This is a genomic window from Sorangium sp. So ce375, from assembly GCF_051473855.1.
Lineage (GTDB): Bacteria > Myxococcota_A > Polyangia > Polyangiales > Polyangiaceae > Sorangium.
The window spans coordinates 2,478,112-2,593,454 of sequence record NZ_CP150335.1 but is presented as its reverse complement, the minus strand read 5'-3'; the positions used below and the strand labels follow the sequence as shown (position 1 = coordinate 2,593,454).

The 115,343-nt window shown below is 70.8% G+C and carries 92 protein-coding genes (2 of these 92 only partly in view); 33 read left to right on the top strand and 59 right to left on the bottom strand.

The annotated features are described in order from the left end of the window. Positions 1-52: the beginning of an RNA polymerase sigma factor gene (locus WME90_RS09960; protein ID WP_437280847.1), read on the bottom strand. The gene continues 1,145 nt to the left of window position 1, outside the view; 52 of the gene's 1,197 nt are visible here — the first part of the coding sequence; its start codon is at positions 50-52; its stop codon lies beyond the left edge, outside the window. A gap of 911 nt (positions 53-963) precedes the next feature. Here WME90_RS09960 and WME90_RS09955 point away from each other — a divergent pair. Beyond that, a complete protein-coding gene (locus tag WME90_RS09955; RefSeq protein ID WP_437280846.1) occupies positions 964-1,857 on the top strand; it encodes a hypothetical protein in 894 nt (297 codons plus the stop codon). A 3-nt stretch (positions 1,858-1,860) separates the two neighbouring features. On the opposite strand, the gene WME90_RS09950 is transcribed toward WME90_RS09955, so the two are convergent. Beyond that, a complete protein-coding gene (locus WME90_RS09950) occupies positions 1,861-4,098 on the bottom strand; it encodes a hypothetical protein (protein ID WP_437280845.1) in 2,238 nt (745 codons plus the stop codon). Between the two features lie 848 nt (positions 4,099-4,946). On the opposite strand from WME90_RS09950, the gene WME90_RS09945 reads away from it, so the two are divergent. The 3 genes from WME90_RS09945 to WME90_RS09935 all read left to right on the top strand — a co-directional run bounded on the left by WME90_RS09945 (position 4,947) and on the right by WME90_RS09935 (position 7,502). Further along, entirely contained in the window at positions 4,947-5,591 is a 645-nt protein-coding gene (locus tag WME90_RS09945) for a hypothetical protein (RefSeq protein ID WP_437280844.1), read from the top strand. Positions 5,592-5,980: 389 nt separating this feature from the next. After that, positions 5,981-7,033 carry an NAD(P)H-dependent flavin oxidoreductase gene (locus tag WME90_RS09940; protein WP_437280843.1) on the top strand — a complete coding sequence of 351 codons (1,053 nt, stop codon included), beginning with the start codon at positions 5,981-5,983 and terminating at the stop codon, positions 7,031-7,033. A gap of 79 nt (positions 7,034-7,112) precedes the next feature. Beyond that, complete coding sequence (locus tag WME90_RS09935) at positions 7,113-7,502, top strand: VOC family protein (RefSeq protein ID WP_437280842.1); 390 nt, start codon at positions 7,113-7,115, stop codon at positions 7,500-7,502. Positions 7,503-7,637: 135 nt separating this feature from the next. Here WME90_RS09935 and WME90_RS09930 read toward each other — a convergent pair whose 3' ends face one another. Further along, positions 7,638-8,057 (bottom strand): type II toxin-antitoxin system death-on-curing family toxin, encoded by a 420-nt coding sequence (locus WME90_RS09930; protein WP_437280841.1) that lies wholly within the window; start codon positions 8,055-8,057, stop codon positions 7,638-7,640. Then, positions 8,054-9,091, bottom strand: coding sequence for a hypothetical protein (locus tag WME90_RS09925; protein WP_437280840.1), 1,038 nt, complete (start codon positions 9,089-9,091; stop codon positions 8,054-8,056). Before WME90_RS09925 ends, WME90_RS09930 begins: the two co-directional genes overlap by 4 nt. A gap of 512 nt (positions 9,092-9,603) precedes the next feature. Between WME90_RS09925 and WME90_RS09920 the strand changes: the two genes are divergently transcribed. The 8 genes from WME90_RS09920 (at position 9,604) to WME90_RS09885 (ending at position 20,607) form a co-directional block, all read left to right on the top strand. After that, positions 9,604-10,137 carry a 2'-5' RNA ligase family protein gene (locus WME90_RS09920; RefSeq protein WP_437280839.1) on the top strand — a complete coding sequence of 178 codons (534 nt, stop codon included), beginning with the start codon at positions 9,604-9,606 and terminating at the stop codon, positions 10,135-10,137. A 152-nt stretch (positions 10,138-10,289) separates the two neighbouring features. Further along, positions 10,290-11,930, top strand: a complete 1,641-nt coding sequence (locus WME90_RS09915; protein WP_437280838.1) for a serine/threonine-protein kinase — start codon at positions 10,290-10,292, stop codon at positions 11,928-11,930. A 73-nt stretch (positions 11,931-12,003) separates the two neighbouring features. Beyond that, the gene (locus WME90_RS09910; RefSeq protein WP_437280837.1) at positions 12,004-13,068 is read left to right on the top strand and encodes a tetratricopeptide repeat protein; all 1,065 of its coding nucleotides are present in this window, start codon (positions 12,004-12,006) and stop codon (positions 13,066-13,068) included. Next, the gene (locus tag WME90_RS09905; RefSeq protein ID WP_437280836.1) at positions 13,065-14,222 is read left to right on the top strand and encodes a hypothetical protein; all 1,158 of its coding nucleotides are present in this window, start codon (positions 13,065-13,067) and stop codon (positions 14,220-14,222) included. Before WME90_RS09910 ends, WME90_RS09905 begins: the two co-directional genes overlap by 4 nt. Positions 14,223-14,473: 251 nt before the next feature. Next, positions 14,474-17,476, top strand: a complete 3,003-nt coding sequence (locus WME90_RS09900; RefSeq protein WP_437280835.1) for a carboxypeptidase regulatory-like domain-containing protein — start codon at positions 14,474-14,476, stop codon at positions 17,474-17,476. Positions 17,477-17,504: 28 nt separating this feature from the next. After that, entirely contained in the window at positions 17,505-18,425 is a 921-nt protein-coding gene (locus tag WME90_RS09895) for a LysR family transcriptional regulator (protein WP_437280834.1), read from the top strand. Positions 18,426-18,577: 152 nt separating this feature from the next. Next, positions 18,578-19,672: a 2Fe-2S iron-sulfur cluster-binding protein gene (locus WME90_RS09890; RefSeq protein ID WP_437280833.1), complete on the top strand. Its 1,095-nt coding sequence runs from the start codon at positions 18,578-18,580 to the stop codon at positions 19,670-19,672. Between the two features lie 32 nt (positions 19,673-19,704). Then, the gene (locus WME90_RS09885; protein WP_437280832.1) at positions 19,705-20,607 is read left to right on the top strand and encodes a sterol desaturase family protein; all 903 of its coding nucleotides are present in this window, start codon (positions 19,705-19,707) and stop codon (positions 20,605-20,607) included. 55 nt (positions 20,608-20,662) lie between these two features. On the opposite strand, the gene WME90_RS09880 is transcribed toward WME90_RS09885, so the two are convergent. Both WME90_RS09880 and WME90_RS09875 read right to left on the bottom strand, forming a co-directional pair. Continuing rightward, positions 20,663-24,019 carry a HEAT repeat domain-containing protein gene (locus tag WME90_RS09880; RefSeq protein WP_437280831.1) on the bottom strand — a complete coding sequence of 1,119 codons (3,357 nt, stop codon included), beginning with the start codon at positions 24,017-24,019 and terminating at the stop codon, positions 20,663-20,665. Positions 24,020-24,506: 487 nt separating this feature from the next. Next, complete coding sequence (locus tag WME90_RS09875; protein ID WP_437280830.1) at positions 24,507-25,055, bottom strand: hypothetical protein; 549 nt, start codon at positions 25,053-25,055, stop codon at positions 24,507-24,509. Between the two features lie 254 nt (positions 25,056-25,309). Here WME90_RS09875 and WME90_RS09870 point away from each other — a divergent pair, with 254 nt between their 5' ends. Both WME90_RS09870 and WME90_RS09865 read left to right on the top strand, forming a co-directional pair. Continuing rightward, positions 25,310-27,838, top strand: coding sequence for a catalase (locus tag WME90_RS09870; protein ID WP_437280829.1), 2,529 nt, complete (start codon positions 25,310-25,312; stop codon positions 27,836-27,838). Positions 27,839-28,041: 203 nt separating this feature from the next. After that, entirely contained in the window at positions 28,042-29,565 is a 1,524-nt protein-coding gene (locus WME90_RS09865) for a pectate lyase family protein (protein WP_437283590.1), read from the top strand. Positions 29,566-29,647: 82 nt separating this feature from the next. On the opposite strand, the gene WME90_RS09860 is transcribed toward WME90_RS09865, so the two are convergent. The 3 genes from WME90_RS09860 to WME90_RS09850 are packed head-to-tail and all read right to left on the bottom strand — an operon-like array spanning position 29,648 to position 32,601. Beyond that, the gene (locus tag WME90_RS09860) at positions 29,648-30,667 is read right to left on the bottom strand and encodes a hypothetical protein (RefSeq protein ID WP_437280828.1); all 1,020 of its coding nucleotides are present in this window, start codon (positions 30,665-30,667) and stop codon (positions 29,648-29,650) included. 3 nt (positions 30,668-30,670) lie between these two features. Further along, positions 30,671-31,969, bottom strand: coding sequence for a FecR domain-containing protein (locus tag WME90_RS09855; RefSeq protein WP_437280827.1), 1,299 nt, complete (start codon positions 31,967-31,969; stop codon positions 30,671-30,673). Further along, positions 31,966-32,601: an RNA polymerase sigma factor gene (locus WME90_RS09850; RefSeq protein WP_437280826.1), complete on the bottom strand. Its 636-nt coding sequence runs from the start codon at positions 32,599-32,601 to the stop codon at positions 31,966-31,968. Before WME90_RS09850 ends, WME90_RS09855 begins: the two co-directional genes overlap by 4 nt. A 135-nt stretch (positions 32,602-32,736) precedes the next feature. Between WME90_RS09850 and WME90_RS09845 the strand changes: the two genes are divergently transcribed. Beyond that, a complete protein-coding gene (locus tag WME90_RS09845) occupies positions 32,737-34,470 on the top strand; it encodes a hypothetical protein (protein ID WP_437280825.1) in 1,734 nt (577 codons plus the stop codon). A 254-nt stretch (positions 34,471-34,724) separates the two neighbouring features. Here WME90_RS09845 and WME90_RS09840 read toward each other — a convergent pair whose 3' ends face one another. After that, positions 34,725-35,393, bottom strand: coding sequence for a hypothetical protein (locus WME90_RS09840; protein ID WP_437280824.1), 669 nt, complete (start codon positions 35,391-35,393; stop codon positions 34,725-34,727). Between the two features lie 117 nt (positions 35,394-35,510). Next, a complete protein-coding gene (locus WME90_RS09835; protein WP_437280823.1) occupies positions 35,511-35,915 on the bottom strand; it encodes a GFA family protein in 405 nt (134 codons plus the stop codon). Between the two features lie 324 nt (positions 35,916-36,239). Between WME90_RS09835 and WME90_RS09830 the strand changes: the two genes are divergently transcribed. Then, on the top strand, positions 36,240-36,809 hold the full coding sequence (locus tag WME90_RS09830; RefSeq protein ID WP_437280822.1) for a hypothetical protein: 570 nt from the start codon (positions 36,240-36,242) through the stop codon (positions 36,807-36,809). A gap of 28 nt (positions 36,810-36,837) precedes the next feature. On the opposite strand, the gene WME90_RS09825 is transcribed toward WME90_RS09830, so the two are convergent. The 10 genes from WME90_RS09825 to WME90_RS09780 form a co-directional block, all read right to left on the bottom strand. After that, entirely contained in the window at positions 36,838-37,341 is a 504-nt protein-coding gene (locus WME90_RS09825; protein WP_437280821.1) for a hypothetical protein, read from the bottom strand. Positions 37,342-37,437: 96 nt separating this feature from the next. Continuing rightward, the gene (locus WME90_RS09820) at positions 37,438-38,412 is read right to left on the bottom strand and encodes a hypothetical protein (protein WP_437280820.1); all 975 of its coding nucleotides are present in this window, start codon (positions 38,410-38,412) and stop codon (positions 37,438-37,440) included. Positions 38,413-38,449: 37 nt separating this feature from the next. Then, on the bottom strand, positions 38,450-39,514 hold the full coding sequence (locus tag WME90_RS09815) for a hypothetical protein (RefSeq protein ID WP_437280819.1): 1,065 nt from the start codon (positions 39,512-39,514) through the stop codon (positions 38,450-38,452). Next, a complete protein-coding gene (locus WME90_RS09810) occupies positions 39,511-40,224 on the bottom strand; it encodes a hypothetical protein (protein ID WP_437280818.1) in 714 nt (237 codons plus the stop codon). The genes WME90_RS09815 and WME90_RS09810 overlap by 4 nt, the downstream gene beginning before the upstream one ends. Positions 40,225-40,447: 223 nt before the next feature. Beyond that, the gene (locus WME90_RS09805) at positions 40,448-41,827 is read right to left on the bottom strand and encodes a DUF5050 domain-containing protein (protein ID WP_437280817.1); all 1,380 of its coding nucleotides are present in this window, start codon (positions 41,825-41,827) and stop codon (positions 40,448-40,450) included. Between the two features lie 343 nt (positions 41,828-42,170). Beyond that, a complete protein-coding gene (purK, locus tag WME90_RS09800) occupies positions 42,171-43,367 on the bottom strand; it encodes a 5-(carboxyamino)imidazole ribonucleotide synthase (RefSeq protein ID WP_437280816.1) in 1,197 nt (398 codons plus the stop codon). Between the two features lie 68 nt (positions 43,368-43,435). Further along, positions 43,436-43,939, bottom strand: coding sequence for a 5-(carboxyamino)imidazole ribonucleotide mutase (gene purE / locus WME90_RS09795; protein ID WP_437283589.1), 504 nt, complete (start codon positions 43,937-43,939; stop codon positions 43,436-43,438). A 140-nt stretch (positions 43,940-44,079) separates the two neighbouring features. After that, positions 44,080-44,406, bottom strand: a complete 327-nt coding sequence (locus tag WME90_RS09790; protein WP_437280815.1) for a TerB family tellurite resistance protein — start codon at positions 44,404-44,406, stop codon at positions 44,080-44,082. A 276-nt stretch (positions 44,407-44,682) separates the two neighbouring features. After that, entirely contained in the window at positions 44,683-46,440 is a 1,758-nt protein-coding gene (locus WME90_RS09785) for a hypothetical protein (protein ID WP_437280814.1), read from the bottom strand. A 30-nt stretch (positions 46,441-46,470) separates the two neighbouring features. Further along, a complete protein-coding gene (locus WME90_RS09780) occupies positions 46,471-49,275 on the bottom strand; it encodes a HEAT repeat domain-containing protein (protein ID WP_437280813.1) in 2,805 nt (934 codons plus the stop codon). Positions 49,276-49,344: 69 nt separating this feature from the next. Between WME90_RS09780 and WME90_RS09775 the strand changes: the two genes are divergently transcribed. From WME90_RS09775 to WME90_RS09765, 3 genes are all read left to right on the top strand, one after another. After that, positions 49,345-50,346 (top strand): LLM class flavin-dependent oxidoreductase, encoded by a 1,002-nt coding sequence (locus WME90_RS09775; RefSeq protein ID WP_437280812.1) that lies wholly within the window; start codon positions 49,345-49,347, stop codon positions 50,344-50,346. Between the two features lie 226 nt (positions 50,347-50,572). Then, on the top strand, positions 50,573-51,463 hold the full coding sequence (locus tag WME90_RS09770; RefSeq protein ID WP_437280811.1) for an AraC family transcriptional regulator: 891 nt from the start codon (positions 50,573-50,575) through the stop codon (positions 51,461-51,463). Positions 51,464-51,532: 69 nt separating this feature from the next. Then, positions 51,533-52,417: an alpha/beta hydrolase family protein gene (locus WME90_RS09765; protein ID WP_437280810.1), complete on the top strand. Its 885-nt coding sequence runs from the start codon at positions 51,533-51,535 to the stop codon at positions 52,415-52,417. Between the two features lie 39 nt (positions 52,418-52,456). Here WME90_RS09765 and WME90_RS09760 read toward each other — a convergent pair whose 3' ends face one another. Beyond that, positions 52,457-53,779: a PQQ-dependent sugar dehydrogenase gene (locus tag WME90_RS09760; protein WP_437280809.1), complete on the bottom strand. Its 1,323-nt coding sequence runs from the start codon at positions 53,777-53,779 to the stop codon at positions 52,457-52,459. A gap of 99 nt (positions 53,780-53,878) precedes the next feature. Here WME90_RS09760 and WME90_RS09755 point away from each other — a divergent pair, with 99 nt between their 5' ends. Both WME90_RS09755 and WME90_RS09750 read left to right on the top strand, forming a co-directional pair. Continuing rightward, positions 53,879-55,126 (top strand): hypothetical protein, encoded by a 1,248-nt coding sequence (locus tag WME90_RS09755; RefSeq protein WP_437280808.1) that lies wholly within the window; start codon positions 53,879-53,881, stop codon positions 55,124-55,126. Between the two features lie 297 nt (positions 55,127-55,423). Then, entirely contained in the window at positions 55,424-56,737 is a 1,314-nt protein-coding gene (locus WME90_RS09750; protein WP_437280807.1) for an inositol-3-phosphate synthase, read from the top strand. A 109-nt stretch (positions 56,738-56,846) separates the two neighbouring features. Here the strand turns inward: WME90_RS09750 and WME90_RS09745 are convergent, their stop codons facing one another. Further along, positions 56,847-57,623 carry a calcium-binding protein gene (locus tag WME90_RS09745; protein ID WP_437280806.1) on the bottom strand — a complete coding sequence of 259 codons (777 nt, stop codon included), beginning with the start codon at positions 57,621-57,623 and terminating at the stop codon, positions 56,847-56,849. A gap of 223 nt (positions 57,624-57,846) precedes the next feature. Then, entirely contained in the window at positions 57,847-58,848 is a 1,002-nt protein-coding gene (locus tag WME90_RS09740) for a diacylglycerol/lipid kinase family protein (RefSeq protein WP_437280805.1), read from the bottom strand. A 580-nt stretch (positions 58,849-59,428) separates the two neighbouring features. Between WME90_RS09740 and WME90_RS09735 the strand changes: the two genes are divergently transcribed. Then, positions 59,429-60,112, top strand: a complete 684-nt coding sequence (locus WME90_RS09735) for a hypothetical protein (RefSeq protein ID WP_437280804.1) — start codon at positions 59,429-59,431, stop codon at positions 60,110-60,112. 175 nt (positions 60,113-60,287) lie between these two features. Here WME90_RS09735 and WME90_RS09730 read toward each other — a convergent pair whose 3' ends face one another. Further along, a complete protein-coding gene (locus WME90_RS09730) occupies positions 60,288-61,802 on the bottom strand; it encodes an ATP-binding protein (RefSeq protein ID WP_437280803.1) in 1,515 nt (504 codons plus the stop codon). 99 nt (positions 61,803-61,901) lie between these two features. Here WME90_RS09730 and obgE point away from each other — a divergent pair, with 99 nt between their 5' ends. Then, a complete protein-coding gene (gene obgE / locus WME90_RS09725) occupies positions 61,902-62,933 on the top strand; it encodes a GTPase ObgE (RefSeq protein WP_437280802.1) in 1,032 nt (343 codons plus the stop codon). 375 nt (positions 62,934-63,308) lie between these two features. Continuing rightward, positions 63,309-65,006 (top strand): MYXO-CTERM sorting domain-containing protein, encoded by a 1,698-nt coding sequence (locus WME90_RS09720; protein WP_437280801.1) that lies wholly within the window; start codon positions 63,309-63,311, stop codon positions 65,004-65,006. A 57-nt stretch (positions 65,007-65,063) separates the two neighbouring features. Here the strand turns inward: WME90_RS09720 and WME90_RS09715 are convergent, their stop codons facing one another. Together WME90_RS09715 and WME90_RS09710 are read right to left on the bottom strand one after the other, a co-directional pair. Then, entirely contained in the window at positions 65,064-67,118 is a 2,055-nt protein-coding gene (locus WME90_RS09715) for a CotH kinase family protein (RefSeq protein WP_437280800.1), read from the bottom strand. 243 nt (positions 67,119-67,361) lie between these two features. Next, positions 67,362-68,243 (bottom strand): NAD-dependent epimerase/dehydratase family protein, encoded by an 882-nt coding sequence (locus WME90_RS09710; protein ID WP_437280799.1) that lies wholly within the window; start codon positions 68,241-68,243, stop codon positions 67,362-67,364. A 134-nt stretch (positions 68,244-68,377) separates the two neighbouring features. Here WME90_RS09710 and WME90_RS09705 point away from each other — a divergent pair, with 134 nt between their 5' ends. Further along, entirely contained in the window at positions 68,378-70,987 is a 2,610-nt protein-coding gene (locus WME90_RS09705; RefSeq protein ID WP_437280798.1) for an SUMF1/EgtB/PvdO family nonheme iron enzyme, read from the top strand. Positions 70,988-71,005: 18 nt separating this feature from the next. On the opposite strand, the gene WME90_RS09700 is transcribed toward WME90_RS09705, so the two are convergent. Both WME90_RS09700 and WME90_RS09695 read right to left on the bottom strand, forming a co-directional pair. After that, positions 71,006-72,514 carry a phenylacetate--CoA ligase family protein gene (locus WME90_RS09700; protein ID WP_437280797.1) on the bottom strand — a complete coding sequence of 503 codons (1,509 nt, stop codon included), beginning with the start codon at positions 72,512-72,514 and terminating at the stop codon, positions 71,006-71,008. Positions 72,515-72,625: 111 nt separating this feature from the next. Further along, positions 72,626-73,660, bottom strand: coding sequence for an NAD-dependent epimerase/dehydratase family protein (locus WME90_RS09695; protein ID WP_437280796.1), 1,035 nt, complete (start codon positions 73,658-73,660; stop codon positions 72,626-72,628). Between the two features lie 133 nt (positions 73,661-73,793). On the opposite strand from WME90_RS09695, the gene WME90_RS09690 reads away from it, so the two are divergent. Continuing rightward, positions 73,794-74,789 (top strand): ATP-binding protein, encoded by a 996-nt coding sequence (locus WME90_RS09690; protein WP_437280795.1) that lies wholly within the window; start codon positions 73,794-73,796, stop codon positions 74,787-74,789. Between the two features lie 55 nt (positions 74,790-74,844). On the opposite strand, the gene WME90_RS09685 is transcribed toward WME90_RS09690, so the two are convergent. Then, the gene (locus WME90_RS09685) at positions 74,845-75,450 is read right to left on the bottom strand and encodes a hypothetical protein (RefSeq protein ID WP_437280794.1); all 606 of its coding nucleotides are present in this window, start codon (positions 75,448-75,450) and stop codon (positions 74,845-74,847) included. Further along, complete coding sequence (locus WME90_RS09680) at positions 75,447-76,208, bottom strand: thiamine phosphate synthase (protein WP_437280793.1); 762 nt, start codon at positions 76,206-76,208, stop codon at positions 75,447-75,449. The genes WME90_RS09685 and WME90_RS09680 overlap by 4 nt, the downstream gene beginning before the upstream one ends. Positions 76,209-76,330: 122 nt before the next feature. On the opposite strand from WME90_RS09680, the gene WME90_RS09675 reads away from it, so the two are divergent. Next, positions 76,331-77,956, top strand: a complete 1,626-nt coding sequence (locus tag WME90_RS09675; protein ID WP_437280792.1) for a hypothetical protein — start codon at positions 76,331-76,333, stop codon at positions 77,954-77,956. A 283-nt stretch (positions 77,957-78,239) separates the two neighbouring features. On the opposite strand, the gene WME90_RS09670 is transcribed toward WME90_RS09675, so the two are convergent. From WME90_RS09670 to WME90_RS09600, 15 genes are all read right to left on the bottom strand, one after another. Then, a complete protein-coding gene (locus tag WME90_RS09670) occupies positions 78,240-79,802 on the bottom strand; it encodes an acyl-CoA carboxylase subunit beta (protein ID WP_437283588.1) in 1,563 nt (520 codons plus the stop codon). A gap of 37 nt (positions 79,803-79,839) precedes the next feature. After that, complete coding sequence (locus WME90_RS09665; protein WP_437280791.1) at positions 79,840-80,625, bottom strand: enoyl-CoA hydratase/isomerase family protein; 786 nt, start codon at positions 80,623-80,625, stop codon at positions 79,840-79,842. Then, entirely contained in the window at positions 80,622-81,560 is a 939-nt protein-coding gene (locus WME90_RS09660) for a 3-keto-5-aminohexanoate cleavage protein (RefSeq protein WP_437280790.1), read from the bottom strand. The genes WME90_RS09665 and WME90_RS09660 overlap by 4 nt, the downstream gene beginning before the upstream one ends. 24 nt (positions 81,561-81,584) lie before the next feature. After that, the gene (locus WME90_RS09655) at positions 81,585-82,073 is read right to left on the bottom strand and encodes a MarR family winged helix-turn-helix transcriptional regulator (protein ID WP_437280789.1); all 489 of its coding nucleotides are present in this window, start codon (positions 82,071-82,073) and stop codon (positions 81,585-81,587) included. Positions 82,074-82,376: 303 nt separating this feature from the next. Further along, on the bottom strand, positions 82,377-83,747 hold the full coding sequence (locus WME90_RS09650) for an STAS domain-containing protein (RefSeq protein ID WP_437280788.1): 1,371 nt from the start codon (positions 83,745-83,747) through the stop codon (positions 82,377-82,379). Between the two features lie 34 nt (positions 83,748-83,781). Next, positions 83,782-84,192, bottom strand: coding sequence for a hypothetical protein (locus WME90_RS09645; RefSeq protein WP_020734190.1), 411 nt, complete (start codon positions 84,190-84,192; stop codon positions 83,782-83,784). A 34-nt stretch (positions 84,193-84,226) separates the two neighbouring features. Then, positions 84,227-84,718, bottom strand: coding sequence for an ATP-binding protein (locus tag WME90_RS09640; protein ID WP_231864758.1), 492 nt, complete (start codon positions 84,716-84,718; stop codon positions 84,227-84,229). Next, positions 84,718-85,707 carry a PP2C family protein-serine/threonine phosphatase gene (locus WME90_RS09635; protein ID WP_437280787.1) on the bottom strand — a complete coding sequence of 330 codons (990 nt, stop codon included), beginning with the start codon at positions 85,705-85,707 and terminating at the stop codon, positions 84,718-84,720. The genes WME90_RS09640 and WME90_RS09635 overlap by 1 nt, the downstream gene beginning before the upstream one ends. A 48-nt stretch (positions 85,708-85,755) precedes the next feature. Beyond that, entirely contained in the window at positions 85,756-86,673 is a 918-nt protein-coding gene (locus WME90_RS09630) for a slr1658 superfamily regulator (RefSeq protein WP_012234413.1), read from the bottom strand. Between the two features lie 24 nt (positions 86,674-86,697). Further along, positions 86,698-89,016 (bottom strand): SpoIIE family protein phosphatase, encoded by a 2,319-nt coding sequence (locus tag WME90_RS09625; protein WP_437280786.1) that lies wholly within the window; start codon positions 89,014-89,016, stop codon positions 86,698-86,700. Positions 89,017-89,145: 129 nt separating this feature from the next. After that, the gene (locus WME90_RS09620; RefSeq protein WP_437280785.1) at positions 89,146-90,309 is read right to left on the bottom strand and encodes a methyltransferase domain-containing protein; all 1,164 of its coding nucleotides are present in this window, start codon (positions 90,307-90,309) and stop codon (positions 89,146-89,148) included. A gap of 55 nt (positions 90,310-90,364) precedes the next feature. Then, entirely contained in the window at positions 90,365-90,940 is a 576-nt protein-coding gene (locus WME90_RS09615; RefSeq protein WP_437280784.1) for a hypothetical protein, read from the bottom strand. An 839-nt stretch (positions 90,941-91,779) separates the two neighbouring features. Continuing rightward, the gene (locus WME90_RS09610) at positions 91,780-93,000 is read right to left on the bottom strand and encodes a tetratricopeptide repeat protein (RefSeq protein WP_437280783.1); all 1,221 of its coding nucleotides are present in this window, start codon (positions 92,998-93,000) and stop codon (positions 91,780-91,782) included. Further along, positions 92,997-94,559, bottom strand: a complete 1,563-nt coding sequence (locus WME90_RS09605; protein WP_437280782.1) for a SpoVR family protein — start codon at positions 94,557-94,559, stop codon at positions 92,997-92,999. The genes WME90_RS09610 and WME90_RS09605 overlap by 4 nt, the downstream gene beginning before the upstream one ends. Before the next feature lie 6 nt (positions 94,560-94,565). Further along, positions 94,566-95,675 carry a DUF444 family protein gene (locus tag WME90_RS09600; protein ID WP_437280781.1) on the bottom strand — a complete coding sequence of 370 codons (1,110 nt, stop codon included), beginning with the start codon at positions 95,673-95,675 and terminating at the stop codon, positions 94,566-94,568. 214 nt (positions 95,676-95,889) lie between these two features. On the opposite strand from WME90_RS09600, the gene WME90_RS09595 reads away from it, so the two are divergent. Beyond that, positions 95,890-96,573: a hypothetical protein gene (locus WME90_RS09595; protein WP_437280780.1), complete on the top strand. Its 684-nt coding sequence runs from the start codon at positions 95,890-95,892 to the stop codon at positions 96,571-96,573. Between the two features lie 349 nt (positions 96,574-96,922). On the opposite strand, the gene WME90_RS09590 is transcribed toward WME90_RS09595, so the two are convergent. Further along, positions 96,923-97,390 carry a hypothetical protein gene (locus WME90_RS09590; protein ID WP_437280779.1) on the bottom strand — a complete coding sequence of 156 codons (468 nt, stop codon included), beginning with the start codon at positions 97,388-97,390 and terminating at the stop codon, positions 96,923-96,925. 471 nt (positions 97,391-97,861) lie between these two features. Between WME90_RS09590 and WME90_RS09585 the strand changes: the two genes are divergently transcribed. After that, positions 97,862-98,029 (top strand): hypothetical protein, encoded by a 168-nt coding sequence (locus tag WME90_RS09585; RefSeq protein ID WP_437280778.1) that lies wholly within the window; start codon positions 97,862-97,864, stop codon positions 98,027-98,029. A gap of 564 nt (positions 98,030-98,593) precedes the next feature. Here the strand turns inward: WME90_RS09585 and WME90_RS09580 are convergent. The 3 genes from WME90_RS09580 to glnE form a co-directional block, all read right to left on the bottom strand. Further along, a complete protein-coding gene (locus tag WME90_RS09580; protein ID WP_437280777.1) occupies positions 98,594-99,784 on the bottom strand; it encodes a carboxypeptidase regulatory-like domain-containing protein in 1,191 nt (396 codons plus the stop codon). A gap of 637 nt (positions 99,785-100,421) precedes the next feature. After that, positions 100,422-100,964 carry a hypothetical protein gene (locus tag WME90_RS09575; RefSeq protein ID WP_437280776.1) on the bottom strand — a complete coding sequence of 181 codons (543 nt, stop codon included), beginning with the start codon at positions 100,962-100,964 and terminating at the stop codon, positions 100,422-100,424. A gap of 48 nt (positions 100,965-101,012) precedes the next feature. After that, positions 101,013-104,171 carry a bifunctional [glutamate--ammonia ligase]-adenylyl-L-tyrosine phosphorylase/[glutamate--ammonia-ligase] adenylyltransferase gene (gene glnE / locus WME90_RS09570; protein WP_437280775.1) on the bottom strand — a complete coding sequence of 1,053 codons (3,159 nt, stop codon included), beginning with the start codon at positions 104,169-104,171 and terminating at the stop codon, positions 101,013-101,015. A gap of 125 nt (positions 104,172-104,296) precedes the next feature. Between glnE and WME90_RS09565 the strand changes: the two genes are divergently transcribed. Both WME90_RS09565 and WME90_RS09560 read left to right on the top strand, forming a co-directional pair. Next, entirely contained in the window at positions 104,297-105,028 is a 732-nt protein-coding gene (locus tag WME90_RS09565) for a metallophosphoesterase family protein (RefSeq protein ID WP_437280774.1), read from the top strand. A gap of 212 nt (positions 105,029-105,240) precedes the next feature. After that, on the top strand, positions 105,241-106,173 hold the full coding sequence (locus WME90_RS09560) for a diguanylate cyclase (protein ID WP_437280773.1): 933 nt from the start codon (positions 105,241-105,243) through the stop codon (positions 106,171-106,173). 130 nt (positions 106,174-106,303) lie between these two features. Here the strand turns inward: WME90_RS09560 and WME90_RS09555 are convergent, their stop codons facing one another. The 3 genes from WME90_RS09555 to fni all read right to left on the bottom strand — a co-directional run bounded on the left by WME90_RS09555 (position 106,304) and on the right by fni (position 108,843). After that, complete coding sequence (locus WME90_RS09555) at positions 106,304-106,681, bottom strand: response regulator (RefSeq protein WP_012234398.1); 378 nt, start codon at positions 106,679-106,681, stop codon at positions 106,304-106,306. Positions 106,682-106,683: 2 nt separating this feature from the next. Continuing rightward, complete coding sequence (locus WME90_RS09550) at positions 106,684-107,529, bottom strand: GAF domain-containing protein (RefSeq protein ID WP_436604990.1); 846 nt, start codon at positions 107,527-107,529, stop codon at positions 106,684-106,686. A 234-nt stretch (positions 107,530-107,763) separates the two neighbouring features. Beyond that, positions 107,764-108,843 carry a type 2 isopentenyl-diphosphate Delta-isomerase gene (gene fni, locus WME90_RS09545; RefSeq protein ID WP_437280772.1) on the bottom strand — a complete coding sequence of 360 codons (1,080 nt, stop codon included), beginning with the start codon at positions 108,841-108,843 and terminating at the stop codon, positions 107,764-107,766. Between the two features lie 172 nt (positions 108,844-109,015). On the opposite strand from fni, the gene WME90_RS09540 reads away from it, so the two are divergent. Beyond that, complete coding sequence (locus WME90_RS09540; RefSeq protein ID WP_437280771.1) at positions 109,016-109,981, top strand: hypothetical protein; 966 nt, start codon at positions 109,016-109,018, stop codon at positions 109,979-109,981. Next, positions 109,982-111,274 carry an argininosuccinate lyase gene (gene argH, locus WME90_RS09535; protein ID WP_437280770.1) on the top strand — a complete coding sequence of 431 codons (1,293 nt, stop codon included), beginning with the start codon at positions 109,982-109,984 and terminating at the stop codon, positions 111,272-111,274. It abuts the gene before it with no gap. Positions 111,275-111,313: 39 nt separating this feature from the next. On the opposite strand, the gene rpiA is transcribed toward argH, so the two are convergent. The 6 genes from rpiA to WME90_RS09505 form a co-directional block, all read right to left on the bottom strand. Beyond that, on the bottom strand, positions 111,314-112,012 hold the full coding sequence (gene rpiA, locus WME90_RS09530) for a ribose-5-phosphate isomerase RpiA (RefSeq protein ID WP_437280769.1): 699 nt from the start codon (positions 112,010-112,012) through the stop codon (positions 111,314-111,316). Positions 112,013-112,026: 14 nt separating this feature from the next. After that, positions 112,027-112,686, bottom strand: a complete 660-nt coding sequence (locus WME90_RS09525) for a phospholipase D family protein (RefSeq protein ID WP_437280768.1) — start codon at positions 112,684-112,686, stop codon at positions 112,027-112,029. Next, entirely contained in the window at positions 112,683-113,126 is a 444-nt protein-coding gene (locus tag WME90_RS09520) for an acyl-CoA thioesterase (RefSeq protein WP_437280767.1), read from the bottom strand. The genes WME90_RS09525 and WME90_RS09520 overlap by 4 nt, the downstream gene beginning before the upstream one ends. Positions 113,127-113,131: 5 nt before the next feature. Continuing rightward, entirely contained in the window at positions 113,132-113,707 is a 576-nt protein-coding gene (locus WME90_RS09515) for a DUF3501 family protein (RefSeq protein ID WP_437280766.1), read from the bottom strand. A gap of 34 nt (positions 113,708-113,741) precedes the next feature. Further along, on the bottom strand, positions 113,742-114,974 hold the full coding sequence (locus WME90_RS09510) for a heterodisulfide reductase-related iron-sulfur binding cluster (RefSeq protein ID WP_437280765.1): 1,233 nt from the start codon (positions 114,972-114,974) through the stop codon (positions 113,742-113,744). A 295-nt stretch (positions 114,975-115,269) separates the two neighbouring features. After that, on the bottom strand, positions 115,270-115,343 hold the 3' end of the coding sequence (locus WME90_RS09505) for a rubrerythrin family protein (RefSeq protein ID WP_437280764.1). The gene runs 355 nt beyond the window's last position; only the last 74 of its 429 coding nucleotides appear in the window; its start codon lies off the right edge, out of view — the gene reads right to left on this strand; it ends in the stop codon at positions 115,270-115,272.

Sequence of the window (115,343 nt, the reverse complement as noted above, 5' to 3'; positions counted from 1 at the left end):
TGTCGGGCTCGGCGACCCCCAAGAGCCGAAGCGCGCGGGGGAGACTTTCCACCGCGGCAGCGTGAACGGAATTCCAGGTGCCGTCGCGGGAGGAGCCTTCAGCAGGGGAAAGGAGTGCGCTCATATTCTGAAATTGCGCGGAGCTTTCCCGGCCTGTTTGTAAAATGCGCCTCCCGGTGCGCGAGGTTGGAAGCGCGCCCGGCCTGCACGCCGCCCGCGGTGGCAGGCGACCCGCTCCGCGCCTCGGCGCACCGGCCGCGGTCGTCCCAGGCCAGCTCCGCTGCCTTCGGCGCACCGGCCGCGGTCGTCCCAGGCCAGCTCCGCTGCCTTCGGCGCACCGGACACGGTCATCCCTGGCCAGCCCCGCTGCCTTCGGCGCACCGGACACGGTCGTCCCAGGCCAGCTCCGCTGCCTTCGGCGCACCGGACACGGTCGTCCCTGGCTAGCTCCGCTGGCCCCGGCGCACCGGCCGCGGTCGTCCCTGGCTAGCTCCGCTGCCTTCGGCGCACCGGCCGCGGTCGTCCCGGGCCAGCTCCGCTGCCTTCAGCGCACCGGACACGGTCGTCCCTGGCTAGCTCCGCTGGCCCCGGCGCACCGGCCGCGGTCGTCCCTGGCTAGCTCCGCTGCCTTCGGCGCACCGGCCGCGGTCGTCCCGGGCCAGCTCCGCTGCCTTCGGCGCACCGGACACGGTCGCCGTCGATGCCCTTTGTCGAAAATGGCACAGCCTTCGCTCCAGGTAGGCGCAGGCGCAAAAGCCATGACGCAAGATTACGACTCTGGTGGCACCTCGTTCATGAAGTCAGCCGGCTCCGTTGACACACTGCGATGCGTAGTTACCCCTGGCCGGAACGTCCGGCGCGCGCCGGACGCTCACATCACGTCCAGCGCGGGGGGGCGGGAAGCATGGCAGTCCATGTCCTCTCGGCGCCCGGCGAAGGACCCCGACGAGAGGTGCTCCCCTCATGGCCAAGCCTTCGACTTCAATCAAGAAAAAGCCGGCGCCCAAGAAGCCCGCAGCCCCGCCCCAGGCGGCGGCCGCGTTCGACAGGGCGCTCCCCGAAATCGAGGCGCTGAGCCCGGACCGGCTCATCACCATCAACCTCGATATCCCCCGCGCCGTTTCCCAGGTGCTGGGCGTGCTGCCTGGCCTCGTCGCGCTGCGTCCCGCCATCGCCGAGGAGTTCCAGAAGCACGACATCGCGCTGCTCGACCGGCTCGAGACCTATGCGCTCGCCGCGTGGCACGCGCACCTCGTGTACCTGTCCAGCAGAGACCCCGAGAGCGCGCTGAAGCCGCTCGTCGCAGAGGCGGTCCCGCTGCGCGAGGACCTGCTGAGCGACGCCGAGGCGCTCGCCCGCCGCGGCCTGCTCGACGCGGAGACCGTGGCGGAGATCCGCGCAGGACAAGGGCACATCGATACAGCCAACGACCTCGTCGCGCTCTCCGCGCTGTTCGGCGAGAGCTGGTGCGAGATCGCAGACAGGACGGCGGCGACCGAGGAGGAGGTGAAGCGAGCCGGGGAGATCGGGCCGCAGCTGCTCGCCGCCCTCGGCGTGAAAGAGCATGGCGCAGGGCCCGGGCCGACCGAGGCCGCGGACAGGCGGGCGCGCGCGTTCGCGCTGCTCGTGCACGCCTACGACCAGACCCGGCGCGCCGTCGCCTACTTGCGGTGGGACGAGGAGGATGCCGACACGATCGCGCCGTCGCTCTACAAGGGCCGTGGCCGCGCGGCGTCGTCCAGCGACGCCGCCGCAGCGCCGGAGGACGCCGCGCCGCCCGGCGCGGCGGCGCCGGCACCGCCTGGCGCCGGGCCAGCTGTGGCACCGCCTAACACGGCGGCGCCGGGACAGCGCTGATCTTCAGGGGGCGAAGCGCGCAACGAACATGTTCTTGTAACCGGCATCGGTGAGGACCTGCTGGTCCGCCGACCCCGGCTCGAACGTCATCATGTCGTCGAAGGTGCCCGCGACCACCACGTCGCCGTTCGGCGCGAGCGCGATGGCCTGTGCACGGTTGTCCTGATTGCCCGCTCCCTGGCGCGTCCAGTAGGTTTGACCCGCGAGATCCGCGCACGCAACGAAGACATCGGCCGCGCCGGCGCTCGAGAGCCGGACGTCCATCCCGCCCGGACCAGGGAACGTGGCGTTGTTGGAAAAGAACCCCACGTGCACCATGGATCCGTCAGGCGTGATGACCATGTCCTGGGGCTCGTTCGCCTGCGCCACACGAAGCAGCGAAACAAAGGAGCCGAGAGGCTCGTACCTGGCGAGCTGCCACCCCGAAACCGCGGTCGCGGCCTGCGCCGGCTCGCCAGCGCCGAACACGACGCCCAGGTCGGCGCCCGTATACACGCCGATCGTGCCGTCCGGGGCCTCGAACACGTCCCGGCCCAGGGAGAACCCCTCGGGCTGGCGGGCCCAGGCGAGCTCGCCGCTCGCGAGATACCGCAGGACGAACATCCTCGTATTCGTCGCGTCGCCCGTGAGGGTCGTCCCCGAGCCGTTCATGCCGCCGACGCTGACCTGCTGCGTGTACTGCCCCGTGGCTGCGAGGCTGCCGTCCGAGAGCCAGCGGACGCCGTGGACCCGATCATCGCGCGACGGCCCACCGACGGCCACGGCCCAGTCGAGCTCGCCGTTGGCTCGATAACGCGCGACGAACCCTTGTTCCCACTGGCTGTCGCTGGTGAGCTGGATCTGCCCCGGTTCGCCCGCTCCCAGCGTCATGGTGCTGGACAACCTCGATCCGAAGTAGCCCACGAGCGCGCACGAGCCGTCGTCCCGCGCGTCGATCCGCGCGGGGAAATCAGAGGAGGGGCCGCCGGCGGACTTCGCCCACACCACGGCGCCCGCAGGATCGAGCTTCACGAGGAAGATGTCATAATCCAGAGACCCGCCCACCGCCGTGAGCGTCACCGCGTCCGGCGCGCCGGCGTGAAAGGTGATGGAGCCTTGAAAATAACCCGCCACAACGATGGATCCGTCGGCGAGCGCGACGACGTCGATCGCCTTGCTCTCGCCTTGGGCGGTGGATCCCCACAGCACGGTGCCGTCGCCCGCGAGCCGGACGATCATCGCGTTGCCGAGCTGACCTCCCGTGAGCGTGAACTCCTGAGGAGCGCCCCCGTGAAACGTGGCCCTGCCTGCCAGATCACCGACGACGGAGATCTCTTCGCTCGGCCCCACGGCGACGCCCCAGCTGCGCACATACGTGGTGATGCTCGTCGAGGTCGTGGGGCGGGTGAGCCAGCGCTTTGTGTTCTTGCTGCAGCCGGCCGACGGGACCGGCTCGAGATCCTTGCAAGCGCCGTTCACGCACGCCTGGGTGGCCGTGCACGTCGCAAAGCTGGTACACGCGGCGTCGGCGCCGCAGTACGTGGGGCTCGTGCTCGGGTCGACGCACTTGCCATCGCATTCGACGAAGTCCGATGGACAGCACAGCGCGCACTTGCCGGCGCCGTCGCACTCGTACCCGGGAGCGCAGGTGGCGCCGGCGTTCGCTCCCTGGCAATCGCCGGACGCGCCGCAGAAGGCGTCGCTGGTGTTCGGGTCGATGCACGTGCCATCGCAGTCGATGAGGCCCGCCTGGCAGCTCAGCACGCACTTGCCGGCGCCGTCGCACTTGTGGCCGGCGGCGCACGCGACGCCGGCGTTGTCGCCCTTGCAATCGCCGGTCGCGCCGCAGAAGGTGTCGCTGGTGTTCGGGTCGACGCAGGTGCCGCCGCAGTCGATGAACCCCTGCTGGCAGTGCGCCGTGCACTTCCCCTCGCCGTTGCACTGCTCGCCCTGCCCGCACGGTGAGTCGCACGCGCCGCAGTGGGCCTTTGTCGCGCGGAGATCGGTGCAGACCCCGCCGCAGTTCGCCAGCTCCGGCTGGCATGTGAGCGTGCATTTTCCGCTGCCGTCGCACACCTCTCCCTCGCCGCACGGCGCGCCGCAAGCGCCGCAATGCGCGTTGTCCTTGCGGGTGTCGGTGCAGACGCCGCCGCAGTCTGTCAGCCCCTGCTGGCAGCTGAGGGCGCACTTCCCCCCGCTGCACCGCATGCCGGCCCCGCAGACAACCCCGCAAGCGCCGCAGTTGGCCTCGTCGTCGAGCACGTCGACACAGCGGCCGCTGCAGCCTTCTTCGCCAGCGGGGCAACCTCCCGGCGTGACACCGTGGTCGCTGGAGCAACCCAGCCCCACGGCGGCCGCGACAAGAAACCAATGAATACGCCTCCCCCGGATTCGACCTCTGCTCGCTCCAGCTCCCATGCGCCGCACGAGTATCACACTTTTTGCCGCGGCGCCGCGAGATCGGGGTGGGCGCGCCGGTAGATATCGTGCCGAAAGGAGGATTGTGCCATCCGAAGCGGTGGTCGGCCCGGCTCGCCAGCTCCACGCAGCGCCTCCGTCGCCGGCGTTGGTCGGCTCGCCGCCGGTCGAGCGCTCGGCGACCGCCACCGGTCTCAGGCCGATCCACCCTATGGCGCTGGACAGCATCTGGGCGTTGCAGCGCAGGACCGATCCGTGAGATTTTCCGTGGGGGAGGTCACCGAAGGCGACGAACTAGACAGACCTGGTCCGGCATCGTCGGTGGACCCATCGACTGACGGTCGAACAGACAAAGCAGCCTGCGTATGAAAGCGACACACTCACCGCTACCCCTGATACTGCTGTTGCACGCCGGCTGTGCCAGAAATGGTCCGTCGCCGCTGCCTCACGACTCTGCGACTCGACCACCGACCCCCATCCAAGAAACATCCAATGGTGGCTCGAGCGCATCGGAACAGCCACGCCCACCGAGCGCCGCTGCGCAAGACGTTGCCAACCTGCAAATCACTGCTGTCGCCAGCAGCGCCGGCTCCCGCTCGCTCCGACTTCGCGAACGAGCGCTGGTATGGCTCAAGGCGCCAGGGTGCCCTGCAGCCGGCATCACGCCGTCGCTTCGGCAAGGCGACACGGAATTGACGAGGATCGAGGAAGAACGCACGATCGAGCTGCCGGCGGGCGTTTACCAGCTCGGGTTCAGCTGGTCAGACGCGGGTGCTCCCAAAGACAGCAACAACTGTGCCGTCTTCTTCCAGGCGAGGTACCTCGCAGAGACGTCGTGCTCCGCGAAGGATGCACTCTTTGGGGTTCTGCCATTCGACAGCGAAGCGCCTGGCATAGAGTCGATCGGCGACATCAACGCGGACGGCCGCGAGGACTACACGGTGACATTCAGCGCGTCGCCGACACAAATGGGGACGCGCGTGGTGGTGTCCCGGGAGCCTCCGGCGTGCGTGCGCACCGTGTTCGACGGCATTGGCCATGTAGTGTCTTTGCCCGAATCGAAAAATGGATGGAAGAGGCTCTACTTTCTGGAGGCTGAGCATCTAACGACCGGCGCGCCGGATTGGCTTGCGAGGGCTCATGGTTCAACGTGGTCCGTCACGTGGCACCTCGACTATGAAACCAGCTCTCAATCCTACCGCAAGAGCGATGCCCCGGTCCGCTGCGAGCGAACAGACGGTGTTCAGCGTGCCTTCGGAGATCCAGGGCCGAATCCCCGAGCCACGCTCATCCCCGACACCTCATGTCGACCTTCGTATTGGGAGAGGAACGACTAGAGCGCCGATCACGTTGGAGTCCCGAGGAAATCAACAGAATGGAAGAGCAACCGCAAGGGCGCAAGGGGCGCAAGGGGGAGGCAAGAAAAGTTCTCGTCTCTGGTCCCTCGCGCCCCTTGCGCCCTTGCGGTTGCTCTCTTTCCCGCATTCCTTGCCCTTGGTGCTTGCTTCCCGGCAGATCGATCGGGCCTAGCAACCCATTAAATTCAGGCAATTTTCAACCTGTTCGGTGCTCAAGCGCGTCGCGCAGGTGAGCATGTGCTGTCCAATTCGGCGTTGCCACCGATGGGCCCTTCGCTTACGCTCAGGCCCCACGGCCGAACGCCCTCTCTTGGGCGGGAAAAGAACAAAAACTGGACTCTGCCTCGGCAGTGGTTCTGGAGATTCCCATGACGACGCTGCAGGAGCTCCTTGGAATCGATCTTCCAATCATCCAGGCCCCCATGGCGGGCGTGCAGGGCAGCGCGCTCGCGGTCGCGGTCTCCAACGCTGGTGGGCTCGGCTCGCTGCCCGGCGCCGTGCTGGGCCCGGACGCCCTGCGCAAGGAGCTGGCGGCCATCCGGGCGCAGACCGCGAGGCCGTTCAACGTGAACTTCTTCTGTCACACACGGCCCGAGCCCGATGCCGAGCGAGAAGCGAGCTGGCGCGCCCGGCTCTCGCCGTACTTCGCTGAGCTCGGCGTCGATGCGAGCGCTATCCCGACCGGCCCCGGCCGATTGCCCTTCAGCGATGAGGCCGCCGATGTGCTCGACGAGCTCAGGCCTGCTGTGGTGAGCTTTCACTTCGGCCTGCCCTCGGAGGCCTTGCTCTCGCGGGTGCGCCGCTGGAGCGCAAAGATCCTGTCCTCTGCGACGACGGTCGACGAGGCGCGCTGGCTGGAGGCGCGCGGGGTCGACGCGGTGATCGCCCAGGGCATCGAGGCGGGCGGCCATCGCGGCAGCTTCCTGTCCGACGATCTCAGCGTCCAGCTCGGGACCTTCGCGCTGGTGCCACAGATCGTCGACGCCGTGAAGATCCCCGTCATCGCTGCGGGCGGCATCGCGGACGCGAGGGGTGTTGCGGCCGCCATGGCGCTCGGTGCGGCCGGCGTACAGATCGGGACGGCCTACCTGCTGTGCCCCGAGGCCACCACGAGCAGGGTGCATCGCGCGGCCCTCGGGAGCGACGCAGCCAGGTTCACGGCGCTCACCAACCTGTTCAGCGGGCGACCCGCTCGGGGCATCGTGAACCGCCTGATGAGGGAGCTTGGGCCGATGAGCGCCGCCGCGCCAGCCTTTCCCCTGGCGACGTCGGCGATCGCGCCCCTGCGCGCCAAGGCCGAGAGCCAGGGCAGCGGCGACTTCTCGCCGCTATGGGCGGGGCAAAACGCCAGCGGGTGCAGGGAAGTGCCAGCGGCCGAGCTCACGCGACGACTCGCGGGCGCGCTCCCAGGCGCACGCTGACGCCGCCCGACCCGCCGGTGGATCCGACTGGCGCGGCGCCCGCGGCTCATCGGCCGACGTCAGGCCGCAGGAGGAAGCGATGAAACGCACGTGGACAATCATCGGTGTTGCTGACGTTGCTCGCAGCTTCAAGTGGTATCAGTCGCTGTTTGGTCAACCGGCAACGGATCCCGCCCATGATGATTTCGGGCAAATACTGGACACCGATGGAACGGTCTTGCTTTGCCTTCACCAGTGGGGAGCCCACGAGCACCCACCACTCACCAGCCCCGACAATGCTCAGCCTGGCAATGGGCTACTCTTGTTCTTTCGCGTGGACGACTTCGATGAGACGCTGCTCCGGGCACGCGCCCTTGTCGCTGGACTGGAAGAGGAGCCCCGTTTGAACCCCAATACCGGCACCAGCGAATTCGCGCTCCGCGATCCTGATGGGTATTACGTCATGGTCAGCGCGCTCGCCGCGGCCTGACAGTTCATGCCCCTCGTGACGACCGCCGCGTCGGCGGATAGATTCCCCTCGTGGCGACCGCCGTCGATGCCACCCATCGCGTCCTCCTGGGCGGAACAGCCGCCTCGGATCGCTCGTCTATAGCCGTTCGTCCCTTCAAGGATCGTAGGGCGAGAGCCGCGTTGCGAGCCAGGCCACGATATCGCGCGCTTCCAAGCGTCGCGCCACCACATCGAGGACCAGCCTCTCTGCATCGTCGACTGCCGCGGTGACGCGCAGGCGCACCAGCCGGAGCTGCTCCTCGCACGAAAGCCACGCTACGCGTTTGTTCCCGTCCACGAACGGGTGATCGCGAGCTATGTAACAGAGCAAGTGCGCTGCCATCCAGAGCGGGTCCATCGTGTCGTTCGGCGATGTGTAGAGCGTGGCTGTGATCGCTCCTGCAACGGCCCCGTCGAGCAGCCCCGGCTCGCGGAGGCCAGGCATACCGCCGCTGTGCTTCAACGCCGCCGCATGGAGCTCGAGCACACGCGTGATCGTGGGACGCGGCGGCCAGTCGTCGACGATATCGCTCATCGGGCCAGGCGGTGAAGGAGCTCGTCCCAATCGCGCAGCATATCCGCTGTGCGTGTGGCAGCGTCCGGCGCATCACGATCCGACGCCGCATCGATTCGGAGCACGCTCGATCCCGCTGCGCTCACCAGCAAGAGCACCTGCACCGGCTGTTCCCGAAGCAAGAGCGCGCGCCCGAGCAACTCCGGCGAGCACCCTAGCCACCAGGCCTGCCCTTCCAGCATCAAGGCGGGATAGGGGCGGAACTGGACCCCGGTGACATACGTCATGCTCCGCTGGATCTGCGGAGGCGGTGGGCTAGGTACATGGGCAGGAGCAGCGTTCCTCCGCGGAAACCCGCCGAGGAGCTGAAGCTCAAGCGTTGAGCACTCCTCCGACACGAGGGTCGCGACCGCGTCGAGGCGGCGATCGTCCACGAGCTCGGCCGAATCACCCGGGTAGAGATCGATGCGCACGCCTTCGCCGCGCAGTTCGCGGATCGCCCAGAGCATATGAACCAGCGCGAGGCGCGCCAAGCGCCGGCCTTGCTCGGCCGAACCACGCCGCTCCAGCGACTCGAGCAGGGCAGCCAGCAGCACGTAACCGCGCATTACTGCTCCCACCGGGGGCTGGAGTAGCCTCGCTGCCAGCGCGTCCATGTCGCCGTCCTCGAGCGCAGCGGCGAGCGACTCGACCTCAGGGCCTTCCGAGCGCTTCAGAACGTCGTCTTCGATGCCCCTGCTGATTGCGACTGCCGCCCGGATCGCCTTCTCGGCATGGGACGCCGATAGCGGCTCCCCGAGGAAGGCGGCCACCTCGGGAATCCGCGGGAGCAGTCGTGCTTGATGCTGCGCAGGCGAGATCTGCCCGCCGAGGATACGCTGAAGCAACGCCCGACAGCGGAGGACGACCACCGTGAACCGATGCGCGGCGGCGTCGACGGTGCCCTCGTCGAGCGCTCCGGCCAGGAGACCGTCGAGCGCAGCTTCAAGTCCTGGAACCGCCCATCGGAGCTGTGCTCGCACTTCCGCCGGGAGCTTGGTCAGCCAGGCGTCCATGCCCCGCACGGTCCACGCCGCAGGAAGATTACCAGCTAGGGTCGGGAGCGTCGCCGCGGCTGCCATCACGAGGGGGAGCCTATGGCATCAGGCCAGGCGCCGCAAACGCCCGGGCTCCCCGCCGGGCCGTTCAAGGCAACTTGGTCCTCCCCCGCTTCCGTAGACACCCCCGGAGGCGCCAGAAGGCAGGGATGGGACGGAGAAAGAGGAGGGCGTTCACGCCCGAGCTCAAGGCGGAGGCGGTACGGCTAGCGAAGGCGGGCGACCGGAGGATCGGCGATATGGTAAACGACCTCGACCTGACCGACACGCGCTGCGCGCCTGCATCAAGCGCGCGGACACCGAGGCGGGCCACTGTGCGCCGGGGACGCTGACGACGCCGGAGCGTGAGGAACTGCTGCGGCTGCGCCGCGACGTGAAGCGGTTGGCTGTTCGGCCGCTGGCACTCGGATCTCCAGATGAAAGATCCCGGCGCTTGCCCGCGGGGCGCGGCGGCGCAAGGGATGTCGGCGATGACGCAAGAGACAGCGTTCGCCCTGTGGCTCGTCCCCGGCGGAGCGCCTGCCGCGCGGCTCGAGGAGCTCATCGAGGCGCTCGCCCGGGAGACCGGAGGGCCGGCGTTCGCGCCTCACCTCACCCTGCTCGGCGGGCTGCGCGGCGACGCCGTCGCGCTGGCGGCGAAGCTCGGCGAGCTGCGCGGCGACGGCGACGCGCTCCGCCCCGTCGCGCTGGAGGCGCGGGGCCCCGCCACCGGAAGCACCCGCCACCGGTGCGTGTTCCTCGACGTGGCGCCGTCCGAGCCGCTCGCGGCGCTGCGCCGCGCGGCCGAGGCCGCGCTCGGCGCGAACCAGGCCCCCTTTCGGCCGCACCTGAGCCTCGTGTACGGCGAGCTGCCGGCCGCGCACCGCATGGCGCTCGCCGCGGATCCCCGGGTGCTGGCGCTCGGCCACGCGGTGTGGTGGGCCGACCGGCTGGAGCTGTGGTCCGTGGAGGGGCCGACCGAACGCTGGCGCTGCGTCGAGGGCGTCGCGCTGAAACGCCCGTGAGATCTCGCCGGGCGGGTGTCATGCCCGCCCACCACACGCCAAGACACACGGTTCCGTCACAGCGGAATTGTCCACAGGATTTTTACGCCCCGCGCGCAGCGCGCGGCTCGCCGAAGTATGTGATCTCGTGGATCTCGGCTAGCCTAGGGCCCATGACGATGGCTCCCGTTGCTGTGGGCGACGTTCTGGCGGGCAAATACCGCGTGGAGCAGATCGTTGGCGCGGGTGCGATGGGCACGATCGTCTCCGCGTGGCACCTGGAGCTGGAGCAGCGGGTCGCGATGAAGTTCCTGCACTCGCTCCGGTCCGACGGCGGCGACCCGGCGGAGCGGTTCCGGCGCGAGGCGCGCGCGCTGGCCAGGATCAAGAGCGAGCACGTGGCCCGCGTCCTGGATGTCGGCTCGCTCGAGGGCGGCCTGCCCTACATGGTGATGGAGTTCCTGGAGGGGAATGACCTCTCCCACGAGATACGGGCGCGAGGTCCGCTGCCCATGATGGAGGCCGTCGGGTACATGCTCCAGGCCCTCGACGCGATGGCCGAGGCGCACGCCGCGGGGATCGTGCACCGCGATCTCAAGCCGGCCAACCTGTTCCTCTCGCGCCGGCCCGACGGCGAGCGGGTCATCAAGGTCCTCGATTTCGGTATCTCGAAGTCGCTGCTCGGTATATCGCGAGACCAGGTGGCGCTGACCCAGACAGCGTCGCTCCTCGGGTCGCCGCTCTACATGTCTCCCGAGCAGGTGCGCTCCGCGCGAGACGTGGATACGCGCGCGGATATCTGGTCTCTCGGCGTCATCCTGTACGAGATGCTGACCGGGCGGACTCCGTACGACGGCGACTCCGTCGCTCAGCTCTTCCACGCGCTGCTCTACGAGAACGCTGCCCCGGTCTCCCAGCTGCGCCCCGACGTCCCGCGCGAGCTGGACGCCGTCGTGATGCACTGCCTCGCCAAGGACCGCGAGCAGCGGTGGAGGAACGTCGGCGATCTGGCCGCCGCGCTGCTCCCGTTCGGCCCCGCCACAGGCCACATGCACGTCGACCGGGCGCGCCGCGTGCTCGGCAGCTCGTCGGACATCGCACGACCGTCGCTCGTCCAGGCCGGCGTGCCGAGCGGGGGCGCTCACGACACCGGATCTCGCCCGTCCATGCCCTACGGGGGCCCGCCCTTCGCGCCGGCCTCGCCGTCGTCGCCGTCCTTCGCGCCGGGGACGCCGTCCTTCGCGCCGGGCACGCCGTCCTTCGTGCCAGGGACGCCGACCGCGCCCAACGCGGAGACAGGGCCCACGGTCAACTCGTGGAGCAACTCGGGCCATCCGGTGCGAACGGTCCGCAACGGGGCGCGCGTCTTCCTGGCCATCGCCGCCGGCGCCGTCCTGGTAGGGGCCTCGCTCGGCGCGTTGTTCGCCCTGCGCTCCGGGTTCGCCCCCGACCAGGGACAGCCCCCCGCAACCGCGGCGACGCCCACCGCCGAGGCCACGGCAGCGCCCGCAGCCGAGACGACGGCGGCGCCCGCAGCCGAGACGACGGCGCAGGGCGCCGCGCGCGAGGCTCCCGGCGCCGTCGGGGCCGCGCCCGGGGGGGCGGACGGCTCGCCCGCGGCGGCGGCGTCCGCCAGCACCTCCACGCCGCATCCGGCGGCGTCCTCCAGCGCCCCGACGCCTCTGGCCACGCAGCCGGGCGCGCCGCGGGCGACCGCCGCGGCCCGACCCAACGAGCGCCCGCACCCCGACGCCGGGGCGCGCCCAGAGCCCACGCGGAGCAATTCGATCAGCGACTTCGGCGGGCGGCGCTGAGCGTGGCGCTCACGTCGATCCGGCGACGGCCCCGAGGCTCGTCGTGGCCAGCTTGGAGGAGAACACGGGACGTATGAGGCGTACGAAACGTCGTCAGCGAAGCATCACCCATTGCGTCGGCCTGGGCCTGTGCGCGGCGTTGATCTCCGCGGGGCTCCCCGCGCGGGCCGAGCCGAGCGCCGCCGACAAGGCGGCGGCCGAGGCGCTCTTCGACGCGGCGCTCGACCTGATGAAGCAGGGGCGCAGCGCCGAGGCGTGCCCGAGGCTGGAGCAGAGCCAGCGCATCGATCCGGGCATCGGCACGCTCCTCTACCTGGCCGAGTGCTACGAGAACACCGGCCGCACGGCGAGCGCCTGGGCCACGTTCCGGCAGGCCATGTCGGAGTCGCAGGCCGCGGGGCAAGGCGACCGCGCCCGCAAGGCGCAGGCGAGGGCGGCCCGGCTGGAGCCGGGCCTGTCGAAGCTGAGCATCGGCGTCGCGGCGGAGAACCTCGCGATAGAGGGGTTCAAGGTGCGCAGCGCGGGAAAGGCGGTCGATCCCGCGGTCTTCGGCATCGCGCTCCCCGTGGATCCGGGCGAGATCGCGATCGAGGCGAGCGCTCCGGGTCACGAGACCTGGACGACGACGGTGAAGCTCGGGAGCGACAAGGGCGCAGCGAGCGTCGATGTCCCGCCGCTCAAGCGGATCGAGGGGCCGCTGCCCGCGCCCCGCGAGCCGCCGCCCGCCGGGGCGACCGGCCCCGCGCCCGCGCGCGGCGCCCCTGCGCCGGCGCCGGCGCCGTCCGGGTCCGGGGGCGACACGACGCGCTTGATCGGCCTCGTCGTGGGCGGCGCGGGCGTCGTGGGGCTCGGCGTCGGGACGTTCTTCGGCGTGAAGGCCATCTCGAAGAACAGCGACGCGGAGGGCTACTGCAAGGGCGGCAGCACGTGCGAGGACGAGCGCGGCGTCACGCTGACCGAGGAGGCCAAGAGCGCCGCCACGGCCTCGAACATCGCGTTCGGGCTCGGGGCGGCGGCGGCGATCGGCGGCGCCGTCCTGGTGTTCGTCGTCGCGCCGAGGCAGGCCCCGCCCGTCCAGGTGGGGGCGTTCGTGGACGCGCGCAACGTCGGGTTGCGCGTGGGAGGTACGTTCGAATGAGACGCATGACAGGCCTCCTGTCGCTCGCCCTGCTCGCCCCGCTCTCGAGCCTCGCGTGGCTCGGCTGCCAGACCATCGCCGGCATCGAGGACCGCACCTTCGACCCGGGCGGCGCGGAGACGGGGGGCGGGCACTCCGAGCCTCCCCCCGTGAGCGATCAGTGCAAGTCGTACTGCGCCGACGTGATGGCGAACTGCACGGAAGAGCACCAGGTCTACTCCACGCTGGAGACCTGCTATGGCGTGTGCGCGCTGCTGCCGGCGGGCGATTCCCTGGAGCCGGTGGACAACACGGTCGCTTGCCGCGCCCGCCAGGCGGAGCTGGCGGGGGCCACAGGCGAGGTCGCAGTGCACTGCCCGGCGGCGGGCCCGGGCGGCGGCGGCGAGTGCGGGACCAACTGCGAGAGCTACTGCGCGCTGCGGGCCGCGGCGTGCACGCTCGAGGTCGCGACGGAGGAGGAGTGCGTCGCGAAGTGCGCGGGGCTCAAGGACGTGAAGACGTTCGACGTCATCGAGAACCACGACGGCGACACCCTGCAGTGCCGCCTCGTTCACGTGAGCTCCGCGACGGTGGACCCCGACGAGCACTGCCCGCACGCGAGCCTGACCCCGGTGACGCCCTGCGCCGATCCGGACGGGACCGCGCCGAGCTGCGAGGACTTCTGCCAGGTGGTCATGACCTCGTGCACGGGTGATCTGGCCGTCTACGAGTCCAGAGATCAGTGCCTCTCGGTCTGCGCTGCGCTCCCTCCCGGCGGGGCGGAGGATCGGACCGAGAACACCGTCGGCTGCCGCAAGTACCACGCTTACAGCGCCATGCTGGCGCCGACGAACCACTGCCCGCACACGGGGCCGGGCGGCGACGGCCATTGCGGGGTCGCTGAGCCGGGCTCGGACGTGACGGGCAACTGCGTGTCGTACTGCACGCTGTTCGAGGCGGCCTGCAAGGAGACGCTCGGCGAGGCGTACGATGGCTGGGGCGCGGCGTGCCAGGGCGAGTGCAGCACGATGGCGGGCGCCGCCACCGATTCCGGCTACTCCGTCGCGAGCGCCGAGGGCGGAGACACTGTCTCTTGCTGGCTGCTCCACGTGAGCCGCGCGTTCGAGAACCCGGACGAGTGCCTCGCGCTGGCCGAGGGGACCGCCTGCCCTTGATGGGGCGCGGCGGCCTCGCCGCGTCCCGGAGCCCCTAGACCCGCGGCGCCCGCGCCCCCGCGACCACCCGCGACCCGCCGCAGGAATGTGCCGCCATCCCCGCGGCGCCCGCGCCCCCGCGAGCACCCGCGACCCGCCTCAGGAACGTGCCGCCATCTTGCTACCCAGGACGAGGCGTCGCCGCGCGTGCGCGCGATGGATTAGTGATCCCGGCGGCAGGGGGCGATGGACGGAGGAGGGGCTGTCGGGCCATGAAGAGAGCGGAAGCGAGGCGGTGGCTTGCCCTTGTCGTGCTCGGGCTGGCGGCGGCGGGGCTCATGGGCCTCTTGTTGTGGCTCCGCGCCGGAGGGGCGCCGGCGGACGGCCCCGCACCGCCGGCGAGCGCCGCTTCGACGCGGGGAGCGCGGCGCCTCCGCGCGAGGGACGCGCCGCCCCCGAAGCTCGGGAGCGTCGCGGGGCGGGTCGCGGATGCGGCCGGCGCGCCCGTCGCCGGAGCGCTCGTGTGCGCCAGCGCGAGCGGCGGAGCGATCGGCCCGATGCCGTTCGATCTTGGCGAGCCGACGTGCGCGCCCGCAGGCGAGGACGGCCGCTACCAGCTCGCGGATCTCTCCCCCGCGCGCTGGACGATCTTCGCCTCGGCGCCGGGCCACCGCCCGGCGAGCTACGCCTTCCCTGCCCCGGACCGCGCGCGCTGGATCGATCTCCGCCAGGGAGAGGCGCGCACCGGCGTCGATCTGACGCTCGTCCGCGGCGGCGTCGAGGTCCGGGGTCAGGTCAAGGACGTCAGCGGCGGGCCCATCGCCGGGGCGCTCGTCATGATTCACGGCTTCCTGGGGTCGAACCAGGGCGCCGCGGTGACCCGCTCCGACGCGGAGGGCTCCTTCTCCGCGTGGACCGAGGAGGGATACTACCTGGCGCGCGCCACCGCCGACGGGTACGCCGAGGGGTCGCAGCACGGCATGGCGCCGGGGCCGCCGCTCGAGATCTCGCTGACGCCCGGCTCGGTGCTCGAGGGGCGGGTCGTCGAGGCGGGGTCGGGCGAGCCGATCGCCGGCGCGAAGGTCGGTCCCGGGATGGAGCAGCGGTGGGGCCCCGGGGAGGTGAAACCCGTGTCGAGCGACGCGGAGGGGCGCTTCCGCATCACGGGCCTCTCGCCCGGGCGGTACAAGCCCACGGCGCGCGCCGCGGGCGGCTATGGCCAGGCGCGCGCGAGCGTGGTGCTCGGGCTCGGTCAGACCTCGAGCGAGGTGGTGATCGAGATGCACCCCGCCAGCAGCGTGGCCGGCCGCGTGGAGGTCGCGCCCGGGGGCGGGCCCTGCACGAGCGGCTCCGTCACCCTGCTTCACGAAGGGAGCGGCTGGCTCCCCGCTGCCCTCGGGGCCGACGGTTCGGCGCGCTTCGAGGGGGTGCTGCCCGGCTCGTACCAGGTGATGGTGCTCTGCCTGGATCACGCGCCGGAGCCGACCTACCCCGCCGTGGAGGTCGGCGAGGCGGACGTCGAGGGCCTCGTGTGGACCGTCCGCGCCGGGCTGCCGCTCCGCGGCCGGGTGGTGGACCGCGAGGACAAGCCTGTGCGCGCCATGGTCCACGCGAGCCCGGCCGACATGAGGGCGATGCTGCCCGGCCCCGTCGGGCAGAGCGATGACGACGGCCGCTTCGTGCTCCGGGGGCTCCTCCCTGGCAAGTACAGGGTCATGGCGCGCTCGAACGATCACATTCCGCCCGAACCGGTGGAGGTCGAGATCGTCGATGAGCGCGCTCCCGAGATCACCCTGGTGATGGATGGCGGCGGCAGCGTCGAGGGCACCGTGACCGACGAGGACCGCCGCCCCGTTGCAGGCGTGGACGTCATGCTGAGCGCGCAGCAGCCCGGGTGGGGCGGCCCTCCGAGAAAGTCCCTCGCGGACGGGACGTTCGTGATCAAGGGTGTCGCGCCGGGCGCGTATCGGATCTGGGCCATGCAGGGCGGTATGCCCATGAGGGCGCCAGGTCAGGCCGCTGGCGGCGACCCCGGGGTCGCGGTGACCGTGAAGGCAGGGGCGGCCGCGCGCGTGAGCCTTGTCGTGGAGCGCCAGAACGGCGAGATCCACGGGCGCGTCGTCGACGGGAGCGGCAGGCCGGCGGCGGACGCGTTCGTCAATGTTCAGTGGGAGCCCGAGGGCGCGGGCGCGCCGGCCGCTCCGCCCCCACCGCTGGAGAGCATGGGGCCCTATGCGCCGGTGCTCACCGATCCCGACGGGGAGTTCGTGATCGGGAACCTGGGCCGGGGCACGTACACCGTCCAGGCGCACCGTCGCGGAGGGGGCCGCGCCGCCGTCGAGCACGTCACGATCGGCGATACCGTGACGCTCACAATCCAGGAGACAGGCACCGTCTCCGGCACCGTCTCCAGCCCCGGCGGCGCGCCGCCCGATCGGTTCACGATCCGCGTCACGGCCCGCGACGCGCCGTTCTTTCGGAACGAGTCCTTCTCGTTCACGGAGGGTGCCTGGACGATGAGCGATCTGCCGGCGGGCAAGTACGATATCGCCGCAGACGCCCCGGAGGGGACGGCCACGGGGGAGGTGACGCTCACGCAGGGGGAGCAGCGGAGCGGGGTGGTGCTCACGCTCGCCGGGCGCGTCGCCCTCCGGGGTCAGGTGGTGTCGCTGGAGGACGGCGCGCCGATGGCCGGGGTGACCGTGAACGCGTACCCGCGCGCCGGCGGAATGGCCCCCTCTCCGGTGCAGCAGCACGCGGTCACCGACGGGGAGGGTCGATTTCACCTCGACCGTGTGCCCCGAGGTCCCCTCGTGATCATGCTCATGCCCGCGGATCCGATGAGCTCGGCGTTCGACCCGGCGATGATCCCGGTCGACGTGCAGCCGGGCGCGGAGACCGACGTCGGGCGGCTGCTCATGGCGAAGCGCCGGGTGAAGCACGGCGAGCTCCCCGGCGATCTCGGGTTCGCGGTCGAGCCGGCCCAGTCGCCGATGGAGTCCGCCATGCGGCCGCACAAGGTGATCGAGGTGCGCCGCGGCGGCCCGGCCGCGGCGGCGGGCCTGCAGGTGGGGGACGTGATCGTCTCGGTGGACGGCCACGACGTCACGGGCAAGCTGGGGTATCTGGTCGGGACCCTGATCGGCGTGCCGGCGGGGACCCGAGTGACCCTCGGGCTCTCGCGCGGGGCGAGCGTGGCCCTCGTGGCCGCGGCGATGCCGCCACCCCCCGGGGTCGGGCCGGGCGGCATCGAAGCCGCGCCCGGGCCCCCGTAGGGTCTCGGGGCGGCGCTACCCTACCCGCATGAACGCACCGCCGCCCCCTCGCCTGCGGGCCGTGGACCTGAACCTGCTCACGGTGCTGGACGTCGTGCTCACCGAGCGCAACGTGACGCGGGCGGCCGAGCGCCTCGGCATGACCCAGCCGGCCGTGAGCAGCGCGCTGAACCGGCTGCGCCTCCTGTTCAACGACGATCTCATCGTGCGCCGCGGCAAGGAGATGGCCCCGACGCCGCGCGCCCTAGCGCTCGTTCGCCCGATCCGCAAAGCGCTCGACCTGATCCAGGCCTCGCTCGCCCAGAGCGACGCCTTCGATTGCACGGCGAGCCACACCTTCAGGCTGGGGATCACCGACCTCGGAGAGGCCATCCTCGTGCCTCGTTTTCTGCAGTGGCTCGAGCAGCTCGGCGCCCGCGTCCGGCTCGATTTCTGTCGCGAGCCCGGAGCCTCGCTGCAAAACGAAATGCGGCTCGGCAAGGTCGAGCTCGTCTTGGATCACATCGTCATCCCTGGCGACGAGTTCCGCCGAACGCGCGTGCTCGACCTCGAGCACGTCTCGCTGGTGCGCCAAGATCATCCGACCGTGGGATCATCGCTGACCCTCGACGAGTACATGGCGCTCGAGCATGTGATCATCGAGCCGCGCGAGGGCCAGACCAACCTGGCAGAGCAAATTCAGGCCGTCGTTGGGCGTTCGCGGTGCGTGCGGGTGCAGGTCCCCCGCTATCTCTCGATGCCGTACATCGTCTCGCAGTCGAACCTCGTCTGCACGTTGCCGCTCCCCCTGGCGCGGCTGTTCGAGCAGCACTTCCCCGTGCGGGTGGTGAGCTGTCCGCTCCCCATCGAGCCGATCCCGCTGTTCATGATGTGGCATGCCTGTCAGGACGGCGACCCGGCCCATGAGTGGCTCCGGCGATCCCTTATCGAGCTCTGCAGCCGCATCTGACGCGCCCCTGGCGGGCGGGCTCGACCGGAAAGAAACGGGCTATCGTGTATTCGGCGGAATATTCACCCTCGTAATCTACCCCATACGGTTTCTCGATTGGGCTTTTCGGGGGCCGCCGCCTAGAAGCTGCACGCAGAGGGAAACATCACATCGTGAAAGCCATCTCACTGGGCGGCCGGAAGAGCGGTCGGGGCGGGACGCTCCATGTCCTGGGCAGCGATCTCGCGGCCCGTATCGAGGCCGGGGAAACGTTGCTCAGCGCAGCCGTGCGCGGGAACATCCCATTTCCGCACATGTGCAATGTGGGCGAGTGCGGCACCTGCAAGTGCCGCCTCGTCACGGGGCATATCCGCCTCAAGAGGGATATCTCGCGCCACGTCACGCCCGAGGAGCTCTCCGCCGGCTTCGTCCTCGCCTGCCAGAGCCTGGCCATGTCGGAGGACGTGGCGGTCGAGGTCCCGGGAATGGGCCGCGGGCGCTCGACGGATCCCGCGCCGGTGCAGATCGACGCGAGCGTCGCGCGCGTGACGCCGCTCGCGCCCGGCGTCCTCGCGCTCGAGGTCGACCTCGCCGCGGAGGTCCGCTACGTGGCCGGGCAGGTTGCGCAGCTCACGGTGCCCGGCGCCCCGGGGCTCGGCGAGCCGCGCTGCTACTCGTTCGCCGAGGCGCCGGCTCGGGCCTCGCCGCGAAGGGCGCTCTTTCATGTCCGCCACGTGCCGGGCGGCGCCTTCACCGACTGGCTCTTCGCCGCCGATCGCACGGGCGCGCGCCTGTGCTTTTCCGGGCCACACGGCGGCTTCCGCTATCACGCGGCCGATCGGCCGCTCCTGTGTGTCGCAGGAGGCACCGGCCTCTCTCCGATCAAAGCGATCCTGGAGCAAGGGATCGCGGACGGGCTCGCGTGCGACGTGACGCTGGTCGTCGGCGCGCGCACCCAGCAGGATCTCTATGCGCTCGACGCCATCACCTCGCTCAAGGAGCGATGGCGAGGGCGCTTTGCGTTCGTGCCCGTGCTCTCCCAGGAGCCTGAAGGCTCGCGCTGGACGGGGCGCAAGGGGCACGTCACCGACTACCTTTGCGAGGTCGCTGCGGGCCACGCCGATCGCGCGGCCTACGTGTGCGGCCCGCCCGGGATGATCGACGCCGTGCTCGACGTGCTGCGCGGCGTGATCCCGCCGAAGCACTTGCATTACGACAGGTTCCTGGACCGTGGCTCGGCGGCTCTCGGCCCCTCGTCGGCCGCCTGAGCCCGGCCACGACGCACGAGAGGGGAGTTACCATGCTCGAGAACCCATTGATTGTACTCGGTTTCATGGCCCTTTTTGCGGCCATGGAGAGCGCGTTCGGCCTGTACCGGCGCCCCGGCGTGCTCACCATGCGGGAGGTCGGCGCGAACCTCGTCTCCCTCGCCTCCTCCCTCTTGATACGTGGCGTGTCCTTCGGCGCCGTGATCTGGGCGCTCGGAGCTCTTTGGCCGCGCTCCGAGGGTGCGCTGGCGGGCGTGAGCTTCTGGATCGCCTTACCGCTCTACGTGCTCCTCGACGAATACGGGTCCTACTGGCTGCACCGCAAGAGCCATGAATGGCCGTGGCTCTGGCGTCTCCACAAGCCGCATCACGTGCCGCGCAACCTGAATATCTCCGTCACGTACCGGGAAAACTGGTTATTGTTTCTGCTGTTGCCAGCCGCGTGGCTGGCCCCGGTCGTCGTCTGGCTCGGCCATCCTGCTGCCTTTGCGGCTGGATCGGCCTTCAGGACTCTGATCGGGATGATAGAGCACAGCGATCTCCGCTGGGATATACCTCTCCAGCAGAACCGCTTCACGCGCCCTGTCATGCGGGTGCTCGAGCGCATCGTCTCGCTTCCCGACACGCACCAGGTCCACCACGGAGTCGGCCGCTACGGCAATGCCATGAAGAACTATGGCGCCGCCCTCATCTGCTTCGATTGGCTCCATGGCACGCTGATGATCCCGCACGCGCGCCAGGAGGGCTTCGGGCTGCCCGAGGGCGCGCCGGTCGAGCCGTGGGCCGAGCAGCTCTTCTGGCCGTTCGTGCGCTCGACGAAGGACGAGAGGGCGGATCGCCGCCGCCCGATCGAACAGACGCCGCGGACGGCCGACCTCGCCATGGCGGAGGCGGTGATTGTCACCGCCGATGGCCGCGCTGTCGTCGTGCGATGAGCCCTGCCAGGCGCTCGCCTGCCGCGCCGCCTCACGGCCGCGCAGCGAGCGCCCTTCACGGCGGCGTGACGAACGACGCCGGCCCCGCCACGGCGGGGGACGGGTCCTTCCGGTAGCGCTCCAGCAGCTCGCGCCGCTCCGCCGTCCAGCCGTTCTTCGGCGACGCCATCTGCACGAGCGCCTCCAGCGCGACCCGGCGCAGCCGAGGATCGGGGCTCCCCCGGAGCTCCTGCTCGAGCTGCGACGGGTGGACGCAGGTGTGCACCGCGGACATCGCCGCGACCATCGCGTCGTGGTGCAAGAGGTCCCGCCGGCCGAGCTCGACGAGCGCCTGCGCGAGCGCCTTCCCGGGGAGCAGGCGCGCCGCGAGCCCCAGGTACTGGGGCACGGCCAGCGCGTCCGCCTTGAGCGCCGCGAGCAGCCCCTCCGCGACGGCGACGTAGTGCTTCGCGGCGTACGGGCCGAGCCGCGCCGAGAGCGCGGGCAGGAACACCACGAGGTGCCGGCGCCTCGGCGAGAGCTCCGCGAGCCGCTGGACGACGATCGCGACCTCGGCCGGCTGCATCCTCGCGAGCACGGCGGACAGCGCCTCCGCCGCCTCCTCGGGCGCGGGCGCGGCCATGTGCTCGATCAGCCGCTTGAAGAGCGACCGCGCCTCGTCCCGGAGCGGCAGGTGCGCCGTGCGCCGCAGCAGGTCGAGCCGCGCCTCCGGCTCCGCCCGCCCGAGGATCTCGGCGAGCAGGCCCACCACCCGCCGCTCGGCCTCGGCCGGCAGCCTGTCGAGCGGGATGTCCGCGAGCTTCGAGGCCACGATCCAGTCGGGATCCCGGACGGCGCGGCCGAACACGTCCCAGGTCTCGGGCTTGTCCAGGTGGTCCCAGAGCGCCCGGAGCAGCGCGATCCGCACGTCGCGGTGGGTCTTCGGCGCGTCCAGCCGGAGCAGGTCCCGGTAGGCGTCGTCGCCGCCCATCTCGCCGAGCAGGCGCACGACCTCCTTGGCCACGGTCACCTTCGTCGTCGGCACCGCCCGGAGCTCGGCGAGCACCCGGCCCCGCGACATCTCGGCGAAGGCCTTCCGGAGCGCGTAGATGGCCCAGCGCGCGCGATCGTCGCCCAGGCACTCGATCAGGACGGGCACGCCCTGGCCGGCGTCGAGCCACGGCAGGCCGCGGATGGCCATCTCGCGCAGGGGCGGCCTCGGATCCGAGGCGAACGGGGTCACCACCGAGGCGTCGACGTACGCGAGCCGGACGAGCGTGGAGATCGCGAACCGCAGCGTGGGGACGTCGCAGGTCTCGTCGCCGAGCAGCACGCGGAGGCCGGCGGCGTACCGCTCCTGCTGCCTCGCCGTCCAGCGGCCGTGGCCCGCGCGGAAATCGATCACCCAGCGCGTCTTCCCCGTCGCGAACCTGCCCGTCATCGGCCGGCTCTCCAGCAGCGGATCGAGCAGGTCCTGGCGCTTCTGGCTCACGTGCCGGGCGACGGCGCCGATGAGGACGAAGCTCGTGTCCTCGCGCAGGAGCGCGGGCACGAGCCGGGCGAACCGCGGCCGATCGTGGTCGCGGAGGAGGTCGAGCGCGCCCGCCGCGACGCCGACGAACGGGAGCTCGCGGGACAGCCGCTCGAGCGCGTCGAGCAGCGGCGTGACCACCTCGAGGCGGATGCCGAGGCTGTGCGCGAGCGAGAGCACGGCCCCTGCCCGCTCGCCGGTGCACCACGCGCCCGCGAGCTGCGCGAGCGCCGGGGTGAGGCGCTCGGCCTCCGCCCGGGTCAGCCCCTCCCCGAGGCCCACCGTCGAGACCGAGCCGCGCACCGCGAGGATCTTCGCGAGCCAGCGCGCCCCCCACGCCCCGTCGATGCGGAACAGGCGGACCACGAGCCGCTCCACGGCCGAGGCGGTGGCATGGGACAGATCCGCGGCGTCGAGCGCGTCCTGCGCCACGGCGCCAACCGCCTCCAGGTGCGCCTTCCCGAACCGGCCGAGGGGCAGCGCGGCGAGGGCGCCGATCATCGCCCGCCGCACCGGATCCTGCTCGAACTTGCGGGCGCGCACATTCGCGAGGGCGTCCGCGAGCGCGCCCCGGTCGTGCAGGACGCTCGCGACGAGCAGCTCCTGCGCCTTCGCCCGCTCGTCGCCCTCCGGGTGCCCGAGGAACGGCGCGAGCGCCTCCTTGGCCTCGGCGAAGGACAGGAGGCGCGCGTAGCTCATCCGCCGCTCCGGCTTCGCGACGAGCGAGGGGCAGCTCCCGAGGTGCCGCCTCGCCTCGCGCTCGCGCAGGTCGCGGGGCAGCGCGTCGAGCACCTCGGGCGCGATCGTCCCGTCGGCGGCCTGCGCCGCGCAGGACCAGCGCTCGAAGGCCCGCTCCCGGAGCGCCTGCTCCTCGGCCGACTCGGCCTTCACGTAGCGGAACAGGAAGGCGCCGAAGCGCCCTCGCCCTCCGAGCAGGAAGGCCCGCAGGACCGCCTTCTGGTCGTCGGGGCAGAGCCGCAGGAACCACCGCGCCCCCCGCTTGCCGTCGCTCAGCGTGCCCCAGGCGTGGCGGATGAGGTAGTCGAGGCGCTCGGCGCCGAGGGCGGGCGCGCCCTTGTCGAAGCGCACGACCTCGAAGGCGCCCGGCGGCCGCGCGGGTCGTCCGCTCTCGTGGCGCGCCTTGAGGAGGTCGAACGTGGCGGCCGGGCGCGATCGGGCCAGCAGGCCCAGCGGGCCGGCGAGGAACGAGGGCTCCTCGCCGCGCTCGAACAGGGCCTGGATCAACGGGAGCGCCGCGTCGGGCGCGCGCCGGGCGAGCGGGACGAGCAGCGGCGTGATGCGGTAGCGCAGGCGGACATCGAGCGACCGGGAGCGCGCGATCGCCTCCCCGAACCAGCGCGCCGCGGCCGCGGGGTGCCTCACGGCGAGCCGATCGAGGCAGCTCGCGCCGCCCGCCTCGTCGATGGCGTGCCGGTGCGCCGAGACGAACGCCTCGGAGCCGAACGGGAGCAGATCCACGATCGTGGGATCGCGCCCCGCCTGCATGCGCGCGCCGAGGAAGGCGTCCACGACGGCCTGGCGCTTCCGCCGCGCGAGCTGGGCGACGGTGCGCCGGACGGCGCGGCGCTCGATGAGGGCGCCGAGCGCCGAGAGCGCCTGCGCGTCGTCGCAGAAGCGGGCGACCATGCGGGCCGCGCGCCGCCGCACGGTGCGGGACGGGTCGGAGACGGCCGCAACGACGCGCGCGCCGTCGCCCGAGCCGTAGACGCTCATGAGCGCGAGGAGGCGCTCGTAGGGCTGAGCGCTGCCCGAGAGCGCGCCAAGGAGGGCCCTCGCGCCGGCGTCGCCGCGCGCGGCGGCGCGGCCGAGATCCACGACGCGGCGGACGCGGTCGTGGTGCGCTAGCGGCTCGAGCTCGGCGAGGAAGGAAGCGGTGTCCATGGGCAGCGATCATAACGCCACGAGCCGGGATGCCCGCAAGGCGGAGCGCGACGGCGCCCAGGCGCGATGAGCTATCGAATCATCCCGCGCGCCCGTGGGTAGGGAGCGCCGCGGCGAAGCCCGGCGACGACGGAATTCGGCCGTGCAGCCGCGTCCAACCGCCCTGGAGTGCCGATCACGTTGAAGTCCCGAGGAAATCAACAGAAGGGAAGGGGAACCGCAAGGGCGCAAGGGTCGCAAGGGAAGGCAAGAAAATATCTCGTCTCTGGTCCCTTGCGCCCCTTGCGCCCTTGCGGTTTCTCTTCTTCCCGCATTCCTTGCCCTTGGAGTTTGCTTCCTGGCAGATCGGCGGGGTCTCGCAACCCATTGAATTCAGGCGACTTTCAACCAGTTCGGCGCTCTACCGGGACCCGAGAGGGTCGCAACACCCCACGATTCAGCGCGACCGTGGCGGGCGTTCACCCCGCGAGCCCTCGGCGTGCCGAGATCACTCGCCCGTGTCGAACTCGCACGCGGCGACCTCCGACGCGCACTCGCCCTCCGCCTCGGCGGCCGCGCCGGCGAGGCAGTCGTCGCACTCGGCGCTCCGCCCCTCGCCGGCGCCGCACGCGCCATAGCAGGGGAGGCCCTCCACGATGCCGCATGCAACGCAAAGGCACTCCATGAGCGCGTCGTAGATCTCGGCCGATGCCTCGCACATGTCCGCTGGATCGGCGGTGTCGTCAGGGGGCAACGAGCACGTCGCGCACTCGGCGCTGCCGCCCGCGTCGCCTCCAGTCCAGCTGCCGTCCGCGCCGCCGCCTCCCTCGCTTCCCGTCCCGCTGCTACCCGCGCTGCCGCCGGGATCGCCCCCTGTCCCGCTGCCGCCCGCGCTGGTGCCGGGATTGCCGCCTGTCCCGCTGCCGCCTCCGCTCCCGCCCACCAGATGGTAGCTCTCGTCCAGCCCCGCCAGCGCGGTACACCCGCCGATCCCCGCAGCCGCGAGCCCGATCAGCGCCATCGCCAAAGACACGTCCACCCGCTTCGAGCCCACCATGGCGCCGGAGCATCACCCCCTTGCGCCCCCCGCGTCAACAGACGTCGGGCACGCGAGTGAGGCGTACGAGAGCGCGCCGCAGCGAGCCGAACGACGCGGATGAGCGCGTAGCGCACGAATCGCTCTCATGAGGCCGCGGCGAGCCGACCGAGGCGCCGCAACAGACCCGGCCGCGCGCCGGTCGCCCGCGCCTGCCTGTGGCTCGATCGTTGGTGCGCTCTTTGCTGAAAGCCCGGGTCCCCGGAGGACATCGCATGACCGATCGGAAAGACGCCACGAAGCCATCGTCCAAAGAGCCGGCGCCGCGCGAAAAGGGCGCGGGCAGCGCCAAGCAATCGATGGGCGGCCCCTCGGCGAAGCCGCGGGCGGCGCGGCCGAAGCGCAGCCTGCTCGAGCGCGCGGCGACCGCGCTCGGCAGCGGGACGAGCAGCGACGACGCCAGGGTCCGCACCTTCGCTGCCGCCGATCGCCTCGACGCGAAGATCGATGCCACCGAGGCGCTCGTGGCCGCGATCCCAGAGAACGTGAACAAACCTGCCGAGTACGCGCTACGCGGCAAAATGCCACAGCCGCCGCAAGGTGCCACGGCGAAGCCCGAGAACCTCGACGCGACCGCGAGCACGATCACCGAGAGCAATGAGTCGGAAAAGAACGGCGCCAAGGCGGCGCCGGGCGCGAACCCGAACCAGGGGCCTCTGCAGAAGCATCGTGTCGACTCGCTCGGCCGGGCGCTGACGACGAACCAGGGCGTGCCCGTCGGCGACAACCAGAACTCGCTGCGCGCGGGGCTGCGGGGCCCGACGCTGCTCGAAGACTTCATTTTGCGCGAGAAGATCACGCACTTCGACCACGAGCGCATCCCCGAGCGCGTCGTGCACGCCCGCGGCTCGGGCGCCCACGGCTACTTCGAGTGCACCGAGGACATCACCGCGCTCACAAAGGCCGCTCCCTTCGCGAAGGTCGGCAAGCGGACTCCGGTCTTCGTGCGCTTCTCGACCGTGGCCGGCGAGCGCGGCAGCGCCGATACGGTGCGCGACGTGCGCGGCTTCGCCGTGAAATTTTACACCGAAGACGGCAACTGGGACCTTGTCGGCAACAACATCCCCGTCTTCTTCATCCAGGACGCGATGAAGTTCCCGGACGTGGTCCACGCCGTCAAGCCCGAGCCGCACCACCAGATGCCGCAGGCCTCGAGCGCACACGACACCTTCTGGGACTTCATCTCGCTCATGCCCGAGTCGATGCACATGGTCATGTGGCAGATGAGCGACAGGGCGATCCCGCGCAGCTTCCGCACGATGCAGGGCTTCGGCGTGCACACCTTCCGGCTCGTCAACGCGGCTGGCGAGGCGACGCTCGTGAAGTTCCACTGGACACCCGTGCTCGGAACACACTCGCTCGACTGGGACGAAGCGGTGAAGATCGCGGGCGCCGACCCCGACTTCCACCGCCGCGACCTCTGGGAGTCCATCGAGGGCGGCGCGTTCCCCGAGTACCTCTTGCAGATCCAGACGTTCACCGAGGCCGAGGCCGAGCGCTGGAGCTTCGACGTGCTCGACGCGACGAAGATCGTGCCGGAGGAGCTCGTGCCCCTGCGCACCGTCGGCCGGCTCGTCTTGAACCGCAACCCCGACAACTTCTTCGCCGAGACCGAGCAGGTCGCGTTCTGCACGCAGCACATCGTGCCCGGCATCGACTTCACGAACGACCCGCTGCTGCAGGGCCGCAACTTCTCGTACCTCGACACGCAGCTCACGCGCCTCGGCGGGCCGAACTTCCACGAGATCCCGATCAACGCGCCGATCGCCGAGGTGCACAACAACCAGCGCGACGGGTTCCACCGCCAGGCCATCAACCGCGGCCGCGTGAACTACGAGCCCAACTCGCTCGCCGGCGGCTGCCCCTTCCAGGCCGGCGCGCGCGGCTTCGCCTCGGTCGCCGAGCGTCTCCTGGCGCAGCAGGCCGCGACCGAGCCGACAAAGCTGCGCGCGAAGCCCGAGAAGTTCGCCGACCATTACACGCAGGCGCGCCTCTTCTGGGCGAGCCAGGCGCCCGTCGAGCGCGAGCACATCGCGCGCGCCTTCCGCTTCGAGCTGACGCGCGTGCAGACGCAGGCCATCCGCGAGCGCATGGTCCGGATGCTGCGGAACGTCGACGAGGGGCTCGCCGCCCGCGTCGCGGACGACCTCGGCATGACGCTCCCCGAGCCGCTCTCGCTCGCGGCGCCGCCCGTCAAGGACCCCGAGGTCGCTGTGTCGCCGCCCCTGTCGCTGTTCGCGCGGCCCGGCGACGGCCGCATCCTCGGCCGCCGCGTCGCGCTCCTCGTCGCCGACGGCGTGAGCGGCGCGGCGTCGGGCGCCCTCTACGACGCGCTGCTGATGGCGGGCGCGGTGCCCCGCTACGTCGGCGCGCGCCTCGGCGTGGTGCGCACCGCCGAGGGCGACGAGCTGCCGGTCGAGGTCACGATCGAGGCCGCCCCGAGCGTCCTCTTCGACGCGGCGGTGCTGCCGCCCGGCGGGGGCGCGGAGGCGCTGGCGCGCGACGGGCTCGCGCTCGAGTTCGTCCAGCTCCAGTACCGCCACTGCAAGCCGCTGCTCGTGCCAGCGTCGGCCGCGCCGCTCGCCAAGGCCGCGGGCGTGAGGACCGCCGTGGCCGCCGCGGGCGCCGACCCGGGCCTGCTCGCCCTGGCCGACGACGCGGTGGCCGGGGCCGCCCCGGCGTTCATCAAGGCGATCGCCATGCACCGCGCGTGGCAACGCCAGACCGAGCCGCCGGCGGTCTGACCGCGGCCCACCCCACACCCCGGGGCGACGCGCCCCGCGCGCTCGCCCTCGCGCCTTTCGCCGGGCACGCCCCTGCCATCACCGCCCGCTCTGGCGACGGCTCGCGTGCGCCGGCGGGTCGCCTCCCGTCCAACGTCGCTCACGCGGACGGTGTGTGTGACGATTTCTGGAAGGTGACCGGAGGCTCGATCAACTCCGGGGGAATGAAGACCTGGGCGCGACGCCTGCCAGGCCGGGCGAGCATCTCCTGGCTGTCATATGTTGCTCTGGGCGCCGCCGCGTGGGCGTGTTCCGGGGCGCCGCACGACGGCTCCGGGAGCGGCGGAGCTCCCTCGATGGATCCTGCGGGCACGGGCGGACCGGCCCCGGGCGGCGAAACCTCAGGCGGCCAAACGTCGGGCGGAGAAGCCTCGGGCGGCGACTCCGCCTCCGGGGCCACGGCGGGAGTCGGAGGGTCCGGCGGCGCACCGAGCCCGGGTGTGGGCGGCGGCGCTGCGACGGGCGGGTCGAGCGCCGCCGAGTTCGGGGCCTTCCCCGGCGCCGAGGGATTCGGGCGGTCGGCCACCGGCGCACGGGGCGGCGATGTCTACCATGTCACAAACCTGAACGATTCGGGGCCCGGCTCCCTGCGAGACGCCATCAGCCAGCCGAACCGCACCGTGGTCTTCGACGTCGGCGGCGTCATCAAGATCGAGGCCCGCCTGGTGTTCAAGAACAACCAGACGATCGCGGGGCAGACCGCGCCGGGCGGCGGCATCACCATCTACGGGAACGGCACGTCCTTCTCCGGCGCCTCGAACACGATCGTCCGCTACGTGCGGTTTCGCATGGGCAAGATCGGCGACTCCGGCAAGGACACCGTCACCATGGCCAACGGCCATGATGTGATCTGGGACCATTGCTCGCTGAGCTGGGGGCGCGACGGCACCTTCGATCTGAACCGGGAGAGCGGGGCGGAGCTCTACAACATCACGCTTCAAGACTCGATCGTCGCGCAAGGGCTCCAGACCCACAGCACCGGCGGCATCGTCAACACGAGCGGCACATCCATCATTCGGTCCTTGTACATCGACAACAATTCCCGGAACCCAAAGGCCCGCGGGACGCTGCAGTTCGTCAACAACGTCGTCTACAACTGGGTCACCTCCGGCTACATCCTGGGCGACACCAGCGGGCGCTCGGACGGGGTGATGGTCGGCAACACCCTGATCCCCGGCCCGGACACGAACGGCGGCACCCTGGATAGCCCCACGCCCGAGTACCACATCTACGCCGTCGACAACTGGTACGATAGCAACAAGGATGGTGTCCTGAACGGCCGCCTGCTCGGCAAAGGGGATTTCGGCGCGGTGACCTGGGAGACGGCCCCGAGCGTGGAGGTCCCCGAGGTGCCCGCGATGAGCGCAAAGGACGCCTTCGACCATGTGATGAAGCACGCCGGGGCGTCCCTCTGGCGTGATCCGGTCGACGACTTCCTGATGGCAGAGCTCGCGTCCCTCGGGGCCGAGGGCGCCACGATCAGCGACGAGAAGAGCCTCGGCCTCCCCAACGCCGTCGGAGACATCCCGGGGGGCGCTGCGCCCAAAGACACGGATCAGGACGGGATGCCCGATGCGTGGGAGATCTCCGCCGCGCTCGACCCTGACGACCCCGAGGATCGCAATGGCGACCGCAACGGCGACGGCTGGACGAACCTCGAGGAGTACATCAACTCCCTTGCTCCGTGAAGCCTCGAGGGCGCGTGCGGCACGGACGAGACGCGACGCAGCGCCCTCGTGACGGACGGGCGCGCGCTCTCGCCATGCTCCTTCAGAACGAGACGCCCAGGCTGAGCGTTCCCAGGGCTTGAGCGATGAGGGGAGCGGAGCGCTCCTCATCGACGGCGATGACGGGGCGCGGCAGGAGCGTGAGACACGTGAGCTCGAGGCCGACGCTCACGCTCGGATGAACGAAGTACTGGACGCTCAGCCCCGCGTCCGCGGCAAAGCTGAAGAATTCTTCGCTGCGCCCGACGAGCGGCAGCTCGACGTCGCCGGTGGCCTCCAGGTGGTAGGCGCCGATGCCAAGGAGCGGCCCCCATTCCCAGTGGAGACCCGCAGCCGCTCCCCCGAGGTTCCAGCTGGCCCGGAGGAGCGCGAGCTCCTGGCGCACCTGGGCGGCGCCGCCTTCTGCGCGGAACTCGGCGCCAAAGACGGGACCGCCCACGAGCAGGCCGAGACGGAGGCTCTCGTCGAGGCGAACCTGCGCCCCGATCTGCACGCCGACGCCACCCCCCACCGAAGGCGTGAAGAGGGCGAGCCCTCCCGTGCTCACGTGAAAACGGGGCGGCTCCTGGGAGAAGAGGAGCACCTCGGGGGCGGGCGGCTGGGCCTCGACGCCGAGCACGTCCCGAGGGGGAGCTTGGCCCGAGCCAAGCTCGAGGAGGCTCGCGCGCAGGAGATCGACTGCGCGCACGGCGAGGAGCATCGGGCCATCGCTCGAAGGATCGATGAGGAGTTTGCGCGTGGTCGTCTTGCCGGTCACGCGATCGACGATGCACACCTCGGCGGCCGTGCCGCTGCCGTCGCGCCGCAGCGCAACCGCCGCGAAGGCCTCGCTCTCCTGCGCCTTTTGCTCGAGCTCCTCGGCGCTGGGCGAGCGCGCAGCGCTCCCGAGCACCGTCACCTCGAACGACTGCAGCTCGAGCTCGGCGCAGAGCCGCCCGAAGGCCTCGAAGAGCGTGGAATCGCTCGGGGGCGGCCGCACGACGAGCACGCGCTGCGCCCAGGCCACTCGAGGGCAGACGAGCAGCAGGAGCAGGACGAGGAGCGTTCGCGCCCGCTGGACCATCGATCAGGGCTGAGCTGCGAGCTGTCGAGCCGTCTTGGCGTGGACCCCGCTCGGATAGAGGCGCAGGTACTCTTGTGCCACCACGCGCGCGGCGGCGGGTCCTTCGAGGGTCTGGACGGTGCGCATCTTTCCCGCGAGCGCTTCGGCGGCAAATGCGCCGCTCGGCGCCTCGCGGAGCGCCGTCTCGTACCACGACTTGGCGCGCGCGGCGGCGCCGCGGCTCTCGTGGAGGCGCCCGAGCAAGAAGGCTGCGCGGCTCCCCGCGGTCGTCGCATAGCGCGCGCGCAGGGCGAGCAGGGCCTGCTCGGCGAGATCGCTCTGCCCCACGTAGCGCGCGGCGTCGGCCAGGGCGTTGAGATCGGCGGCATCACACGACGTGAGACAGCTCTGCGTGCCCCGCGCCGCGGCCTCCTGGACGACGCGCTGGAACTCGCCCTGAGAGACGAGCTTGGTCCAGGGCGGCTTGCTGCTCGGCGGGGCGACGAGGGGCGCCGGGGGCGCGGCAGAGCTCGGCGCCGGGGGAGCAGCGGGCTCCGGCGGGGCCGGTGCGACCTCGGCGTCCTGTCCCTGCGCCGCGGGAGGCGCGGGCTCGGGGCCTGGCACCGCCGTGTCGGGGCCTGGCGCCGCTGTGCTGGGGTCTGGCGCCGCTGTGTCGCTGACGAGCAGGGTCCTCGCCAGCGCGTCCCCCACGAAGCGCTGCCCCGCGCGCACGCTCACGGCGCCGGAACCGGAGTACCCCTCCACCTCGACCGCCCCCTCGCGCAGGATCACCTCGATCCGCTCGCGGTCGGCGTCCCAGAGGAGCTCGAAGCGCGTCCCCACCACGCGGACCACGAAGGGACCCGCGACGAAGCGCCAATCGCTGTGCCCGGTGTGCGTGACCTCGGCCTCGACGCGGCCGCGTTCGACCGAGATGCGGGCGCCGCTCTCGCCCTTGGTCTCGTCGATGCGGAGCCGCGTCCCCGCCGCCGCCCGGATCCGCGTCTGATCGGAGAACGTGATGGCGGCCGGGTGATCGACGGGTACGCGCACATAGCCGCTCTCGTCCGCCGCGCCCTCGACGACGTAATGGAGAGCTCGCTCCGTTCGCCAGAAGAAGAAGACGAGCATCATCACGCTCGCCGCCAGGGCGAGCGGAGCTACCCAGCGAACAACCACCCGCGTCTTGCCCGCGCGGGCCTGCTCCTCGTCGACGCGGCGCAGGAAGGCGGCGCGCGCCTCGCGGCGCTCCGGCTCGCTCAGCTGAGCGGCTCGCTGCAGGAGGGCCGCGACTTGATCGAGCTGTCGTTCGGGTTCGCTCATGGCCAAAGTCCTTCACGCCTGGACAAGAACTCCTGGAGCGCTGGCTCGCGCGCCTTGCTCAAGAACTCGCGCGCGCTCTCGAGCTCTCGGCGCACCGTCGACTCGGAGATGCCGAGGGCCGCGGCCGTCTCCAGCATTTCGAGGCCTTGCACGTGGCGCAGCACGAAGGCCATGCGCCGGCGCGTGCTCAGCTTGTCGAGCACCCTGTGGAGCGCGCGGAGCACCTCGCGATGCTCGAAGTCGACCCGATCGAGCGCGCGCTCGGGGAGCTCGCCGCTCGGGGAGAGGCCCACCCAGCGGCGTATCTTGCGCTTCCGGATCTCGAGCGCTGCCTGCCGCGCCGCCATCGACGCGAGATAGCCACGGAGGGCCCCCCCGTCCTGGATGCGCGCGGCTCCCTGGATCAGGCCCAGGAAGACCTCCTGGACCAGATCTTCGAGGCTCGTATCGGGGCCGAGGGCGCCGTAGAGCACACCTCGCACGAGACCCGAATACCTATCCCAGATGACGGCGAGCGCCTCGCGCTCTCCGGCGGCGGCGCCAGCGACCAAGCTCGCGTCCGACCGCTTGTCGTCGGGGAAGCGGGCCAAGGTGGGTCCGGGCGGCGGGACGGAGCGCGTGGGTTGAGCCACTCCCTCCTAGTTACTTGGGGGCATCCCGACCCACCAGAAAAATTGCCCCCCGCCGGGGCGCTGGATCGGAGCAGGCAACTCGAAGCATTTTGCTTGCGATCAGCGGCGTCGCCCCACAGCTTTGCCGTGTTCCCCATGCGCCTCTCCCGCAGCACCTCGCTCCTCGGAGTCGCCGCTCTCTCGGCCTCGGCCTGGGGGCTCTCCTGTGAGGACCAGCTCATCCAGACGGCCACCCGACTCCCCGGGGACACGGGCCTTGGCGGCGGCTCTCCTTCCCTCTCGGAGCTCGCCTGCGAAGGTGAGGCGCCCAAAGCGGAGCTCCCTCCGGGGGCCGCCTTCGGAGAGGGAGAGGAGCTCGCGAGCTCGCCGCTCGTCAACACGAGCTATGGCGCGCTCGAGGGCCCCGGTCTCTCGATCACGGCGCGCGATAGCTTCCGCGTCTATATCAACGGCGATCTCATCGCCGTGAGCGCGTCGGCGCGCACTCCGCTCTTCGTACCCCTCTCCTTGCTCCCGGGAGAAAACGTGATCGCCGTGAGCGTTCATGCCGCAGCCGGGACGCCCGCGGCTCTCCTCCACCTCGACGAGCTCGAGCGCGGCCATGGGAGCGGCAGCGACTGGAAGCTGAGCACCGCGCCGGAAGGAGACTGGACGGCGCTCGGCTACGACGACAGCGGCTGGCCGGAGGCGCGCGAGCTGGGGAGCGCTGGAGATCTCCCCGGCTGCGATCCCGACGCTTCCTTCCCCTCGAACACGGCGGCTCGCTGGATCGGACCTGCGCTCGGGACGAGGGGGCCCATCGCCCTCCGAAAGGTGATACGGGTCGAGCCGATCGGCTTTGGCGAGGGCACAACGGGAGGCGCGGGGGCCACGCCCGTGCTCGTCTCGACGTGGACCGATCTCGAGGCGCTCGCCCGGTCGGACGAGCCGGCCGTGCTCTTGCTCGCCGAAGGCATCCACGACTTCCGCCGCAAGGGATCGGAGGTCGCGGACATCGAGGTCTGTCCGAGCGTCTGCTCCGAGGATCCCGAGAAGACGGTTTATCAGGTCCTCACCGGGGATGCGACGTGCGAGCGCCCGCTCGTCGGCGCCACGCGGGACGCTCGCATCCTCCGCTTCGGCTCCAACAAGACCCTCGTCGGGCTCGGACGCGGCGCGGCGCTGCCGGGGGTGAGCATGAACCTCGACGCGAGCCAGAACGTGATCGTCCGCAACCTCGCCCTCTACGATCTCAACACGAACCTGCTCGAAGCGGGCGATGCGTTCACGCTGACCCAACCCTCCAGGGTCTGGGTCGATCACGCCACCGTCAAATGGATCAGCGACGCCTTCGCCGACATCCTGGCCGGCACGCGCGGGGTCACCTTCTCTTACGTCCACTTCGACGGCAGCACCGAGGCCGAGTGCGGCGGCCGCGAGCGCTGGGCCTGCACGATCACCGACTCCGAGGTGACGATGCACCACTGTCGCTTCGATGAAGTGAGCACGCGCGCTCCCGTCGCCGTCGGATCCCGAGCGCACGTCCACCTTTTCAACAATGTGTTCTCGAACATCTCGGACTGGGCGGTCGGCGCTTCCTGCGAGGGGCAGGTGCTGCTCGAGGCGAGCGTGTTCGAGAACGCCGAGGCAGCGACGCGGCGCTCGGACTGCAGCGACGCGACGGGCCGCGGGCTCCTCTTGGCCGTCCCTGGCTCGAACATCTACCGCGACGAGAGCGACATTCACCTGGGCGGCGACGGGGAGCCAGCCGATGCCGTCTTCACGCCCCCCTACGACTACGCGCCCGAGCGGGCGAGCGACGCCTTGGCCCAGGTGATCTCTCGCGCCGGCGCGGGAGGGCCCTGGGCGCTGCCGCTCGCGCGCGAGTAACGAGGCGGGGCGGGAGCAGGCCGCCCCCGAAAGCGCGGCTCGCTCGGGGATCGCCGCGCGGCGCCCTGTGCGGAGCCCATGCCGCCCCGCGCCCTCCGCGCGAGGCCGCGAGGACGGCTCCGCCGCGGCCCTGTTTTTTTCTGACGGGTATGACCTCCCTCGAACAACTCTCCCATCCGAGGTGCACCTCGGCGAGCGGTGGCATCTCGGCCACGGGTGGAGATCCTGCCCCTGGTCAACCTGGGTCGGGTCGCTCAGGGCCGGGATCCACCGCAGTCGGCGGGGCAATTGCAGTCGTTCTCACCCGCTCCGCAGGCGCCGTCGCCGCACTTCGCGCAGAGGTGCGCGTCGGGCGCCGTGGTCACGCACGCGCCGTCGATGCGCTCCATGCTCGCGATGGGCGTGAGACCCGGGCAGCAGGTCGTGAATGACTTTCCCGATGCCATCGCCCCCTCGCCCGAGCAGCGCGACGCGAGCGCTGCGCACGAGCCGTCGGCTTGCTGGAAATACCCGGGCAAGCAGTCGCACTGCGGCCACCGGGGGCGCAGCACTGGCACCGTGCCGGCCGGACCCTTCGGCCCGAGCTGCACGGAGGCCTCCGTCGGCGACCGCGCCGGCGCGGCGCCGTCCGGGCTCGCAGGCGGTGGATTCGCCCCGTCTGGGCCCGTCGGCCCCGCGGGAGGGGTGGCGATCTTGCCGTCGGGCGTCTGGGACTCGATCGGGATCCAGTCGACGATCTGGCCGTCCGGCGTGACCGTGGTGGCCACGACGTGCTGGCGGGGAGGCCGCAGCGTTCCCCCCGGCGCGCAGGGGTTGTCAGCGCCCGGGTGAGCATGAGCGGGCCCCGCCGGGTCGGGCTCCCTGGCGGCGCAGCCCGTGGCGAGGAGCAGCAGGGAGCACAGGAGCAGAGCAAGCGCTTTCATGGGCATGGAAACACGGGAGCTCGCGGGATCTTACGGTGCTGGGGCGGCGGAGGCGCCGGCGTGCGGCGGCGCCTCCGTCGATGGGCCTCCGTCCACCTCAGCCAGCGGCGGCGGCGTTCACAGGTGCCGGGTCTCTCTCGGTGGCGCGCCCCAGTTGTTGTTGCGCCCGTCGGCGTACCTGATCGGCGCCGAGACGAGCTCCTCGAGGTCCACGTCGTCCAGCGAAGCGAGCTGGACCGCCACATAGTCGCCGCCGATCTCCTCTACATGCCCGCGCCCGAACGAGCGCACGCCGCAGTGTCGACAGAACAGGTGGTGCCCGACCTTCATGCCGAACTGGTAGTCGCTCAGCGCGTCCTCGCCCGCGAGCAACCGGAACGCGTCCGGCTTGATGATCACGTTCCAGTTTCTCGTCTTGGTGCAGATAGAACAGTTGCACTTGTTGGTCCCAGCGCTCAGGTCGAGCTCGGCCTCGAAGCGGACCGCGCCGCAGTGGCAGCTCCCTGTATATGTCTTCTTCATGAGCAAACCTCCCAGCAGGATGGGCGTCCACGTTCGAACGCTCGGCGGCCCGAAAGCCTGACGGTATCGTACCCGAAGCCGCGCCGGCGGGAGCCCACTCCGGGGCGCCGCCGCGCGGTCCGGGGAGGCGCCGCGCCGGCAGCGCCGGGGCGCCCGTCGGCCGAGCCGCAAGCTCGTTGCCCTGACACACCTGTCGTGCGCCGCTCGCGGGGCATTTGGCACAACGGATCGGGAGGGCCGACTTCTTGCGCCCGGACAGGTGGCCTGCCCGTTGCTACGCCAGCGCATCCATTCACGGCGGTTCCGCCGAAGAGAGGATGCTCCATGACCCTATCTCTTTTTTCCCTCGCCCCACTCGGCTCTCGTGCGCGCAAGGCCGCCGCGCTCGCCGCCGGGTTCGCCATGGCCGCCGCCGTGTCCGGCTGCATCATGAACCCGAAGGCATGCACCGAGATGGCCTGTTCCGACGGCTTCTCCGTCACCGCCGCGACGGCGGACAAAAGCTGGCCAGCGGGAGAGTACACGCTGGAGCTCGCGGTGGACGGCAACGCGGTGTCGTGCGCCTACAGCTGGACGAACACGCCGAAGGTCGGCGACGGCGGCGTGTTCGTCCAGTGCAGCCCGACCGTCAGTGTTTCGATAAATCCGGTGACGATCTGCACGGAGACGAGGCGCGGCGACGCGGTCTCCCAGAGCTGCACCCCGGCCCCCGGGCAGTTCACGCAGCTGCTCGCGGTTGGTGGCACGCCGACGCGCGTCGACGTCGTCGTGCGGCGGGACGGCGCCCTCCTCGGAGAGCGGAGCTTCACCCCCGCCTACCGGACATGGTACCCGAACGGCGAAGGCTGCGGGCCTGCGTGCCGACAGGACACGCAGGACTGGGCGCTCCCGTAGCCGTCGGCGCCGAAGCGGAGGCGCCTCGCTAGTCCCACCGACCGGAGAGGACGGCCCTCATCCGGTCGATCCGCAGCGCCCGCTCCAGGGCGCGCCCCTCGTAGGCGCTGAGCAGCGCTGGGAGCGCCTGCCGGGCCAGCGCCAGCAGCGCGCGGCGGCGGACCTCGGGATCGAGCCTGCCCTCGGTGACGATCTGGCTGAAGGCGAGGGCGAGGAGCGCCTCGTCGCGGGTCAGCAAGCCATACTCGTCCTCCTCGCCGAGCGCCTCGACCTCGGCCGCGTCCACGGCGTCCCAGCCGCTATTGCCGACCTCCCAGCGCTCGAGGAGCTCGCCGAGGAGCTCGATGGGGCTCCCCTTCGGGTGCTCGTCGCGGAAGTCGCGGAACGCGGTGAGCGTCTCGTGCGCGGTCTCGTTGCCGAACGGCGCGGTCTCGTCGGTGAGCGACCAGAAGAACGGGTCGGTCAGGGCCGCGGCGGCCCGGGGGTGGCAGTCGTCGGGGGACAGGTCGGGGAGCTCGGGCGCTTCGATCATGGGAGAGGGCTTTCCGTCGGGTGAGGCGCGGCCGCGCCGCGCCGCCACCTTACCGCGTCGGGGCGCGCCATCCGAGCGCGGCGCCGTCGTCCCTCGTCATTTCCAGCGCCACTTGCCCCTGCCCTTTCCCTTGCCCTTGTGGACGACGATCACCCGCCGGCCGTCGTCGTCATCGTCGTGCACCACCACGGTCGGCTTGACGTCGACCTTCACGGCCCACGTGGTGGCCACCAGGATGCCGATCACCGGCGCGCTCGGGCCGACCACGATCACCGCGCCTGGCCGGTAGCCGCAGAGGACCACGTGCGTGTGCCCGCCTTCCTTGAGCACCACCGTGATCTTTGTCGGATTGACCTTCACGCTCAGCTTGCCCGTGAAGTAGAGCCGGTCGGGCCCGGGCGCGAGCACGATGACGTCCGGGCCCTTCGCCGTCTGGACCGCGAGCTTGATCTCGCGATCGCCGATCGGCACCGGCTTGAGGTTGAGATCGAGCACGTACACGCGCAGATCGCCGCTCTCCTTGTCGGCGACGATCTCCACGATGTCGTCTCCGACCGGCTGGAGCACACCCCCGTTCGGGCCCTTCGTCCCGTCGAGCTGGGTCGTCTGGTGTTCCCTGGCGCTCTCCTGGAGCTCTCGGGTCCCGCCGCGAGGCACGTGCAGCACCCCCTTGAACGGCTCGCCCTTCACCTTGAGCTCGTAGCTGACCTCCGTGAGGTCGTCCTCGAGCGGCGCGAGCTTGGCGAGCAGCACGCCCCCCGACTTGGGCTCCGGCACGAGCGCCGCGGTCATGGGGGCTCCGCCCTTGCCAGGCGCCTTGACCGAGACGTTGCCCGACACGTCCGCCTCGATGGGCTTGCCGTCGCGATCCTTCACGAGCGCCGTCACCTGCCCGTCCTGGGCCACCGTCATGACGACGGAGCCGGGCTCGTGCTGCTCTGTCAGGGCCCAGTTGTCCTCGATGCTCTCCGCCGTGATCTGCGGCGACTTGCTGCAAGCGGAGGAGACGAGCGCCGCGGAGGCGACCCCGAGCGCAAAGGCCATGGACCGGAGACAACGTTGGATTCGCATACACCCCTCTTTGGCGACCCTTGAAGGCGCGATCGCCTCATACCTGCTTGCGTGTGACGGACCAGATGAATCCGTCGTACCAGAAGTGCATCAGCGCGACGGTCTGCGTGATCGACCACAGCGCGCGGTCGTCCGCCGGCGCGAGCTCGGCCCAGACGCCGTACGCAAGGACGCCCGCGAGGAAGACCGCCGCCGCGATCGGCGCCCCGGCCCGGAGCGCGTCGAGGCGAAGCCGGCGGCGCAGGCGGCCGCCCTCCGACCACCAGACGAGCGCCAGATACTGCACGACGTGGAACAGGTTCATGATGAAGAAGGCCTGTCCCCACGGGTTGAAACCCCACGTGTAGATCGAGCAGAGGCCCGTGCTGACGAGCAGCCACACCTTGGGGAACGACACCCGGTACCCCCGCCGGTGCATCGCGCGGTAGGCGAGCACATAATAGAGCAGGAACAAGGTGCCCGCGGCGATGACGGCCCAGCAGATGGCGCGGTGGCTCGACGTCATCAGCGTCGGGACGGCGGTGAAGAAGGCGGCCCCCACGTCCTCGAAGGCGTCGAAGCTCTGGAAGTGGAGGAGCATCGTCGCGCCGCCCAGGATGGGTCCGGCATAGAGGACGAGGTTGAGCCACAGATCCAGCCGGCGGCCGAGCGCCGGCGCGTTCCCCGCGCGCGCGTCGTACATGCGCCCGAGGCCGAACGTCTGGAGCGCCGAGTGGTAGACGTCCCAGAACACCACGAGGACCGAGACGCAGGCGACGGCCCACGTGGACAGCATCATCGCGGCGAACAGGGCGACCGGCGCCGCGAGGAAGCGGAGCCGGTGCTGCCGGAAGATGTCCGCGTTGCCGTGGCTCCGGAGGAGCACCGCGGCGAGGTGGCCGTGGATGAGCGTGCCAATGAAGAGCCCCTCCCACGTGACCTTCTCCCCGCGAAGCCTGAACCTCGCATCCGCGAACGGCGTCCCCGCAATCAGAGCGCCCACGGCCAGCGCGACGAGCGGCGGGAGCAGGAAGAAGGCCCAGTCGTACCAGGGGCCGACAATGTAGGACGCCCTGCCAGCGGCGAGCAGCGCAGGAGAGGCAGGCTCGGCCCGTGCGCTCATGCGGGACGCTCGTCCGCCGCCGGCCGCGGCTCCGGAGCTGCTTGCGAGAAGCCGATCGTCCACCCCTGCACGGCGAGATGGTCGACGAGCGAGAGCAGGAAGAGATTCACGCCGAGCATCTCCAGCGACTCCTCCGCGAAGTCTATCAGCGCGTAAACCAGGTTGTCGCTCCCGGCCCGCTCGGTCCAGTACCCGAGCGGCAGCTCCAGGACGAGGGCGCCGGTGACATAAATCCCACCCGAGAGGAGGAATCGATTCCTCGTAGCTCGCGGGAGGTGCGAGAGGAACTTGAGGTATGCGACCGCGAACACCGCCACCACGACGGCCGCCGGGATCACCCAGCTGAAGTACAGGACCCCGCCCAGATCGAGCCAGGAGCTCGCCGCTTCATGGATCTCGACCACCTCGTCGAGCGAGATGTAGAGGAACGCCGCGGAGAGCCCCCACCAGTGCTTCACGAACTCGCCCGTGCGACGCGCGCCGACGGCAATGACAGCGAGCGTGAGGGAGCACACGAGCAGCAGGGACGAGGTGTACCACGTGGGCACATTCTGTTCGTAGCTCAGCGAGAGCAACGGGACGATACCGCTCCGGCTCCTCAGGTGGAGAACCGGCTTGAGCACCTCGACGGCGAGCCCGGCGCCCGCAATGACCGCCATCACGGCGAGCAGCACGACCCGCAGCCGGGCTCTCGGGAGGGTGATCTGCATCCAATCAAGAGAACTACGCCAGGACGCCGGATGCGGTCAATGCGTAAGACATCCGACGTTGGCACAGAAGGGCGGCGCAGCGCGCCCAACGACCGGGCTCGGGAGCGCTCGCCATGCGCTCTCGAGGCCGCCTTCGTTGCAATGCGGTGAGGGCGAACGGGCACGATTCGTCGCGTTCGCCCCTGCTGTCATGCTTCCCGCAATCGCCGCCGGACGCGCACGCTCAAGGAGCGCTGTAGGACACGATCTGGCCTTCGAAGCGGTAGTCTCCGCCGTTGGTCCAGAACACGTCCTGACCTTCCGGTGCGATGATACGCCAGGCGAAGTGCTGGCCGAGCGCGAGCACGGTGGTCGTGTTGCTCACGAGATCATGCGCCTGGACGCTCCGGTTCCGGCTCATGTCCGTCGAGAAGAGCGTCGAGCCCCGGATGGCCAGCCCCGCCATCGAGCCCCCTTGATAGATCAGGGTCTTCGCCCCTCCGGCGATCGGCGCCTTGAACACGCCCCCGTCGCCGGCGTTGGCCCAGTAGACGAACTCCGCGTCCACCGCGATCCCGGCCGGCTCGCCCTCGTTCTCGGCGATGACGGTCACGTCCCCGCCCGACTTCGCCACCTTGTAGACCTTGTTCGTCGTGTCGGCGCCGGTCCAGTAGATGTTCTCTGCGTCCTGCGCCAGGTGCTCCGGCTTGCCGGCGTCCGACGCGAGCACGACGGGCTCGCCGCCGTCGAGGGGCATCTTGTAGATGTTGTGTCCGTCGCCGTCGCCGAAATAGACGGACGACTCGTCGCCGATGACGCTCAGCACGTAGCCGACCTCGGCCAGCGTCTCCACCTCGAGGCTCGATTTGTCGACGCGCTTGAGCGCCGAAGGGATGACCGGATCGTTGTCTCCGCCGCTCGCCCAGTACACGTGGGAGGCGTTGACCCACAGCGCCTTGGGGTCGGGATCCGCCGGCGTCATCGCCTCCGCGTCGGTGGTGCCCGGCTTGACGCGATAGATGAAGCCGTCGTTCGAGTCCGCGGGCGCGGTGTCCTCGGTGCCGCCGCTCGCAAAGTAGAGGTAGGTGTCGTCGGCGGCGATCGCCATCGGGTAAGCGTGCTGGTTCGCCATCACCGCCGCCGGGATCATCGCGGCGTAGAAGGTGCCAACGGAGGTAGTCTCCGTGGTGAGATCAGCGGCGGAGACTTGGTGAAGCGCGAGCGGCGTGAAGTCGTCGGAGCCCGTCGGCGCGGAGAAGCCATAGGCATCGAGGACGGTGTTTTCCCCGAGCTCCGCGTCGAGCTCGACGGTGATAGGCAGCGTGAGCTTGATCGGCTTGGCGAACGTCTGCCCCTCCGGACCGAGGCGGTACATCGGCCCCACCGCGCCCTCGCCGGCGGCATCGACATGCTCGATGGTGAGCTCCGTCGCCGCGCCGACCGCCCCCGGCGGCACTTCGATCCTGAATCCATCATCCCCGGTGAAGACCCCGCCCTGCGCGTCGACGGAGAACTGGGGCTCGGTCCCCGGCGTGGCGTCGTCGCCCGCATCCGACCCCCCGCACGCCGCGCTGCCCAGCCCGGCCGCCGCGCAGGCCAACACCATGAATGAGGCTCTTTTCATCGTCTTGCTTCTCCGCGGGCGGTCGCCACCGCCCATCATTGACAGGGTTGCAAGCAGGGGCACGATCGGAGTCTCAGCGCCAGCCACGCCGATGGAGGCGCCGAGCCTGAGCACGTGAGAACACACTCCCCTACCCGCCCTGGACGTCCCAGGCATGCAGTCGCGCCTCGGCTCGCCGGCGGCTCATGAATCGGCACGATGGAACGACCGCGCCGCGCGTGCGCTCGACAACGCGCCTACCGGGGACCCGCCCCTGCGCGCTGCTGGGAGATGGGGAGATGGCGCATCGCGCGCCGGACCCTCGCGAGCGCCGGCGCGCCGAAAGGAGCCCGCTGGCGGCCGGTCAGCGCCCGGAGAGCGGCAGTCCGGCCTGCGCCGAGAGGCGGGCCATCGCGAGCTTCGCGGCGACGAGCGCCTCCTCCGGCGTGCGGCCCGTGGCCGAGAGGTGGCCCATCTTGCGGCCGGGGCGCGCGACCCGCTTGCCGTAGAGGTGGAGCCGGACGCCCGGGATCTCCAGCGCGGCCTCGAAGGGCGGCGGCGCGTCGCCGAGCCACACGTCGCCGAGCAGGTTGAGGATCGCGGCGGGGCGGACGATCTCGACCGAGCCCAGCGGCAGGTCGCACACGGCGCGGACCGCCTGCTCGAACTGGCTCGTCGCGCAGGCGACCTCGGACGCGTGGTAGCTGTTGTGGGGCCTCGGGGCGAGCTCGTTGATGAGCAGGCGGCCGTCCCTGAGCAGGAACAGCTCGACGACGAGCAGCCCCTCGACGCGAAGGCCGACCGCGAGGTCGAGCGCGATCTGCACCGCCTGCCCCGTCACAGCGGCCGAGAGCGGGCCCGGCAGCAGCGACCAGTCGAGGATCTGATCGACGTGGTGGTTGAGCGCCGGGGGGTAGACCGCGAGCTTGCCGCTCGGGCTCCGCGCGACGAGCACCGACAGCTCGGCCTCGAGGTCGAGCGCCTGCTCGACCACGCAGCGCTGGCCGCCGAGCGACGCGAAGAGCGCCGCGGCCTCCCGCCCGCGGTCGCCGGCGCCGCCCTCGTCCAAGCGCGCGTCCCCGGAGAGCCGCAGCTGCCCCCGGCCGTCGTACCCGCCGACGCACGACTTCACGAAGCACGCGCCGCCCATGGCGCGCGTCGCCTCGAGGAGCTGCTCGCTCGTCGCGACCTCGCGGAAGGGCCCGACCGGGAAGCCGTTGCGCGAGAGCCAGCCCTTCTGGACGCCGCGGTCCTGCACCATCGCCAGCAGGTCGGCCGACGGGCGCACCGGCGCGAACTTCGCGGCGGCCGCGAGGCCGTCCGTGGCGACCTTCTCGATCTCGAGGGTCACCACGTCGCACTGCGACGCGAGCTCGGCCGCCTGCGCCACGTCGTCGAACGACGCGACGATGCAGCGATCGAGCACCGATCGGGCCGGGCAGTCCGGATCGGGGTCGAGCGCGTGGACCTTGTACCCGAGCGTTCGGGCGGCCAGCGCCGTCATGCGGCCGAGCTGGCCGCCACCGAGGATACCGAGCGTGGAGCCGGGAGCGATGGGCATTTCGGGAGGACCTGTTACGAAGAGGAGAGACGAGATCAGATGAGGCGAACGCGCCAGAGGCGGACGCGCTAGACGATGATCGAGTCGCGTAGCACCGCCGCCTCCTGCGCGCCGCGGAAGGCGGCGAGGCGCTCGCGAAGCTCCGGGTGCTTGCCCGACAGGACCGCCGCCGCGAACAGGGCCGCGTTGGCCGCCCCGGGCTTGCCGATCGCCATCGTCGCGACGGGGACGCCCTTCGGCATCTGGACGATCGAGAGCAGCGCGTCCATGCCGTTCAGCGCCGTGGCGGGGATGGGCACGCCGATGACCGGCAGCACCGTCTTCGCGGCGACCATCCCGGGCAGGTGGGCGGCGCCGCCGGCGGCGGCGATGATCACCTCGATCCCGCGCTCCGCGGCCGTGCTCGCGTACTCGAACATCCGGTCCGGCGTGCGGTGCGCCGAGACGACGCGCACCTCGTGCGGGATGCCGAGCTGCGTGAGCAGCTCGCTCGTGACGGCGAGGTGCTCGTAGTCGCTCTTGCCGCCCATGATCACGCCGACCCAGGGCTTCTCGGCCGCGCTCGCTCCCATTTCGGCGGGGGTCCGGCCCTCGCCGGCCCCACCCTGCGCCATCGTGCTCATCGTTCCACCGCTCGCCGGCTCATCGTCCATCCGTCATCGGTCATCTGTCATCCGTCGACGCGTCCATCCGTCGACGCGTCGCGCCCGGGTCAGCGCGTGAGCTGATCCAAGAGGCTCAGGTTCTCGCGCTCCTCATCGCCGATCTCGCCGTCGGACGAGATCATCTCGCGCGCGGCGTCCAGGAAGAGCTGCCGGTGCGCGCGCGGGATCTTCATCGGATCCACGTCGTCGGCCGCGGGCGGCACCTCGAGCCAGCCGCGCACCTGCTTGGCCTCCTCCGCGTCCAGGTGGAGCCGCAGCATCATCTTGCGCACGAACTCGCGCTCCTGGTCGCGCACCTGGAGGTCGGCCCACGCGAACGAACAGATGAACCGCATCAGCTGGAGGCGTTCTTCGCGAGAGAGCTTGTGGAGCATGGGAGGGGACTCTAGCCCGGATCCGCCAGGGTTTTGTGTGGAAATCAGCGAGCAATCGCCGTAAGGGGATTCCCGGTTCCGCGGTTGCCTTCCCGCGGTTGCCTTCCCGCGGTTGCCTTCCCGCGCTCGCGCTGCCGCGCTCCCGCGCTCGCTTTCGCGCGCTCCCGTATTCCCGCGCTCGCGTTCCCGCGTTCCCGCCCGCGGGTCTTGATGACGGGCCCGCGCGCTCCGGCGCGGGTCGCCGCAGCGCCCGCCCGGGCGCCTGCTCGCGGCGGCTCAGCGGTACGGGCGAGCGACGCGCGGGCCGCGCAGGAGCGCCGCCACGTGCAGCTGCGCGCCGAGCAGATCGCGCAGGATCGCTGGGTCCTCGAGCGGAGCCGGCAGCGTGGCCACGATGGCGTGCGGGGCGATCCGGAGCGCGCGCGTGCGGGCCTGCAGGCGCTTGACCGCCTCGCGCGCGCCGGGCGAGGCCGCGCGCAGCTGCTCCGGGTCGTCTGGATCGAGCGCCGCGTCGAGGGGCGGATCGACAACCAGCGTGATCTCGGAGCGCTCGGGGTGCGGACCTCGCTCGAAGCAGGTGTCGACGTGGAACGTGGCGCCGTCGACCTGCGCGTCCCGGATGCGCATCCGGCCCACCTCGAGGCGGCCATGGACCTCGGACGCGAACCGCTCCCAGGCCACGCGCATCCCCGCCATCGGCGTGGGCGGCGGGATGCGCGCCCCCGCGGCGCTGATCTCGGCCGCAAGCGCGGCGAGGTGCTCCAGGAACGCGCCGAGCCAGGGCTGATCGTGGCCCGGCGTCCGGGAGCGGACCGACACGTGCTCGTCGTCGAGCCGGACGTCGTCGAAGGCGAGCAGCGCGCGGCGCAGCGGCCCCGCGACGACGGCGCGGACCTGGCCGGGATCGCGCCCCCGCACGCGGTAACGGCGGCCGAAGCCCTCGTCGTCCTCGGACGACAGCGCGAGCAGGAAGCGCTTCACGCCGACGTCCAGGTCGAGCCCCCACGAGGGCCAGCGCAGCTCGCCCGCGAGCGCGCCGCTCGACGAGGAGCCCGCGTCGATCCACACCGACGCCGCGCAGCCGGCGAGCGCGCCCGAGAGGCGCAGCTCCAGCGCGTCGAGCGACATGCCGTGGCGCGCGCCGACCGCCTCCCAGACGGCGCGCCACCTCCCCGAGCCGATCTGCCGCCGCATCGCGCCGGCCCCGGGCGGGCTGTCGAAGACGCCGAGCACGAGCGGCGTCGTGTGGACGACGCCGTCCGCGCGCGCGAGCTCGACGCGCACCTCGAGCCCCCAGACGAGGGCGACCCACCCGGCGTCGAACGACGGCGCGACCGAGCGGGGGATCCGGAACCGGAAGGGCAGCTCCCGCCCCTCGTCGCGGCTGTCCGCGCGGCGGAAGGCGGTGAAGCGGTGCGCCTCGGTCGCGCGGTTCGGCGCGGAGCGGTCCGCGCTGAGGAGGCGCTCGACGCCGACCAGCGAGATCTCGATCCCGCGCGCGCCGCGGCCCTGCACGTTGCCGAGCGCCACCGCCCCCGAGATCTCGTCGCCCGGCGCGAAGACGCGATCGTCCAGCGAGACCTCGACGAAGGGGCTGTCGCCGCGCGCCGTGGTCCCCGCGGCCGGCGACCGGGCCGGGCGCGTGACGGGGCGAGGCGTGACGAGCACCTCGTAGGACTCCTGGACGTCGAGCCACCACGGGATCGCGATGGAGAGCGTGATGCCGTAGCGGATCTCGGCGCGCGTGCCGAGGTACGAGCAGGGCGCGTCGGCCGGGAGCGGGAAGCTCGCGCGGTAGCGCTGCTCGCCCTCCGGGAGCGTCGTCGGCCCCGAGACGCGGGCGACGAGCGAGAGGAAGTGGGGCGGCACGAGGACGCGCTCCTCGACGCGCGCGACCTGCATGCCCTCCAGGTGGAGCTCGATCGCGTCGACCGGCGTCCTCCCGCGGCAGCGGAGCACGAGCTCGACGAGGATGACGTCGCCCGGGTGGACGGTCCTGGACATCCGGAGCTCGACGTCGGGTCGGGTTCGCATGGTGTCCGGCTCAACGCGGCGGGCGCGGGCTCACTTCACGAGCGGCGCCGGGACGGTCAGGCGGATCGGCCCTCGGGGAGCGCCGCGCTCGAAGAGCTCCCCCCGCCGATCCGCGACGCCGAGGCGCATGAGCCCGTCCGCGCGCACGAGCGCGAAGGGGGCGCGCGGCGCCGGCGTGTCGCGGGCCGAGCCGCCCCGGCCCGCGTCGAACGGGATGACGAAGACCACGACGTCCTCGGCGCCGGCGGCGGGCGCGCGGGGCGGCGTGGCGGGCGGCGCGCCGGGCGGCGCGGCGCGGGCGCAGCGCCCGGCGACCGTGGCGTTCCTGTCCTCGGCGGCGCAGCGGGTGAGCGCGCGGCGATCGTCGTCGTCGGCGCTCCGCCCGAGGTGATCGGCGGCGGCGAGGCGGACCGCCTCGGCCGGGTCGCGCGCGAGCAGGTCGCGGGCCGCGTCGCCGTCGCAGCGGGCGCCGGCGACGGTGAGGCCCGCGAGCGCGTTGGCCCGCACGTAGGGGCGCGCGTCGGGGAGCGCCGCGCAGAGCCCCGCGGCCGCGCGCGCGGGCTGCCCGGCGCGACCCGCGATGCGCCCGATCGCGCCCGCCGCGTTGCCCGCCACGGCGGCGTCGGGGTCCTTGAGGAGCGGCAGGAGCAGCGGCAGCGCGTCCTTGTCTCCGGCCGCGCCCAGCGACCAGACCGCGTTGGCGCGGACGCCTGGATCCGGATCGCCGGCGAGCTTGCGGAGCGCGGGCGCGGCCTCCGGGTGCCCCGCGAGCGCCTCGGCGATCTTGCGGCGATCGTCGATGGGCGCCGCCGAGATCATCCGCGCGAGCGCGGCGCCCGCGGCCTGGGCCGGCATGCGGCCGAGCCCCTCGATCAGCGCGTCGCGCGCGGCGTCCGGCGCGCTCGCGATCGCGGACGCCACCTCGTGGACGAGGCCCTTGCCGCTCGCGTCGCGCGCGTCGCTCGCGGCCTTTGCGCTCGCTGCGCCCCCGGCGCCGCCGGCGTCGTCCGCGCGCGAGAGGGCGCCGGAGAGCGCGATGCCGAGCGCACCGCGGTCCTGCTCCGCGGCGACCGTGAGGCGCTGGAGCAGCGGTCGGGCGCTCCCTGGGCCAGCGACGCGGGAGAGCGCGATCGCCGCCCGGAGGCGCACGTCGGCCGACTCGTCGTCGAGCGCCTCGATCAGCGCGGCGTCCACGGACGCGCCGAGCTCGCCCGCGGCGCGCGCCGCCCCGAGCGCCTCGATCACGGCGAGGCGGAGCGGCGTGGAGCGCGCCTTGGCGAGCGGCAGCAGCACCGCCTGGGCGCGCGGCGAGCCGGTGCGCCCGAGCAGCTGGACGAGGGCGAGCTTCTCGTCGGGCGCGGTCGCCGGGTCGACGAGCAGCGCGCGCGCCGGGTCGACCGCGCGCCCGTCGGGCCGCGCCGGATCGAGCAGCGCGGTCGCGGCGCGGATCGCCTCCGCGCGGACCGCGGGATCGGCGTCGCCGAGCAGCTCCAGCACGCTGGGCAGCGCCGCGGGGTCGCCGAGCGCGCCGAGGGCGCGGAGCCCGTGCCGGAGCGGGACGACGCCCCGCTGCATGCCCCGAACGAGCGCGGGCAGCGCTTCCCTGGCCTTGAGCTCGCCGAGCACGAGGGCGGCGCCCGCCGCGGTGTTGGCCGACGGCGCGGCCGCGAGCGCGGCGATGAGCGCCGGGACGGCCGCGGCGCCGGCGCTGACGAGGGCGTCGCGGACCGCGGAGCGCGGCGCCGCGGGGTTGTCCTTCGCGAGCGCCGCCAGCAGCGCCTTGACGGCCGCCTCGGAGCCGATGCGGCCGAGCGCCCGGAGCGCCGCCTCCCGCACGTCGTTGCTCGAGGTCGCGCTGTCGGACGGCCGCGCCCCGGGGAAAACGCCGGCGGCCGCCGGCGACGCCGTGACGAGATCGGCGATCGCGGACGTCGCGTCGTCCGAGCGCAGCCGGCCGAGGGCGGTCACCGCCTCGACGCGCACGTCCTGGGAAGCGTCCTGCAGCGCGAGCAGGAGCGCGCTGACCGCGCGCGCGTCTCCGAGCTCTCCGAGCGCCCGCGCCGTGGCCCTGCGGACCTCCGGGACCGAGTCCTGCACCTTGCCGATGAGCGGCACGACGGCGCGCGCGTCGCCGATCCGGCCGAGCGCGCGCGCGACCTCCGCGCGCACCTCCGGCGCGGTGTCGTCGAGGTGGCCGAGCAGCGGCGAGACCGCCTCCGGGAGCCCCGCCGCGCCCATCGCGGTCGCGGCGGCGAGGCGCACGTGCGGATCGGGATCGCCGAGCACCCGCCCGAGCGCGACGACGGACCGGTCCGTGGGCGCCGCGCGGATCACGTCGCAGGCCGCGAGCCGGAGGCGCGCGTCGCCCTCGCCGAGCCACTCGATCACGAGGTCCCCCGCGCGCGGCATCCGGAAGCGCACGGCGGCCCCGGCGAGGTGCAGCCGCACCTCGACGTCCGGGTCGCTCATCCCTCGCTGGATCAGCCCGATCGCCGTCTCCGGGGCCAGCTCGCCGACGCGGGCCGCGGCGAGGCGCCGCTCCGAGACGTCGCCCGACGTCAGCGCGCGCGCGATCTTCTCCGGCACGTTGGGCCAGAGGGACGCGGCCGCGCCGCCGGGCTGTCCGAGCGCGGCGGCCGCGGCGGCGACGACGAGCAGGACCTGCGGGAAGCGGCGCAGCGGCGAGGACGAACGGCGCACGAGCCGAGCGTAATACAGCGGGCGCGGCCGCGTCATGGCGTTCCAGACGGCTCGAGCGCCGCGGGGCGGCGCGCCGCCGGGCCGGGCGCTGGCAGCGGGGTTCTCCTTGCCGTGCCCGCGCGCGGAGACCGCCATGAGCTGCGCCGATCCCGGAGCGCTCCCGGAACCGTCCAGGCCGTGCAACAGTCTGGCGAGGTGCCCGACATGATTCCTTTCTCCGTTCTCGACCTTGCCCCGATTGTCCAGGGCGGAGACGCCGCGCAGGCGCTCCGCGACACGCTCGATCTCGCGCGCCACGCCGAGCGGCTCGGTTATCACCGTTACTGGCTGGCCGAGCACCACAACATGGGCGGCGTGGCCAGCGCCGCGACGTCGATCGTGATCGCGCACGTGGCCGGCGGCACCTCGACGATCCGCGTGGGCGCGGGCGGGATCATGCTGCCCAACCACGCGCCCCTCGTGATCGCCGAGCAGTTCGGCACGCTGGCGTCGCTCTTTCCGGGGCGCATCGATCTGGGCCTCGGGCGCGCTCCTGGCACCGACCCGGTCACCGCCCGCGCGCTCAGGCGCAACCTGGCCGGCGACGCCGACAGCTTCCCTCAGGACGTCCTGGAGCTCATGGGCTACTTCCGCCCGGCGGAGCCTGGGCAGCTCGTGCAGGCCGTGCCGGGCGCCGGGCTCGGCGTGCCGATCTGGATCCTCGGCTCCAGCCTCTTCGGCGCGCAGCTGGCCGCGGCGCTGGGCCTCCCCTACGGCTTCGCGTCCCACTTCGCGCCGGGCCAGATGACGCAGGCGATCGCGCTGTACCGCAGGGAGTTCCGCCCCTCGACGCAGCTCGCGGAGCCCCGCGTGATGCTGGGGGTCAACGTGGTCGCGGCCTCCACCGACGAGGAGGCTCGCCGGCTGTGGACCTCGCTCCAGCAGGCCTTCGTCAACCTGCGCCGCGGCCGCCCGGGGCCCTTTCCTCCGCCGTCCGACGACTTCGAGCGCAACCTGAGCCCGCTGGAGCGCGCCGGCCTCCAGCAGGCGCTTTCCTGCTCGGTCGTCGGCTCGCCCGAGACTGTGCGGCGCGAGCTGGGCGCGTTCATCGCCCGCACCCGCGCCGATGAGCTCATCGTGACCGCGCCGATCTTCGATCACGCCGCGCGCGTGCGCTCGCTCGAGCTCACGGCGGCGGCGCGCGACGAGCTCGCCCACGGCGGGTGAGGCGCCTCGCCGGTGGCCCAGGCCTGTGCCGGGGCCAGGCACAAATTCCAATACAGGAGAATTTTTCACCCAGCTCGGGAACGTGCGCCACCACCGGCCAGGCTCCGTCGCGCGCCTGGGCCACCCGCGGCCCCTCGGGTCCCGATCGCCGTGAAGTTCAGCAACTTCGGTCAGGCACGGCGGGCGGCGCCTCGTTACCTTGCCTCTCGCCGAGGAGGACACCGCTTTGACCGAAGCCGCCGCGAACGCCTATATCGTCAGGTTCCGCAGGGTGCTCGAGCATATCGACGCGCACCTGGACGAGGACTTGACGCTCGATCGGCTGAGCGGCGTCGCCGCGTGCTCGAAGTACCACTTTCACCGGCAGTTCTCCGAGCTGTTCGGGATGGGAGTCCACGAGTACGTCAAGCTCGTCCGCCTCCGGCGCGCGTCCTACCGGCTCGCGCTCCAGGAGCGGGAGCACGCCCGGATCATCGATATCGCGATGGCGAGCGGCTACGAGAGCGCCGAGGCCTTCTCGCGCGCCTTCAAGCGCGCCTTCGGGCAGTCCCCGTCCGAGTTCCGGGAGCAGCCCCTGTGGGACCCTTGGCACGCGACCCATGAGCGCCTGAGAGAGACAAGGGCCCTCCCCGTGAAGGCCGCGCACCGCGCCGAGGACGTGGCGTTCGTGCGGTTCGAGGAGACGCGCGTCGCCGCCTTCGAGCACCGGGGCGACCCGAAGCGGATCCTGGAATCGGTGCGCCTTTTCATCACGTGGCGCAAGGAGAACAAGCTCCCGCCGAGGATCAGCGCGACCTTCAACATCCTGTATGACGACCCGGCCGAGTCACCGCCGGAGGCCTACCGCGCGGACATCTGCGCGGGCATCCATCGCCCCGTTGCCGAGAACCAGCACGGCGTCGTCGAGAAGGCGATCCCCGGCGGCCGCTGCGCCGTCCTGCGGCACGTCGGGTGCGACGACACGCTGTACGAGGCGGTGAGGTACCTCTACGCGACCTGGCTCCCCACGAGCGGCGAGGAGCTGCGGGATTTCCCGCTCTTCCTGCGACGGGTGCGCTTCTTCCCGGAGGTGTCCGATCACGAGGCCGTCACGGATGTCCTTCTCCCGCTCCAGTGAGCTTCTGATGAACAGACAGGCATCACCCGTGGCGTTCCCTTCCCCCCTACCCCGTCCGGAGAGGCGAGCATGAATCGATTCGTGGGCTGCCGCAGCCTGAGCGCGCGAGACGCGATGAAGGACCTCTCGTTCCCGGTCCTCGTGATGTACCCGACGCACATGCCTGCCGAGGTCGTCTCGATGGGACCTTATTCGCTCGAGGTCGCCTGGAACGCGCCCGTGCACGGCGGCCCTTTCCCGTTCGTGCTCCTCTCTCACGGCGGCGGTGGGACGCCCCTCGCGTATCGAACGCTCGCGACCCACCTCGTGCAGAGCGGATACGTCGTCGCGATGCCCGAGCACCCCGGGGACAACCGAAACGATCGATCCCTGACCGAGGCGGTCGAGAACCTCGAACGTCGACCCCGGCACGCCCGGCTGGCCGTGGATGCCGTCTGCGCCGATGCGGAGCTCGGGCCTCGCCTGCAGCGCGACGGCATCGCCGTCATCGGGCACTCGATGGGGGGCTACACCGCGCTCGCCCTGGGTGGCGGGCAGCCCTGGACGGGGCCGGGGCAGCGGGTCGAGGTCACGAGGGACCCGCGCGTCAAGGCGCTGGTCTTGATGGCCCCCGCGGCGTGCTGGTTCGTCCCCAACGACGCCTTGAAGGACGTCAGTGCGCCCATCCTCCTGCTCGTGGCGGAGCACGACCGCATCGCGCCGAGATGGCAGGGGCAGCTCGTCCTCGACCTCGTCCCCGATCCGGGCCGGGTCACGTTCAAGGTCGTCGAGAACGCGAACCACTTCTCGTTCCTGAGCCCGTTTCCTCCCGAGATGCGGCGCCCGGACTTCTTGCCCGCGATCGATCCCGCCGGGTTCGATCGCGAGGCGTTCCACTGTCAGCTCCAGCGCGACGTGCGCGAGTTTCTCGACGCGGCGCTGCGGCAGAGCCCCTCATCGACAGCCCGTCTCTGAGAAGGAACCAGGCCGTACGCCGACGGCCGTGGATCGACCTCACCCCGGATCGATCCGGTACACGCGCCCGGTGTTGAACATCACCACATAGATCTCTCCGGCCGCGTCCTCACCGAACGACGACGGGAGCCCATTCGGGTTCAACGCCGAGGTCAGCTCGACGCGATCGGCCGCGGCCTTGCCGTCCCACACGAAGGAGAAGAAGCGGCCCGTCACGTAATCGCCGTAGAGATAGCGGCCGCGCAGGCACGGGATCTTCGGCCCACGATAGACATAGCCGCCGACGATGGAGCCCGCCTCGCTCCGCGGGTGCTCGACCGTGGGCGGGAGGCCGCGCGGCTTGCACGTCGCGCCCGGGGGGTAGCAATGGGCGCCCTCCATCGCTTCCCAGCCGTAATCGTTCCCGCCCTGGCCAGGGCGCTCCACAAGGATCTCCTCCCAGCTCTTCTGGCCGACGTCGCCGATGTAGAGGTCCCCGGTGAGCCGGTCGAAGCTGAACCGCCACGGGTTCCGGAGCCCGTAGTCCCAGATCATCGGATCACCGCTCGTCAGGTTGCCCGCCGGCGCCTTGCCCGGCCGATCGACGTCGATGCGGAGGATCTTGCCGAGCTTCGAGGTGAGATCGGCCGCGGGGCTCGGCGATCGCGCGGAGTCGCCGATCGCGGCGTAGAGATAGCCATCCTTGCCGAAAGCGAGCATCCCGCCGACGTGGTTCCAGGCGCCGTGCTTCACGTCGACGAGGGACCTGACCGGCTCGGCATGGGCGGAGTCGCCCCCCTGCGCACCGCGCTTCCACTCCTCGATCACCACGTTGCCACGCGGGGCCGACGAATAGTGGAGCCAGAAGCGCCCGTTTTTCGCGTAGTCCGGGTGGAAAGCGAGCCCGAGCAAGCCGCCTTCCGCGTTCGGCGACGGGAAGAACACGCGCGATCGCACGTCGAGGAACGGCGCCTGCTGGAGGGCGCCGTCCTTGATGAGCCGGACGACCCCCGTCTTTTCGAGCACGAGGAGGCGCGATGGATCGCCGGGCGGCCCGGCGACGTACGTGGGCTGGTCGAGCCCGCTCGCGACCAGCGTGAGCTTCAGCGGCGGGACGCCCCCGCACTTCGCCGGACGAGCGAGCTCCGCGGCGTTCGCGGGCGCCCCCTGCGCCGCGGGGACGCCTTGCGTCGCGAGCGCCCCCTGCGCCACGGGGACGCCTTGCGTCGCGGGCGCCCCCTGCGCGGCCGCCGTGTCTTGCGCGGCGAGCGCCGCGCCGGGCGCCCCCGTGCCCCCGTGAGCCGCCTGGACGGGGTTCCCCGCCGCGGCCTGGCCGGGAGGCCCGCCCTCGCGAGGCTCTTCGGGCGGCCCCGCGACCTGCACGCGCCTGTCGCAGGCGGCTACACTGCCTGCCAGCAGGAGGCACCAGGCGGTCCGATGGCACGCTCTCGTCACATCAGCAGCGCGCCCCATGACGCGCCGGTGGCTCGGTCTCTCGGGCAAGCGGGCACCTCCGTCTCCACCTTCATCACGAGAGGCCGCGCGTGGCAAGGCGTGGCCGCGTCGCTGCTGCTGGCCGGCTGCGGGGGCTGCGGCGCGCAGGAGACGCCCCGGCCCGAGCCGCTCTCCACCCGACCGGACGGGAGCGGCCCGGCGGCCGCGGCCACCACGCGCGCAGCCGGCACAGGCGATCTCCCCGGCCAAGGAGCGGCCCGAGCGCCCGGAGGCCTGCCGCTTTGCAAGGACGTCGACACCGATCCTCACGATCTGCGCTGCACCGGGCTATACAGCGACCCCGGCGCGCGCACCATCGCGGCGGGTGTCCGCGAGTTCAAGCCGGCCTTCGAGCTCTGGAGCGACGGCGCCGAGAAGACGCGTTGGATCTACCTCCCTCTGGGCTCGACCATCGATGTCTCCCGGATGAACGACTGGAGCTTCCCCGTCGGCACGAAGCTGTGGAAAGAGTTCCGGTTGCCCGTCGCCGGTGAGAGCCGCCGTATCGAGACGAGGTTCCTGTGGAAGACCGCGGAGGATCGCTGGACGCGCGCCACCTACGCCTGGTCGGAGGACGGAGCGAGCGCCACGCAGGTGAAGGCCGGCGTACCCCACGTCCCCGGCGCGCCCGCGTATGCCATCCCGGCTCAGGTCGACTGCATCCGTTGCCACGCGGGCAAGATCGACAACCCGCTCGGCTTCGAGGCCATCCAGCTCGCAGCGCGGGGCGCCAGCGGCCTGACATACGCCGAGCTCGTCGAGCGCGGCCTGCTCTCGACGACCTCCGGCGGCCCGCTCCCCGACGCGGCGGCGCTCGAGGTGCCCGGGAACGAGACGGAGCGGCGCGCCCTCGGCCTGCTGCACGTCAACTGCGGCGTCTCGTGCCACCACCCGCGCGGCGTCGCGACGCACTTCGAGATGCGGCTCGACATCGACGCTGCCGGCCGGGTGGGCGACGTGCGCGGCACGCGCGCCTACCAGACGGCGATCAATCAGCCCGCGAAGCTCCGCCCGCCCGGCGCGCCGCCGGGCGCTCACTACTTCCGGCTGAGGCCCACCGATCCGGATCACAGCGCCGTGCTCCACGCCATGTCCAGGCGCGACGCGCCCGGCGCGCCGCCCGAGCAGATGCCGCCGCTCGCGACCCGACGCGTCGACGAGGAGGCCGTCGCCGCGGTCCGCGCCTGGATCGAGGCGATGACGCCCGCCGCCGGCTACCCACCGCCCGCACCGTGATCGCCCGCCTGGGCTGCCCGGCGCGCCGGGAACACGCCATCTCGTGGCGGCACCTACCGCCGCCGTCCGAGGCGCTGGGCGGAAGGACACGCCGGAAACCCGTGAAGGGACCGCGCGGGAAACGCCATCGCGCGCGCGCCGGCCCGTGGTGATCGGGGCCATCGAGCTTCATGCTCCCGGCGGGTCGCAGCGCCGCGCGGCCTCGACCGACGTCGCGCTCGCCGGGCCCACGGCGCCGGCAGATCCCCGCCTCGCCCGACGAGCGCCCACGACCACGACCGGGGGGGAACACGTCACGTGAAGCAGCCGAAAGAGATCAAGACCGCGGAGGGCAAGCTCGGGGTCCTGCTGCCTGGGCTGGGCGCCGTCTCCACGACGACCATCGCGGGCGCGCTGCTCGCGCGGCGCGGGCTCGCTGCGCCGATCGGGTCGCTCACGCAGATGGGCACGATCAGGCTCGGAAAGCGCACCGACGGCCGCGCGCCCAGGATCAAGGATTTCCTGCCGCTCGCGGCGCTCGATCAGCTCGTGTTCGGCGCGTGGGACATCTTCCCCGACAACGCCTACGAGTCGGCGCGGCACGCGGACGTGCTCGAGCGCCGCCACCTCGACATCGTCCGCGAGGAGCTCGAGCGGATCCGCCCGATGCCCGCGGTGTTCTACCCGCAGTACGTGCGGCGGCTCCAGGGCAACCACGTGAAGAAGGGCGCGAGCAAGGCCGCGATGGTCGAGCAGGTCCGGGAGGATATCCGCGACTTCCTCCGTGAGACGGGCGCTGCGCGCGCCGTCGCCGTCTGGTGCGGATCGACCGAGGTCTATATCGCGCCCGCGGACGTCCACTCCTCTATCGCGCGCTTCGAGGCGGGCCTCGCCGAGGACCACCCGGCGATCTCGAGCTCCCAGATCTACGCGTGGGCCTGCCTGAAGGAGCGCGTCCCGTTCGCGAACGGCGCCCCGAACCTGACGGTCGATTTCCCGGCCGCGTGGGAGCTCGCGAAGAAGCAGGAGGTCCCCATCGCCGGCAAGGACTTCAAGACAGGCCAGACCCTGATGAAGACGGTGATCGCCCCGGGGCTCAAGGCGAGAATGCTCGGGGTCGCAGGGTGGTTCTCGACGAACATCCTCGGCAACCGCGACGGCGAGGTGCTCGACGACCCGGACTCCTTCCGATCGAAGGAGGTCTCGAAGCTGGGAGTCCTCGAGCACATCCTCCAGCCGCACGTCTATGGCGAGCTCTACGGCAAGCTCTTCCACAAGGTGCGGATCGAGTATTACCCCCCTCGAGGCGACGCCAAGGAGGGGTGGGACAACATCGATCTCGTCGGCTGGCTCGGCTACCCGATGCAGGTGAAGATCAACTTCCTCTGCCGCGACTCGATCCTCGCCGCGCCCCTCGTGCTCGACCTGGCGCTCCTCCTCGATCTCGCGCAGCGCGCCGGGCTGCGCGGCACGCAGGAGTGGCTGAGCTTCTACTTCAAGAGCCCGATGACCGCGCCGGCCCTGTACCCGGAGCACGACCTCTTCATCCAGTCGATGAAGCTCAAGAACACGATGCGCTGGCTCATGGGCGAGGACCTCATCACCCACCTGGGCGACGAGTACTACGACTGATCGCCCGGCAGCTCCGCGCCGGCGGCGACGCTCACGGCCTCGCCGCCGTGGGACCTGGCCCCCGGAATGAAGCGCTCGAGCTGCCGGGCGCCCCGCCCTCGCGGCGGCGTCACTGCCAGCGCAGGTGAACGTCGACGACCGCGCCCGTCCGCGTCGAGGCGCCCTCCGAGAACGTGAACGAGGCGCGCTCGATCTCGCAGTTGCCGCGCCCGTCGCAGCGCCGATCGCGCCCGTACGAGAGCTCGATCGCGACGAGCCCGCGCGACGCGAGCGGCTCGAGCTCGCCCGCGCTCGACGCGCGGTTCGCGTCGCGGTCGCTCCAGAGCACGAGCCGCGACCACGCCTCGTCCCGCGCCGTGATCCGGCCGTCTCCGTCTGTGTCGAGCTCGCGGAGCGCGGTGAACCCGTTGTCCGCGCGGGCGCCGCTCGAGAGCACCGTCGCCGAGCCGAACAGCTCCTCGCCGCCGTCGATCGCCCCGTTGCCGTCCCGGTCGAGCGCGAGCCACGGCGTCGCCGCGGTCGGCCAGTCGGTGGCGATCGTGGCCCCGAGCCCGCTCAGATCGAACGCGCCGTTCATCGAGGTCACGTACTCGATCGGCCGCTGCTCGAACGAGAGCACGAGCGGCGTGCTGGCCGCGCTGCCGCCCTCCTGGCACCCGGTCCAGGTCGCCTCCCCCTCGACGTCCTCGCAGAGCTCGAAGCCGCCGATCCCGTTGAGGGTGCAGCTCCGGGACTCGCCGATCTCACACGCCGCCTCGGCCTCCTCGCCTTCGAGCGCGCCCTCGTCGGTCCCCTCACCGCGTTCCCCCTCGGTCGTCACCTCCGTGACACATCCAGTGCCGATCGACACCGCGCCGAGGAGGAGCGCGAGCGAGGCAATTCCCACAGACCCGGAACGAAGAATGGTCGGATTGATGTTCATGGCACAGAGCCAGAGCAAGTGATGCGCCAGCTCTTCGCCGCCTGCACATCCCACGAAATCCCGGCGGTCAGGGCAGCGGGAGGTATCCGAAGCGCCCTATTGTGCCATCATGCGCCAGAGACAAGACGCGAGTCGAACCAATCTGGCCCAACCCGTGTCGCCTCGCGCCCAGCTGGACCGGTGAGCCTTACCCGCGCGGCGGCGCGTAGAAATCCACGATCCGGATCGGCTCGGTCAGGCGCACGCGCACCCGCGATCGCTCCCCGCGGACATCGCCGCCGATCTGGAAGCTCGTCACCGGGTCCATCTCGATCGTGACCTCATCCACGAAGTAATCGAACACCGTCTCGAGGTCGTCGAACTCGCCGCTCCAGATGCTCGAGAAGTTCCGCACGAACGTGAACGGCGAGACCACCGACACGCGCAGCTGCATCCGGTCCTGGCGATCATCCGCATAGGGGAACATCCGGAAGCCGAAGCCGTAATAGGGGATCGTCGACAGCGCCGCGATCTTCGCCGGCCCCTCGTAGATGACGCCGCCCTTCTTGATGGGCGCCCCGAGCATCGCCCCCTTCTCGCCGACGCGTATCGCGTCGTTGCCCTCGTTGATGATGCGGCAGTGCGGCGTGCGCCGCACGAGGTAGCTCGGGATCGTCCGCGTCGTCGCGGCGACGGCGTACGCCACCGGCCCCGGCGCGAGCCGCTTCAGCGGGCCGCGCGCGAGCGCCGACTTCACCGCGTTGTAGTCGCGGAGCATCACCGCATCGATCCCGAAGCCGCAGAACGGCGACAGGATGTCCTCGGCCTCCACCAGCCGGAGGTTCCGGCTCCCGGCCTCGGCGCGCAGCCGCTGGAGGTCGACCGCGAGCCCAGGCTTCGCGCCCGCGCCCCCGGACGCGCCGAGCACCCACGCCAGCGAGTTGCCCGTCCCCAGGCGCAGCAGCCCGAACCGCGGCAGCGGCAGCCCGCGCCGCTTCGCCTCGTTCACCACCGCCGTCACCACCACCGTGAACGTCCCGTCGCCGCCGCCCGTGAGGATCGTGCCGTAACCCCGGTCGACGAGGATCCGCGCGATGCCCTCGCTCTCCTCCACCCGCCGCGAGACGAACAGATCCCCCGTGTCAAGGATTTGATCGAGCGTCTCGATCACCTCCGCCGTCACGCTCTTGGCGTTACCGTTCACCACCACGGCAATCCGGCTGCTCGCGGCGCCTCGCGGCATGTCGCTCACACGACGCGGCGCATCAGCGACCGCGGCCGGGGGGACGTCATCGGTGGGGCCGCGACCGGCAGGCGGAGAGCTCATACACCGCGATCTACCACGACCCACCCCTGCGCTTGGAGCGCGGGATGACGCGAGATGACCGACCGGCCGACGGCCGGCGCGCGAGAGGCGCCGTGGGCGCGACGTCCGCGGGGCTGCGGCGCCGAGCCCGCCGGCAGCGGCTGTGGGTCGATGTGGCCGACATGACGCTGGCCGACATGACGCGGCCGCTGCTCGCCCGGCGACCCGCTTTCGGGAGGTCCGATAGCGTGCGATGTTCGCTGCTTTTGGCTCCAGGGCCGATCTTGGGTCATGCTGCCCTTCGGGAAAGCGAGGAGCCTCCCCGAAACTTAGTGGACGGGGTGGTCGATTTTTTGGTAAGGCGACGACTTGTCGAGCCAATTGGGCTTGACAGCCGTGCGGGTCTTTACTGCCCGCGCGCGGGCGGCGCGCGCTTGTGGCGAAGGGCCGCGACGATCTCGTACCCAGCGGGGGACGCAGCGACATGCCGAAGATCACAAAGCAGGGCAGCTCCGAGAAGGCGACGGGTATGAAGAAGAAGGCCTCTTCGAGCGCCAAGGGGGGCGCAGAAGCGCAGCTTGCGAAACCCGTGAATCCGGTAATCAAGGAAGACTCGAAATCGGCGTCGAGCGCGTCGAAGCGTAAGCTCGGGCTCCGTGGCGCTGCGCCCTGGGCCGCGCGGCACGCCGCGAAGCACGCCGCCGAGGCGCGGGCCCGGGCCGCCGAGCCGGCGCCTCCTGGCAGCGCGCGGGCGACCATTCGCGTTCCGAGCGGCGCCGAGGAGATCAAGGCGAAGATCGCCGAGCTCCACAACCAGACCCAGAAGATCCGCACGCTCCGCAAGCGGCTCGACAAGGGCTTCTTCGATATCGGGGTGGTGCTCGCCGAGATCCAGCAGCAGGAGCTGTATCAGGCGAAGGGGTACGGCTCGTTCGAGGCGTTCCTCGAGCGCGAGATCGACCTCGGCAAGCAGACGTCGCTGCGCCTCATCAAGGTCGCCCACGTCTTCCAGCGCGAGGTGGCCCTCGACTACGGCATGGACCGGCTGTTCGTCGCGCTCGCCGCCCTCGAGGGCGAGGTGCCCAAGCCGGCCCCCTCCGCGATCCCCTCCGCCCCGGGCTCGAAGCCCCCTCTCCCGTTGAAGCCCCCGATGCGTATCGTCGGCTAGAGCGGCGGTCACCCGCTGCGGATACGGGCCCACCTCGACGTTTTCGGTGCTCGGCGTACGTGAGTACGCCTGCGCGCCGAAAACGCCGATCTGGGCCCGTCTCCTGTGCGGGTGAACGCCGCTCGGCGACGCGCGTTCCGGGCGACGAGAGCGCTCGGCGACGCGCGTCGCCCCGTCAGCTTCCCGCCCCGCGAGGCGGGGACGAAGCGGCCGGGCGCTCTACGGGCTCGGGGACGAAGCGGGGGAACCTCACACGGACCGTCGTGCCGTCGGCGGCGTGCGCGTCGACATCCACACGGCCCGCGTGCTGGTCGACGATCTTCCGGACGATCGCGAGCCCGAGGCCCGTGCCCGCCGCCTTCGTGGTGAAGAACGGATCGAAGATCTCGGCGAGGATCGTCGGCGCAATCCCCGGCCCGGTGTCCCCGATCGACAGCCACACCTCGTGCGCGTCGCCCGACGCGCACGCCCGCAAGACCCCGCCGTCGGGCATCACGTCCAGCGCGTTGACGACGAGGTTCAGGACCACCTGCTTCAGCTTCTCCACGTCGCCCAGCGCGAAGCAGTCGTCCGCGAGGTCGCGGACGACCTCGACGCGGTGGCTCGCGAACGCCTCCTCCTCGAGGTCGAGCACGTCGCGCACCACGCGGGCCAGGTCGACAGGCTCCCGGTGGGGCGCGCGCGGACGCGCGAGCTCGAGGAACTCGCCGAGGAGCCGGCCCAGGCGGGCGATCTCCGCCTCGACGATGCCGACGCGCCGCTTCATGGGCTCCCGGATCGCCTCGTCCGAGAGGCGGTCGATGCCGCGGCTGAGCAAGTGGAGCTCCAGGACGGCGGCGTTCAGCGGGTTCCTGATCTCGTGGGCGAGCCCGAGGGCGAGCGGGGCCATCGCGTTCAGGGCCTCGGCGTCGGCGGCCCGCCGCTCGAGGGCGCGCCGCTCGGTCACGTCGATGCCGATGCCGTAGACGAGATCGGTCCGGCCCCCGCGCCCGCCGCCGCGCACGCCGGAGAGGTGCCATCGCACGCGGCGGATCGCGCCCACCGCGTCCCGGAGGCCGACCTCGACCTCGGCGGCGGCGTCGCCCTCGACCACGCTCAGGAACGACTGGTTGAACCGGCGCTGATCGGGCTCGTCGACGAGCGCCTCGCAGAACGCCATGCCGAGCGCGGCGTCGCCCGTCACGCCGGTCAGCGCGGAGAGGCGCGGGTTGAAGAGGGCGACGCTGCCGCCCGCGTTCAGGCCGAGGATGAGCACGTCGGCCGCGTCGACGATCGCCCGGTACCGCCGCTCGAGCTCCTCCCGCTCCCGCTTCAGCGAGATCTTCTCGATCGCCTGGGCCACCGTGGAGATGAGCTCCTCCGGGCGGAACGACTTGAGGATGAAGGCGAAGGCGCCGGCGCGGAGCGCGGCCATCGCGGCGTCGACGGTCGCGAAGCCGGTCACGAGGACGATCTCGCCGTGGGGAGCGGCGGCGCGGAGCGGGGCGATGAGCTCGAGGCCGCTCGCGTCCGGGAGCTTGACGTCGACGACCGCGACGTCGAACCCGTCGCGGCGGGCGGCCGCGAGCCCCTGCTTGCCGTTGGGCGCGAGGGCGACCTCCACGTCGAGCTCGCGCGCCCCCTCGAGGACCTCGCGGAGGTTTCCGGCGAGGCTCGTGTTGTCGTCCACGATCAGGATTCGAGCGGGCACCTGGGATCTCCTGGGCGAGCGGTCCGGCGGGCGGCCCGAGGCGCGGGGCGTCCTTCCGCTTTGGGGTCTTTCCTAAATTGTATGCTATGAGCCGCCGTCATGCGGTTCGTCGATCGATGCCGTCTCAAGGTGATCGCCGGGGATGGCGGCAATGGAGCGATCGCATTTCGTCGCGAGAAGTACATCCCGTTCGGCGGCCCCGCGGGCGGCGACGGCGGCCGCGGCGGGGACGTCGTCTTCGTCGGCGACGAAGGGCTGTCCACGCTACTCGACTTCACCTACGCGCGCACGCTCGAGGCCGACCGGGGCGAGCACGGGATGGGGAGCGACTGCCACGGGCGCGCCGGCGCCGATCGGGTCGAGAAGCTCCCCGTGGGGACGCAGATCTTCGACGCGGAGAGCGGTGAGCTGGTCGCCGACGTGACCGAGCACGGCCAGCGGGTCATCGTCGCCCACGGCGGCAAGGGGGGCCGCGGCAACCTGCACTTCAAGTCGCCGCACGACAGGGCGCCGCGGCGCGCCGAGCCGGGCGAGCCGGGCGAGGCCCGCGAGCTCCGCCTCGAGCTGAAGGTGCTCGCCGACATCGGCTTGCTCGGCTTCCCCAACGCCGGCAAGAGCACCTTTGTCGCGGCCGTCTCGGCGGCCCGGCCCAAGATCGGCGACTACCCGTTCACGACGCTCACCCCGATCCTGGGGATGGTCGAGATCGGCGGCGGCGTTCGGTCGGGCGGCTCGAGCTTCGTCATCGCGGACATCCCGGGGCTGATCCCGGGCGCGAGCGAGGGGGTCGGGCTCGGCATCCAGTTCCTGAGGCACGTGGAGCGGACGCGGGCGCTCCTCCACCTCGTGACGCTCGACCCCGGGGAGGGCCGCGAGCCGCTCGCCGACTACCGGGCGCTCCGCAAGGAGCTCAAGAAGTTCAGCCCGGAGATCGCGGAGCGCCCCGAGATCGTCGCCCTGACGAAGGCCGATCTGACCGAGGTGCGCGAGGCCTACCCGAAGCTCAAGGCGCGCTTCGCGAAGGCGAAGGTGAAGCTCCACCTCGTCAGCGCCGCGACGGGCGAGGGCGTGCCGGAGCTCGTCCGCGAGCTGGCGGCGCACGCGCGCAAGCGCGAAGAACCCGAAGGCTGAGCGCCTCGGCCCGGACGGCGCGCGCCGACGGCGCGGCGTGAGCGCCGCCGCCGTCGGCGCAACGTGACACGGCAGAGCCTGCCGGCTCGCTGCGTTGACAGACGCCTGGCCCACGGAACGCGGAAGGCGAAGAGCCGGCGCCGCGCGAGCGCTCGTCGTCACGCGTCATCCCCCGTCATCATCCATCTCCCAGCGCACGGAAAAGCGGGATCACCCGTCTTCGCGCGCACAGACACAGGGTGTTCTCACGTGGGCCGGTCATCCACATCGGTGTTGTTTGGTTCGAGCGGGCGCGCGCGCGACCTGGACAGACGAGCGAAGTTCGCGTCCACTTTGCGATCCGGACTCACTTGTCCTCTCGGAAGGAGAAGCCCTATGCGCTGGTCGACCTTCAGCAAACCGTCTGCTCTCTCGTGGCATGTGGCCCTCCTCGCAACGCTCGGCGCGAGCGGGGCGGCGCGGGCCGAGGTGGCACAGCCGAACGGCACCGTCATCCCCGTGGTCACGGACCGACTGAGCGGCCTGCTGAACGGCTCGGCGAAGAACGACAGCCTCGACGAGATGATCGACGTCGTGGCCGACGCCGCGGTGGAGCCCCAGGTGTTCTCGCCGCTCTGCGAGTTCAGCGGCAAGTACATCGACAAGGGAGGCGGCGCCAACTTCGCGGTCGGCTGGTACAACGTCGACGATGGCCGCGACAGCGGCGACCCGCCGCGGTACGTCCCTGTCGACACCACCACCAACCTCAGCACACCGGCGCCGGAGAGCGATATCCAGATCCTCTTTCCGTTCTCGGGCTCTCTTCCGCCCATCGAGAAGCGCGAGCTGACGGCCGTCTCGATCCGGGAGAACCCCGCCTACGCGGGCGGCCTCATCGGCTTCGTGCTGATCCCCAACCCGAACGGCACCGGCAACGGGAACGCCACGCAGTACCATTACACCGAGCACCGGTTCAACGTGGAGTGTACGGAGTGCAAGGATCCGGGGCCCTGGTACTCGGATCTCATCTACAGGTCGAACCAGCTCGCCAACACGTTCTACCTGGGGTTCGAGGATCTCGACTTCCAGAACGCCGACGGCGCCGCGGGCGTCAACGGCAACGACCTCGATTACGAAGACTTCCTGTTCCGCTTCTCCGGCATCACGTGCCCTTCGGCCGGCCAGCCGTGCGAGGTCAAAGAGAACGTGGGCGCGTGCCGCCTGGGCGTCTCCGACTGCGACGCGCAGGGACAGGCGATCTGCACGCCGATCATCGAGCCTGGCAGCCAGGCCGAGCAGTGCGACGGCGTCGACAACGACTGCGACGACATCGTCGATGAGGACGCGCCCTGTCCGGAGAACCAGGTGTGCAGCCGCGGCCGCTGCGTGGACCGCTGCGGCTCGGCCGAGTTCCCGTGCGAGTCCGGGCTCGTGTGCGTGGAGGGCCTGTGCGTCGAGCAGAGCTGCGTCGACGTGATGTGCGACGTCGGCGAGGTGTGCCATGACGGCGTGTGCCGCGCCCCGTGTCACGGCGTTGTGTGCCCGCACGGCCAGACCTGCCGCGGCGATCGCTGCCTGGATCCGTGCGACGGCGTGACGTGCGGCGCCGGCGAGGTGTGCGAGAGCGGCGTCTGCGTGGTCCAGTGCGGCTGCCGTGGCTGTCCGTCGGACGAGCGCTGCGTCGCGGAGACCGGGCGGTGCGTCGAGGCCGCGTGCGCCGACGTCGCGTGCGGCGCCGGCACCACGTGCCGCGGCGGGACGTGCGTCGACCTCTGTGACGGCGTCGTTTGCCCCGCGGGCGAGCGGTGCGTGGCCGGCATGTGCGCCGAGGAGCCGCCGCCTCCTGCCACCACCACGGCGGCGGGTCCGACGCTCGACGTGGCCGCCTCGGCCGGCTCGGGCGACGCCGCGTCGGGCTCGGGTGGGGCTCCCTCGACCGGCGCGGGCGGAGACGCGAGCGGCAGCGGGGAGTCGTCGGGCTGCAGCTGCAGCCTCGGCGGCGACGCGCCCTCTGCCGGCGGCGTCGCCGCCTTGCTCCTCGCCGTGAGCCTCGGGCTCCGCCGCCGGAGAGGAGCCCGCCGGCTCGTGCCGTGAGAGGTGGAGGCCCGGCGCGCTCGGCTCCGGGCCTCCGTATCCGTCGTTATCAGCCGTTCAAGGTGACTCGGACGTCGGGCCGAAGAACTCGACGTCGTCGATCTCGATGGTGCCCGAGTCGACCTTGTCCTTGCCGAGGAAGCCGCTCGCGCGGACGCCGTTCATCTCCGCGCTGAACGAGAGGCCGACGATCGACCGGAGCACGTCGTTCACGTCGTCGCCCGGGTCGCGCCCCTGATCGATGGCCCAGCCGGGGAGCGCCATGTCGGCGAACCTGAGCTCGATGAGCGTCGGCTCCGCGGTGAGCCGCACGTCCCAGCCGTGGCGGACGCCCGAGAGGCCTTCGCTCTGCGCCGGGCTCTCGACGTCGAAGCGCATCCCGCGCGCCCCCTCCGCCCGCGCCCAGAAGCGGACCCCCTCGAGCGCCGTCACGTCGACCGTGCCCTCGGCGAGCGGCACCCCGAAGTACACGTATTGCCCCCAGGGAGACGCCTCATCGCGGAAGTCGAAGCGGAGGAGCATGCTCTGCGCGCCGTTCAGCGGATCTTCCTGCGTCAGGCCCTGCACGGCGCTCGACGCGTTGTTTGTGGAGAGCACCGTCCCGACGTACAGCCCGAGCGTGTCCGCAGCCTCGAAATCGTTGATCCCCGTCGCGGTGAACGAGAAGGGCGCGAGGGGCGTATCGCTGGCGAAGCGCCCCAGGCGCTCTCGCAGGATCGGCAGCTCGTTCCTGAGGCGCTCGACCGCCGGCTCCCACCCGGCGAGCCCGGGCCCGAGCGGATCCTCCTCGACGGCGGCGCGGATCAGCGCCGCGTACTTGTCGACCTGCTCCTCGAGCCGCCCCTCGCTGAACGGGCCCTCATAGAGCGCCTGCAGCGCTGCCTTGTAGCCCGCTGCGTCCTGGTTCAGCGCGGAGAACACGACGTCGCAGCCCGGCGGGCGCACGTGCTCGGAGCCCATGAACACCGGGACCAAGGCGCTGCAGTCCTCCGGCGTCCCGGTCCAGCGCGGCACGTGGCCGAAATAGGTGCTGGGGCCGAGGGTCTGATCCATGTCCCACGGGATGAGGCGGAACTTGCCCGAGGAGGGCTCGTCGTAGAAGTAGAAGTTGTGGTTGGCGGCGACGCCCGCCTCGTTGGCGTAATAGGTCGTGACGCCGTCCCAGTTCACGATCGCCTCGTCGACGGCCATGTAGCGCTGCAGCTGCTCGACGTCCGTCCACTCCGACAGCGCGGTGAGGCGCCCCGCGCCCTCGGCGGACGCGAGGGCGGTCGAGAACGCGATGAAGCGCTCGTGCGTCGCCACGTCTTCATTCGTCTCGATCCGCTCCGCGTAGTAGCCGGCGTCGTCCGCGAGCGGCCACGCTTCCTTGTAGAGATCGCCGTCCGGCCCCTCGGGAAAGTGGTGTTCCAGGAAGCGGCCGTCCACGTCCTCGACCATCGAGAAGAGCCCCTGAGACTCGCCGTTGACGTTCAGCGTGGCCCACGCGCTCCGCGGGGCGGCAACGCCCATCTCCCGGAACAGACCGTAGGCGATCCGCTCGTGGAGCCTCGTCGGGTCCCAGATCATGGAGTGGAAGTTCAGGCGCTTCTGTGCGTAGAAGCGCTGACCGTCGACGACCTCGTCGAACTTCACCTTCATGCTCAGCTTCGGGCAGGTGAGGTTTCCCTCCCCGTCGAAGCACATGTCCAGGGTGCCGTAACCGCCCTTGAAGCGCAGGCCCACCACGCCCAGGCTCTTGCCCTTGAAACAGGCCTCGGCCTCGACGTACTGCTCGTCGCGGGCGTTCTTCTTGAGCTCTGCCCAGCGCTCTTCCGGAAGGTAGAAGTCGAAGCGCGGGACCTCCTCCGCGGCGTACAGCTCGTCCGCGTCGCGGTCGGCCAGCGCGGGGTCCGACGGCTCGCACCGCGGCGTCGGGGGCTGTCCGCCGCTCCCGCCGTCGCCGGAGCCGCCCTCTCCTCCTGCGCCTCCGCCTCCTGCGCCTCCGCCTCCGGCGCCAGCCCCGCCCGAGCCTCCCGGCCCGGCAGAGCTGCTTGCGCCTTCGTCATCACCGCAGCCCGCGCCCACCGCGGCGGCCGCAAGCACAAGCACCATCCAATACCCAAGCTTCATCCAATACTCCTTCACCGGCCCCGGGGGTCGTCGTGTCCCTCGATCCGGTCGACGCCCGACTTTCGCACACGCGATGGTATCCGGAGCTCGCGGTTCGAGTCCGGAGCACATTCCCAGCGAGACCCGCATTCACGCCTCGATCGCTGCTGCGCCGCGGCACTGCCGCGCTGCGAGACCGCTACAGCTACTTCAACGCCGGAAGCACCATCTCCTTCGGCCCCTGCCGCGGCGGGCGCGCGCCGATCACCCGCGGTGCCGCGGGGCGCGCTCGCTCGCGGCGGGGGCCGGCGCCGCGGACTCGTCGGCCAGGCACGCCTCGAACCCCTCTCGGTAGCTCGGGTAGAGCAGCGCCATGCCGAGGGTGCGCTTGATCTTCGCGTTGTCCACGGCGCGATCGTGGCGGAGCGTCTCGTGCAGCTCCTCCCGCGGCGCGCCGGCCGGCAGCGCGAGGCCGAGGCGCGCGCAGAGCCAGCGGACGACCTCGATCTGCGGCACGGGCGCGTCGTCCGCCACCAGGAAGGCCTCACCGGGGGCGGCGCGCTCGAGGGCCGCGAGCGCGAGGCGCGCGAGGTCCTCGACGTGGATGCGCGAGACGACGTTCCTGCCCTGCTGATCGCCCTCGCCGGTCATGCGGAAGTCGCCGCGCAAGAGCCGCTGGTGCAGGCCGCGGCCCGGGCCGTAGATGCCCGCGGCGCGCAGCACCACGGCGCCGCGCGCGCGGTACACGTCCTCGGCCGCGAGGCGCGCCGCCGCGCGGGGGCCGTCGGCCGACGTGGGCGTCGACTCGTCGATGCGCCCCGTCGCGCCGCCGTACACGGCGGTCGACGAGACGTACGCGATCGCGCGCGCGCGGCCGAGGGAAGGTGCGATCGCGGCGTCGGTCGCGCCGTCGGGCGGGAAGGCGACGATCACGTCCGCGCCGTCCTTCACGAGCCGATCGACGGCCTCGGCGGTGAGCGCCGGGAGGACGCTCACCTCGATGCCAGCGTGCGCGAGCTCCGCGGCGCGCTCGGGCGAGCGCGTCGTCGCGATGACGCGGCCGCCGGACGCCCTCCGCAGGGTGGCGACCACCGCGCCGGTGAAGCCGCAGCCGAGGATGACGAGCGGGGGAGAGGTGTTGAGCATGGGTCCGGGCAGCCCTTTACCAGCGAGAGAGAGCGGGCGCCTCACCGCTGCGCGAGGGAGCTGCCGCCGCGCTGTCGAGGGCCGGCGCCGCCTCTGGTTCTGTTAGCCTGATCGGCGCGGAGCGGGCGGCCGAGATGCGAGCGAGCTCGCCGCTCCAGCGACGCCCTCTGCGCATGGCCGTCAACGTCTTCATTTCCTATGCTCCTGCGGATCGGCCGCACCTCGAAGCGCTCGAGGCGCACCTCGCCACGCTCAAGCGGCAGGGCCTGGTGAGCACGTGGCACCGCGGCCGGCTCGGCGCTGGCGCGGTGCTCGACGCGTCGATCGCGGCGGAGCTCGCTGCTGCCGACGTGGTGCTGCTGCTGGTGAGCAACGCGTTCCTCGCCTCGGACAGCTGCTACGAGCGGGAGCTTGGCAGCGCGCTGGAGCGGCACCGCCGCGGGGAAGTGCGCGTCGTGCCAGTTCTGGTGCGCGCCTGCGACCTGGAGGGCACCGTCCTCGCGGAGCTCCAGGCCCTGCCGCGGGACGGTGTGGCGGTGACGAGCTGGGCCAACCCGGATGAAGCGTGGAGGGATGTCGTCGAGGGCATCCGCGCGGCCCTCGACGAAGCAGCCGCGAGCGCGCGGCCGGAGGCGGCGCCCCCCGGGGCAGCGCCGGCGAGCGCCTTCGCCGCGACTCGCCGTGAGGCCGAGGAGGGTCGCCGCGCGATCGACAGGCAGATCGCCGCGGCGCGGAAGCGGCGGGAGAGGCTGACGGCCGCCGGCGCGAGCACCGCGGAGGTGGACCAAGAAATCGTCGACCTCCGGCGCAAGCGCCGGGAAGGCGGCCAGCTCCACGTAGGCGAGGAGCTCAACGACGGCCGGTACCTGCTGCTGGAGCGGATCGGCCGCGGGGGGTTCGCAACCGTGTGGCGCGCGCTCGACGCGGGGCGAGGTTATCGACCGGTGGCGATCAAGGTGCTGCACCCGAACCTCGCTGGCGACGAGAGCCGACGGGAACGGTTCTTCCGGGGGGCGCGCGCGATGGCGGAGCTCGATCACCCCGGCGTGGTGCGCATCCTGGAACCGAAGGGCGAAGACAGCGGCTGGCACTACTTCGTGATGGAGCTCGTCCACGGCGAGGACGTGCACAGCGCGGTCGTCGGAAAGCGGCTGCCGCTAGAGCGGGTGATTCCGATGCTCCTCGGCGCTGGAGAGGCGATCTCGTTCGCGCACGCGCGCGGGCTGGTGCACCGGGACGTGAAGCCGGCGAACATCCTGCTCGACGGGGAGGGGCTGCCGCGGATCACGGATTTCGACCTGGTGTGGCGGCGCGACACGACGGGGGGCACGAGGAGCGGCGCGCTGGGGACCTTCCTCTATGCGGCGCCGGAGCTCATGCACCGCCCGCAGGACGCAGATGCGCGCGCGGACGTGTACGGGCTCGGCATGACGGCGGTGTTCTGCCTGCACGGGGCGGAGCTGCCACCGATCATGATGAGGTATCCGGGGCGCGTGCTCGAGCAGCTTCCGTGCGGCGAAGCGGTGCGGGAGGTGCTGGAGCGAGCGATCGAGTTCGAGGCTTCGGAGCGGTTCCCCGACGTTCAGGCCTTCTGCGACGCGCTCCGGAGTGCGACGGTGAGCGAAGGGAGTGTGCTGCAGAAGTTCCTAGAAGGCGCTCGGGCACAGAGCGAAATCCTCCACGCGGTTCGGCGCGATCTGGAGAATGGCGGCCTGATTAAACGCGCCATAGAGCAGGCCATCCTGGAACCACGAGCGATGCGCGTCCAAGGTCCGTTGATAATCACTGAATGGACCGTGACGGAGGTCACCCATGTCGCACAGCAGCCCGAGCAGACGGTCGTCGTCGGAAGCTGGATGTTGATATGGCCAAAGCACCCGGTTTCCGGAGCGTTCCATGAGCGCTTCGAAGAGCGTGGAACATTCCGCTGCGTAGCTGTCAAAATTCTCGACCGGTTTCATCCTCAACAAATATCGTACCAAAGCGACTTCTTCGAGGCGCTCTTGCCATGGGTGAACATCCCCGGAGGCGACTTCTTGATGGGCAGCCCGAACGAAGATCCGGAAGCTTACGAGAAGGAGCGACCTCGGCATCACGCCAAGGTCGCGTCGTTTTCGCTCGCAGCCACGCCCGTGACCGAGTGGCAGTATGCGGTGGTGCTAGGCAGCGCTGCCCGAGGGATGAGTGCGAGCAGCCCGGTCACCAACGTCACGTGGGTAGACGCGATAGAGTTCTGCAATGCGCTATCCAGGCTGGCGGGGAGAAAGCCGTGCTACACGACAACTCCCGACAGCACTGTTTGGGCGCAGGACGCAGATGGATTTCGGCTACCACAGGAAACAGAGTGGGAATATGCGTGCCGCGCCGGGACAACAACTCATTATTTCTCCGGCGACGAAGACTGGAATTTACCGGCTTTTGCTTGGTACGCAGAGAACAGCGCGGGCCGAGTGGCCTTGGTCGGCCAGAAAAGGCCCAACCCGTGGAATCTGTACGATATGCACGGAAACGTTTGGGAGTGGACCTGGGACGAATGTCGATGGCTTGATACGACAACGTCCCCGGACGCGCCGCGGGATGGAGCGGATCAACATGCGGGGAAAGGAGCGCGGACAGCGCGCGGCGGCTCGTTCATCGATGGGCCCAAGTGGCTGCGCGCAGCCAGTCGGATCGGCTACAGGCCAACGTACCAGAACGAGAATCTCGGCTTCCGCTGCGCGGGCCCCGCCCGCCGAAAAGGCTGATCTCCGTCTCCGCCGCCCTCACCCCCCCGGCTTCCTCGTATACCGGTGCTTCACCCCGAGCGGGAAGTACTCCGGATCTCCCGCCGCCCTCAGCGTCACCCGCGGCGCCCGCTTCCCCGCTGGCACGTAGCTCCTGAACTCGCTGTTCAGCCGGACGAGGTGCTCCTCGATCGACCGCGCCGCCGCCTCGCGCCGCGCCTCGCTCTCCCCTTCCCCCGGCGCGAGCTCGACCACCACCGAGAGGAATACGTCCCTGTCCGCGCCCTCGCGCACCTCCAGCACGAACTTCCCGGTCACCCACTCCTTCACGCCGGGTTGCTCGATGCCCACGACCACGTTCTCCGGATAGATGTTCGCCCCGAAGTACGACACCGTGAAATCCGAGCGCCCGAACACATAGACGAACGGCAGCTCCCGCGCCCCGCGCTCCCCGTCGAGCTCCCGACGCGGGTCGAAGCCGAAGCCGGCGAGCGCCGCCATCATGTCCGCGTGTGAAGTGACGCCCCCGCTGTCGAGGATCGCATAACGGACGAGCGGGACGCCGTTGTCGCCCGAGAAGAAGAGCATCCCCTCGCGCTGCTCGAAGAACCGCTCCGCCGGGTCGTACTGCACGAGCGTGGGGAGCCGGTCCTGCCCGAACAGGGCGCGCGCGGCGTCCGGCCTGCCCGCGAGGAAGCGGCGGACCGCGATGCTGAGCGGCGTCTCGTTGCCCAGCACGCCGGCGTCCGCCGTCCCGTAGAGCGAGGCCGAGTCGTAGCAGGGCGACGTCGACCCGGAGCGCTCGCCGACGAGGCTCCGCCACTCCTCGCTGAACACCTCCCCGGCCATCACGAGCTTGATCCGGAGAGGCGCCCAGTCGACGCCCCGGGCCCGCCCCGTGTCGATGACGTCCTTCAGGAACGGCGGATAACCGAGCAGCACGACCTGCTCGAACGCAGGCCCCAGATCCTGCACGACGCGGAAGATCTCGTCCTTGTTGTTGCCGGGCGTGACGACCGTGATCGGATACCCCTTCGCCGCGAGGTGACGGCAACACGCCGCGGTGTACATCCCGCCGACCCACGATCCGAGCGCGAAGCACACGACCGCGAGCGTGCGGCGCGCGTCGGCCCGGAAGCTGTCGTGGAACACCTGCTCGAAGCGCCGGGCGACCGGGAGCTCGTCCGTGACCGAGCGCGGCCAGAACGTCGGCTTCCCGGTCGAGCCCGAGGAGACCGCGATCATGTCGCACGGCTCGACGCGCCCGCCGCGGCACAGGTCCGCGATCGGGTGCCGGAGCACGTAGTTTTGCTTCGTGATCACCGGCAGCGCCGCGAAATCCGCGGGGGTCCGGACGGCCGCCGGATCGACGCCGTGCTCCGCGAGGAAGCTACGGTACGCAGGGACAGCGGCGGCGACCTCGTGGAACAGCGCGAGCGCGCGCTCGGCCGGATCGGCCTCACGGTGCCGCGACAGCGCCGCGTCGAGCGGCGTGCTCAGGAAGGCGTCGATGGCCGCCAGGACCCGCTTGGGTTGCACATCCTGCATCGCGAGATCTCCCTCCGTCCGACTCGATTGTCCGCAGGAAGGCAGGCGCCGGTTCGACGAAAGCGCCCGCCCGCCCTCCCGTCCCCCGCGGGCCAACGCGCCCGCGGACGGTCAGCGTTCTCTACCTCCACCCGCCGCCCCGCCGGCGAGCTGCGCCGCGAGCGCGATCTCCTCGGCGCGCTTCTCGTAGCCGTCCGGCGGCTCGGCGGGCGGGTTCGCCAGCAGCGACGTGATCACCGACTCCAGCCAGCGCCGGAGCGGCGTGTGCTGGAAGCCGAGCTCCGCCTTGGCCTTCGCAGGATCCAGCACCGACATCCAGCGATCGCTGAACGGCGAGATCGCCACCGGATCGATGCCGCGGGCAAGGAGCGCCGCCGACGAGACGGGCGCGAGCCGCGCCGGCGCGCCGAGCAGCGAGGCGATGAGCTCGAGCAGCTCCGCGAGCGTCGGCGTCTCGTCCATGCAGAGGTTGTACGCCTGGCCGAAGGTCGACGGAACGAGGAGCAGCTTCACGATCGCCCTCACGACGTCGCCGCTGTAGACGTGCCGCACCGGGTGCGCGCCGCCGTCCGGGACGAGCAGCGGGCCGCCGTCGAGCGTGCGCACGATGTACCGCTCGAGCCGGCGGTGGGGATCGCGCTCGCCGTTCACCATCGGGATGCGCAGCAAGGTCGCGGGGAAGCGATCCCTCTGCCAGGCGGCCGCGAGCGCCTCCTCGCAGCCGCGCTTGTTCACGCCGTAAGACCACGCCTCGCGGTCCTTTTCGTCCGCGGGCTCCGGGAGCAGCGGGCCATCGAAGTCGCGCTCGCGCGAAGGCCGCGGGCAGCCTTCGCGGACGAGGTACACCGAGCCGGTGCTGATCATCACGTGATGGCCGACGCGCCCGCCGCCGAGCGCCTGGATCACCGCGCGGCCGTCCGCGGCCGTGTACGCGGTGAAGTCCACCGCGGCGTCGAACTCGCGGCCTCCGAGCGCCTGCGCGAGATCGCCGGCGGCGCGATCGCAACGGATCCGCGCGACGCGATCGCCGAACGCGTCGGGCGTCACGCCGCGGTTCAGGAGCGTGACCTGATGGCCCGCCGCGAGCAGGCGATAGACCAGGAAATGACCCATGAATCGAGTGCCACCGAGCACGAGGACGCGCATACGCGGCAACCTATCACCGCCGCGCGCAATGACGATTACGAGGACGCCGGATCGCGGCGTGGGCCGGCGCCGGGCGGCCTCTCGCGCTCGAGCCGGGACCAGGTCGAGCCCCGGTCGTGCTAGATAGCGGGCCGTGCCGTTCTCCCACATCCTCGGCCAGGACACCGCGGTCGGCACGCTCGTGCGCGCGCTCGAGACGGGCCGCGTGCACCACGCCTACCGCTTCGAGGGCCCGCCGGGCGTCGGCAAGGAGCTCGCGGCCGTCGCCCTCGCGCAGGCGCTCGTCTGCACCGGGGGCGATCCGCTCGGCTGCGGCCGCTGCGACGCGTGCCGGCGCGCGGCCGCGCGCTCCGAGGGGCGCCCCGCGGCGCCGCTCCACCCCGACGTGCAGTTCGTCGCGAAGAACTTCTACCCGGCCGCCGTCATCGGCCGGAGCCGCGACGAGCTGACCGAGATCTCGGTCGACCAGATCCGCGCCATCGTGCTCGCCCACGCGGCCTATCCGCCCCACGAGGGGCGCGCCCGGGTGTTCATCGTCCGCGACGCCGAGGACCTCAGCGTCGGCGCCGCGAACGCCCTCCTCAAGACGCTCGAGGAGCCGCGGGCCGGCACCCACTTCATCCTCCTGACCTCGCGCGGCGACCGCCTGCTCAACACGATCCGCTCCCGCACCCTGCCCGTGCGCTTCGCCCCGCTCCCCGAGACCCTCGTCCGCCGCATCCTCCGCGATCGCGGCGTGCCCGAGGCGCGGCACGACCTCGCCGTCGAGCTCGCCGCCGGCAGCGCGTCCACGGCGCTCGAGCTCGCGGACGAGGAGCAGACCGCCTCGCGCGACGCCTTCGTGAAGGGCGTCCTCGACGCCGCGGCCGCCCGGGATCTCGGGCCCGCGGTCGCCTTCGCGGAGTCCGTGGATCGCGACAAGGGCGCCCTCAAGGACGACCTCCGCGCGCTGAGCGCCGCGCTCGCCCGCGAGGCCCGAGGCGCGGTCGCGTCCGATCCGCGCCGCGCCGGCCTGTCGGCCCGGCGTTACGCGGCGGTCGCCCGCGCCGTGACGCAGCTCGAGCGCAACGCCTCGCCGAGCCTCGCCATGGCCTCGCTGATCGCGGAGCTGCGCAGCGTCGTCGGCTGACGGGCGCCGCCCACGGCAGGCGCGGCGCGCCCCCGCGAGGCGGCGCGGGCCGGCGTCAGCCCTCGCCGCCTGCGCCGAGCCGCTCGTATCCGCCGTCCTCGATGCGCCGCCCGGCCCACGCGTGGATCTGCCCCTCGCTGGCGAGCACCACGGCGGCGTCGTGCCCGGCGCCCTCGTACAGGGCGATGATCCCTGCGCCGCCCACGGACGGCGCGCCCTGCCCGAGGCGCTCGAGCGCCGCCGGCAGCCGCGCCCGCCGCCGCATCGTCGTGCCCGCGATCTCGAGCGTCGCCGGCGGCTCGTTCGGCGAGTCGGCCGCCGCGGGCGCGAGCCACAGGATCTCGCGCCGAGGCGCGGGGAAGGCCACGACCGCCCCCTGCGTCGCGCCCTCGGGCGCGAGGAACACCGCGGCGACGATCTCGCCGCGCTCGCGCGCGACGATCGCGCCCGCGAGCCAGCGCTCCTCGCTCCCGGCGAGGACCACGTCGCCGAGCGCGAGCGGCAGCTCGCGCCATAACGCGTCCTCCGGGGGCGCCGCGGGCGCGTCTCGCGCTCGCTCGCCGCCGTCCCCTCCCAGCGCCTCCCGCTCGCGGCGCGCGGCCATGTAGCCCACGGTCGCGACGACCGCCGCGGCGGCCGCCGCGAGCAGCGTGAGGCTCATCGCGCGCCCCCGTCCGCCGGCGCCTCGCGTGCGCCCGCCCGCGCGAGCGCCTGCTGGAGCGCCCGCGCCCGCGCGCTCACCTCGTCGAGGGCGCGCGGCAGGGGCGTGCCCTGCTCCGGCAGCAGCGCGGCGATGATCGCGGCGGCGGAGCAGTGCGCGCCCACCTCGCCCGCCCGCTCCAGCGTGATGCCGCCGATCGCCACGACCGGTAGCCCGGGGCGCGTCCGCTCGACAAGGGCGCGCAGCGACGCGAGCCCCTCGAGGCCGACCACGGCGTCCGGCCGCTCCTTGCTCGAGGTCGCGAAGATAGGTCCGATCGCGACGTAATCGAGGTGATCGAGAGGACCGTCGGAATCGCGGGAATCGCAGGGATCACGGCGCTCGATCGGCGCCCGGAGCGCGGCCTCGATCTGCGCTGGCGTGTGGGTCGAGAGCCCGACGCGCAGCGGGACGGAAGCGCGCTGCGCCAGCCTGCGGACCGCGGGCACGGGGAGGTCGTCCTGGCCGACGTGGACGCCGTCGCAGCGGGCGAGGATCGCGAGGTCCGCCCTGTCGTTCGCGAACAGCGGCACGCCCGCGCGCGCCGCGAGCGGCTGGATCGCGCGGAGGAGCGAGAGCGTGTGCGCCGCACCGCCCCGCTTGTCGCGCAGCTGGATGGCGGCGGGGCGCGCGTCGAGGACGGCCTCGGCGAACGCCGCCGGATCGAGCCCGCGGCGCGCGAGCGAGTCGGTGTCGACGATGGCGTACAGGCCGCGCATGACCACGCTTCGAGCGATGGGAGAGCGCCCGGGCGCTCCGGAGGAGGCCGGGCTCGCTGGCTACGCTAAGGTTGACGCCCCCGGAAAGAAAGCGGAAGCGTTCGCTCCCGAACGGATCCTCCATGCGCACACGTCTCGTCCGGATCGCCTGCTTGTTCACCTCGATCGCTCCGGCCGCGGCGGCCGTGCTGGGGCTCGCGCCGAGCCCCGCGCTCGCCGAGGAGAAGTCGAGCCCCGCGCAGCAGACCGAGGGGACGGGCTCCGCCGTTCCCGCGGAGGGGCCGAAGGCTGGCGCCGCCCCGACGCCCGCGGGGAGCAAGGTCGCCGCGCCCAAGGCGAACGTCGGCGGACCCAAGGCGGGCGCGAAGAAGAAGGCGCCCGAGCAGCCGCCGCTGCCGCCTTCTCCGGCGCGCCTGTGGCTCATCGCGCCGTCGCCTCACGGGCCGTGGATGCTGCGGATCGACAACGAGGGGGAGCGGCCGATGCGCATCCCGGCCGACGTGCGGCTTCTGCGCTTCGAGATCGACACGCTGAACAAGCGCACGAAGAAGACGGTCCGCTGCGCCGCGCCCGCGGGGCTCAAGCCGAGCGGCTTCCCGGAGCGGCGCGCGCTGCTGCTCGCGCCCGGTCAGTCGTACATGGAGTATTTCGACCCGCGCCTGCTCTGCTTCGGCAAGGACGAGGCGGCGCTCGCCGGCGGCTCGGTGGTGCGGACCTGGTACGGCTGGGGTCCGCCGCCCAAGTGGTCGAAGAAGCCGCCGGCGGCGCCGTTCGCCGCGCAGTCGACCGACGCTCCGCCGGCGTTCGCCCCTGCGGTCGGCCTCGCGGCGCCCACCGTCGTGCTGAGCTACGGCCTGCCTCCGAAGGAGGCCGCCGCAAGCGACGCGGGCGGCGCCGAGCCGCCCTCTCCGGCGGACAAGACAGCTCAACCGCCCAGCGACAAGGCGGCTCAACCGTCCAGCGACAAGGCGGCTCAACCGTCCAGCGACAAGGCGGCTCAACCGTCCAGCGACAAGGCGGCTCAGCCCCAGGGTGAGGCGGCTCAAAGGCCCAGCGACAAGGCGGCTCAGCCCCAGGGCGACAAGGTGGCTGAGCCCCAGGGTGACAAGACGGCTCAACCGCCCAGCGACAAGGCGGCTCAGACGCCCGCGAACACGCCAGCTGGCGAGGACGCTGAAAAGCGCGCTCCGTCGGACAAGGACCGCGGCGCCGGTCCGCGGAGCGAGCCGATCGTGGACGCCAACGCGCCTCGGCTGGAGCTCACGAGCGAGCCCTGGTCCGACGCGGCGAGCCCTCGCTCGATCGTCGTCCGGGTGAGCGCGAGGAACGCGGGCAAGCGCCCCATGACCGTGGCCATCCGGCCTCGCATGCTCGAGTTCCACGTCGCCGGCCCGAACGGCGAGGCCGTGTGCGCGGCGGCCCCGCCGACGGGGGCGATCCCGCGCGACCTGTTCAAGACGCTGAAGCCCGGCGCATCGAGCGACGTCGCGCTCCTCCTCCGCGAGGTCTGCCCCGACGACACGTTCACCCGCGAGGGCCTCTACGAGGTCACGGCCACGCTGCACGCGAACGAGCCTGGCACCGAGCTCGACCTGGACGCGTACACCGCCGTCGTCCCCGCCAAGAACACGACGCTCCTCCGCGTGAAGAGCGCGCCGGAGCCGTTCTACGCAGCCCCGCCGCGAGCCGTGCCGACGCCGAAGCCCGAGGCCAGCAAGGCGACGGAGCACGAGGATCACGACCAGTAGAGCGAAGGAACCGGACCACGCGTCGGTGCGGTGGGAACGCGCCAAGACGCGCCAGGGACACGCCAAGACGCGCCAGGGACACTCCTTCAACGCGCCAGGGACACGCCAAGACGCGCCAGGGACACTCCTTCAACGCGCCAGGGACACGCCAAGACGCGCCAGGGACACGCCAGAACGCGCCAGGGACAGTTCGAGACCCGACAGGGACACACCAGACGCGCCAGGGACACACCAGAACGCGCCAGGGACACCCTGAGACGGAGCACGCCGTCCCGGGCGCGCCCTACACCGGCAGGATCCCCCGCTTCTTCTCCGGCCGCTCCACCCGCTTCTTCCGCGCGAGCTCCAGCCCCCACGCGATCGCCCTGCGCGTGTCCCGCGGATCGATCACGTCGTCGATGAGCCCCCACCCGGCGACCTTCATCACGTCGATGTTCTTCTGGATCGCGTCGACCATCCCCTGCTTCACCTCGGGCGGCGGCGGCGCGTCGCCGAACAGCTTCCTCGCCGCGATCCCGAGCATCCCCTCCGGACCCATCACGCTGATCTCCGCGGTCGGCCAGCCGACGATGAGGTCCGGCTCGTACGCGCGCCCGCACATCACGTAATAGCCCGCGCCATACGCCTTGCGCACGACCACCGTGATCTTGGGCACGGTGGCCGCGGCCATCACGTGCAGCATCTTCGCCCCGTGGCGGATGATCCCCTCGTGCTCGACCTTCGAGCCGATCATGAACCCCGGCACGTCCTGCAGGAACACGAGCGGGATGTTGAACGCGTCGCAGATCTGCATGAAGCGCGCGGCCTTGTCCGAGGCGTCCACGTCGAGGATGCCGCCCATCTGGGTCGGCTGGTTCGCGACGATGCCGACCGGCTGGCCGCCGATGCGCGCGAGGCAGGTGATGATCGAGCGCGCCCACCGCGGCTTCAGGTCGAACCGCTCGCCGTGATCGACGATGGCGTCGATCAGCTTCAGCATGTCGTAGGCGCGCCGCGGGCTCTCCGGCAGGAGGTCGAGCAGCGACTCCTCCCGCCGATCGATCGGATCCGTGACCGGCAAGCGCGGCGGCTCCTCGTCGCAGCTCGAGGGGAAGAACGAGAGGTACCGCTTCACCGCGGCGACGCAGTCGGCGTCGCTCGGGTACTCCGCGTCCCCGACGCCGCTCTTCGTCGCGTGCACCTTGCTGCCGCCGAGCTCCTGCTCGGAGATGTCCTCGCCCGTCATCGCGCGCACGAGCGCGGGGCCTCCGAGCGCCAGCGAGCCGATGTCCTTGACCATCGGCACGAAGTCCGCGAGCCCCGGGATGTACGCGGTGCCCGCGGCGCCCGGCCCCACCATCGCGGCGACCTGCGGAACGACGCCGCTCATGTGCACCTGCTCGCGGAACAGGTGCCCCGTGCCGGCGAACAGCGAGATGCTGTCCGGGTGCATCGAGCCGGGATCGATCCGCGCCCCGCCCGAGTCGATGAACCACACCATCGGCCAGCGACCGCGGAGCGCCATCTGCCGCAGCCGGGTCACCTTCTCCTCGCCCGTCTGCCCGATGCTGCCGCCCTTCACGGTGAAGTCGTACGCCGCCGCGCACACCATCCGCCCGTCGACCTTGCCGAACCCGCAGACCACCGCGTCGGCCGGTGGCCGGTCGCCCCCGTCCGGCCCGGCCGCGAGCCCCATCTGCGTGCCGTGCATCCCCACCTCGAAGTGCACGCCGTCGTCGAAGAACGCCGCGAGCCGCTCCCGCGCCGTCATCTTCCCGCGGGCGCGCTGCTTCGCCACCCGCTCTTCCCCGCCCATCCGCCGCGCCTGCTCCCGGCGGGCCTCGAGGTCCTTCACGAGCTCTCGCATGTTCACGGGCCACCTCATCCTGCGCGCCCTGGCGCGCCTACTTGCCCGACCAGCGGGGCTTTCGCTTCTCCAGAAAGGCCATGAGCCCTTCGCGCGCGTCGTCCGTCGCGAGGCAGCCGGCGAGCCGCTCTCGCAGGAGCGGCAGCGCCGACTCGAGGTCGAGATCGTCCTGCGCGGCGAACGCCTCCAGGCCGAGCCGCACCGCGATGGGGCTCTTCGAGGTGATGGCGGAGGTCACCTCGTCGACCGCGGCGTCGAGCGCTTCCGGCTCGACCACCTTGTTGAGCAGGCCGCACTGCGCGGCCTCGTCCGCGTCGAGGCGCTGCCCGAGCAGCATCATCTCCAGCAGCTTGCGCCGGCTCACGTGCCGCTGGAGCACCGCCATGATCATCATCGGGAACAGGCCGACGTTGATCTCCGGCGTCCCGAGCTTGGCGCCGCGGGCGCCGATCGCGAAGTGCGACGCCGCGACGAGCCCGAGCCCGCCGCCCAGCGCGTGCCCGTTCACCCGCGCCACGATCGGCTTGCTCGAGTTCGCGAAGGCGAGCAAGAGGTCCGCGTAGTCGCCCTTCACCTCGGCCGGCGGCGCGCCGTCGGCGCCCGCGATCTGCGCGAAGTCGCCGCCCGCGCAGAACGCGTCTCCCGCGCCGGTCAGGACGACGCAGCGCACCGCCTCGTCGGCGATGCCCGCCGCCAGGGCGTCGAGCAGCTCGCTCACCATCGCCGGCCCGATCGCGTTCTTGCGCCACGGGTTGTTCAGCGTGAGCCGGAGGACGCCCCCCGCGGAGGAGGCCTGGATGACCGTGTACGCGCGCGCCGTCACGAGGCGGCCTCCCCCGCCGGGCCGGGCGCGCCGCCGTCGTGCAGCCCCAGGATCTGCCGGGCTTCATCGACCGTCGCGGGCCTGCGGCCGACGTCGCGCACCATGCGCACGGCCACCTCGCAGAGCTCTCCGTTGCTGCGCGCCATCTCGCCGCTCGGCAGGTAGAAGTGGTCCTCGAGCCCGCACCGCACGTTGCCGCCGAGCACGAGCGCCGCCGCCAGCATCCTCCACTGCCCGTGGCTGATCCCGATCACCTCCCACTCCGAGCCGGGCGGCATGATCTTTGTCTGGAGCTGGAGCGACTCGACGTGCGCCGGGATGCCGCCCAGCACGTTGACGATGAACGAGAACTGGAGCGGGGGTTTGAGGAGCCCCATGTCGACGAGCGGCCACGTGCCCTGGGTGTGCCCCGTATCGAAGCACTCGAGCTCGGGCTTGGTCCCGGCCTCGTTCATGGCGCCAAGGAGCTTGCTTATCTTCGCGTACGTGTTGGGAAACACCATATCGAAATCGAAGCTCTTCCGCGCGCGCGAGTACTTCGAGTAGTTCATGGTGCCCATGTTGAGCGCCGCGATCTCCGGGCGGCTCTCGCGGATGGTCGCGCACTGCTCGCTCACGTCGTCGAGGAGGGTGCCCGTCGAGAAGTTCAGGATCACCGGGCAGCGCCGGCGCACCTCGTCCTTGATCCTCGCGAACACGGCCGGAGAGAACGTCGGTGAGCCGTCGTCGTTGCGCGCGTGGATGTGCACCGCCGCCGCCCCCGCGTCGTAGGCCCGCTTGGCCTCCTCGGCGATCTCGACCGGCGTATAGGGGATGGCGGCGCACTGCTTGCGGCTGGCGAGCACCCCGCTCAGCGCGCAGGTCACCACGCAGACGTCGGGATCTCGCCCGTTCGGATCTCTCGGTTCCCCGGTGAACGTCGGCTTCTCTCTCATGCCCCCTGCCTCCCTTTCGCGACCTCAGCGCCGTCGCTCGTCTTCTGCCCTATTCTGTCCGACCCGCGAGACCACCTGCTTTTGCAGCTTCGTCAGGATCCGCAGCAGATCGCGCAGGTCGGTCGGGCTTAGGCTGAGCAGGGCGCTCCGGAAGATCTCCATGGGTTCCACCTGGATCTCGCGTGCGAGCCGCGCCCCCTTCTCGCTGAGCCGGATGTGGACGACGCGCCGGTCGGCCTTCGAGCGCTCGCGCCGGACGAGCCCCTCTCGCTCCATGCGATCGACGATCCCGGTCACCGTGCTGTTCTGCGCCCGGATCCGCTCCGACAGCGTGGACAGCGAGAGATCTTGGAACGACTCGAGCAGCTTGAGGATGGTGAGCTGTGGTCCGGTGAGGCCGAACCCGCTCGCCATCCCCTTCGTGAGCCTGCGCGACTCCGTGTAGAGATAGATGATCATCTCCACGATCGCGTCGATCTCCGGCCTCTCGGGCGGCGGCAGGGGCGCTGTCACGATGCTTCGTGTACGAAATATTCGCTCCCCGGGTGCGCGTCAAGCTCCCGCGACCCCAACCGACCGAGCGGACGCTCTCCCACCGCAGGCTCCGCGGAGCGGGCTCATCGCGCGGCACTCTCTCCCACCGCAGGCCCCCGTGGAGGGGGCTCATCGCGCGGCGCGCGGAGGGCCGCTGTCTGAGCGCAAATGACGTTGTGTCTCCGGCGTGCCTCGCACGCCGGAGACACAACGTCTCAGGCGAGTTCGGTCCTCCGCGCGACGCGCGATGAGCCTCCTCCACGGGGGCCGTTCAGCCCGGATCTACCGCCGCCCCAGCCGTCGCCGCTTCCCGCGCCGGTCCGCCCGGATCTCCCGGATGCACCACCGCAGCGCCTCCTCGAGGTCCCGGTGCACCTGGACGGACGAGAGATCGATGCCGAGCGACGACGCCGTCTGCGCCACCTGCGGCTGGACCCCGGCCACCACCCCCTGAGCCCCGAGCAGCTCGATCGTCTGGAGCATGCTTATCAGGTGTTGCGCCGTCGTGGAGTCGACCTCTTCGACCCCCGTCACCTCGACGATCGCGTAGCGCGACTTCGTCTCCACGATCGTGTGCAGCAGCTTCTCCGTGATCTCCGTCGCCCGGTGCCGATCGATGCTGCCCACGAGCGGCAGCACGAGCACGCTGGACCAGACCTGGATGATCGGGGTCGACAGCGTCTCGATCGCCGACTCCTGCCGCTCGATCACCGCGCGGAGCGACTCCTGCTGCTCGACCACCTCCCGCAGCGACTCCTCGGCGCGCATGCGCTCCAGCGTGATCGCGAACAACTCGCCGATGACCTGGAGCAGCGCCCGGACGCTCTTGTCCCACGCGCGGATGGATCGCACCGCGTCGAGCCCCACGACGCCCACGAGCCGCCCCGCGTACGCCGCCGGCATCCGGACGAGCGAGGCGATCCCGAGCTCCGTGAACGCTCGCCGCTCGCTCGCGGCCTCCTCGGGCAGGTCGGCCACGCGCGGCACGTCGACCACCTCGAGCCGGAACAGCCTCTCGACGAGCCACGGATACACGTCCCTGGACACGACGCCCCGCTGCGCGAGCATCGACGGCACCCCTTCGGCGCACCACTCGTGCGTGGCCAGGAACCGCCGCCCGTCGTCCGCGAGGAGGAACAGGCTCGTCCTGTCGGCGCGCAGCGCCTTCCCGAGCTCCGCGAGCGCCGAGTGAAAGCCGCGGTCGATGTCCGCGAGCTTCACATTGATGAAATGGGCCGAGATCGACGCGACAAGCATCTTCGTCTCGATCCGCTGCATCAGCGCCCGCTCCAGGCGCTTCTGCTTGCCCACGTTGCGCGCCCAGCCGTACACGAGCCCCTCGCTCGGCACCGAGAGCATCGACCACGACAGCCACACGTAGAGGCCGCTCCTGCTCCTGCACCGGTTCTCCAGCCCGAGCGTGACAGGCCCCTGCCGGAGCCGATCCATCTGCTCCCTGGTCGCGGCGACGTCGTCCTGATGCACGAGATCGAAGAGGCTCCGCCCGACGAGCTCCTCGGCTCCCAGGCCGAGCGTCCTCTCCCAGGCACCGCTCACGCGCAAGAACGACCCATCGATCCGCAGAACGCACAGCGGATCGGGACAGACAGCGAAGAACCTCTCTACGTCCGCTTCGTTCGCAGGTGTGTACATCGCCGGTAGCCTTACCCAGCCCACACCCCCACGCTTACGGCTCCTTGACGTCCTCGAACGTCGTCCGCGCGGCCACGTGCTCCTCGTTCAGGTTGAGCAGGATCGGCAACGTCTCGTGCTGCCAGTCGTCGTCGAGGATCCGCCGCACGGTCACCCGCCCGGGCACCAGGTTGTACACGGCGTCCACGATGTCCATGATGACGTAGAAGCCGTTCGAGTTGCAGAACCGCATCTTCACGAAATCCATCACCGTGGACGTGATCGGGTGCTGCGGCAGGACTCGGGCCAGCTCGTCGAGGTAGCTCGACAGGTACCGGTACGGGTTGTCGATCCGGATAGCGCCCTCGAAGGTCAAGACGAGGCGGTTGTCGTCATCGAGCCGGGCGACCGACTGAAAGACGCTCAGCCCGCCATCCGTGATTTCTCCATAGCTGAGAGCCTTCATACGCGACCTTTCGTGGAAAACATACGGAGCCTTTTCAAGGGAAAGTAGCCTGGACGACGAGAATTCCATCGACGTACTGCGTCGAGAGATGGAATTTGTTCTCAGCGGTCAGTCGAATGAGCCCAAGACCGCCCCTGCGTCGATCGTTGCGCCGCTCGCGCACCGTCCTGGCAAAGAGCTCTCTCGGGTCCTCCGCGGCGAAGATCTCGTCGAATACCGCCTTGACGGTACGGTACTCTTCCGGCGTAACGCGGTTGGATACCTTGATGAGCAGCCGATCCGGATCGATGCTCAGATCGAGCCGCACCTCGCTCTCACGCTCGGTCCCGTGCTGGAGCACGTTGGTGACGAGCTCCGTGACGACCACGTTGACCTTCTGGCAGATCCGTCTGGGATAGAACCTGACCAGAAGCGCGTCCAAAAAGTTCGCGAGCAGGCCGGCCACGTCGCCCGTGATGTGATCGATCGGAGATATATATATCGATGCACCGACCGACGTCTGCGAATGATTCTTCTCGGGCTTCATCAGGCGCACCTTCGCAGGATGATCAGTGTGATGTCGTCGGCGTCCGCCACCCGGAACCGCGTGTAGTCCTCGATGCACCGGTCGAGGATGACCTGGACAGGCTCCTCGCTGTGCTTGACGACGATTTCGTTGAGACGTTGCACGGAATATATCTCCCCGCTCGCGTCCTGCGCCTCGAACATCCCGTCTGTGTACAAGGCGAGGACGTCATCCTCCTCGAACGGCAGCTCGAACTCGTGAAACGGCTTGATGCGCAGACCGATGAAGTTGCTCACCCGGTTGAACGAGCGAGGCGTACCGCGACGGACCAGGAGCCCGTACCCTCCGCCCGAGACGTAGCGGAGGAATCGGTCCGTAAACATGACGAAGTTCACCGTCGCGTACCGGCGAACTTCTCGGAGGAACGAGTAAGCGCTCCGGTTCACCCAGTCCACGATCGCCCCCGGGCTATCTAGCCGCTTGGTGGCGTGGGCGAACTGAGCCTTCAAGAACGCCATGATGAGCGCAGACGATACTCCGTGACCCGAGATATCGTAAACACCTATCGCGTGGCGCTCGCCGGGGAGGTAGAAGAAGTCGTAGTAATCCCCTCCCACCTGGGCGAGCTGCTTGTGGAAGATCGCCATGTCGAACGACGAGGCGATGGCCCCGCTCGCCTCCGGGAGCAAGGCGCGCTGGACTTGCCGCGCCACGGCGAGGTCGTCGTCGATGGCCCGGTTGTATCCTTCCAGCTCGTTCTCGATGCTGGTCGCGTGCTCCAGGATCGCCTCGTGCACCAGCGAGAGGTCGTCGAAGTCGAGCTTCAGCTTGTCGACGTACTCCAGGAGCGCACTGCAGCGCTCCATGAAGTCTGTGAAATTCCCCTCCTCGCGGAGCAGGGTGTTCCACGCTTGCCGCTCCTTCACGACGGCCCTGATGGCATCCAGATTGCTCTGCTTCTGCAGGAAGCCTCTGGAGTGCATCGAGCTGATGTCCTTGGGTGCAGTCATGGCTCGACCTGGACGCGAATCGGGTTGGACGGACGAACCCATCCGATCTCAATCACAGAGTATCATCTCGAAGTTCTGATTGAACTTCTTGAGGTTGGGCAGCGACTTCCCCTGCCAAGGGATGGACTTCGACCCGCGGACGATGAGCTGGAGCTCGCCCTTCTTCCGGGTGGCGATCGCGAACTTGTACAGGACGTTGATCCCCGAGCTGTTCAGGAAGTTCAGCGCCCTGACGTCGAGCGTGATGGTGGGAGGGTTCGTGGCCAGGACCTTGTCGAGCAGCTCCTCGATGGGGGCGTACTCGGTGGTGCCGCCAAGACGAAGGATGCCTTCCAGGTACACGACCACCTCAGAGGGATCGTACCAAACCCGATAGTTACCACCTTTGATTTCCATTCTCGACCTTTCGTTCAAAATAGGAATCCTGGCCATCGTCTTGATGCTGAAGCTGTTGACCGAGATCGGGTCCAGCTTCCACCCAAGACTGACACCGTAATCATTCATGATGATGAGATACCCGAGCCCTGACCCGGCGTTCTCCGCGTCTTCGGCGTTCGCCTCCGCCTGCCGACGCAGGAGCTCACCAGGGTCCTCCTGAGTGAGCTCGAGCAGCTTCTCACGCAGCGAGGGGACGGCGGCGTTCGTGATCTGGTTGCTGACGAGGCACACCAGATCCTCACGCCCGATACCCACGGTCACGGTGATGTCACCGTGCTGATTGAACTTGACGGCGTTCTCAACCAGCTCGTTCAGAACGTACCCGATGGCGCCTGAGACCTCGTCTCGGCTGATGAGCCTGTCCTCGCCGTCTATCTCCGGAAAGAGCTCGCCGAAGTACTCGGCCATGAAATTGGCCGTCAGGTTACAAAGGCTCCATCTCACCGCGAACGAGTCGGGGTACAACGTCAGCGACATGTGTTCGCTGAACGAATCGTCTAAAGAGTAGACGCCGATGATTTCGCTCATGGTAATGCCCAGTCTCCCCCTTGCTCATACCCTCTTAATGACAAGTACAGTGATGTCATCATGGATCTTGTTGTAGCCTACGTGCGCCAAGACGTCCTCGATGATAGCGTCCTTGATCTCCCGCGATGTTCTTTGGTGGTTTCGCGAGATCACCTGACACAGCCGGTCGATGCCGTACTGCTCCTCTGCAGAGTCCTCCGCCTCGGTGATGCCGTCGCTGAACAGCGTCACGACGTCCCCGGCCTCCAGCTTCACCTCGATGCTACCGATGAAGTCGCTGATATCCAGGTCGATGCCGATCGGCAACCCGAGCCCCATGGTCTCGACACGATCGAGGGTCCCGTTCTTCCGGACGATGATCAGGTCCTCGTGCTGGCCGGTGAGCTGGAGCTGACCGTCGCTGTAGTCGAGCAGGGTCAGCGACAGGTTCTTGTCCGACCGGATGCGCTGGATGTCCTGGTAGATGACCTTGTTGACGATGCTCAGGAACTTCTTCGGATCCCGCTCGTTGCTCGCGAGCAGCGTCCGGACGGCCGTCTGGACCATGAGCATGAGCACGCCGCTCTCCAGCCCGTGGCCGGTGACGTCGCCGATGCCGATCTTGACGAGCCCGTCGCTCCGGAGCACGTCGTAGTAGTCCCCGCCGACCTCGTCGGCCGGGGCCATGTAGCCCGCGATGTCGAGGCCCGGGATCTCCTGGAGCTCGCTCGGCGCGGGGAGCACCATGAGCTGCAGCTGCCGCGCGACGTTCAGCTCGGCGCCGAGCCGGATGTTCTCCTGGGCGAGCTTCGCGTTCAGCTCGCTGATCTCCTCGTTCGCCTTCTCGAGGGCCCGCGTCCGCTCACCGACCAGCTCCTCGAGGTTGTTCGTGTAGGCCTCGATCTCGCTCGCCATGTTGTTGAAGGCGACGCCGAGCTGCCCGATCTCGTCCGCGGAGTTCACGTCGATGCGAACGCCGTAATCGCCCTCCCGCATCCGCGTCGCGCCGGTCGAGAGCGCGACGAGCGCGCCCGTCATCTTGCGGGAGACGAGGTAGACGCCGAGCATGAGCACGAGGAACGAGGCCATCGTGATCAGGATCTGCGTCGTGACGATGCTCGTCCGGCTCTGCTCGATGGCGTCCTGCGCCGCGATGAGCGACGCGTACATCTCGCTCTTCGGGACGACGAAGCCGAGCGTCCAGTGCTCGGTCGCGATCGTGGACCCGGCCCAGCTGTTCAGCGCGGAGAGCCGCTCCAGCACGATGATGTGCTGCTGGCCGCCGATCGTGACCTCGTGATAGTCGATCTGGTCGGCCAGGGGCGGCGTGAGGGTCGCGATCCCTGACTCCTTGCTGTCCTTGAGCCGCCGGGTCAGGAGCCCGACGCCCGCCTCGGCCTTGTCGGAGCTCGTCCGGAGGCCGAGGGTCACCGCGCCAGCGTCGTTGACCGCCAGGACGTTGCCGTCCGACTGGGTGAGGAAGGCGAAGCCGGTCTGCGCCAGCTTCACGTCCTTGATCGACTCGATGAGCTGCCCGAGGGTCAGGTCGATGCCGACCGAGCCGGCGAAGGCGCTCCGCTGCTTGTTCCAGAGCGGATGGAAGACCGTCATGACGGCGCCGCCGCCTGCAGCGTCCTCGTACGGAGGGAGGACGGTGATCTGGGTCTTGAGCTGCTTCAGCCCGTCCGGCGTCTTGATCCACTCGAGCCAGCTGTCCACGAGGCCCGGGAAGAAGAAGTCGTACCAGATCTTCTCGTTGTGCCCCGGGTACTTCTTGTCGCACGCGCCGGCCGTATCCGTGTAGGGCACCATCCGCGCGAAGGGCTGCTCGCGAGGCCCGACATAATAGAGCTGGAGCTTCGCCGCGCCGTGCGCCGCGAACGACGGCATGAGCAGGTCGAGCCACGCCGACCGATCGACCGCGCGCTGGACGTCGGGGAGGATCGTCCCGTGGTCGCCCATGTAACCCCAGACCGTCACCGCGGCCGGCTCGTCGGGGCCGTTCTGATACCAGTTGCCCTGCGGGTTGTAGACGAGCTTGTCCCGCAGCGCGGGCAGGCTGCCCGCGACGTCGAGCATCGGCTGGATGTCCTGCCCGATGTCGATCGACTGCTGGACGATGCTGGCGAAGATCTCGAGGTCTGAATAGGCGTGGTGCAGCTGGAAGTTTGTGTGCTGAGCCTTGTCCTCGATGTGGTTGGTGAGGTACTCGCGAGTGGCCACGTTCAGGCCGGACTCGATCTCACGCGTCGACTTCTCGCTCAGGCGATGGATGCCCTGGCGGGCGACGATCATGTTCAGGATCGCGCCGATGAGCACGCTCACGCCGGTCACCAGGAGGAACTTCGTGTTGAACTTGGTCAACCTCGCGAAAATTCCACTCGGTCCCACCGGTGATCGTTGTCTATCAGAGGATGCCACGTCACGCATCTCCTTCACCCGGTATTGCTGACGCCGCCCGCCCGCCTGGCTTCCCTCACCATATACGACCGCTCACGTGCACCGAAGTGGCTTGCGCCCGGAGCCCGCGTAAATAGGCCAGGAGGCGAAGCCGCGCTCGCTGAGGATCGCCTCGACGTGCGCCGCATGGCCGACCTTCAACCTCTCCTGCGTCTCTGCGTCGGCCTCCGTCCTCTGGGCCATCTGGTTGATGACGTAGGACCAGCTCTCGACCACCTTGGCGAAGTCGTGGCGATCGGTGTTCATGTTGGTGATGTTGACCAGATCGACCTTGACGTCTTCGAGCTCGCTCTCGACGAGCATCTCCCGCGTCTTGAAGCCGATATCCATGTCCATCCCGAGCTTGCGGCCCATCTTGATGATCTCGTCGTACGTCCAACGAATGGCCTCTTGCTGCGGATACCCGGCGATGCAGGACATCATCTCGTTGGTCACGTAGATCCGCCCGCCCGGCTTGCAGATGCGGAACAGCTCGTTGAGGATGCGCTTCGGCTGATCGAAGACCTGGAGCGACAGCCGGCAGGACACGAAGTCATAGGAGTTGTCCGGCAGGAGGAGCGCCGCGGCGTCGCCGTACTGGTACTCGACGTTCTCGATGCCGAGGTTCTTCACCACCTTCTGGGCGTACCTGAGCATCGGCCTGGAGTGGTCGACGCCCACGATGTACTCGGGCTTGAAGTAGTTCTGCAGCTTCAGCGAGAACTCGCCCAGGCCGCAGCCGATGTCCGCTATCCGCATCCCGGGCTGTAGCCCGTGGCGCTCCAGGATGAGCCGCTCGTGCTCCCAGATGATCTTGGCCTGGGTGAGCAGGACGACGATGAAGTCATCGTCCTCGATGACCTGCTGGAGGGGGTAGAACGCCTTGTCGTAGATGACGACAGAGACGTTCGGATAGAGCTCCGCGATGACCTGGAACTTGCGGATCGCCCAAGGGATGACGCTCGAAATGATCAGGCGAATCTTGAGGTTGGGCCGCGCTTCCACGGCCCACCGAACGAATCGGTTGATCTCGAGGAAGGCCACGTTGTTCATGTACTTGAGACGCTTGAAATCCAGGCAAAGCTCGCCTGTGGCGTTCTTCGCTGCCGTCTCGAGCGTTCCCCGGATCGCCCGCATCTGGTCGCCCACGAATGGGCGGAGCATGCCGGCCAGGGCCACCTCCTGGTCATCCTGGTCGACCCGCATGTTGAAGGTCACCGATGAACGCCACGAGGGGAGGCTCCCCGACGAAGACGAGGGGGGGACGACGTGCTCAGGGTAGATTGAAGCACTCATTTTCATCTACCTCAGTAAACGGCAGCTCGATGTTCAAAGTCAGCGAGGTCCCGTTCTTGGGTTCAGTGACACTTAAGGTGGAGCCGTAAACGACGGCGAGCTCTAGGAGACCAAGAGTGGTGATATCGTTGTCGGGCACGTCGTGCTCGAGCTGCTCTCGATACCATGCCATCGGATCCGGCTGGTTCATCAAGTTGACCGCGTTTGTGTAGAACTGGATGTTCTCTTCATTCGCGGGCACTTCAGCGCTCACGCTGATACGGCCGTGATTCCGTTTGAATTTGATATTGATGTTGCCTGAAGGCTCGTGGTTGCGATAGATGGCTTCAAGCAGCTCGTTGAAGAACGTCGAGAGCAGCGTGGCATAGCGCTCGGGATCGTCTTCGTTTGCGCTCGCGTACCGCGCGAGGAAGTTGGCCATCTGATGGCAGTGGCTCCAGCGTTTGCTGAAGCCGGTGACCGAGAAGTTCGCTGAGATGATCATGCCGCTCGGCGCCATGACCGGCGGTGGTCGCAGCGTCGGGGCTACATCGGTCGGCTTCGAAACGGACATCAAGGCCTCGGGGTTGGTTTGCGAGAGGAGGCAGGACGCAGAGTACCTGGAGTCTGGGTGCCGCGTCGAGTGCGTCGCGCTCCCGCTCGAGATCGCCATGGTGAACTCGGACGAGCACAGCGCTGACGAGGACTGCCCTGAAGGCGCCCGGATTGCCACAAGATCGAAACGATACTGTAATCCGAATCACATTTCTCCACTACTGATGATCCGATCATGTGAAGAAAGGTGCTACAGGCCCGTGGCCACGCGGCTTCGCCGCGTCTTGCGCGCGGTTGCCCGAGCTCAGCGCCATGAGGGAGGCCCGCTGCAGGGGCGCTCGCCGGGCGACTTGTCCACAAGTGGCTGCACGCTCGTCGTGCAGCGACGGCACAGCGTTCGTCGCCGCCCGCACCGACCACGGACCCTGGAAGGCGGCGCAACCCGCCGTCGAAGCCCTCGAGAACACCTTCAAGGAGGTAATCGAAAGCGCGTCGGTCCTGTCAACACTTTCATGCCATCGCCTCGCACTGGCGAGATGGCTCATGGCATGTGGTCGAGAGTCGCTACGGAAGTGTGCGGAGCTCGGTGGGGTCACCTACCCAGCGCGGGCGAAGGGCGCGGCGGCGAGTGCCCCTCTCCGGCGAGGGTTTCACCACGACGTAAGGACCGCGGCCCGCGCCCCGGGTCGAGCCCCCTCTTCAATCGAGCACGCTACCATGCCCCGCGTGTTCGTGAGCTTGCTTGGCCCGCCAACTCGCCCTCTTCGCCCTGCGCGAAGCGCACCAGGCCGGGCGCATGCTCGACGACGATTGCGCTTGACATGCGCCACGGCGGCAGCGAGGACGGATAAGCGCCTGTCACCGCGGCGCGGCGCCGCGCCGCTCGATGGCGTCGAGCTCGTCCATCACCGCCTTCACGCGCGGATCCGTGGGATCGATGGCGCGCGCCTTCTCGTACGCTGCGCGCGCGTCCTTCAGCTGGCCCGACTGCGCCAGAGCGTTCCCCAGGTTGATCCAGGCGCTGCCGAGCTTGTCATCGAGCCGGAGCGCCTCGCGGTAGAGCGCGGTCGCCTTCGGCAGATCGCCGCGGAGGTGGTACGCATAGCCGAGGTTCGATCGGTACGTGGCGCGGCCCGGATCGCGCGCCACGGCCGCCTCGAGGTGCGGGACGGCGCGCGCGGGATCGTTCGCGGCGAGGAGCGCTGTCCCGAGGTCGTTCTGCAGGCGCGCGTCCGCCGGCGAGAGCCTCGCGGCGCGCTCGTAAGCACGGATCGCGTCGGCCGCCCGCCCCGCGGCCAGGAGCGCTGTCCCGAGGTTCGCCTGTCGCTCCGCGTCCCCGGGGGCGAGCTCCGCGGCCCGCGTCAGCTCGCGGACGGCGTCCTGCAGATTGCCGAGCGCGAGGTGAGCGACGCCGAGCGCGGAGCGCGCCTCCGCATCGCTCGGGGCGAGCTCTGCGGCCCGCGTCAGCTCACCGAGCGCGGCGTCGGCGCGGCCGAGGACGAGGAGAGCGCGGCCGAGCTCGAGGTGCGCGAGCGGATGGGCGGGATCGAGCGTCACCGCGCGCTTCAGCTCCGGGAGCGCCGCGAGCAGCGTCCTGTCGCCCGGAGCTCCGTTGTAGTCGGTGGACACGCCTGCCCTGGCGATCGCCGCGCGCTGAGCGCCCACGATCGCCGCCGCGTCCTTCCTGTCGAGCAGCGCGGCCGCGCGATAGGCCTTCTCGGCCGCGGCGAAATCGCCCCTCGCGTAGGCGGCGTCGCCCTCTTCGAGCTTCCTGTCCGCCGGCGTGCCGGTGCCGCGGGCGACGCGGGGAGGCGGGCTCGCCGCCGCCACCTCGCTGGTGGACGGCGCGTCGAGCGGGACACCCGAGCCGGCCGGCGCGCTCGCCGAGCCCGAGGCCGCCCCGCTCTCCGCCGGCGGCGCGGGCGCCGGTTTCACCGGCAGATCGCGCGGGGCGGGCGCCGCGGGGGCCTCCGGCGGTCGCGACGCCGGCGCCGGCGTTCGCGACGTCGGCGCCGCCGAGGCGCAGCCGGCGAGCGCGAGCAGGACGCCGAGCCGGCGGATCGCTCCGCAGGCGCTCACAGCTTGTACGGGGTCATCGCGTGCTCCTTGCCGTCGTACCGGAGCAGCACAGGCTTGTTATCCATCTTCGTCGCCACGCCGACCGGCCGCTTCCAGCACCGGACGAGCGCCACGAGCGTCTCGCGCGCGTAGTCGGCGCGCAGGTCGAAGCCGCCGTGCACGTGCTCGAGCAGGAGCTCTCCCCGGTTGCCGTAGTTGGCGTCGACGACGCGGATGTAGGGGTCGCCGAAGTTCGTCAGCTGGAAGAGGAGCTTCTCCTTCACCTCCTTGAACTCGCGGCTCTCGATCTCGAACCTGTCGTTCCGCCCCGAGAAGCCGAACGTGTACATCTTCTGCTCGATCACGAACTCCGGTGTCAGGAACTCGTCGATGAAGGTCACGTCGTTGTAGAGCGCGCGCACCTGGAAGATCTTCTCGCGGCCGAGCCCGAGCCGCATGTCCCAGGTGCGCTTCGCGTCGAGATCGGCGCACTCCTCCCACTCGCGGCCGAAGCGGCCCTTGTTCCATCGCTCCTCGATGTAGCGATAGAGCTCTACGCCGACCTTGTAGGGGTTGAAGCGCCCCGGCGCCGTCGCCATGACACCGGCGTTGTTCTCGGCGTAGTCGATGATCTCCGACGCATCGAGGACCTTCTCGGTCATCATCTTCGAGTGCCAGTACGAGGCCCACCCCTCGTTCATGATCTTCGTCTGGCGCTGCGGGACGAAGTAGTAGGCCTCCTCGCGGATGATCTCGAGCACGTCGCGCTCCCACCGATCGAGCGGCGCGTGGTCGAGCAGGAACTTGAGCACGTCGCGCTCCGGGCGCTCCGGTACTCTCCGCTCCGGCTTCTTCTGCTCCTGCCGCTTCTTCCGCTGCGCCGCGAGGATCTCCTCCGGGTTGATGAAGGAGTCCATGTACTCCTTGGCCCGGAGCTTGTAGGTGTCCATCGGCTCCTCCGCGGGCTCCTCGTCCTCCTTGGGCACGGGGCGGCCGGAGAAGGGGGCCCACGGGTCGATCAGGTTCTCGAGCGAGAGGCAGTGGTCGACGAACGCCTCTACCTTGTTGATGCCGTAGCGCTCGATGTGGCGCGACACGCGCGCGCCGTGGTTCGCCATCTTGTCGATCCACTTGCGGTCGGGATCGTAGGCGTCGCTCCTCCGCACGGGATCGACGATCGGGCCGCGCTGGTCGAGATCGGTGGACCGGAAGCAGAAGTTGTTCTTGAAGAAGTCGACGTGCGCATACACGTGCGCCATGACGAGCTTCTGGTCGGTGAGCGAGTTGCCCTCGAGCAGGTAGGCGTACGAAGGGTTGTTGTTGATGACCATCTCGTAGATCTTCGAGAGGCCATACTCGTAGCTCTTCGAGAGCTGCTCGTACTCCATGCCGAACCGCCAGTGCGGATAGCGGCTCGGGAAGCCGCCGTACGCCGCGATCTCGTTCATCTGGTCGTACGTCAGCATCTCGAAGATGACCGGGAAGAAGTCGAGCCCGTAGTCCTGGGCGATCTTCTCGATGCGCTCCTTCTCGGTCCGCAGGTAGCGGGGGAGCGCGGTGTTCAGGGCGAACTTGCTCATACCGCTCTACTTCCCCTTCCCCAGGAAATCCTTGATGCTGCCCACGATGGCGTCCTTGTCCCTGATCTCGCTCACCACGACCCGATCGTCCTGCGAGAAGTGCTCTTTCAGATCCTTGATGAACTGGCCCGAGCCGTAGGGGCTCTCGACCTGCCCGTAGGCGAACATGTTGACCCGCGGCAGGATCTGGGTCTTGAGCACGTCCACGCAGGAGAGCGTGTCGTCCATGGACCAGTTGTCGCCGTCGGAGAAGTGGAATGGATAGATGTTCCACTCGTCCGGCGGGTAGTCGTTGTCGATGATCTGCGAGCAGAGCTTGTAGGCGCTCGAGATCATCGTGCCGCCGGACTCGCGCGTGTGGAAGAACGTGTCCCGGTCGACCTCGCGGGCGATCGCGTCGTGGATGATGAAGCGCGACTCGAGGCCCTTGTACTGGCGGGTCAGCCACGCATCGAGCCAGAACGACTCGATGCGCACGATCTCCTTCTGCTCGTCGCCCATCGACCCGGAGACGTCCATCATGTAGATGATGACCGCGTTCGCGACGGGCTCGGTGATCGTCTTCCACGAGCGGTACCGCTTGTCGTCCGGGACGGGGACGACGACGGGCGCCGCCGGGCGGAACGTCCCGCTCGCGATCATCCGCTTCAGCGCCTCGCGGTACGTCCGCTTGAAGTGGCGCAGCGACTCGGGGCCCACCCTGCGGATACCGGAGTAGCGATCGTGGGCGTTCGAGATCTTGCTCTTGCCCTTGTCCTGGATGTCGGGCAGCTCGAGCTCCTCGCCGAGGATGCCGGCGAGCTCCTCGAGCGTGACGTCGACCTCGAGGAGGTGGTCCCCCTCGCCGCTGCCCGCCTGCCCTTGGCCGGGCTGCTTGTCGTCCGAGCCGCCCACGGGATCGCCGGGGTTGCCGTCGCCCTGCCCCACGCCGCCGCGCTGCTTGTCGCCGAAGCGGAAGCGCGGGATGTCGATCTGAGGGATGGGAATCGAGACGAGGTCCTTCCCCTTTCGTCCGATGAGCTCGCCCTGCGAAATGTACTTGCGCAGGTTCTCGCGGATGCGGCCGCGAACGATCTGACGGAAGCGCCCGTGATCCTGGTCGATCTTCAACGACACGCTGGTGAGTGTAGCATCGGAAGCCGCCTCGGGTCCGCACGTTCGGCGGGCCGCCGAGGTCTCCCGCCCCGGCGCCGCCGCTTCGCCGCTCCCCCGCTTCCGTTCGCCGTCGCCGGCTCCATCTCCACTTCCCCTTCCCCACGTCCCCGCCGTTGCCCCACCGTCACGCCCGCCCGTCGTGAACTGCGCCCGTGAACCCCTCGGCGCCGCGCGCTTGCGGGCGCCCGTCCTCGTTCTCGTGCTCGTGGTCCTCGCGGCGCCGGCCGTCGGCTGCGGCTCCCGAGAGCAGCTCGTCGGGCCGCTCGATCTCGTGGGCGCAGGGGGCGCCCCCGACGCGCCCCCGGACCCGCCGGCGTGCCAGGAGGACGGGGGCCCCTGCCAGGGCGCGGCGGACTGCTGCAGCGCCGTGTGCGCGCAGGGGATCTGCGGCGGCGACAGCTGCGCGCAGGACGGCGCGCCGTGCGCCGCCCCGGGCGACTGCTGCGCCGGCCTGTGCTGCAGCGGCGCCTGCGTCGAGGGCGTCTGCGCCGAGGCGTGCGCGCCCGGCGGCTCGACGTGCGGCGAGGGCGCGGACTGCTGCACCGGGCGCTGCAACGCGGGCATCTGCGGCGGCCGCAGCTCGGACGGGGACGCGTGCGGATCGGCCGACGCGTGCTGCTCCGGCGTCTGCGAGCGGGGCGTGTGCGGGGGCGCGGACTGCTCGCACGCTCCCTGCGAGATCGGCGCGCCGCTCGCCGAGCGCCGCGGCGGGTGCGCGGCGGAGCTCTGCCGGTTCGACCCGTTCTGCTGCACCACGCGCTGGGACGAGATCTGCGTCGGCGAGGTCCCCGGGCTCTGCGGGCTGACCTGCGGCGCGTGCGCCGCAAGCGGCAGCCGCTGCGCGTCCGGCGAGGCGTGACGAGGGCAGCGGCCCCGCCGTCTGCGGGTCCCAGTGCATCCACGGCCCGGAGACGGTGGAGCTGATGCGCTGCGTGGGCAGGAGCTGCGGCGGCGGGACCTGCTTCTGACCTGCGGCGCCAGGCGTGATGTCGGCTCGACGCGAGCGGGCCTCGCGCTGGCGCGGGCTCGCTGCGCCCGGGGCTCCTCCCGAGCGCGTCCGGAGCGCGGATCTGCTGAGCACCTGACGCGCAATAGGCGCTTCCGCCGGGGTGGACTACAGCAGATCCTGATTTCGATTCCGGTGCTCCCCGCCGACTTTCCGACCGGGAAAGAGGGAAGGCTGTGGCACCATGAGTCCACGAGCGAGCTCATGTCGAGAGAGCTCGGGGGGAGGGCTCAATGCCGAGAGGCGAGACATCGAAGGATACGTCCAAGCAGAGAAAGCGGGTCGGGAGCGGCGAGCGCGAGCAAGCTGCGCCTGCGACGTCCCAGGGCGAGGCGGGTCGGACGGCTCCGCGGAGGCGGACGAAGTCCCCTGCCGGCGCACGAATGGCGGCGGGGTCGACCCGGCGAGCGACCCGGGCGAAGAAGGGAGCGGGCAAGGCAGGAGCCAGCGCCGCGGCGCGGCCGGGCACGGCGCGGAGCACCACCGCGGAGAAGAAGAAGGCCACGAGCGCGCCGAGGAAGGCGACCTCTGGACAGACGAGCCGGAAGCGAAGCGCCACGGCCAAGAGGGTGACCACGACGAGGAAGCGGACCGCCGCCGGCGGGGCGGCGGGGCGCGCGCGGAGCACGGCCGGGACGACGACGGCCAGCGGGCGAAAGACGACGCGCAAGGCGGGCGCGAAGCGAGCGGCGCCGCAGCGCGCAGCCGCGATGAGGTCGCCGTCGGCCGGCGGACGCGCCGGGCGCGGAGCGGCACGGCGGACGAGGGCGGCGAAGCCGGGCACGCCGAAGGCGGGGCAGAAGCGCGCGACCGCCGGAAAGCGGTCGGCGGTCAGCTGAGCCGCTGCGTCGGGCGCGCCGCTCGCTGCGGAGCGCCCACCCGCACCTTATCTCATCGCATTCCCATCACAGGCAGTGCCCGGAAGTCGCTCGGGTGTCGAGCCTCCTCGCGAGGCCGCCGCGCCCCGATGCGACGGCCCCCAGCTCCCTCCGGCGGCGAGGGAAGACGCCGGCGCGCGCCCGCTCCGGGGCGATGGCGACGGACGCCCCCGGAGCGCGGTGTCCTGTTCGAAGGCGCGGCCGGCTCGATCGCGGCCGCGCCCAGGCGCGATCACGGAGACGGCGGCAAGGGTTCGCCGACCATGAGGACCACCCATGTGGCGCTCAGGAAGTGGTACGGCGCCCCGCCGAGACCCGGCATCGTCGACCGCACGCCCGCGCGCCGCGCGCAGAGCGGGCAGCCCGCGTCGCCGCGCCGGCCGACCAGGTACCGGCGCGATGACGGCGGCGGCGACGCAGGATGGGCCTGAACTTCATCGCCCTCCATCACTCCGCACATACCCCCCATCTCGCCCTGCCGCGAAGGCGCCTCCGTGCGCCAGGTCTCCTGCGATGCCCCGCGCGACCGCGGCGCGCGACCGCCCTCGCGGAGCCAGCGCTCGATGGTCCGACATGCAGCCGCTGGCGTAGGGCGATGCTGGACCATCATAGGAATGTTCCTTCTGCCGAGCGGAAAGCCAGCGACTCAGGCCCGGCATGCGACCCCGCACTGCGGGCGAGATTCATCCTAGCAGGATCGCCGGGCCATGCATGGATGACATTCCGTATGTGCGTGGTGCCTCCCACCGCGACAGCCTCTTGTCTCGGCTGTCGTCATGCTTGTCGGCTCCGTCGGCTTCCGTCGGCTTCCGTCTCCTTCCTCGGCTCAATCGATATCTCCGAGGCGCGCACGGCGGCAAGGATCGCGTGTGGGGCGACTCGGGATGGAGACGACGTAGTTCAGGAGAATGCCGACATGCATTCTTCAGCCCCGGCGGGGCGCTCCGGGGCCGGCGCGCGGACGCCGGTGGCCCGGCGCACGCGAGCGACGCGGGTCACTGCGGGATGGGGATCGGCGGCGGCTCGTCGTCGGGCACGATGCAGGACGACAGATCGAACAGCATGAAGAGCAGCGCTTTCTCCTGAGCCGTCAGCTCCGCCGTGGAGCAGCCCTCCGGGAAGGGCGGGCCCGTGAGGTCGCCTGCAGAGATATGGATGTCCGTGAACACGAGGCGCCCGCACTGCTGATCTGCTTCGGCGTCGATGGGCGTGTTGAAGGTGAAGTACTGGACCCCGGCCGGCGCGGGCTCATTGTAATAGATCCACCGCGTCGAGACGCCCTCGGTCACGTCGTTCACCGTGTGCTGCGCCCCGTTGATCACGATCTCGCCGGGCACTTCCGACGCCCCGACATTGACGAGCCAATCCGCCAGCGCCTGCCCCTTCGGGAGCGTGGTGTCCACGAGCGCCGTGAGGGGGCTCTCGGGGTCCTCGTTGAAGTCGTCCCAGACCGCCGTGTCCGGGAACGGCGCCGGCCCCCGCTTCAGCCAGACGTTGTGCCAGTGGGACGCGAACACGCGCCCGCCGAGCGCGGTATAGTCGAACATGGCCTGGCGCGCGGACTCGGGTTTGTCTTCCACGTACGGGTCGCCCTCGCAGGAGAGGATCACCATATCGTACTGGCGCAGGGCGTCGACGGTCCCCCAGAGGCTCGTGGCCGACGTGAGCACCGCGCCTTGATTCAGGCGCTGCGTATACTGCGTCGTCACGGGGAAATCGCCGCCCCCGCGGCCGGCGAACAGGTTGACCCGTCCGGTCCCGGTCTCCGGCGTGAACTCGCTCTCGTCGATCCCGAGCTTGTGCAGCAAGCACTCGAGCGGATCGGCGCCGCCCGTCGTGAGCGCGATCTTCGGGATGTGGCCCTCCGCCTGGTTGCGCGGCAACCGGATGATCCCGGCTTCCGTCGTGGTGTCCTGGCATCGCTCGACGACGGGGAGCGTCATCTCGCGGCGCCACTTGCCCACCTGCACGACGAGCGGGATGTTCTCGCCGACAGGCACGTTCTCCAGCACGAAGTTTCCTTTCGTGTCGGTCAGCGCTGTCACGAGGGGTGAGCCAGAGAGCGTCGCGCTGCACTGATCGCAGGTCGCGCCGTCGGGGATGGGATCGAGCGGAGCATTGGGGACGTAGACGATCACGTTGTAGAGGGGCAGTTTGCCCGAGGGGTCGTATACGGTGCCGCTCACCGTGGTCGTCGCCCCGTTCTCGCATTCGACCTGCTGGCATTCGAGGCCCTCGCAGGCGCCCTCGCCTCCGGCACCGCCCCCGCTGCCGATCGTCTGGAAGCCGCCGAAGCCGGTGCCACTTCCATTTCCATTCCCAATCCCACCGCCAGGCCCCGCGCCGCCGGACCCTATAGGCGCAGTGCCCCCCGTGTCTCCGCAGGAGCAGCCAGCCATGACGCCCGGTGCTACAGCGATCGCAGCCATCAAGACTCCCGCCTTGCCCGACCAAGTCAACATTTCGAGCCTCCCGGCGACGCGAGCAAAGGTGCTCTGCTGCCGCCCAGTCTCCATCGTAGGCCATGCCGTAGAAATCGGGAAGTATGTCCGACAAAGAGCAGGAATGGAGCGATGGTATACTAGGGCAAGGCCTGATACCTCTGACTACCGCCTCCGCGGAGGACAAGCGCGTGGCACGGCCAGACGGACCGAACAGTGGATCTCCGCGCCTGCGACATGGTGCGTGATGCAATGACAGACAGATTGGCGGATCGATGATTCGTGACGGGCGCGTCGCGCATCGGCTCGGCGCAATCGCGCGGCCAGCGCGGTCGCGCGACGATCGCGTCGCGCACCTCCGGCTCCCCGGAGCCCGGGCGGATTACCGCGGATCGACGCGGGTCAGCCCGAACCAGAGCACGGCGTGCCACCGCTCGTGCCACTTCAGCAGCACCGGGCCGATCGCGAGCCCGGGCTCCACGGTCCGCAGCTCGTCCTTGATCGCGCTCACGGGCCAGGGATTTCCGAATGCCTTCTCGCCATACGTCAGCGCGAGTGTCGGCTTGCCGTCGAGCTCCGAGGCAATCAGCTGCGCCTTGAAGCGGCACACGCGGCTCCCGAAGACCACGTTCGTGCCGGAGTTGCCGCCATGGTCGAACTCGCTGCCTTTCCAGGGCAGCCAGCGCGACGCGAGCGCCGTGATCAGCGGGCGCGTCGCCAGGTGGACGCCGGCCGTCGGCTCCAGGGCGAGCACGCGCCCCCGCGGCACATCGCCGAGCTCCGCCGGATCCGCCGGCCTCCCTGCCTCGTAGAACTGCCTCAGCGCACGCGGGTGCGCGCCGACGAGGCTATCGAGGGAGGTCGTCTCGGTGACATGACTGTGCCCGGCGGACGGGCGTGCGCTCTGCTCGCTCTGGGTGGTCATCGGAACGCCAGGCATTCCACCGCGTCCGACAAGGGTCAACGGCAACCGTCAGCGCGCGTTGCCCCCCGCGCTCACCGTGCTCGCCTCTCGCGCCTCGCTCGCCTCCCTCGGAGGCGCAGCGCCCGGCGCCGCGCTCCCCGCGACGATGGCCTCGTACGCCCGGCGGACGCGCTCGGTGATCGCGCCGTAACGCGCGAGCAGCTCGCGCGCGGCCTCGGCCGCGGTGCGGCCCCGGATGCCCGTCCGCCGCGCGAGGAGCGGGACCCCGGGCGCGTCCTCCTCGAGGAGCTGCGAGGCGTCCGCGTGCACGATGCGGATCCGCTGCTCCAGCTTGCGCAGGAACGCATGGCCGTCCCGGAACGTCTCGGCGTGCTCGGCCGAGAGGTACCCGGCCGCGGCGAGCGCGTCGATCGCCGCGAGCGTCTCCGTGGTCCGGACGCGCGGATCGGCGCCATGGCGGATTTGCAGGAGCTGCACCGAGAACTCGATGTCCGCGAGCCCGCCCCGCCCGAGCTTGAAGTCGCGGCGGCCGCGGCGCTCGTGCGAGAGCTCGCTCTCCATGCGCAGCCGGAGCCGGTGGATCTCCTCGGCGATCCGATCGAAGTCGTCTGCCTGGAGGTACGCGGCCTCGTGCGCGATCGCGATCGCCTCCGCGCCGAGCTCCGGATCTCCGGCCGACGCGCGCGCCCGGATCAGCGCGAGCCGCTCCCAGATCGCCGCGCGCATGTGCCGCGCTCCGGGCGACGACTCCGGCTCTGCGGGCGCCGGGGACGCCGCATCCCCGTGGCGGATGCCGTGGTATCGGGCGAACGAGTCGACCGACGTGACGAGCAGCCCCTGGCTGCCCGACGGGCGCAGGCGCGTGTCGAGCTCGTAGCCCGGGCCGGCGGCGTGCGACATGGAGATGAGCCGGATGATCTGCCGTGCGCGCCGCGCATAGTAGGTGCCGGGATCCGCCCCGTGCGCGCCGGGCGGCGCGCACGCCGGGTCGAACAGGAAGAAGACGTCCAGATCCGAGCCGTAGCCGATCTCGCGGCCGCCGAGCTTGCCCATCGCGATCACGGCGAGCCCTCGCACGGGCTCGCCCGCCGGCGTCCCCAGCGCGAAGCGCGTCGCGGCCTCGAGCGACGCGTCGGCCAGATCCGAGAGCGCGAGCGTCGCCTCGCGGGTGCCGACCTCGCCGCTCAGGTCGGCGAGGCCGACCTCGATGGTGACGCGCGCCTTGGCGCGCCGGAGCGCCGCGATGAGCGCCTCCTCCGGGTCCTCGTCGGGCGACGCCTCGCTGAGGCTCGCCTCGATCGTGTGCCTGATCAGCTCGGCGCTCGGCGCGCCGCGCGCGAACAGCACGGCGTCGACCAGCTCCGGGTACCTCACCATGGCGTCGCCGATGAACGCGCTCGACCCGAGCGCCTCGACGAGCCTGCGGAGCGCGCGCGGATCGTCGCCGAGCATGCGCGCGTACACGGAGGAGTGCCTGATGCGGGAGAAGCACAGCCGGAGGAAGCGCGCGGCCTGCTCCGGATCGGCGGCGTCGACGACCGCGGCGAGCAGCGTCTCGGCGAGCGACGACGACGCCTCCCGGCTCCGCGCGCCGAGCAGGCCGTCCGGGTGGCGCGAGAGCTCGAAGAGATCCTCGGCGACGTCGCGGAAGCGCGCCGTCAGCGAGGCGTGCGGCTCCGGCGGCGCGGCCTGCTCGGGCGCGGCGCCGGAGGCGGCGGCCGCGGGGTCGCCCCCGGGGCCGCTGAGGACGAGCACCGCGTGCTTCGCCAGCGCCTCGGCGAACGCGCCGCGATCGCCGCTGTCGAGCGCGGCCATCGCGTCGATCCACCGCGACGGCCTGGCGCTCCCCTTCGGCAGGAGCGACAGGAGCCGGGCCTTGATACGGCCCCGGCGCTGCGCGGTATCGGCCAGGAACGCCGCGGCGTCCTCGAAGCGCAGCGTCCGGGCGAGGCGCTCGATCTCGGCCTCGCCGTCGGGGAGCAGGTGCGTCTGCACGCCGGTCGCGGACTGCACGGCGTGCTCCGCGCGCCGGAGCGCGAGGTAGCCCTCCACGAGCTCTCGGCCCTCCCGGTCGGTCACGTACCCGAGGGTGCGCAGGCGCCGCAGGCCGTCGAGCATGCCTTGCGCTCGCGCGCGGGGCTCACGCCCGCCCCAGATGAGCTGCAGGGATTGCACGAAGAACTCCGCCTCGCGGATCCCGCCCGGGCCGAGCTTCAGGTCGCGCGACGCGTCGTGCGGGAGCTCCGCGCGAGCGCGCTCGACGAGCTCGATCATGTCGACGGCGAGCTGCGGATCGACCTGGCGCCGCCACACGAAGGGGCCGAGCACCCCGAGCGCCTCGGCGCCGAAGTCGAGATCGCCGGCGATCTCGCGGGCGCGGAGCAGCGCGGCGCGCTCCCAGAGGCGGCCGAACGACTCGTAGTAGCGCTCGGCGGCGGCCAGGGAGTTGACGATCGGGCCGCTCCGGCCCTCGGGGCGGAGCCGGAGATCCACGCGCCAGACGAAGCCGTCCTCCGTGACCTCCTCGAGCGTCGACGTCAGGCGACGCGCGACGCGGGCCCAGAAGTCGTGCAGGGTGACCGAGACGGCGCGGTCGCCGGGCAGGCCCACCTGGCCATCGTCCGTATCGTACAGGTAGATCAGATCCACGTCGGAGCCCGCGTTGAGCTCGTCGCCGCCGAGCTTCCCCATCCCGAGCACGACGAACTTCGAGCGCGCGCCCGTCGCGGTGCGCGGCTCTCCGAACCGCGCGGTCACGGCGGAGACGGCCTCGGCGAGCGCGACCTCGATCGTGGCCTCGGCGAGCGCGGTGAGCTCGCGGGCGGTGACGTCGATGTCCGCGCCGCCAGCCGACGGCGGGAGCAGCTCGCGCAGCGCGATGCGGATCCGCTCCTCGCGCGCCACGCGCCGGAGCTCCCGCCGGACGCGGTCCGTGTCCGAGACGTCGCCGACGCGGCTCCGGATCCGCGAAAGGTACGTGGCACGATCGCGGGCCGTCTGGTGGCCTTCCGCCGCGAGCCGCTCCGCGATGTCCGGATTTGCCTCGATGATCGCCCCGATCGCGGGGTAGGCGGCGGTGAGGAGCGCCGCGATGGCGAAGGGCATCGTCCCGGGACGCAGGCGAGGCGACAGCCGCGCCGTGCGGTCCTTCACGCGTTGCTCATCGATCGCGCTCGCGATCTCCAGCAGCTTCGAGACCTGTTGCATGGCGCGAGGCTAGCAAGACCGTAGGGGCGTGAACGGCGGTTCCGCAGGGCCCGACCGCCGGTTTATCGCGACCGGGCCCCACCTCGCGCCTTGGCGGCGTCGCTCTCAGATCCTATGCTCGCCGGGTGCGATTGCTCTGCGTCTCGGATATTCACGGCCACGCCGACGCGCTCGCCGCGGTCCTGGCCACCGCCGAGCGCCGAGGGTACACTCACCTGCTGGTCGCCGGAGATCTCTGCTTTCCCGGCCCGAAGCCGCTGGAGACGTGGCGCCGGCTCACGCAGGCCAAGGCAGTTTGCGTACAGGGCGGATCGGATCGTGCCCTGGCGACGCTGGACATCGACAAGTACAGGCCGCGGAGCGAGCACGAGCGAGCGCGGCTCGATCGCCTGTCCCAGACGCGCACCGAGCTCGGCGAGCTGATCCTTGCGCGTCTGGCGCGGCTCGCCCAGACGTTCCGCCTGCCGCTCGAGGACGGGGGCGAGCTCGTGCTCGTCCATGGCTCCCCTGCGGATCCGCTCGAGCCGATCACTCACGACATGACGGACGAGGAGGTGCTCTCCCTGCTCGGCGACGATCCGGCGGACGTCGTGATCTGTGGCGGCTCCCACGTCCCGTTCGATCGGATGGTGGGCGGCGTGCGCGTCATCAACGTCGGCTCGGTGGGTGAAGCGCCGTGCTCGATACGGGGCGACGTGGATCGCGTGCGCGTCGGTGCGCGCCCTCCCGGCGAGCTTGTGCGGAGCGAGGCCGTCTCCGCGTATGGCGCGGGGCACGCCGACGCGACGTTCATCGAGCTCCGAGCGGGCGAGCTCTGGGTCGAGCAGCTCGTGGTGCCGCTCGGCAGGGCCGCGTAAGCGCGCAGGTGAGCAGGTGCGCGGGAGCGCTCCGTCGGGAGCGACGCGCAGGCCGTGGGAGAGGCGGGAGACGTGGACCACGTGGACCACGTAAACCACATGGAAGGCGCGCGCGTGGATCCGTCACGCACCCTACCCGACAAGGAACATCGCCTGTGCCATGCCCTCCCGCTTGAACCTATTTCAAGGATTTAGGATCATCCTCAGGGAGCATGGGCAGCTACCTCCCCGACGATGACTTCGAGGCCACGCGGGTGGCCAACGTTGGGGAGCTCCACAAGGAGATCCCGGCGCGCTCGCCGAAGGACCGCGCCTACCTCATCGTGCTCGCTGGCTCGAACGTGGGCGAGATGTACCGGGTCGAGGGCGCCGAGATCGTGATCGGCCGGGCATCCGGGGCGACCATCCGGCTGAACGACGACGGCATCTCGAGGCGCCACGCGCGCCTCCTCCAGATGGACAGCCAGGTGCTGATCGAGGATCTCAACAGCTCGAACGGGACGATGGTGAACGGCGAGCACGTGACGCGCGTCGCCCTGCACGACGGCGACAAGATCCGCCTGGGCTCGACGACCATCCTCAAGTTCACCTACCACGACCACCTGGATGAGTCGTTTCAGCAGCAGATGTACGACGCCGCGCTGCGCGACGCCCTCACGAAGGCCTTCAACAAGAAGTACTTCCTGGATCGGCTCGAGACCGAGGTCTCGTATGCGCGGCGGCACGGCGCGAACCTGTCGCTGCTCATGTTCGACGTCGATCATTTCAAGAGGATCAACGACACCTTCGGGCACCTCGCCGGGGACTACGTCCTTGCGAGGATCGCCAAGATCGCGAGCCACACGGTGCGGACCGAGGACGTGTTCGCGCGCTACGGCGGTGAAGAGTTCGGCATCCTGTGCCGCGGCGTGGGGCTCGAGAACGCGGGCATCCTCGGCGAGCGGCTGCGCCTGCTCATCGAGGGGTCGGTCTTCGAGCACGAGGGCGTTCGGATGCCGACGACGATCAGCGTCGGCGTCGCGGCGCACCCCGAGCTCTCGGTGCAGACCGGGATGCAGCTCATCGCGGCGGCCGATGAGGCGCTCTACGAGGCGAAGCGCACCGGCCGCAACCGCGTGCTCCTGAAGTTCGGCCAGAAGACCTGAGCCTGGAGCCCGGGATCACCGCAGGACCGACCCGCGCGGCAGGGCGCTGGGCGCCGCGCCGATCGAGCCGCCCGCCGGCGCCGAGCGACGGCTGGGCGCGGGCGACCGGGCGCGGCCGCCGGCCCGCGCCTCAGTCGATCTTGAGGAGCTCCTTGACCTTGGCGATGACCTGCGGCGCCTGGATGGGCTTCGTGATGTACGCGTTCGCGCCGAGCTGCAACGCGCGCTGACGATCCTCCTGAGACCCCTCGGTGGTGATGATGATGATCGGGGTGTCCTTGTGGACCGGATCCGTGCGCACGCGCTTGACGAGCTTGAGCCCGTCCATGATCGGCATGTTGATGTCCGTGATGATCACGTCGTACTTGGTCGAGGCGAGCTTGCGGAGACCGTCGACGCCATCGTCTGCCTCGGTGACGCGGAGGTTCTTCACGCGCGCCAGCGCGAAGACCAAGAGCTGCCGCATCATGGGCGAGTCTTCAACGATCAGACACGAGTACTCGGCCATGATCAGTCCTCCAGGTCCAGGAATGCCTGGACGCCAGGCACCTTCCGGCCGGCGTCGGTGAAGAGCCGCGCGTTGATGAGGGCGGGGGCGGCCTGGGCCCCGAGGAGCTTGAAGAGCTCGGTGTCCACGTTCACGAACTCCGTCTTTTGCGGGAGCGTGCTGAAGATCGCGATGACACCCACGGTGCGCCCGTTGAAATCGAGCGGGATCACTGCAGCGGGATCCTCGATGCTCCCCTTGGAGACGTCCTTGGTCTCGTCGAAGAAGATTTCCCCCTTCGAGAATGCCTGGCCGACGACGCCTTCGGTCACCGGCATGCGAGCGATCTCCTCGACCGCGACGCCTTCGCTCGCGATCGAGACGAGCTCCTTACCATCGGGAGACGCCAGGTACACGGAGAAGGCGCCCGCCCCGAGGAACTGCGCCAGGAGCTCCTTCAGGTTGCGGAGGACATGGCGCACGTTGCGCGCCGCGTGCAGCTGCGACAGCGCGACGTACAGGTTCGCGAGGTTCGCGAGCTCCCCCTCCGCCTCCGAGTAGCGGCTGTTGAAGCGGTCCGAGGCCGCCACCATCCGCACCGACTGCGTCACGAGGTCGCGTTTCTCCTGCTCGAGCTCCTCGATCTTGCGGAGCAGATCGCGGATGGCCGAGTCGCTCGCGAGGTGCGCGCGGAGCTTGCCGTTCTCCGACTCGAGCTCGGTGATCTTGTCACGAAGGCGCTCGTTCTCGCGGAGGAGCTCCTCGGTCAGCTGCGCCCCCTTGCGGAAGAACTGCTGAATGAAGGCATCGCGCTCCTTCTTCAGGTCCTCGGGGGGACGATCGCTCGGACGCCCTTTTTTCTCCGTCATTTTATCCCGGGGTTCTCCAGAGCTTCGGACCGTATCATGCGGGGCTGACCGGACGGAAGCGCCGAGCGCGGGCCAGAGGCGCCCGGGCCACCACCGCCGCCCCCGCCAAGGACAGCGACCGCTTGGCGCCTCGCAGCCCCCGCCAACAACGTCGGATCGGGCCCGCTGGCCCTACCCCGGGGACCGGATCCCGCCTTCTCGGCCCCCCTACCCCCGTTACCCCCACCGCCACGACTACGCCCTCTCCATCTGCTTCAGCAGCTTGGTCCACCGTCGCAGCTCCCGTCCAAGGAGCACAGGTGTCTTCCTGAGCGACGCGACGTCGCGCGCCCCGACGAGCAGCATGACCGCCCGGAGCTCCGCCTCGACGCCCTCGAGGTACCGCACCGCTGCGTCCCGTCCCCCCGAGACGAACGCCTGGAGGACCGGACGCGCGATCCCGGCCGCGTGGGCGCCGAGCGCAAGCGCTCGAGCGACGTCGAGGCCGCTCGTGATGCCTCCGGTCGCGATGATGGTCTTGAAGCGCGGACGGATGGTGCGGGCGATGAGCACCGATGCGGCCGTCGGTACGCCCCACTCGCGCAGCGCCTCCCCGAGGGAGCGGGCCGCGCCCTCGGCGCGCGCCGCCTCGACGGCGACCCAGGAGGTGCCTCCGGCGCCGGAGACATCCACGTCGCGGACGCCCGCCCGCACCAGCCGGTACGCCGTCCCCGGGCCGATCCCGCAGCCGGTCTCTTTCGCGATCACCGGCACGCTGAGGCCGCTCGCCAGCCGGCCGATCGCCTCCAGCGCGCCGGCGAAGTCTCGGTCGCCGCCCGGCTGGACCAGCTCCATCGCGGGGTTCATGTGGACGCAGAGCGCGTCGGCGCCGACCTGGGCGACGAGCTCTGCGACCGCCTCGGTCGACAGCGATCGCGCCTGCACGGCGCCGATGTTCCCGAGGAGGAGCGTCGTCGGCGCGTGCTGTCGGACCTCGTACGTAGCGGAGGCGTCGCCGTTCAGCATCGCCCGCTGGCTCCCGAGCCCGAAGCCGTACCCGCGCTCCTCGGCGATCAGCGAGAGCTCCCGGTTGATCGCGTGCGCCCGCTCCGTCCCGCCCGTCATCGCCGCGATCAGGAGCGGAGCGCGGAGCCGCTTCCCGAGCAGCAGCGCCGAGGTGTCGATCGCGTCGAGGGAGAGCTCTGGCAACGCGTCGTGGATGAGCTCGACCTGCTCCAGCAGCGTGGTCTTGGCGTGGAACCCGACATCGCCGGTCGCGCACAGATCGATGTGGTCAGCTTTCCTCGCGGAGATGTCCTTCGCCTCTTCCGTCATGGGGGCACAACTTTACGCGGCCGCTGACCGCCGTCGAAAAGGAAGTGGCATGGACAAAAAAACGCCAAAAATCGCGCCCCCGACCCAGGCGTTGCCGCCCGGCCCGCCTTCTGCTGTAGCTGCGCGGGAACTACCGCGCGACCGGCGCGCGGCGGTGGCATACAGTAGCTGTATGGACCTCCCGGACGAACCCCAGATCCGCTGGATCCTTCGTACGACCGCGACGCTCCTCCAGCACGGCGCGGAGCCGGTGCGCGGGCTGGTGCAGCCGACGGCCGAGTTCTTCCCGGACGCGTTCGACGGTTCGCCGAAGACGGTGGCCGCCCTGATGCTGCGGGTGCAAGAGCACGCCGGGCTCCAGGATCTCTCGGTGGAGCTCGCGGTGGTCACCCCGGAGGGGCAGGCCAGCACCGTGAGCTGCTCGAGCGGCGCGTGCGGCGGGATGGCGCTGGATACGAAGCTGGAGCGCGTCGCGCCGCGCGGCGACGGCGGGTACCGGGTCGCGCTCTCCGCGGGCGAGCTCCGCAACCCCACCGTGCTCACGACGGCGTTCGTGCGCGCCGTGTCGTTCATGTTCCTGAGCGAGGCCGGCGCCTTCGACGCGCTCGCGCCGTCGGACCGCGAGCCCGCCGTGGATCTCGCCGCCGTGCTGCTCGGCTTCGGCGTCCTCGCGACGAACGGCTCCTACCTGTACGCGAAGGGCTGCGGCGGCGTGCAGGTGCACTCGGCGACAAAGATGCCGGTCGATGAGCTCGCGCTCGCGCTCGCCGTCTTCTGCCGGCTGCACGACGTGCCTGACCGGACCGCCGCGCGGCACCTCGACGTGACGCCGCGCGCCCACTTCGACGAGTCCGCCGTCTGGGCCAGCTCCAACATCGCGCTCGTCCGCATGCTGCGCGCCGCGCCGGACCGGATCGCCGCGGACGACTTTGCGATCGGCGAGTCGAGGAGCTGGCTGGCCCGCGCGCTCGGCCTCGGCAAGCGCCGGCCGGCGCGGACGGCGGACGACGAGCTGCGCGAGCTCGAGCGAGAGCTCGCGCCCGCGGCCGGCGCGGCGAAGCCGCGATCGCTGGACGAGGGCAAGGCCAAGAAGCTTGCCGAAATCCGTGCTCTCGTGGACGAGAGCCTGGGGAGCTGAATGAGCGTACGACTCTGGGACAAAGGGGGCGCGACCGACGCCCAAATGCTGCGTTACACCTCGCGCGACGACTGGCAGCTCGATCAGCGCCTGCTCGCTTACGATCTGCGCGCGACGATCGCGCACGTCCGCGGGCTCGCGCGGATCGGCGTGCTCAGCGAGGCGGAGCGGGACGCGCTCGTCCGCGAGCTCGAGGTGCTCACAGCGCAGAACGAGGCCGGCGAGCTGCGGCTCACCGAGGACGACGAGGACGGCCACAGCGCGATCGAGGCCGCGCTGGTCGCCCGCATCGGCGACGCGGGCAAGAAGGTGCACACCGGCCGCAGCCGCAACGATCAGGTGCTCGTCGCGATGCGCCTGTACGAGCGCGACGCGCTGGACGAGCTCGCCGAGAACGCGACGGCCGGCGCCCGCGCGCTGCTCGAGCTCGCCAGGCGCGAGGCGGAGACGCCGATGCCCGGCTACACGCACCTGCAGCGGGCGGTGCCGTCGTCCGTCGGCTACTGGGCCGCCTCCTTCGTCGAGGGGCTCACGGACGCGGTGGACGTCGTCCGCGCGACGCGGGCGCTCGTCGATCGCTGCCCGCTCGGCGGCGCGGCGGGCTTCGGCGTGAACCTCCCGCTCGATCGCGCCGGCGTCGCGCGCGAGCTCGGCTTCGCCGGCGTGGCGCTGAACCCGCTCGCTTCCCAGACGTCGCGCGGCATCATCGAGGCGCAGATCCTCGCGGCCGCGTGGCAGGTGATGGCCGTGAGCCGCCGGCTCGCGTGGGATCTCAGCCTGTTCGTGATGAGCGAGCTCGCGTTCATCCGGCTCCCGGAGGCGTTCACGACCGGCTCGTCGATCATGCCGCAGAAGCGCAACCCCGACGTCGTCGAGCTCATGCGCGCGGCGTGCTCGGTCGTCCAGGGGGCGCTCGCCGAGGTGCAGACCCTCGTGGCGCTCCCGTCGGGCTACCACCGCGATCTCCAGCTCACGAAGGGCCCCACGATGCGCGGGCTCGACGAGGCGCTCGCGACGTCGCGCCTCCTGCCGCGGCTCGTCGAGGGGCTCGCGTTCGACCGCGAGCGCATGGCCCGCGCGATCACGCCGGAGTGCTTCGCGACGGATCGCGCCGTCGAGCTCGCCGTGGAGGGCGTCCCGTTCCGCGAGGCCTACCGCAAGGTCGCGGCCGAGATCGCGGCGCTGCCCGCCGGCGACGCCGCGGCGAGCCTCCGCGCGCGCGTGTCGCTCGGCGCTCCGGGCAACCTCGCGCTGGACGACCTGGCCCGCAGGCTCGATCGCCACGCGCGCTAGCCCCGCGCGGCGGAGATCCCGGAAGGGGCGCGCGCCGCGCTAGCGCTGCCGCTTCAGCTCGCGGACGGCCCCCGCCTCCGCCACCAGCACGAGGGTCGCCATGCCGAGGAACAGCCCCGTGTCGACGACGCCGGGGATCTTCCGGATGCGCGCGTCGACCTCCGCGGGCGCGTCCATCGGGCCGAACGCGGTGTCGAGGATCCAGTTGTGGTTGTCGGTCTGGAAGGGGTACCCCTCCGCGTTCTTGCGGATCGCCGGCTTGCCCCCGAGCGCGGTCAGGTGCCGCGCGGCCGTGGTGCTCGCGAACGGGACCACCTCGACCGGGATGGGCACGCGCGAGCCGAGCTTCTCGACGAGCTTCTCTGGGGTCACGAGGATGATGAACTGCGCGGCCTCGTAGGCCACCACGCGCTCGCGGAGGAGCGCGCCGCCAAGGCCCTTGATGAGGCCGAGGTCGGGCGCCACCTCGTCGGCGCCGTCGACGGCGACGTCGAGGCGATCGACCTCCTCGAGCGACACCATCGGGATGTTCTCGCGCCGGGCGAGCGCCGCCGAGCGCTCCGACGTGGCGACGCCCTTGACCTGGAGCCCGCCGCGGACGCGCTCCCCGAGGCGGCGGAGGAAGGCCTCGGATGCGCGCCCGGTGCCGAGGCCGAGCAGCATCCCGCTGTCCACGCGCGCGAGCGCGGCGTTGGCGATTCGATCGAGGTCGGAAGGGTCCGGTCCCGCGGTGCTCATGCGCTGCTCATCGGTCATCGGGACGGTCCGCGCAACGGGATTTTGTCGAGCTGGTCGAGCGGCCCCGGGCAGAGCGGCCGGAGCCTGCAGCCCTTGCACTCGGCGCCGGTCCAGATCGCCTCGAACGTCGCCTGCATCTCGTCGAGCAGGAGGTCGTCGTCGGTGAGCACGCCCGCCTCGAAATTCCGCCGCCCGTCGCCCTTGGCCCCGAGCCCGGCGCCCGTCAGGTTCGCGGAGCCGAGGTAAAGGAGCGCGCCGTCGACGGCGATCATCTTCAGGTGGACCCGCGGGCAGCGCCGCATCTCGATCGGCGGCCGTGGCCGGCGGCGGAGCTCGGCGCGGAAGGCGCGCGACGGGACGCCGGCGTGCAGCAGGCGCAGCTCGACCCCCCGGGCGGCGAGCGCGTCGAGCAGGTCGAGGAACGACATGTACCGGCCGCGCGCCCGCGCCCTCGATCCGATGGGCGCCTCCACGCGCAGCTCCTTCACGTTGGCCGTCGCGATCCACACGGAGACGCGGGCGTTCGCGACGGCGCCCATCACGAGCGCGTCGTAGTGCGCCCTGTCGCGGAGGAGCGTCAGATCGACGCGCCGCTTCAGCAGCGATCGCCCCGTCGGCTCCTGATCGGCCCGCGTGCGTCCCCGCGCGCGAGGGCGCGCCGGCCGCGCGCTCACGCCCGTCGACCGGCGCTGGAAGGCGCCTGATCGGGCTCGAGGTGCGCGCCGAGCAAGGCCCGGACGTCCTCCGGCATCGGGACCGACACCAGCTGCACGAGGTCGGTGGTCACCACCGTGTGCCGTAGCTCGGCCGAGAGCACGCCGTCGTGGGCGCGGTGCATGCGATACCGCAGGGTCGCGCTCCGCCTGCCGATACGGACGACCGACGTCTCGATCCTGAGCGCCTGGCCGTAACGCACCGGCGCCGCGTAGTCGGCCTCGACCCGCACCGCCGGCAGCCCGATCCGCCGCTCGAGGATGAGCCGGGCGTAGCCTCCCTCGAGCGGCGCGAAGAATTGCTCCATCGCCTCGTGCGCGTAGTTGAGGAAGCGCGCGAAGAAGACGATGTTCGCGGCGTCGACGTCTTCGAACTTGATCGGGCGATCGAGGCAGACCATCGCGGCTACGAGAGATCCTCGGCGAGCTTGTCCAGGGTCGCCCTCCCGAGCGGCGCCTTCACGGCGTAGCGCGGGTGCCCGACGACGAGCGACACCGCCGCCTTCTTCGCCTTGATCGCGGCCTGCGCCGCGGCGGGGAGATCCGCCTTGAGGTAGTGAACGGCCGTCGTCCGGTCCTCCATCGACCCGTCCCGCTTGCCGAGCGCGCGCGTGGCGACGCCGTCGATCTCGATCGACACGGTGTCCTCGAGGCCCACGAGATCGACGAGCATCCGGTCGCGCAGCGCTCGGTCGGGGATCTCGACGAACAGCGTCAGGCTGAGCTGCCCCGCGCCGGGGATGAGATCGTTGTACGTCTCGATCTCGTGGAGGATGCCGCTCTCGCTCGTGATGCGCTCGGTGCGGAGCATCTCCTGGATCTGGAAGAGCACCGAGTCGCGGTTCTCGAACACCGCGGTCAGGTGGTCCCCGATCCGCACGCGGCGGGGGCGCTTCTCCTCGATGATGCGGCTGCGGAACCGCTCGCGGATCGCCTCGTATTCGCCGATCCCGAGCACCTCGTTGCGATCGATGGGACGCATGACGCTCCTCTCCTTGACGACTTCGGACCGAGGCTTACGACGTCGGGCCGAGCCCGTACGCCTGGGCGAGCGCCTCGACCGGGTGCAGCACCTTCGCGCCGCTCTCCTTGACCATCCTGAGGCCCGCGAGGGTGCAGTCGCTGACGATGACGTCCGCGCCCGCGACGCCGCGCACGAGCTTCGACGCGTACTTGCGGCCGGTCTCGTAGTGGGCCGCCTTCATCCCCCACGTGCCGTCGACCGCCGAGCACTGCTCGATGACGCGCACGTCGGTGTCGGGGACGATGCCGAGCACCCTGGCGCCGGGGAAGCCGATCTTCTGCGCGCGCAGGTGACACGCGGCGTGGTACGCGATCGTGCCGAGCCCCTTCTTGAACTCGCGGTTGAGCTTCTTCTCGCGGCCGAGCTGGACGAGGAACTCCATCATGTCGACCGTCGCGGCCGCGACCTCGCGCGCCTCGTCCGTCTGCAGGTACTCCGGCCACTCCTTCTTCATCGTGTAGCCGCACGTCGGGCCGACCACGACGATCTTCCTCCCCCTGCGGACGTGGGGGAGCAGGACCGCGACGTTGTGCTTCACCTTCGCGGTGAACGCCGCGAGATCGCCGCCGTCGAGGTTCGGCATCCCGCAGCACGTCAGCGCTTCCGCCGGGATGCCTCGCGGCTCGTCCGCCGAGGAGCAGCCTGGCACGTGCACCGCGTAGCCGTTGTGCTCGAGGACGCGGACGGCCGCCTCGGGGACCGCGGGCGTGTTGTACTCGCCGTAGCAGGTCGCGAAGAGCACCACGTCGCCTTGCTTGCCGGCGTCGGCCGCGGCGCCGTGCTCCGCGAACCAGGACGAGAACGGCTTGCGCGCCATCTCCGGGAGCGGGAACTCCGACGAGATCCCGGTCACCTTCTCCTGCACCTTGCGCAGCAGGCGGCTCGCCTGCACGAGGTTCGCGAGCGGCGCGACGGCGCCGGAGCCCAGCTCGCCGATCAGCTGCGGCTCGCCGAGGATCCTGTCCACCAGCGGGATGCCCTCCCGCTGGGCGCGCACCGCGCGCTCGCGCGCGAGCACGCGCGGGAAATCCACGAGCTCGTAGGCGTGCTCGTCGGCCGTGTACGGGCACTTGATGTAGCAGAGCTTGCACTGCCAGCACTCGTCGCCGATGGCCTTGAAGTCTTCGTAGGTGAGGGCCTCTGCGCCCTCGGCGACGCCGGCCTCGATGTCCCTGTCGACGCGCGCGAAGAGCTCGGGGAACGAGCCGCAATACCCGACGCACATGCGGCACTCGTGACAGATCTGGAACGTCCGCCGCAGCTCTGCCTCGAGATCGCGGGGTTCGAGATATCGCTCGTCGTTCGGCGATGTCGCCGGTGGACGGTGTGGTGCACGCCGGATGACGCTCACTTGTCGGTTCCTCTCAACGTCGTCAACAGGGGGTACGGCGCGAAGGGCCGGCTCGCCGCGCGGCGCGGCGCCGGACCGCGGTCCTGGCCGCGATGGCGCGTGCGCCCCGGGTCGAGCCGCCGACGGCTCGGCGCGCCCCGGAGCGCTCGCGCTCTCGCGTCGGTCGCTCTCAGAAGTCGAGCGACTGCAGGGCCTTCGTGAAGCGGCCCGCGTGAGACTTCTCGGCCTTGGCGAGCGTCTCGA

Excerpts from the sequence above, each read along its gene's own strand:
- WME90_RS09955 (WP_437280846.1), top strand. The coding sequence starts at position 964 with ATGGCCAAGCCTTCGACTTCAATCAAGAAAAAGCCGGCGCCCAAGAAG.
- WME90_RS09940 (WP_437280843.1), top strand. The coding sequence starts at position 5,981 with ATGACGACGCTGCAGGAGCTCCTTGGAATCGATCTTCCAATCATCCAG.
- WME90_RS09935 (WP_437280842.1), top strand. The coding sequence starts at position 7,113 with ATGAAACGCACGTGGACAATCATCGGTGTTGCTGACGTTGCTCGCAGC.
- WME90_RS09930 (WP_437280841.1), bottom strand. The coding sequence starts at position 8,057 with ATGAGCGATATCGTCGACGACTGGCCGCCGCGTCCCACGATCACGCGT.
- WME90_RS09925 (WP_437280840.1), bottom strand. The coding sequence starts at position 9,091 with ATGGACGCCTGGCTGACCAAGCTCCCGGCGGAAGTGCGAGCACAGCTC.
- WME90_RS09920 (WP_437280839.1), top strand. The coding sequence starts at position 9,604 with ATGACGCAAGAGACAGCGTTCGCCCTGTGGCTCGTCCCCGGCGGAGCG.
- WME90_RS09915 (WP_437280838.1), top strand. The coding sequence starts at position 10,290 with ATGACGATGGCTCCCGTTGCTGTGGGCGACGTTCTGGCGGGCAAATAC.
- WME90_RS09910 (WP_437280837.1), top strand. The coding sequence starts at position 12,004 with ATGAGGCGTACGAAACGTCGTCAGCGAAGCATCACCCATTGCGTCGGC.
- WME90_RS09905 (WP_437280836.1), top strand. The coding sequence starts at position 13,065 with ATGAGACGCATGACAGGCCTCCTGTCGCTCGCCCTGCTCGCCCCGCTC.
- WME90_RS09900 (WP_437280835.1), top strand. The coding sequence starts at position 14,474 with ATGAAGAGAGCGGAAGCGAGGCGGTGGCTTGCCCTTGTCGTGCTCGGG.
- WME90_RS09895 (WP_437280834.1), top strand. The coding sequence starts at position 17,505 with ATGAACGCACCGCCGCCCCCTCGCCTGCGGGCCGTGGACCTGAACCTG.
- WME90_RS09885 (WP_437280832.1), top strand. The coding sequence starts at position 19,705 with ATGCTCGAGAACCCATTGATTGTACTCGGTTTCATGGCCCTTTTTGCG.
- WME90_RS09880 (WP_437280831.1), bottom strand. The coding sequence starts at position 24,019 with ATGGACACCGCTTCCTTCCTCGCCGAGCTCGAGCCGCTAGCGCACCAC.
- WME90_RS09875 (WP_437280830.1), bottom strand. The coding sequence starts at position 25,055 with ATGGTGGGCTCGAAGCGGGTGGACGTGTCTTTGGCGATGGCGCTGATC.
- WME90_RS09870 (WP_437280829.1), top strand. The coding sequence starts at position 25,310 with ATGACCGATCGGAAAGACGCCACGAAGCCATCGTCCAAAGAGCCGGCG.
- WME90_RS09865 (WP_437283590.1), top strand. The coding sequence starts at position 28,042 with ATGAAGACCTGGGCGCGACGCCTGCCAGGCCGGGCGAGCATCTCCTGG.
- WME90_RS09860 (WP_437280828.1), bottom strand. The coding sequence starts at position 30,667 with ATGGTCCAGCGGGCGCGAACGCTCCTCGTCCTGCTCCTGCTGCTCGTC.
- WME90_RS09855 (WP_437280827.1), bottom strand. The coding sequence starts at position 31,969 with ATGAGCGAACCCGAACGACAGCTCGATCAAGTCGCGGCCCTCCTGCAG.
- WME90_RS09845 (WP_437280825.1), top strand. The coding sequence starts at position 32,737 with ATGCGCCTCTCCCGCAGCACCTCGCTCCTCGGAGTCGCCGCTCTCTCG.
- WME90_RS09840 (WP_437280824.1), bottom strand. The coding sequence starts at position 35,393 with ATGAAAGCGCTTGCTCTGCTCCTGTGCTCCCTGCTGCTCCTCGCCACG.
- WME90_RS09835 (WP_437280823.1), bottom strand. The coding sequence starts at position 35,915 with ATGAAGAAGACATATACAGGGAGCTGCCACTGCGGCGCGGTCCGCTTC.
- WME90_RS09830 (WP_437280822.1), top strand. The coding sequence starts at position 36,240 with ATGACCCTATCTCTTTTTTCCCTCGCCCCACTCGGCTCTCGTGCGCGC.
- WME90_RS09825 (WP_437280821.1), bottom strand. The coding sequence starts at position 37,341 with ATGATCGAAGCGCCCGAGCTCCCCGACCTGTCCCCCGACGACTGCCAC.
- WME90_RS09820 (WP_437280820.1), bottom strand. The coding sequence starts at position 38,412 with ATGCGAATCCAACGTTGTCTCCGGTCCATGGCCTTTGCGCTCGGGGTC.
- WME90_RS09815 (WP_437280819.1), bottom strand. The coding sequence starts at position 39,514 with ATGAGCGCACGGGCCGAGCCTGCCTCTCCTGCGCTGCTCGCCGCTGGC.
- WME90_RS09810 (WP_437280818.1), bottom strand. The coding sequence starts at position 40,224 with ATGCAGATCACCCTCCCGAGAGCCCGGCTGCGGGTCGTGCTGCTCGCC.
- WME90_RS09805 (WP_437280817.1), bottom strand. The coding sequence starts at position 41,827 with ATGAAAAGAGCCTCATTCATGGTGTTGGCCTGCGCGGCGGCCGGGCTG.
- purK (WP_437280816.1), bottom strand. The coding sequence starts at position 43,367 with ATGCCCATCGCTCCCGGCTCCACGCTCGGTATCCTCGGTGGCGGCCAG.
- purE (WP_437283589.1), bottom strand. The coding sequence starts at position 43,939 with ATGGGAGCGAGCGCGGCCGAGAAGCCCTGGGTCGGCGTGATCATGGGC.
- WME90_RS09790 (WP_437280815.1), bottom strand. The coding sequence starts at position 44,406 with ATGCTCCACAAGCTCTCTCGCGAAGAACGCCTCCAGCTGATGCGGTTC.
- WME90_RS09785 (WP_437280814.1), bottom strand. The coding sequence starts at position 46,440 with ATGCGAACCCGACCCGACGTCGAGCTCCGGATGTCCAGGACCGTCCAC.
- WME90_RS09780 (WP_437280813.1), bottom strand. The coding sequence starts at position 49,275 with ATGGCGGTCTCCGCGCGCGGGCACGGCAAGGAGAACCCCGCTGCCAGC.
- WME90_RS09775 (WP_437280812.1), top strand. The coding sequence starts at position 49,345 with ATGATTCCTTTCTCCGTTCTCGACCTTGCCCCGATTGTCCAGGGCGGA.
- WME90_RS09765 (WP_437280810.1), top strand. The coding sequence starts at position 51,533 with ATGAATCGATTCGTGGGCTGCCGCAGCCTGAGCGCGCGAGACGCGATG.
- WME90_RS09735 (WP_437280804.1), top strand. The coding sequence starts at position 59,429 with ATGCCGAAGATCACAAAGCAGGGCAGCTCCGAGAAGGCGACGGGTATG.
- obgE (WP_437280802.1), top strand. The coding sequence starts at position 61,902 with ATGCGGTTCGTCGATCGATGCCGTCTCAAGGTGATCGCCGGGGATGGC.
- WME90_RS09720 (WP_437280801.1), top strand. The coding sequence starts at position 63,309 with ATGCGCTGGTCGACCTTCAGCAAACCGTCTGCTCTCTCGTGGCATGTG.
- WME90_RS09715 (WP_437280800.1), bottom strand. The coding sequence starts at position 67,118 with ATGAAGCTTGGGTATTGGATGGTGCTTGTGCTTGCGGCCGCCGCGGTG.
- WME90_RS09710 (WP_437280799.1), bottom strand. The coding sequence starts at position 68,243 with ATGCTCAACACCTCTCCCCCGCTCGTCATCCTCGGCTGCGGCTTCACC.
- WME90_RS09705 (WP_437280798.1), top strand. The coding sequence starts at position 68,378 with ATGCGAGCGAGCTCGCCGCTCCAGCGACGCCCTCTGCGCATGGCCGTC.
- WME90_RS09700 (WP_437280797.1), bottom strand. The coding sequence starts at position 72,514 with ATGCAGGATGTGCAACCCAAGCGGGTCCTGGCGGCCATCGACGCCTTC.
- WME90_RS09695 (WP_437280796.1), bottom strand. The coding sequence starts at position 73,660 with ATGCGCGTCCTCGTGCTCGGTGGCACTCGATTCATGGGTCATTTCCTG.
- WME90_RS09685 (WP_437280794.1), bottom strand. The coding sequence starts at position 75,450 with ATGAGCCTCACGCTGCTCGCGGCGGCCGCCGCGGCGGTCGTCGCGACC.
- WME90_RS09680 (WP_437280793.1), bottom strand. The coding sequence starts at position 76,208 with ATGCGCGGCCTGTACGCCATCGTCGACACCGACTCGCTCGCGCGCCGC.
- WME90_RS09675 (WP_437280792.1), top strand. The coding sequence starts at position 76,331 with ATGCGCACACGTCTCGTCCGGATCGCCTGCTTGTTCACCTCGATCGCT.
- WME90_RS09670 (WP_437283588.1), bottom strand. The coding sequence starts at position 79,802 with ATGCGAGAGCTCGTGAAGGACCTCGAGGCCCGCCGGGAGCAGGCGCGG.
- WME90_RS09660 (WP_437280790.1), bottom strand. The coding sequence starts at position 81,560 with ATGAGAGAGAAGCCGACGTTCACCGGGGAACCGAGAGATCCGAACGGG.
- WME90_RS09650 (WP_437280788.1), bottom strand. The coding sequence starts at position 83,747 with ATGTACACACCTGCGAACGAAGCGGACGTAGAGAGGTTCTTCGCTGTC.
- WME90_RS09645 (WP_020734190.1), bottom strand. The coding sequence starts at position 84,192 with ATGAAGGCTCTCAGCTATGGAGAAATCACGGATGGCGGGCTGAGCGTC.
- WME90_RS09640 (WP_231864758.1), bottom strand. The coding sequence starts at position 84,718 with ATGAAGCCCGAGAAGAATCATTCGCAGACGTCGGTCGGTGCATCGATA.
- WME90_RS09635 (WP_437280787.1), bottom strand. The coding sequence starts at position 85,707 with ATGACTGCACCCAAGGACATCAGCTCGATGCACTCCAGAGGCTTCCTG.
- WME90_RS09630 (WP_012234413.1), bottom strand. The coding sequence starts at position 86,673 with ATGAGCGAAATCATCGGCGTCTACTCTTTAGACGATTCGTTCAGCGAA.
- WME90_RS09615 (WP_437280784.1), bottom strand. The coding sequence starts at position 90,940 with ATGTCCGTTTCGAAGCCGACCGATGTAGCCCCGACGCTGCGACCACCG.
- WME90_RS09605 (WP_437280782.1), bottom strand. The coding sequence starts at position 94,559 with ATGAGCAAGTTCGCCCTGAACACCGCGCTCCCCCGCTACCTGCGGACC.
- WME90_RS09585 (WP_437280778.1), top strand. The coding sequence starts at position 97,862 with ATGAGGACCACCCATGTGGCGCTCAGGAAGTGGTACGGCGCCCCGCCG.
- WME90_RS09575 (WP_437280776.1), bottom strand. The coding sequence starts at position 100,964 with ATGACCACCCAGAGCGAGCAGAGCGCACGCCCGTCCGCCGGGCACAGT.
- glnE (WP_437280775.1), bottom strand. The coding sequence starts at position 104,171 with ATGCAACAGGTCTCGAAGCTGCTGGAGATCGCGAGCGCGATCGATGAG.
- WME90_RS09560 (WP_437280773.1), top strand. The coding sequence starts at position 105,241 with ATGGGCAGCTACCTCCCCGACGATGACTTCGAGGCCACGCGGGTGGCC.
- WME90_RS09555 (WP_012234398.1), bottom strand. The coding sequence starts at position 106,681 with ATGGCCGAGTACTCGTGTCTGATCGTTGAAGACTCGCCCATGATGCGG.
- WME90_RS09550 (WP_436604990.1), bottom strand. The coding sequence starts at position 107,529 with ATGACGGAGAAAAAAGGGCGTCCGAGCGATCGTCCCCCCGAGGACCTG.
- fni (WP_437280772.1), bottom strand. The coding sequence starts at position 108,843 with ATGACGGAAGAGGCGAAGGACATCTCCGCGAGGAAAGCTGACCACATC.
- WME90_RS09540 (WP_437280771.1), top strand. The coding sequence starts at position 109,016 with ATGGACCTCCCGGACGAACCCCAGATCCGCTGGATCCTTCGTACGACC.
- argH (WP_437280770.1), top strand. The coding sequence starts at position 109,982 with ATGAGCGTACGACTCTGGGACAAAGGGGGCGCGACCGACGCCCAAATG.
- rpiA (WP_437280769.1), bottom strand. The coding sequence starts at position 112,012 with ATGAGCACCGCGGGACCGGACCCTTCCGACCTCGATCGAATCGCCAAC.
- WME90_RS09520 (WP_437280767.1), bottom strand. The coding sequence starts at position 113,126 with ATGGTCTGCCTCGATCGCCCGATCAAGTTCGAAGACGTCGACGCCGCG.
- WME90_RS09515 (WP_437280766.1), bottom strand. The coding sequence starts at position 113,707 with ATGCGTCCCATCGATCGCAACGAGGTGCTCGGGATCGGCGAATACGAG.
- WME90_RS09510 (WP_437280765.1), bottom strand. The coding sequence starts at position 114,974 with ATGTGCGTCGGGTATTGCGGCTCGTTCCCCGAGCTCTTCGCGCGCGTC.